This window comes from Sphingobacterium siyangense (genome assembly GCF_007830445.1).
Lineage (GTDB): Bacteria > Bacteroidota > Bacteroidia > Sphingobacteriales > Sphingobacteriaceae > Sphingobacterium > Sphingobacterium siyangense.
This window is the reverse complement of the sequence record NZ_VLKR01000007.1, coordinates 1-115,343: the sequence shown is the minus strand read 5'-3', so window position 1 is coordinate 115,343 and position 115,343 is coordinate 1. Positions and strand designations below refer to the sequence as shown.

At 39.2% G+C, this 115,343-nt stretch carries 93 protein-coding genes (1 of these 93 running past the window's edge); 37 read left to right on the top strand and 56 right to left on the bottom strand.

Annotated elements, in window-relative coordinates:
• The 9 genes from IQ31_RS08450 to IQ31_RS08410 all read right to left on the bottom strand — a co-directional run.
• A protein-coding gene (locus IQ31_RS08450) for a hybrid sensor histidine kinase/response regulator transcription factor (RefSeq protein ID WP_208734173.1) crosses the window boundary here: on the bottom strand, positions 1-3,431 show its 5' portion. 634 nt of this gene lie to the left of the window's left edge; 3,431 of the gene's 4,065 nt are visible here — the first part of the coding sequence; it begins with the start codon at positions 3,429-3,431; the stop codon falls past the left edge of the window.
• Between the two features lie 200 nt (positions 3,432-3,631).
• On the bottom strand, positions 3,632-4,378 hold the full coding sequence (locus IQ31_RS08445) for a hypothetical protein (RefSeq protein WP_237242018.1): 747 nt from the start codon (positions 4,376-4,378) through the stop codon (positions 3,632-3,634).
• A gap of 38 nt (positions 4,379-4,416) precedes the next feature.
• Positions 4,417-7,182 carry a sugar-binding domain-containing protein gene (locus IQ31_RS08440; protein ID WP_244294428.1) on the bottom strand — a complete coding sequence of 922 codons (2,766 nt, stop codon included), beginning with the start codon at positions 7,180-7,182 and terminating at the stop codon, positions 4,417-4,419.
• 86 nt (positions 7,183-7,268) lie between these two features.
• Complete coding sequence (locus tag IQ31_RS08435) at positions 7,269-9,056, bottom strand: glycoside hydrolase family 2 protein (protein ID WP_145327737.1); 1,788 nt, start codon at positions 9,054-9,056, stop codon at positions 7,269-7,271.
• 28 nt (positions 9,057-9,084) lie between these two features.
• A complete protein-coding gene (locus tag IQ31_RS08430; RefSeq protein WP_208734172.1) occupies positions 9,085-10,665 on the bottom strand; it encodes a DUF4832 domain-containing protein in 1,581 nt (526 codons plus the stop codon).
• Between the two features lie 452 nt (positions 10,666-11,117).
• Positions 11,118-13,670: a tetratricopeptide repeat protein gene (locus IQ31_RS08425; RefSeq protein ID WP_145327736.1), complete on the bottom strand. Its 2,553-nt coding sequence runs from the start codon at positions 13,668-13,670 to the stop codon at positions 11,118-11,120.
• A 228-nt stretch (positions 13,671-13,898) separates the two neighbouring features.
• Positions 13,899-14,348: a nuclear transport factor 2 family protein gene (locus tag IQ31_RS08420; protein ID WP_120335491.1), complete on the bottom strand. Its 450-nt coding sequence runs from the start codon at positions 14,346-14,348 to the stop codon at positions 13,899-13,901.
• A gap of 355 nt (positions 14,349-14,703) precedes the next feature.
• Positions 14,704-15,339: a hypothetical protein gene (locus IQ31_RS08415; RefSeq protein WP_145327735.1), complete on the bottom strand. Its 636-nt coding sequence runs from the start codon at positions 15,337-15,339 to the stop codon at positions 14,704-14,706.
• 618 nt (positions 15,340-15,957) lie between these two features.
• Positions 15,958-16,404: a nuclear transport factor 2 family protein gene (locus tag IQ31_RS08410; protein ID WP_145327734.1), complete on the bottom strand. Its 447-nt coding sequence runs from the start codon at positions 16,402-16,404 to the stop codon at positions 15,958-15,960.
• 585 nt (positions 16,405-16,989) lie between these two features.
• Here IQ31_RS08410 and IQ31_RS08400 point away from each other — a divergent pair.
• The gene (locus IQ31_RS08400) at positions 16,990-20,460 is read left to right on the top strand and encodes a TraB/GumN family protein (RefSeq protein ID WP_145327733.1); all 3,471 of its coding nucleotides are present in this window, start codon (positions 16,990-16,992) and stop codon (positions 20,458-20,460) included.
• 38 nt (positions 20,461-20,498) lie between these two features.
• Here the strand turns inward: IQ31_RS08400 and IQ31_RS08395 are convergent, their stop codons facing one another.
• Positions 20,499-21,566, bottom strand: coding sequence for a S41 family peptidase (locus IQ31_RS08395; RefSeq protein WP_115049804.1), 1,068 nt, complete (start codon positions 21,564-21,566; stop codon positions 20,499-20,501).
• Positions 21,567-21,902: 336 nt separating this feature from the next.
• On the opposite strand from IQ31_RS08395, the gene IQ31_RS08390 reads away from it, so the two are divergent.
• Complete coding sequence (locus tag IQ31_RS08390) at positions 21,903-24,290, top strand: ABC transporter permease (protein WP_088160525.1); 2,388 nt, start codon at positions 21,903-21,905, stop codon at positions 24,288-24,290.
• Positions 24,291-24,328: 38 nt separating this feature from the next.
• Here the strand turns inward: IQ31_RS08390 and IQ31_RS08385 are convergent, their stop codons facing one another.
• From IQ31_RS08385 to IQ31_RS08370, 4 genes are all read right to left on the bottom strand, one after another.
• Positions 24,329-25,144: a hypothetical protein gene (locus tag IQ31_RS08385; RefSeq protein WP_088160524.1), complete on the bottom strand. Its 816-nt coding sequence runs from the start codon at positions 25,142-25,144 to the stop codon at positions 24,329-24,331.
• Positions 25,145-25,237: 93 nt separating this feature from the next.
• The gene (locus tag IQ31_RS08380; protein ID WP_088160523.1) at positions 25,238-26,560 is read right to left on the bottom strand and encodes a BNR repeat-containing protein; all 1,323 of its coding nucleotides are present in this window, start codon (positions 26,558-26,560) and stop codon (positions 25,238-25,240) included.
• A 69-nt stretch (positions 26,561-26,629) separates the two neighbouring features.
• Positions 26,630-27,871: a DUF2264 domain-containing protein gene (locus IQ31_RS08375; RefSeq protein WP_088160522.1), complete on the bottom strand. Its 1,242-nt coding sequence runs from the start codon at positions 27,869-27,871 to the stop codon at positions 26,630-26,632.
• A 13-nt stretch (positions 27,872-27,884) separates the two neighbouring features.
• Complete coding sequence (locus tag IQ31_RS08370; RefSeq protein ID WP_075991417.1) at positions 27,885-29,000, bottom strand: glycoside hydrolase family 88/105 protein; 1,116 nt, start codon at positions 28,998-29,000, stop codon at positions 27,885-27,887.
• Positions 29,001-29,323: 323 nt separating this feature from the next.
• Here IQ31_RS08370 and IQ31_RS08365 point away from each other — a divergent pair, with 323 nt between their 5' ends.
• Positions 29,324-33,385, top strand: a complete 4,062-nt coding sequence (locus tag IQ31_RS08365; protein WP_145327732.1) for a hybrid sensor histidine kinase/response regulator transcription factor — start codon at positions 29,324-29,326, stop codon at positions 33,383-33,385.
• Positions 33,386-33,458: 73 nt separating this feature from the next.
• Here the strand turns inward: IQ31_RS08365 and lacZ are convergent, their stop codons facing one another.
• The 6 genes from lacZ to IQ31_RS27295 form a co-directional block, all read right to left on the bottom strand.
• Positions 33,459-36,641, bottom strand: a complete 3,183-nt coding sequence (gene lacZ / locus IQ31_RS08360) for a beta-galactosidase, LacZ type (protein ID WP_244294426.1) — start codon at positions 36,639-36,641, stop codon at positions 33,459-33,461.
• 87 nt (positions 36,642-36,728) lie between these two features.
• Positions 36,729-38,483: a family 43 glycosylhydrolase gene (locus tag IQ31_RS08355; RefSeq protein ID WP_145327731.1), complete on the bottom strand. Its 1,755-nt coding sequence runs from the start codon at positions 38,481-38,483 to the stop codon at positions 36,729-36,731.
• 157 nt (positions 38,484-38,640) lie between these two features.
• Entirely contained in the window at positions 38,641-40,638 is a 1,998-nt protein-coding gene (locus IQ31_RS08350; RefSeq protein WP_145327730.1) for a RagB/SusD family nutrient uptake outer membrane protein, read from the bottom strand.
• Positions 40,639-40,649: 11 nt separating this feature from the next.
• The gene (locus IQ31_RS08345; RefSeq protein WP_145327729.1) at positions 40,650-43,850 is read right to left on the bottom strand and encodes a SusC/RagA family TonB-linked outer membrane protein; all 3,201 of its coding nucleotides are present in this window, start codon (positions 43,848-43,850) and stop codon (positions 40,650-40,652) included.
• Positions 43,851-44,357: 507 nt separating this feature from the next.
• Positions 44,358-44,804 carry a nuclear transport factor 2 family protein gene (locus tag IQ31_RS08340; protein WP_083663507.1) on the bottom strand — a complete coding sequence of 149 codons (447 nt, stop codon included), beginning with the start codon at positions 44,802-44,804 and terminating at the stop codon, positions 44,358-44,360.
• A gap of 48 nt (positions 44,805-44,852) precedes the next feature.
• Positions 44,853-45,014 carry a hypothetical protein gene (locus IQ31_RS27295; RefSeq protein WP_157625934.1) on the bottom strand — a complete coding sequence of 54 codons (162 nt, stop codon included), beginning with the start codon at positions 45,012-45,014 and terminating at the stop codon, positions 44,853-44,855.
• A gap of 273 nt (positions 45,015-45,287) precedes the next feature.
• Between IQ31_RS27295 and IQ31_RS08335 the strand changes: the two genes are divergently transcribed.
• Positions 45,288-45,851, top strand: a complete 564-nt coding sequence (locus IQ31_RS08335) for a DUF5777 family beta-barrel protein (RefSeq protein WP_342212505.1) — start codon at positions 45,288-45,290, stop codon at positions 45,849-45,851.
• A gap of 156 nt (positions 45,852-46,007) precedes the next feature.
• On the opposite strand, the gene IQ31_RS08330 is transcribed toward IQ31_RS08335, so the two are convergent.
• Together IQ31_RS08330 and IQ31_RS08325 are read right to left on the bottom strand one after the other, a co-directional pair.
• Entirely contained in the window at positions 46,008-46,193 is a 186-nt protein-coding gene (locus IQ31_RS08330; protein ID WP_046672091.1) for a CsbD family protein, read from the bottom strand.
• 128 nt (positions 46,194-46,321) lie between these two features.
• Positions 46,322-46,717, bottom strand: coding sequence for a hypothetical protein (locus tag IQ31_RS08325; RefSeq protein ID WP_145327727.1), 396 nt, complete (start codon positions 46,715-46,717; stop codon positions 46,322-46,324).
• A 327-nt stretch (positions 46,718-47,044) separates the two neighbouring features.
• Here IQ31_RS08325 and IQ31_RS08320 point away from each other — a divergent pair, with 327 nt between their 5' ends.
• From IQ31_RS08320 to IQ31_RS08300, 5 genes are all read left to right on the top strand, one after another.
• The gene (locus IQ31_RS08320; protein ID WP_145327726.1) at positions 47,045-47,410 is read left to right on the top strand and encodes a hypothetical protein; all 366 of its coding nucleotides are present in this window, start codon (positions 47,045-47,047) and stop codon (positions 47,408-47,410) included.
• A 79-nt stretch (positions 47,411-47,489) separates the two neighbouring features.
• Positions 47,490-48,020, top strand: coding sequence for a sigma-70 family RNA polymerase sigma factor (locus IQ31_RS08315; RefSeq protein WP_145327725.1), 531 nt, complete (start codon positions 47,490-47,492; stop codon positions 48,018-48,020).
• Between the two features lie 42 nt (positions 48,021-48,062).
• Positions 48,063-49,088: a FecR family protein gene (locus IQ31_RS08310; RefSeq protein WP_075991407.1), complete on the top strand. Its 1,026-nt coding sequence runs from the start codon at positions 48,063-48,065 to the stop codon at positions 49,086-49,088.
• Positions 49,089-49,113: 25 nt separating this feature from the next.
• Complete coding sequence (locus IQ31_RS08305; RefSeq protein WP_145327724.1) at positions 49,114-52,470, top strand: SusC/RagA family TonB-linked outer membrane protein; 3,357 nt, start codon at positions 49,114-49,116, stop codon at positions 52,468-52,470.
• Positions 52,471-52,480: 10 nt separating this feature from the next.
• Positions 52,481-53,980: a SusD/RagB family nutrient-binding outer membrane lipoprotein gene (locus IQ31_RS08300; RefSeq protein WP_075991405.1), complete on the top strand. Its 1,500-nt coding sequence runs from the start codon at positions 52,481-52,483 to the stop codon at positions 53,978-53,980.
• A 167-nt stretch (positions 53,981-54,147) separates the two neighbouring features.
• On the opposite strand, the gene IQ31_RS08295 is transcribed toward IQ31_RS08300, so the two are convergent.
• The 4 genes from IQ31_RS08295 to IQ31_RS08280 form a co-directional block, all read right to left on the bottom strand.
• Positions 54,148-54,933, bottom strand: coding sequence for a hypothetical protein (locus tag IQ31_RS08295; protein ID WP_075991404.1), 786 nt, complete (start codon positions 54,931-54,933; stop codon positions 54,148-54,150).
• Positions 54,934-55,084: 151 nt separating this feature from the next.
• A complete protein-coding gene (locus IQ31_RS08290; RefSeq protein ID WP_088160517.1) occupies positions 55,085-55,891 on the bottom strand; it encodes a helix-turn-helix domain-containing protein in 807 nt (268 codons plus the stop codon).
• A 152-nt stretch (positions 55,892-56,043) separates the two neighbouring features.
• Positions 56,044-56,934: a DUF6694 family lipoprotein gene (locus IQ31_RS08285; RefSeq protein WP_075991402.1), complete on the bottom strand. Its 891-nt coding sequence runs from the start codon at positions 56,932-56,934 to the stop codon at positions 56,044-56,046.
• Between the two features lie 361 nt (positions 56,935-57,295).
• Entirely contained in the window at positions 57,296-57,850 is a 555-nt protein-coding gene (locus IQ31_RS08280) for a hypothetical protein (RefSeq protein WP_145327723.1), read from the bottom strand.
• Positions 57,851-58,151: 301 nt separating this feature from the next.
• Between IQ31_RS08280 and IQ31_RS08275 the strand changes: the two genes are divergently transcribed.
• Entirely contained in the window at positions 58,152-59,918 is a 1,767-nt protein-coding gene (locus IQ31_RS08275) for an LVIVD repeat-containing protein (RefSeq protein WP_145327722.1), read from the top strand.
• 123 nt (positions 59,919-60,041) lie between these two features.
• On the opposite strand, the gene IQ31_RS08270 is transcribed toward IQ31_RS08275, so the two are convergent.
• The gene (locus IQ31_RS08270) at positions 60,042-60,977 is read right to left on the bottom strand and encodes a hypothetical protein (protein WP_088160514.1); all 936 of its coding nucleotides are present in this window, start codon (positions 60,975-60,977) and stop codon (positions 60,042-60,044) included.
• A gap of 251 nt (positions 60,978-61,228) precedes the next feature.
• Between IQ31_RS08270 and IQ31_RS08265 the strand changes: the two genes are divergently transcribed.
• Positions 61,229-61,825, top strand: coding sequence for a porin family protein (locus IQ31_RS08265; RefSeq protein ID WP_145327721.1), 597 nt, complete (start codon positions 61,229-61,231; stop codon positions 61,823-61,825).
• A gap of 204 nt (positions 61,826-62,029) precedes the next feature.
• Positions 62,030-63,040 (top strand): sensor histidine kinase, encoded by a 1,011-nt coding sequence (locus IQ31_RS08260; RefSeq protein ID WP_208734171.1) that lies wholly within the window; start codon positions 62,030-62,032, stop codon positions 63,038-63,040.
• 583 nt (positions 63,041-63,623) lie between these two features.
• On the opposite strand, the gene IQ31_RS08255 is transcribed toward IQ31_RS08260, so the two are convergent.
• A complete protein-coding gene (locus IQ31_RS08255) occupies positions 63,624-64,067 on the bottom strand; it encodes an SRPBCC family protein (RefSeq protein WP_145327719.1) in 444 nt (147 codons plus the stop codon).
• 224 nt (positions 64,068-64,291) lie between these two features.
• Between IQ31_RS08255 and IQ31_RS08250 the strand changes: the two genes are divergently transcribed.
• Positions 64,292-66,931: an alpha-L-rhamnosidase gene (locus IQ31_RS08250; RefSeq protein WP_145327718.1), complete on the top strand. Its 2,640-nt coding sequence runs from the start codon at positions 64,292-64,294 to the stop codon at positions 66,929-66,931.
• A gap of 34 nt (positions 66,932-66,965) precedes the next feature.
• Here the strand turns inward: IQ31_RS08250 and IQ31_RS08245 are convergent, their stop codons facing one another.
• From IQ31_RS08245 to IQ31_RS08225, 5 genes are all read right to left on the bottom strand, one after another.
• Positions 66,966-67,871 (bottom strand): AraC family transcriptional regulator, encoded by a 906-nt coding sequence (locus tag IQ31_RS08245; protein WP_145327717.1) that lies wholly within the window; start codon positions 67,869-67,871, stop codon positions 66,966-66,968.
• Positions 67,872-68,059: 188 nt separating this feature from the next.
• Positions 68,060-69,049, bottom strand: coding sequence for a DUF5007 domain-containing protein (locus tag IQ31_RS08240; RefSeq protein ID WP_075991385.1), 990 nt, complete (start codon positions 69,047-69,049; stop codon positions 68,060-68,062).
• A gap of 8 nt (positions 69,050-69,057) precedes the next feature.
• Complete coding sequence (locus IQ31_RS08235) at positions 69,058-69,741, bottom strand: hypothetical protein (RefSeq protein ID WP_075991384.1); 684 nt, start codon at positions 69,739-69,741, stop codon at positions 69,058-69,060.
• 18 nt (positions 69,742-69,759) lie between these two features.
• On the bottom strand, positions 69,760-71,373 hold the full coding sequence (locus IQ31_RS08230) for a RagB/SusD family nutrient uptake outer membrane protein (RefSeq protein ID WP_145327716.1): 1,614 nt from the start codon (positions 71,371-71,373) through the stop codon (positions 69,760-69,762).
• 4 nt (positions 71,374-71,377) lie between these two features.
• A complete protein-coding gene (locus IQ31_RS08225) occupies positions 71,378-74,515 on the bottom strand; it encodes a SusC/RagA family TonB-linked outer membrane protein (RefSeq protein WP_145327715.1) in 3,138 nt (1,045 codons plus the stop codon).
• Between the two features lie 238 nt (positions 74,516-74,753).
• On the opposite strand from IQ31_RS08225, the gene IQ31_RS08220 reads away from it, so the two are divergent.
• The 3 genes from IQ31_RS08220 (at position 74,754) to IQ31_RS08210 (ending at position 77,250) form a co-directional block, all read left to right on the top strand.
• On the top strand, positions 74,754-75,920 hold the full coding sequence (locus tag IQ31_RS08220) for a purple acid phosphatase family protein (protein WP_075991381.1): 1,167 nt from the start codon (positions 74,754-74,756) through the stop codon (positions 75,918-75,920).
• A 119-nt stretch (positions 75,921-76,039) separates the two neighbouring features.
• Positions 76,040-76,519: a GNAT family N-acetyltransferase gene (locus tag IQ31_RS08215; protein ID WP_088160504.1), complete on the top strand. Its 480-nt coding sequence runs from the start codon at positions 76,040-76,042 to the stop codon at positions 76,517-76,519.
• A gap of 194 nt (positions 76,520-76,713) precedes the next feature.
• Positions 76,714-77,250: a GNAT family N-acetyltransferase gene (locus IQ31_RS08210; RefSeq protein ID WP_145327714.1), complete on the top strand. Its 537-nt coding sequence runs from the start codon at positions 76,714-76,716 to the stop codon at positions 77,248-77,250.
• Between the two features lie 24 nt (positions 77,251-77,274).
• On the opposite strand, the gene IQ31_RS08205 is transcribed toward IQ31_RS08210, so the two are convergent.
• The 3 genes from IQ31_RS08205 to IQ31_RS08195 form a co-directional block, all read right to left on the bottom strand.
• Positions 77,275-78,204 (bottom strand): alpha/beta hydrolase, encoded by a 930-nt coding sequence (locus IQ31_RS08205; protein ID WP_208734168.1) that lies wholly within the window; start codon positions 78,202-78,204, stop codon positions 77,275-77,277.
• A gap of 100 nt (positions 78,205-78,304) precedes the next feature.
• On the bottom strand, positions 78,305-78,526 hold the full coding sequence (locus IQ31_RS08200) for a methyltransferase type 11 (protein WP_120335437.1): 222 nt from the start codon (positions 78,524-78,526) through the stop codon (positions 78,305-78,307).
• Between the two features lie 1,308 nt (positions 78,527-79,834).
• Positions 79,835-80,434 carry an HD domain-containing protein gene (locus tag IQ31_RS08195; protein WP_244294425.1) on the bottom strand — a complete coding sequence of 200 codons (600 nt, stop codon included), beginning with the start codon at positions 80,432-80,434 and terminating at the stop codon, positions 79,835-79,837.
• Between the two features lie 178 nt (positions 80,435-80,612).
• Between IQ31_RS08195 and IQ31_RS08190 the strand changes: the two genes are divergently transcribed.
• The 5 genes from IQ31_RS08190 to IQ31_RS08170 all read left to right on the top strand — a co-directional run bounded on the left by IQ31_RS08190 (position 80,613) and on the right by IQ31_RS08170 (position 85,389).
• Positions 80,613-81,635: an LLM class flavin-dependent oxidoreductase gene (locus IQ31_RS08190; protein WP_145327713.1), complete on the top strand. Its 1,023-nt coding sequence runs from the start codon at positions 80,613-80,615 to the stop codon at positions 81,633-81,635.
• Between the two features lie 12 nt (positions 81,636-81,647).
• Entirely contained in the window at positions 81,648-82,769 is a 1,122-nt protein-coding gene (locus tag IQ31_RS08185; protein WP_145327712.1) for an NAD(P)-binding domain-containing protein, read from the top strand.
• 235 nt (positions 82,770-83,004) lie between these two features.
• Positions 83,005-83,778, top strand: a complete 774-nt coding sequence (locus IQ31_RS08180) for a helix-turn-helix domain-containing protein (protein WP_145327711.1) — start codon at positions 83,005-83,007, stop codon at positions 83,776-83,778.
• 202 nt (positions 83,779-83,980) lie between these two features.
• Entirely contained in the window at positions 83,981-84,478 is a 498-nt protein-coding gene (locus IQ31_RS28210; protein WP_145327710.1) for an anthrone oxygenase family protein, read from the top strand.
• 407 nt (positions 84,479-84,885) lie between these two features.
• Positions 84,886-85,389: a hypothetical protein gene (locus tag IQ31_RS08170; protein WP_075991373.1), complete on the top strand. Its 504-nt coding sequence runs from the start codon at positions 84,886-84,888 to the stop codon at positions 85,387-85,389.
• 526 nt (positions 85,390-85,915) lie between these two features.
• Here IQ31_RS08170 and IQ31_RS08165 read toward each other — a convergent pair.
• Positions 85,916-86,722: a LexA family transcriptional regulator gene (locus IQ31_RS08165; protein ID WP_145327709.1), complete on the bottom strand. Its 807-nt coding sequence runs from the start codon at positions 86,720-86,722 to the stop codon at positions 85,916-85,918.
• A 341-nt stretch (positions 86,723-87,063) separates the two neighbouring features.
• Here IQ31_RS08165 and IQ31_RS08160 point away from each other — a divergent pair, with 341 nt between their 5' ends.
• Positions 87,064-87,636 carry a hypothetical protein gene (locus IQ31_RS08160; protein ID WP_145327708.1) on the top strand — a complete coding sequence of 191 codons (573 nt, stop codon included), beginning with the start codon at positions 87,064-87,066 and terminating at the stop codon, positions 87,634-87,636.
• 150 nt (positions 87,637-87,786) lie between these two features.
• Here the strand turns inward: IQ31_RS08160 and IQ31_RS08155 are convergent, their stop codons facing one another.
• From IQ31_RS08155 to IQ31_RS08145, 3 genes are read right to left on the bottom strand one after another with little or no spacing between them, the layout of a single operon-like run.
• Positions 87,787-88,302 (bottom strand): hypothetical protein, encoded by a 516-nt coding sequence (locus IQ31_RS08155; RefSeq protein ID WP_145327707.1) that lies wholly within the window; start codon positions 88,300-88,302, stop codon positions 87,787-87,789.
• Positions 88,259-88,636 carry a hypothetical protein gene (locus IQ31_RS08150; protein ID WP_145327706.1) on the bottom strand — a complete coding sequence of 126 codons (378 nt, stop codon included), beginning with the start codon at positions 88,634-88,636 and terminating at the stop codon, positions 88,259-88,261. Before IQ31_RS08150 ends, IQ31_RS08155 begins: the two co-directional genes overlap by 44 nt.
• Positions 88,623-89,117, bottom strand: coding sequence for an N-acetylmuramoyl-L-alanine amidase (locus IQ31_RS08145; protein ID WP_145327705.1), 495 nt, complete (start codon positions 89,115-89,117; stop codon positions 88,623-88,625). The genes IQ31_RS08150 and IQ31_RS08145 overlap by 14 nt, the downstream gene beginning before the upstream one ends.
• A gap of 745 nt (positions 89,118-89,862) precedes the next feature.
• On the opposite strand from IQ31_RS08145, the gene IQ31_RS08140 reads away from it, so the two are divergent.
• Genes IQ31_RS08140 through IQ31_RS08130 form a run of 3 tightly spaced genes read left to right on the top strand, consistent with a single transcriptional unit; the run spans position 89,863 to position 91,928 of the window.
• Positions 89,863-90,759: an SIR2 family protein gene (locus IQ31_RS08140; protein WP_088160493.1), complete on the top strand. Its 897-nt coding sequence runs from the start codon at positions 89,863-89,865 to the stop codon at positions 90,757-90,759.
• Between the two features lie 36 nt (positions 90,760-90,795).
• On the top strand, positions 90,796-91,650 hold the full coding sequence (locus IQ31_RS08135) for a DUF2071 domain-containing protein (RefSeq protein WP_145327704.1): 855 nt from the start codon (positions 90,796-90,798) through the stop codon (positions 91,648-91,650).
• Positions 91,647-91,928, top strand: coding sequence for a hypothetical protein (locus tag IQ31_RS08130; RefSeq protein WP_145327703.1), 282 nt, complete (start codon positions 91,647-91,649; stop codon positions 91,926-91,928). The genes IQ31_RS08135 and IQ31_RS08130 overlap by 4 nt, the downstream gene beginning before the upstream one ends.
• Before the next feature lie 60 nt (positions 91,929-91,988).
• On the opposite strand, the gene IQ31_RS08125 is transcribed toward IQ31_RS08130, so the two are convergent.
• Positions 91,989-93,146, bottom strand: a complete 1,158-nt coding sequence (locus tag IQ31_RS08125) for an FAD-dependent oxidoreductase (RefSeq protein ID WP_145327702.1) — start codon at positions 93,144-93,146, stop codon at positions 91,989-91,991.
• Positions 93,147-93,176: 30 nt separating this feature from the next.
• Positions 93,177-93,938: a helix-turn-helix domain-containing protein gene (locus IQ31_RS08120; RefSeq protein ID WP_244294424.1), complete on the bottom strand. Its 762-nt coding sequence runs from the start codon at positions 93,936-93,938 to the stop codon at positions 93,177-93,179.
• Between the two features lie 373 nt (positions 93,939-94,311).
• Here IQ31_RS08120 and IQ31_RS08115 point away from each other — a divergent pair, with 373 nt between their 5' ends.
• Together IQ31_RS08115 and IQ31_RS08110 are read left to right on the top strand one after the other, a co-directional pair.
• Positions 94,312-94,506, top strand: coding sequence for a hypothetical protein (locus tag IQ31_RS08115; protein WP_145327701.1), 195 nt, complete (start codon positions 94,312-94,314; stop codon positions 94,504-94,506).
• Positions 94,507-94,580: 74 nt separating this feature from the next.
• Positions 94,581-95,420 (top strand): helix-turn-helix domain-containing protein, encoded by an 840-nt coding sequence (locus IQ31_RS08110; RefSeq protein ID WP_083663504.1) that lies wholly within the window; start codon positions 94,581-94,583, stop codon positions 95,418-95,420.
• A 96-nt stretch (positions 95,421-95,516) separates the two neighbouring features.
• Here IQ31_RS08110 and IQ31_RS08105 read toward each other — a convergent pair whose 3' ends face one another.
• Positions 95,517-95,816, bottom strand: coding sequence for a hypothetical protein (locus IQ31_RS08105; RefSeq protein ID WP_145327700.1), 300 nt, complete (start codon positions 95,814-95,816; stop codon positions 95,517-95,519).
• 77 nt (positions 95,817-95,893) lie between these two features.
• On the opposite strand from IQ31_RS08105, the gene nudK reads away from it, so the two are divergent.
• Positions 95,894-96,475: a GDP-mannose pyrophosphatase NudK gene (gene nudK, locus IQ31_RS08100; protein ID WP_075991362.1), complete on the top strand. Its 582-nt coding sequence runs from the start codon at positions 95,894-95,896 to the stop codon at positions 96,473-96,475.
• Between the two features lie 23 nt (positions 96,476-96,498).
• On the opposite strand, the gene IQ31_RS08095 is transcribed toward nudK, so the two are convergent.
• From IQ31_RS08095 to IQ31_RS08065, 7 genes are all read right to left on the bottom strand, one after another.
• Positions 96,499-96,927: a hypothetical protein gene (locus IQ31_RS08095; RefSeq protein WP_075991361.1), complete on the bottom strand. Its 429-nt coding sequence runs from the start codon at positions 96,925-96,927 to the stop codon at positions 96,499-96,501.
• A 136-nt stretch (positions 96,928-97,063) separates the two neighbouring features.
• The gene (locus tag IQ31_RS08090; RefSeq protein ID WP_075991360.1) at positions 97,064-97,324 is read right to left on the bottom strand and encodes an Ada metal-binding domain-containing protein; all 261 of its coding nucleotides are present in this window, start codon (positions 97,322-97,324) and stop codon (positions 97,064-97,066) included.
• A 10-nt stretch (positions 97,325-97,334) separates the two neighbouring features.
• Positions 97,335-98,048 carry a 2OG-Fe(II) oxygenase gene (locus tag IQ31_RS08085; protein WP_145327699.1) on the bottom strand — a complete coding sequence of 238 codons (714 nt, stop codon included), beginning with the start codon at positions 98,046-98,048 and terminating at the stop codon, positions 97,335-97,337.
• Positions 98,049-98,219: 171 nt separating this feature from the next.
• The gene (locus tag IQ31_RS08080; RefSeq protein ID WP_145327698.1) at positions 98,220-98,651 is read right to left on the bottom strand and encodes a MarR family winged helix-turn-helix transcriptional regulator; all 432 of its coding nucleotides are present in this window, start codon (positions 98,649-98,651) and stop codon (positions 98,220-98,222) included.
• A gap of 46 nt (positions 98,652-98,697) precedes the next feature.
• Entirely contained in the window at positions 98,698-99,333 is a 636-nt protein-coding gene (locus tag IQ31_RS08075; protein WP_145327697.1) for a nitroreductase family protein, read from the bottom strand.
• Positions 99,334-99,345: 12 nt separating this feature from the next.
• Positions 99,346-99,714, bottom strand: a complete 369-nt coding sequence (locus IQ31_RS08070) for a DUF1304 domain-containing protein (protein WP_145327696.1) — start codon at positions 99,712-99,714, stop codon at positions 99,346-99,348.
• 3 nt (positions 99,715-99,717) lie between these two features.
• A complete protein-coding gene (locus IQ31_RS08065; RefSeq protein WP_145327695.1) occupies positions 99,718-100,143 on the bottom strand; it encodes an organic hydroperoxide resistance protein in 426 nt (141 codons plus the stop codon).
• 167 nt (positions 100,144-100,310) lie between these two features.
• Between IQ31_RS08065 and IQ31_RS08060 the strand changes: the two genes are divergently transcribed.
• From IQ31_RS08060 to IQ31_RS08050, 3 genes are all read left to right on the top strand, one after another.
• Positions 100,311-101,225: a helix-turn-helix domain-containing protein gene (locus tag IQ31_RS08060; RefSeq protein ID WP_145327694.1), complete on the top strand. Its 915-nt coding sequence runs from the start codon at positions 100,311-100,313 to the stop codon at positions 101,223-101,225.
• Between the two features lie 93 nt (positions 101,226-101,318).
• Entirely contained in the window at positions 101,319-102,080 is a 762-nt protein-coding gene (locus IQ31_RS08055) for an SDR family NAD(P)-dependent oxidoreductase (RefSeq protein WP_145327693.1), read from the top strand.
• A gap of 372 nt (positions 102,081-102,452) precedes the next feature.
• Entirely contained in the window at positions 102,453-102,926 is a 474-nt protein-coding gene (locus IQ31_RS08050) for a DinB family protein (protein ID WP_145327692.1), read from the top strand.
• A 4-nt stretch (positions 102,927-102,930) separates the two neighbouring features.
• Here the strand turns inward: IQ31_RS08050 and IQ31_RS08045 are convergent, their stop codons facing one another.
• Positions 102,931-103,317: a winged helix-turn-helix transcriptional regulator gene (locus IQ31_RS08045; RefSeq protein WP_145327691.1), complete on the bottom strand. Its 387-nt coding sequence runs from the start codon at positions 103,315-103,317 to the stop codon at positions 102,931-102,933.
• 163 nt (positions 103,318-103,480) lie between these two features.
• Between IQ31_RS08045 and IQ31_RS08040 the strand changes: the two genes are divergently transcribed.
• From IQ31_RS08040 to IQ31_RS08020, 5 genes are all read left to right on the top strand, one after another.
• A complete protein-coding gene (locus IQ31_RS08040; protein WP_145327690.1) occupies positions 103,481-103,948 on the top strand; it encodes a cupin domain-containing protein in 468 nt (155 codons plus the stop codon).
• 101 nt (positions 103,949-104,049) lie between these two features.
• Positions 104,050-104,616: a Crp/Fnr family transcriptional regulator gene (locus tag IQ31_RS08035; protein ID WP_145327795.1), complete on the top strand. Its 567-nt coding sequence runs from the start codon at positions 104,050-104,052 to the stop codon at positions 104,614-104,616.
• A gap of 58 nt (positions 104,617-104,674) precedes the next feature.
• On the top strand, positions 104,675-105,256 hold the full coding sequence (locus tag IQ31_RS08030; protein WP_145327689.1) for an NAD(P)H-dependent oxidoreductase: 582 nt from the start codon (positions 104,675-104,677) through the stop codon (positions 105,254-105,256).
• Between the two features lie 122 nt (positions 105,257-105,378).
• Positions 105,379-106,653: an adenylosuccinate synthase gene (locus tag IQ31_RS08025; RefSeq protein ID WP_145327688.1), complete on the top strand. Its 1,275-nt coding sequence runs from the start codon at positions 105,379-105,381 to the stop codon at positions 106,651-106,653.
• A gap of 12 nt (positions 106,654-106,665) precedes the next feature.
• Positions 106,666-107,232 carry a Crp/Fnr family transcriptional regulator gene (locus IQ31_RS08020; RefSeq protein WP_088160474.1) on the top strand — a complete coding sequence of 189 codons (567 nt, stop codon included), beginning with the start codon at positions 106,666-106,668 and terminating at the stop codon, positions 107,230-107,232.
• Between the two features lie 111 nt (positions 107,233-107,343).
• Here the strand turns inward: IQ31_RS08020 and IQ31_RS08015 are convergent, their stop codons facing one another.
• The 3 genes from IQ31_RS08015 to IQ31_RS08005 all read right to left on the bottom strand — a co-directional run bounded on the left by IQ31_RS08015 (position 107,344) and on the right by IQ31_RS08005 (position 113,668).
• Complete coding sequence (locus IQ31_RS08015) at positions 107,344-108,579, bottom strand: porin (protein ID WP_145327687.1); 1,236 nt, start codon at positions 108,577-108,579, stop codon at positions 107,344-107,346.
• A 296-nt stretch (positions 108,580-108,875) separates the two neighbouring features.
• The gene (locus tag IQ31_RS08010) at positions 108,876-110,411 is read right to left on the bottom strand and encodes a RagB/SusD family nutrient uptake outer membrane protein (RefSeq protein WP_145327686.1); all 1,536 of its coding nucleotides are present in this window, start codon (positions 110,409-110,411) and stop codon (positions 108,876-108,878) included.
• Between the two features lie 11 nt (positions 110,412-110,422).
• On the bottom strand, positions 110,423-113,668 hold the full coding sequence (locus IQ31_RS08005) for a SusC/RagA family TonB-linked outer membrane protein (protein ID WP_145327685.1): 3,246 nt from the start codon (positions 113,666-113,668) through the stop codon (positions 110,423-110,425).
• Positions 113,669-114,142: 474 nt separating this feature from the next.
• Here IQ31_RS08005 and IQ31_RS08000 point away from each other — a divergent pair, with 474 nt between their 5' ends.
• The gene (locus IQ31_RS08000) at positions 114,143-114,502 is read left to right on the top strand and encodes a VOC family protein (protein ID WP_145327684.1); all 360 of its coding nucleotides are present in this window, start codon (positions 114,143-114,145) and stop codon (positions 114,500-114,502) included.
• 81 nt (positions 114,503-114,583) lie between these two features.
• Here the strand turns inward: IQ31_RS08000 and IQ31_RS07995 are convergent, their stop codons facing one another.
• Both IQ31_RS07995 and IQ31_RS07990 read right to left on the bottom strand, forming a co-directional pair.
• A complete protein-coding gene (locus IQ31_RS07995; RefSeq protein ID WP_280176848.1) occupies positions 114,584-114,997 on the bottom strand; it encodes a transposase in 414 nt (137 codons plus the stop codon).
• Between the two features lie 70 nt (positions 114,998-115,067).
• Positions 115,068-115,343 (bottom strand): ATP-binding protein (locus IQ31_RS07990; RefSeq protein ID WP_158638829.1); only part of this gene is annotated, 276 nt, incomplete at its 5' end.

Sequence of the window (115,343 nt, the reverse complement as noted above, 5' to 3'; positions counted from 1 at the left end):
TGCGGATAAATTTTTTCGGCTTTAATTAAGCCTTCTTCGCCGTCACTTGCTGTATATACATTATATTTTTCGGCCAGACGCTGCTCCAGGTAAACACGCAGCTGTTGGTCATCTTCAATGAGCAGGATATTATCTGTCTTTTTTATAGGGATCGATCCTGTTTCTGGGGCTGCAGTATCCTGCGTAATAATATCGTCGATTTCAGAAACGGTGTAATCATACACATTAGGCTGCATGTCGCCTGCCCCGGCCTGTTTCCTTAACGGTAGTAAAATGGTAAATGAAATTTTATCGGTCTTATTGACCATCCATATTTTACCCTCCAGCACATCTACCAGTTCTTTCACAATGGCAAGTCCAAGTCCTGAACTTTCTTCAAAAGTTGGCCGATGAGAAGATAAGCGGTTGAAAGAAGTGTAAAGCATCGCGATCTGTTCTTCAGAAAAACAATCACCGGTATTTATAACTTCAATGGAGATGTATTCGACTTCCTTCGGATCTAACGAAGGAAACCGTTCTTTTTCTTCTGCTGTTGCACTATAGATACGTACGCCCACATACCCATTATCTGGTGTATATTTTAGGGCATTGGAGAACAGATTAGTCAATATTTTTTCGATAACATCGTAATCAAAGGCAACATATAAATTGTCCTTGTACGCGGAAATATTGGTTTCAACACCTTTTTTATTGGCATAGAGCTCAAATAAGCTAAATAGATCCCTTACAAAATTGATAAAATCACCAACCTGCGGATTGAGCGTAATTTTTTGGCTTTCTATTTCGCGAAAGCGCAGCAATTGGCTAATCATCCGCTGTATTCTGGATACATTTTTCTCTATTAAATCCATGTATACCAAAGCGGTATCATTGGCCACAATAGTGTCTTTGAGTTGTTTAAGCGGCTGTAAAACCAAGGTTAGCGGTGTTTTTAAATCGTGTGAGATATTGGTAAAGAAGTCGGTACGCGCCTGGTTCAGCTCTTGCATATTCTGTTCTTTTAAACGCTCGAGTGCTAATCGCTCTTTAAACACTCTTTTATTGCTGTAATATCTCATTATGAAAAAGAGCAGAGCAAAAACAAGTGCGGCATAGCAACAATATGCCCACCAGGACAAGAAAAATGGTGGATCGACATGGATATATAATCGTGATATTTGATCGCCCCATAGCCCATCATTGTTGGAAGCCTTGATTTCAAAGATATAATCTCCGCCCGGAAGGTTGAGAAACTGTACAGATTTCTGGTTGGCATGACTGATTTGCCAGTCTTCACCTAGCCCCAACATCCGGTAAGCGAACTGGTTCTTCTCTGCGGATAGATAACTATTTGCCGAAAACTTAATTTCTACATTGGACTGGTTACTGGAGAGCCTTATCTTGTCTTCTTTTTGATTGGAAAGACTGCCAATGTCTTTCGTTAAAACTGATGAGCCATCCGCTGGTTTCACGAGTTTATTGTTGACCAGAAATCCTGTAAAAAAAACTTTCGGTTTTTGCAGATTTTTATTGAGGTACGCCGGATCGAAAAGTAGAAATCCATTGGTACCGCCAAACAGCATTTCACCCCTGGAAGTTTTGTAAGCGGCATGAATATAAAATGAACCAATGTTATTTTCCTGATAAAATCTGGCTTTCTCAAATTTACTGGATTTCCAATTGAAACAAAAAAGACCATCACTGGTACTTAACCAGATATTTTTCGTGGCAACATCTTCTAATATGCCAAATACCATTTTCGCCGGGAATCCGTTACTTACACTATAGTTGACATATGTCCCATCTCTTTTGAGTACATTTACGCCTTTACCCAATGTCCCCAACCATACTTCGCCATTTGAAGTTACTGTATAACTACACAGGTAATTTGCTGAATAGGAAGCATCTTTGAGCGCGTAGTGTTTCAATACCTTTAACGTATGGGGATTTACAACAAAAAATCCTTGATGGCTAATTAAACAGAGCTGATCTTCGTTATTCACATATAATGCTTCGACTTCGAGTTTCATTTTTTTGCCCTGCGCATCAAGGACGCTCACCATCTCTATAGGGTCTAGCGGCTTCTTTCGATATAAAAATGATTTATCGGGATCTGTCATCCACCAGGTGCCTTCCTTATCGTTTACAAAATCATAAACGGTGAGCGGTTGCTGGCTCTCCGGAGAGCGGAAATTGAAACTGCTGAAATGCTGATTGTCCACATCATAACTACCAATACCGCCGTTATAGGCTGAAATCAACAGTTTTTTACTCGTTCGGTCAAATTTCAGGCGTTTAATCATATGGGGACTCGACGAACTACCCTGCGATTTTTCTAGAGGGTTAAACTGATCCTTTTTTCTATTCCAGTAATTCAGGCTCCCCCCCTCGGTACCGATCCATATATTTCCCAGATGATCTTCCTGAAAACTACTGACTATGGGGTGATTGAGTCCCCCTGGGCTGGGCTTGAAGTAACGTACTCGGGAATCGTAAAGCGAGCAATAAGCTATTTTACCACCGTAAGTACCTATCCAGGCCCCTTGGTCCGGATCCGGATAAATTGTCCATATCGAGTTATTCGGTAATGAATAAGCATCGTTCAAGTTCATTTGCAAGGCGCTGCTGCTTTCATTGGATGGATCATAAAGATACAATCCAGCTTGCGTAGCCACCCAGATCACCCCGGTTTGGTCCAAATATAATTTTTTGGTTAACACGGCTGAATTTCCCATTATGCTTACTGGGATCTTCTGTTTTAAGTTTCCTGTTAAATCTGTTACATGGATTCCCCCTCGTTGTGTTAAAAAGTAATATTCCCCCCCGTACGCGACCGCATCGTTCACCTGATTTGTCGTACTACCAAAATCCGCAAACTGGAGTAGGCGTTTTTTCGTCATTTCAACTTGGTACACGACAGCGCCTTGGCTTAGAAACACCTGATCTTTAGCACTCATTATATTTTGGAAAGACTTGTTTTTGGGCAATAAAAAGCTTTCTGTCTGTTTATTTTGCGGATTATAGCGTAGTATGCTATTGTCTGACAGCATGTAAACCTGACCATCGCTATGTACACAAAGCGAACGGATCATTCCGGGAACCACGACATGAAAAGAAAACCGTTCGTAATCGAATTTTAATAAGCCTTGCCCAGAAGCTAGAAACAGATTTCCCTTTTTATCCCGAATTAAAGAACCATAACCCCATTTTTGCGCTGGTTTGATCGCAGAGACGATATCATTTAACTGATAAAAACTATTGCCATCGTACATGAAGAGCGCATCGGGCCCCGTGTACCAAATACGCCCTAAACTATCTTTTGCGATGCTCTGTATACCGCCATAATAGGAAGTTTCGGGCATCAGATGAAACCTATACCTCGAAAGATCGATACCGAGAACACATTGCCCCCAAAAAACGACGAAACAAATTATCAGACTGTATTTATTCATTTACCGATGCTACTAAAGCTGTTTAAATTTCTATCCAAGATTTACGCGTGCCAGGTTCAATCAAAATACCCTGCTGCTAATTGTTGATCAGTGGTTCTATAACCTTCGATTATCACACTATTAGGCAATGAGCTTCGTCGAAATTCTGGCCTTAGCTCTTTTTCAGCTGTGCAGATCCATGCGAAGCCAACAGTACCAATTTACTTAAAAACAGGCGTTGGGGACAAACTTATCTTCTTTTGCTGATTATTTTTGAGTTCGAAGATTACAAGTTCATTTTTTCCGGGTTTTAAATCCTCCGAAGGAATTAATATCGACTGCTGTTTTTCTTCCTCCCAGTAAGATCCCAAATATTTTTGATTTAACCAGACCTCGCCCATTCCCCATCCTGTCATATTAAGATACTTGTTTCCGGACAGATTGTGTTCGAAGTGACCTTTGTAAAAACCGGGGCTGTCATTAACTGATCTTTGTTCAAAAACCAAATCCTTCAGTGGATAATTACGCACCGTTAAGGGGATCATTTTCCAGTCTTGAAGGTCGTTTCCGTCTAAAGTAATGGTGCCAAATATCCCTTTTGAATTATCTGTAATTTCTGGTCCGTAAGTGATCCGGCCAATATTCTCGACATAAAATTGAAGTAAGTGTTTGCCTGGATTTGCTTTGATGGCTAGTTTTTTACTCTTATCTGTCAGGCTACCCTGTACCTTACCGTCGACATAGACCACGGCATAATCGCGTACGTTTTCCAATTCCAGCTCTTCGCTTTCGGCATCAGTGTTTATCTCGGTCTGATAAAGTACATAGCCCGATTCGATGTCCAAATCATTCAAAGATAATGCATTTTCCGCCTCGACAGCCTTATTATAAACCTGGTTTACAGACGCTTTCTCTTCTAACCTAATTTCCTGTGCCATGAGGGGCTGACCCCAAAAAACAGTCATCATAGATAATATCATTGTTCTTACCATTGTGTAAATCTTTCTTATTTCTCTAAAAATGATTGAATAAAAGTTTCGTCCACGGCCACTTGCGGCGAGAATTTCTCACTTTTTACATAATTATCGATACTGTACAACAATTGTTGGGTAGCGGGACGGTTATCCATATCATTTTTGGTATCCAATGCCAGTACCAGCAATTTCCCGCCGTGCAGTTTGGCTTCGAAACCTATACCCAATTTCTGGTTGTTGTCGTAGCTGTCGATGACCTGTATAAAGGGACGCAGTTGTTGTGGTGCATGTTGCATTTCGATTACTTTTGCATGGTTCAGGATATCCCACCACTGCCAATCGGTATGGTATGAAGTAAGAAAATCATTAAACATGGCCTGCTTATGATGAACCAGGTTGCCGATGGTCATCGGTGCCCATGCAAACATAATGGGGTTCCAAAAATGATTGTGAAACAGTGACTTTCGACCTTTCACCTGGTCTGGAGAAGGATAAAGAACCACGGTTTTACCCTGGGCCAACTGCCTTTTTGCAACATCATCGTAGACATCGGTGTACAATACATTAGCTGTAGACTGCATCAGATGTTGATGTTTTGGGTATACCCAAATGTCCCAGCTATTCTTAATGCTATCGTTCACCGCAAGATGAACCGTAACTTTTTGGGTGCTGATATTTTTTAGGGAAATCTCAAATTCACCTACCGGCGATACATTTTCGTTGGCAATGGTTTGCCTTTTCAGCGTTCCCTTTTTCAATACGTTGCCAGCGGTATCGGTCAACCACCATTTAATTTTCGCATTTTCAAGTGCAGAATTGCTAAAGTTATATACTTCGGCTTTTCCCCTAAATGTTTCTGTGTTGAAAAAACTGCTTTTATCGTAGCGCAGTAGAGCGACCGTTGGCGCGCAAAACTCGCTGAATTTTTCTGCTGTAACCAATCCTTTCGAATCCCAGAAAGGATCGAAGATCCCCACGGGCGCGTACCCTTGTCCCGGAAAGTCATTCATCGACAAAAGCTGAAATCCGGCAGATTTACCTGATCGCAACAGGGCTTCGATCACGGCTTTGTACTCCAGCACGGTTAACGCACCAGATGCTCTGAAGAAATCCTTTGCTTGGTCCAACATGCCATTTTTTTGTAATAGATCGCTAAATACTTCAAAATTGCGGGCCTCTACGGGACTGTTGGCATATTTCTTTATTTCATCAAAATTTGGATAAATACAGCGTTGTCCTGACTCGTGTGAAATGACGGGCACATCTACATCAGATTCCAAATTCTTGTCCCAATCGGTACCGGGCAGACCTTCGTACACCTTCACCGGTCCTTTATTGGTTTGCTGCGAAACGTAATATTGATCCGATTTAACCCGTGTTCTTGCCGTAGAACCGCTATAAAGATGACGGGGATCAGCTTTTCTGCCTTCGGCAGTCAACTCCTCGATAAAGTCGAAATTCCCGGTAATTTCATTTCCGTTGCAGTACAGAACAAAAGAAGGGTGGTTGCCATATTCTTTTAAAATAGCTTTAATTTCCCTACGGAAGAAGTTATATCTAGACTCGTCGGGTTCGGCATCTTTGCCCCACATAGGCATTTCCACTTCAAAATATATTCCATGTTTGTCTGCCATGCGAAAGGCCGCCGCCGGCGGGCACCATGAATGGAATCGTAAATGGTTCATGCCATACGTCTTCATCAGCACCATGATTCGTTCCCAAGAGGCATCGTCGAGCGGAGCATGGCCTGTTTTTGGAAACACTGCATTTTCTACATTGCCTCTTAAATGGATGGGACGATTATTGAGCAACACATGGTTTTTTCCTTGTTTTACTTCACGCATACCAAAGGTTGTCGCTTTTTCATGTCGGTAGCTGTTTTTGCCGTCGGAGGTATTCAGTTGACAATTTATACGATAGAGGTTTGGGTTAAACTCATCCCACAATTTGATATGCTTACCTAATGGAATAGTGGTCTCTACGAAGGTCACCGAATCGGTACTTACCAGTGCAACTTCATCCTTAAGACTGTAGTTTGTTCCCTCGATGACGAAAGACACTTTGCCCTTTATCTGTTTTTTGGTCGCATTATTTACCCGTAATTTTACTTTTATGGACTGATCGGCTATATTTGGATATACCTGAAGATCTTCCAGATAAACTGGGTCTATGGCCAGCAGTTTTATTTCTCCTAGAATACCGTTCCAGTTAATCTGCGTAAATTCAGTATGCGCATGGTTCCATTTATGTGTATTATACTGAAACCGGTTATCGATACAAATGGTCATGCGATGCTTCTTTCCGGGCTTTACAAATGAGCTCAGATCGTGGTTGTGGGGCACACTTACATAATCAATACTGCTGACTTCCTTGGTATCTACAAAAACTGAACTCAACCAGTGGGTACGCTCAAAGTATAGGAATATTTTTTTCCCTTTCCATTCGGCAGGGATTTCAATATCACGTTGGTACCATGCCGGTCCCATGTATTCGTATTTTCGGGTCAGGCGGTCGATATATTTATAGGGATTTTTATATCCTATCTGATAATCATCGGTAATACCGGGAAGCTTAATTGTTTCTTGCAAAAGATGATTATAGCGGGGGGACAGCGATCCTCTACGGAAATCCATCACGTCCGTCTGGAACCCCCAAGTGCCTGATAAATCGATAGCATCTTGAGCCTTTAACAAGGCTACCTGCAGGAAAAGCCCCATTAGGCACATCATTTTAAAGTATTTATAGATGCTTGTCCTGTATTCATCCATTTTGTGTTTCGATAGTTTAGGTGCTTTCATTCTTTTCAGTATATTATTTTTGTAGGCATCGAAAAAATAGTGTCACTGTGATACTCCTCTTTAAGCTCGGTTTCGTAATTGAAGTCTTATTTATTATCATAATAATGCTTCATCAGAAACCAGGCTTTCTTTCGGTAGCCTTGGTCTGAGATCAATCCTTTGCGGTTCCAGCCATCTTGGTTGGTCGGATGAAAACGGAACGGCGAACGGAAATCAAATAGCAGCCAAGGTGAAGTTCCGCGCAGGTTTGGAATATGCTTAAACATTTCGAGGTTGTTTTTGTACAAAGTCGCTTGGTAATCTTCACTCCATGAACTGACGACATCCTTTTCGCCCGTTTTGCCATACAGCGCCTCGCCTCCAAATTCAGAAATAATTAAAGGCTGGCCTTTTGCCACATCCCATACTGCTTTATCAGGAGAAACTGGCCAGGAGTGGTACCAGCCTAAATATTTGTTAACAGCTACGACGTCCAATTCTTTCGTAAAAGGATCATCCATAACAAAGATTTCCTTCTCCTTATTGAAACGAACAAGATCAAAAGCAGCGGTTATAAGCCTGGTCGTGTCAATGGCTCTGCATGTAGCAATCAAATGCCTGATAAAAGCATTTCTAGGCTCGGATGGTTGGGTTTCATTGGCTACTCCCCAAAAAGCTAGTGCGCAACGATTTTTGTCTCGAGCAACCATTTCCCGCATCATTTTACCGGCTTTCTCTTTGGTCGATTCATTTTCAAAATCGATGCCTTGCCAAATGGGAATTTCTTCCCACAACAAGAAACCCATTTTTTCGGCCATTCTCACGATATATTCATTTTGTGGATAATGCGCCAAACGAATCATATTACAGCCCAAAGCTTTCGCTTCTGAAAGCAGCATCACTGCATCTGCCTGTGAAAAAGCACGACCTTTGCGCTGAGGTATTTCCTCATGAAATGAAATGGACTTGAGAAAAATAGCTTCGCCATTCAGGAAGATATCTTCCCCTTTTACCCAAATATTGCGAAAACCTATTTCCTCTTCTATTTGATCGTCGCGCGTTGAAATCTTCACGTTATACAGTTTAGGTGAAGTGGGCGACCAACGTTTGATTTTTCTCGATAGGAATGAAGTTTTTACTTCCCCCTGAGCATCTGTTTTAAGCGTTTGTTTTAGTTGTAGTTCGGGTATTTCGATAGTTACCGAGGAATTGGCCATCGTTTCCGAAAGTTTGACCTTCGCATTGATTTTATCGGCTTTGGTTTTGTCCAATTGAACAAAATAATCATCGATAAAAACTTTTGGCGTGCTTACCAAAAAGACATCTCGGGTGATACCGCCATAGTTCCACCAATCAAAGGCCATTGCCGGAATGGCATCAACCTGCCGGCTATTATTTACCTCAACTGCCAAAAAATTATCGTTTTCTTTAGCTGCATCTGTTATTTCAATCTGAAAGGGGGTAAAACCACCTTCATGTTGTGCAATCTCTTGTCCATTGAGATATATGCGACAACGGTAACTTACCGCAGCAAAATACAAGAACAACCTTTTGTTATTTTCTTTCACTACATCGAACTTACGCCCATACCAGATGGTACCTTCGTAATATTTAAGTTCAGGCATTTGACTGTTCCAATCTGAAGGCACATTTAAACGGAGACCATTCTCGAAAGCGTATTCATAAAAATCAGTCTTGCTTTCGGCTTTTTTATTCAGGTAGATTTGGTTTTTTCTTCCCTGGTCGTACAAGTCTACAATAGCGTCCCACTTTCCATTTAAGGATTGAGCTCGCCTACCATACACATTGGCCATATTTTGCTGTGCAACAAGGTTGGAGGTTATCAGGCTAAAAAAAAGGGACAATATCAAAGATAGATTGATCAGCTTTATCATAATAGGTGTTAGTTGTTAATAAAATTTTCTATTTTACCTGCAATGCCGAAAGCTTTGTCCAACCCTGAGCCGTCAAATCTCCATCAAGGGCAAGTTGAATTGCCGGCTTATTTTCCTTGGTCGTATCAACAATGGCGACTGCCCAGCTATATATCCCTGCAGGTAGATCTACTTTTGCATTTAATTTATAACTCGCAGCAGTACCTTTCAACCAAGCAGACGGTTCACTCTGACGATCTACAAAAATCTTTTTAACATTCCCATTGGCATCTAACAGTGCAAAAGCAACTTTATATTTGTAGTTCCATTGTGGAATATTATTAGGTAAATAGCCCCAGCCCATATTCTGCCAACGATGGGCGATTTGCGCTATCTTTCCCGACTTGATATCTTGAGGGAGGTTGATTTGGTCTGGATATACACGGTAGCCACCTTCTGTAATAAACCGTTGAACCAAATCAAAGGACTTAAACCAGGATTCAGTTTCTCCCCCCGCTCTAAAGTCCATCATATTGACATGGGCTTCGGCCGACAGGTCGAACTCACCTTTCCTCACATCCTCATCATGACCTTCTCTATATTTTCCACTGGGGTCTGTCCAATAACGGTGCTTACCTGGGGCAATAATCCAGCCTCCTTCCATGATGATAGGACGCTTAAAATTCCATTTCTTGGCAAAATCCTTTTCCCAATTCTGGTAATAGCCAGTCATGCCAAAAGCATCTTGGCGAAGGCTATACCCCTTATCAATAGCTTTATCCAATAAGCGTTCACTATTCGGGTTGACTGCGCCCCAACTTTCGGGATGACCGACCAGACGATGGTAGTTGATAACCAAAGGAACTTTTGTAAATGTGTTAGCATATAAGCTGGTCACCCATTCAAGGGTTTCTTCCTTTATTTTTTCAGTACTTTCAGGTGTTGCCATTTTGGGATCTTCATAGACAACATAATGTGCTTCGCCCCATTTCCCCAAGCCATAGGCATCAATAAAAGAGGTCTTTTCAGGATCATTAAATTCCTTGGCCAAAGCTGTGATAAATTTGGTATAGTATTTTCTAAATACCGCATCCTGAGGATAAGGTGTTTGCCTATCGGGATGATTTTCATTTTCCAAATAATATTTGGCTCCGAGGTCGAACACAAATTTGGGTGTATTTTGACCTTGGTCGCGACCATCTACCACAATACGGAGTGCTATGGGCAACCCTCTCGTTTGTGCGCCTTTAAGGAGCTTTCCTATTTTAGAGTTTGGATCATCCCAGGCATAAACACCGTCACTGGGATTCAGCGAAGACCAGCTCGTGCGTACATAACATGCCGAAGCATAATCAATGACCTTTACCTTTTTACCCAATGCTGGTACAAAATATTCGATATCCCAATACGTATCATCGGCATTACGGGGAGCATACATTACCCAACCATTTAAAGGATTGCGCAAGACTGAATGACCATCATATTTTGGCTTTAATAAAATATACCCGGTGTTGCCCGAACCGCTTTTCCCTTCATTTTTTTGAGAAAAACCAAGCAATCCAGAAGTGCACAATAAAAGCGTTAAAAAAAAATTTATTATCCAATTTGAGAATAGCTGTTTGTTTATCATTTCGTTTTTGAACATATTTTCAAGTCTATTGGTTATTTTATTCCTGTTGTGCCAGCGACTTCTATAGTTTATCATTTAGTGTGCTGATTCAACAAAACTGATTTATTGGGATACGGTACAAAATTAGCCACGACAGGCTACCGCTATGGTATTGATTTGTTCAGAAATGGTTCGTTTTTGTACAAAAATTAGGATTTAATCCGCTATGAAGGACGATGTGAATAAAATCATTCACTTATGGAGACTAAGTGATAAAGAAATGGCTCTTCTTCTTGGATTTTATACCGTTTATAACTATTAGGGAGGTTTTTTATCAGATTTATAGCAGTCTACTTAATGTAAAAAGCCCGATTGTTCTCGGGCTTTTTAGGTTCATGTTCCATACGATCCTCTTCATTCGAAAGAAATGAAAAATTCTATCACATCTGGCGTATGCCAAATTTTCAGAAGTATTACTTCAACTTCTGTAAGCGTTCTTTCGCTGCAGGCACGATATCATCGTTTTTGTCATAATTGTCAATCACACTTTTCAAGGTACTCTTCGCCTGGAAAGCATTGCCCTTGCGCGCATAGGCATCAGCAAGCACCAGGAAGCTCTTGGCAACCCAGTATTCTTGCGCTTCCCTATTGTTAATCACATCAAAGGCTGTTTCCAGCGCCTTATCATATTCCTTGTTATCGTACTGCAAAAGCGCTACGCGATACCGTGCTTCTGCGCCGATAGCCGATTGACTCTTCAGCGCAGCCAGGTTGAATTCTTTCATGGCAGACGCTACATTTTTTTCTTTCAACAAAGCTTTTCCACTGTACAAATGCGCTTTCGCTATTTCCTCCTCGGTTGCCCCGTTGTAATTTTTGACCAGACTCACATACTTAGCCATTTGCTCCATATCGCCGAGTTCGAAGTAACACACCATCAGGTTCGTTACCGCATAGCCATAGTTCTTTTTATATTCTTCGTTGAGCTCCAATTTTTTGAGGTGCACAATGGCTTCATTGTATTCTTTAAGATCCAAATATAGCGCAGCAACCGTCAGCAAGGTATTCTCTGAATATTTACTCGTCCAGTCGTTCAGGATGATATTCAGATCATGCAGTGCTTCCTGTGGATGCCCGGTGCGGTACGAACTCACTCCACGGATATAGCGGGCGAATTTTTCTTGTCTGGGTTTTGGAAATTTATCAAAATAGGCGTTGATCGCTTCTACAGCCGCTCCGTATTCTCCCCTGGCGAATAGCGATTGCGCGGCCTGGAAAGCCATGTTATCTAGCTCTGCGGGACTCAGATTACTGACATTGGTACCGACAGCGTAACGAATATAGCTCGAAGCATCCCCTTGATCGAGGTAGATGTTTTCAATGAAACGCATCGCCTGCTCCGCCTCGGCAGTTCGGGTGTATTTCTCCACCACCTTCTGGAAAGTCGCTTTCGCCGCTTCGGGCTCATCATTGTTGTACTGCACGAGTCCTATGGTCATTAAGGCGCGGGGAATATAACTACTGCGAGGGTACTTTTCGACCATTGCCTGTAACCCTTCGATCGCACGGCTATAATCACCCATCGTGAAATAAGTATAGGGAATTTCAAAGGCCGCATTATCTGCATAGTTCGAAGATGGAAATTGTTTCAACACCGACCGCAGCGTACTGAGCTTGGTTTCATTGTCGCCTTGCAGACCAAATAAAACACCGCGCTGGAATAAGGCATAATCCTGATTGGGCGCTTTGCTGTTGATCAGCTGATCGTAGTATTTGTTGGCCCGGCTGTAGTCGCGCAGACACAGGTAGGAATCGCCCAGACGTGCAATGACATCATAGCGTATATTTTGATCCACCGCATTTCCTCCAGCAGTCAGAAAGCGTTCAAAATAATTGGCTGCCAACTCAAAACGGTTGTTTCGGTAGGCCGCATAGGCCAGCCCATAATTTGCATAATTATACAGGTCGCTATTCCGAGCGACGGGCAGGCTTAGAAATTGGGAGAAGTTTTCTACGGCTTCACCAAATTTGCGCACTTCATACATGGCCTCTGCTTTCCAATAGGTCGCAAGAGCGGCCATTTCAGCATTGACCGGAAACTTTTCAGATCGCATAAACATGGATATGCTATTTTCGAAAGCACGCTCGTTATAAAACTCCAGTCCGCGGTAGTAGGTGACCTTTTGATAGATCGCATTGACCTCCCGACCGCGCTCTTTTAGCGATTCCAGCATACTAACACCGGCATGGAAGTTGGTCGTCCCACGTAGGATTTCAGCGGATAGTGTTTCGGCACTTTCCTTTCTTTTTGAACCCGGATCGACAGGTTGCACTTCCTGCTCGATATATTTCTCGAGGACTTTTTGTGCCGCTTGGGTGGAGTCCATTGCAAACAAGATTTTAGCATAGTTAAATAGCGCATCGGCTTTCACTTGCTGGTCTAAATCCAGTTTTGTCGCTTTGACAAAAGCATTTCGTGCGGCTTGCTTATCGCCAGTCTCCAGAGCGATATGGCCCAATGTCATGATCGCCCCCTGATAAAAGGCATCCGAAGGTTTTATGGCCTCCAGCATACCGCTCGCTCTTTTGTATTCGCCAGCGCCATAAGCCAGATAGCTGATGCGATAATTATCGATATTACTTTGCGAAGCGTCTGGGTGCCGTTTCATCAATTCGTGATAATAGGCCTGTTTATATTTTTGCTGTGCTAAATAGGTGGCTGTGGCAATCTGGCGTAGCTCCGTCTCGATAGCATCGCGGTTGATATGCGTCATATCCGGACTGCGGCGCACCTTGACCGCATCGGCCAGCATAGGCCGGTAGTCGCGTACGACATCAATCGAATCCATGGTTTGAACCTCTCCACCGCCACCTTGCACACTATGTTGCTGTTGCTGTTGTTTCTCTTTCTTTTCTTTCTGTTGTTTCCCCACTTCCTGCGCATAACCTGTAACCAGCAAAGCCGAAAGCGTCCCAGTAAACAGGTATTTCAGGTAATTGTGACCGATTCTTTCTTTCAATATCATTGTTCGTCCGTATTTCTGAATTGTTCCAAACGTTCCTTTGCCGAGGAGACATAGGGTTATCCCTAACTAGTGTATTCAAAACTAAAGAATTCCAAGCACATTCGGTAATTTACACCTCATAGTTGCTTCATTTCAACGATTTAGAACAAAACACGCTATTCCATTGCTCTATCGGCAACTGAATTTATACAATAATGGAGCCAAGAAGAAAAAATAAAAGAGTGGTTCTTACTGATAGGAATGGACTGACTTGGATACCTGCCAACTGCCATTCTCATAAACTAAAGTCACTAGGTCAGTCATGCTAAAGCTGTCAAATTTCAATACGATTTTTGCAATCATATAATCTGCGGATTTTTCGACAATCTTGATATGCGTTTTACAGTTCAGAATTTCTCCCTGCTGTTTTTTTAAAGATTTAATCAAAGCCTGGCGTCCGTAGTAGGTCTGTATATTGGAAGCCTGGATCCTTTGGCTGAAATCTTCCGCAAATAATTGCTCTAAACCCACAGATTCTCCAGCCGTCGTTACAGCAACATAATGCTGCAAAGCGAAGTCTGCTGTGGAAAGATTAATGCTAATTTTTTCTGGTTTTGACACTGGTTTTTCAGCTGCCATGGCAACTGACGATAAGCAGATTAAAGCTGCTGCCGTGAATGTTTTTACGAATGCTTTCATACTATCTTTTTGTTCTATTGTGTTAGTCTATATACCCTTACTTGTTGATCCAAAACTAAAGTTCAATATATCTCTGGCCTATGGACTTTAGACCAACGATATTTGAATATCGGTGAATGGCGGAAATGTAAAGGTGAATATAACAACCATCTTAGCTGCTGCATGCCAAATACTATACCAGTGGCTACAATAAGAACATTTGTGCTTCTCAGCACATTTAAAGGCATTTTCAAGATTCTTTACGAAAAAGAAAATGTGCGCATACGAACAGTTTCAAAATAGATTGTTCGCATACGCACACCGCATAAAAAGCCTAGCAAAAGATTAATGATTACTGTCTGCTGACCAAGTTGATTTATTTCGTTTTCTTTATCGGTGTATCGACTGATATTGCAAAAAAATCGTCAGGAAGCTCCCTTGCTTCAATCTTTTGAGCTACCGATTCCATTTTGAATTGCTCATTATCGACCACAATTTTCAATGGAACAGACTTGGCTTTTGATAAATAGTAGTTCCAGTTTCCATAACTATGCATCTGATACTTCGTAAAATCAACAGGATACTTTGATGTGTAGAAATAGGTTGTCTGCCCACCTTGCGTCTTTAAAATCAAGGCATCACAATCTTCCCCCAATATTTTCTCTTTATTCTTAACGAGCTCATAACTTATAACTGCATCTGATTTCACATCGGCATCAAACCAATAAAGTGTGTCGGATCGGCTCGTCTTATTGTAAAGTCTATTGGTTTCACCAATATATAACTGCATTGTTATACCGACACCATTTGTGCACGATTTATAATTCCCCGATTTAATAAAATATTCTTGCTTATCACCTAGAAGAATCTTCATTTGTTCACTAGTGACGCTTGAATTCTTACTTTGAAAGCTATTTTGATAAATAATTTCGCCTTCAAATGCTTCTTGAGCATAGCCTTTCAATGTGACGGATAGCAATAATAAAAATAACAATAATCTATTTGTGTTCATTTGATATTAATAAGCTTTTTATGCTATAACTATTAAAGTGGGAACTTCAACCGAGTGTCTAAACTAAATTGAATCACTTTTTGAATATAATACAGGTTAATGCCGCAAACTTAAGAATATTCGTCGTATTTCATTGATTTCACTCAATTAACTGATACACCACTATTGGTCAAGATTTAGTTAAAAAAGAGAATTTTTAATGAAATTGCTATGCTTATTCCTTGCTGATTCTTTGCCGGTTCTTTGGTATTTCTTTGCTCTTTGTTCGGGTCTTCTTTGGGATTGGCTTGGGCTTCGTCTGCTATTTCTTTGGTGTTTCTTCGGTGTTTCTTCGGTGTTTCATTGGTGTTTCATTGGTGTTTCATTGGTGTTTCATTGGTAAAAAAGCAAAGAAACAGCAAAGGGATACGTATCTATAAGATAACTTGGTTCCTGCCATAAGTGAGCATTTGTCCAGAAAGAAGCAAATGATGATTAGCAAATTCACGTATAACGATGCTGAATGTTAGCCCACGTTTCGTAAGTTAGAGTTAGAAAAACGAACTGTCCGCAATAAAACAAAAAAAGCCACATCTCCTGATGTGGCCCTACAACTTATATATTGAATTAAAATGACTCCTATTTATACGAATTGATCGATTTGGACACTTTCCAGTCATTTCCTTCACGGACAAAAGTCACTAGATCTGTCTTGCTGAAATCCTCAAATTTCAAGGTAACCCTGGCCACCATATAATCTGCTGATTCTTCAAGAACGTCTGTATTCACTGTACAGTTTAGCTTCTCGCCTTTTTGTTTTTTCAAGGACTTAACCACTTCACTACGGCTATTTGACTTCAGGTTTGCCGTTTGGACCTTTTGATTAAAATCTTCGGCAAACAATTGTTCTACACCAGCCGATTCACCTTCAGTCATTACAGCAACATAGTGCTCTAAAGCAAAGTCTGCTGTTGATAGGTTAACGTTTGTTTTTGCTGATTTTGATCCTGGACCTTCAGCTGCCATAGCACATGTTGAAATTGCGATTAAGGCTGCTGCTGCGATTGTTTTTACTAGCGTTTTCATAATATCTTTATTTTATCGTGTAAGTTTTTTCTATTCTTATTTGTTGATTCAAAATTACTGCTCTAGATGCTTCTTGCTCACAGACTTTAGATCAACAACGGGTAAAACTCGGTGAATGACTGAAATGAAAAGGTGAACTTCAAAATGCATAAAGAACATAAGATCAATTTTATTAGCTTCGTGCCAAATACTATACCAGTTGTCCTGTGCGTTCAATAACGGCTTCTATAGCCTCTTAAAGCATATTCCATATCTTTTTCAGAAAAAGTAGCTGTACGGATGCGAACAGTTTATAGCGATATTGTTCACATGCGTACACCCTATTAAATGCGGGCTAAAAGATGAATTGTACTTCCTGATTTACGCCCATTTAATTAAAACTGAAAACCAGGATTCAACAATTGTGAACAAAAGATTTTAAAGGAGGTTCTCTTGCGCATCTATTGAAATTTATTTATTTTTAATAGATTATTTTGATTTTGAATCTTATATGATCAATTCAATTTTTAGCCATAGTAAGATATGCTACCAAGTAAATAGCTTTAGCTTCATTTCTTAGAACCATAATATTGATCTATCAACCGAATGTATAAATCTGTCAGCGCCACAATATACACGCAACTCCTTTTATGGGTGTTTATTTTTTCCTGTCTCACTTCGTTTATAAGCAACGCTAATGCTCAAGAAACAAAATACACAAGCTTTTTATGGGAGATTACCGGAAAGGGGTTAACTAAACCTTCTTACCTGTTAGGCTCTGTACATTTAAAAGACCGGCGTCTGATCAATAGCAATGATTCTATATTTGTGGCTATTGCTAATACAGATGCACTGGCTTTGGAAGTACACCCCGATACACTGTATAAACAGATATGGGATTTTCGATACAGCAAAAAATCAACACTTAAAAAGATAGCGCTTACCGAAGTACAAAAAAAAGAGTTTGTAAAACGCTATCAAAAGGAGTATGGTGTGATGCCGGATTCCCAGCAAATGGCATCTCCGCTTATTGTTAAATATCTCATGAATCCCAGCAACGACAAACCGGACGATATTACCGCCGTACTGGATGCTTATCTCTATGGCCTAGCCAAATCGCAACGAAAATATATTGTTGGCCTAGAGCCAATAGAAAATCAACTGGATGTTGATGGAAGTAACGAATTGGTTCATCTTGCGAACAAAAGTGATAGTACAAAATACTATAAGTATCTGGAGGATATGATGCAACTGTATAGCTCTGGAGACCTGGCTGGTGTTTGGAACGCGATTTCACCCCATATTGATCTTGAAGAAATGCAAAGAAGGAATAACACGATGCTAAAAAATATAATTTTGCAGCTCGATAAAGGTACGCTCTGCGCGGTCGTGGGGGCCGCTCATCTTGCAGGTGACCTAGGACTCATCCACCTTTTACAAAATGAAGGCTATAAGCTCCGCCCCGTTAAGACAAAAAAAACAGATCTGGCTTCTAAATATAAAATAGACTTCAGTACGATGGAATGGATGCCCCAAAAGGACTCTATCTTTGGATATACTGTCCAATTACCAAAAAGTTATATCTACAGGATAAATACATTGGGTGCAACAAACATCATCTATGGTGATCTGAGCACAGAAACAGAACTTATGGTGTCGGCTCAATTTGTTGGTGACCTGAATGGACTTACTGCGAAAGAAATTTTAAAACAAGAATACGAAAGAAAGACTGCCAAAAGCAAGTTCCCTATTATATCTCAGCAATTTCTTGAAAAGGATGGTGCCCAAGGTATGCAGTTGATCACCGCAAATAATGGCATGGAGGTTAAATGGGAATTCTGGCTAAAGAACAATACATTATATAGCTTATCGGCCTTTACCAGCAAAAGTCCATTAGACAGGTATTTGTCGGACCGCTTTTTCAATGGCTTCACAATCCTTCCTCTCGACAGCCCTGCTGAAATAGATGAATCTGTCAATGACATTGGTGCTTTTGCAATAAAAATGCCGACGCAAATTCAATACCTTTTCCAGACAGGTTCAGAGCAGCTCGGAGATAAACAGCTCCAATATGGCATACATAATTATTTTTCAATGGATAGGGATCGAAAAATAAATTATATGGTTCAGTATCACGATTATCCGATTGGCTATATCATGACAGACAGATCCCTGATGCTGAAAACGCTCAAAAACAGCCTTAAAAAAAATCCAGCGCTTACCGTTACCTCTGTTGAGCCAAGGGAGAAGGAGAATATAACGGGCATGGCAATAAAAGCCCAATTGAACAAATCAAACCTATTCGCAGAAACATGGGTCCGCGGGAACCGAATTTATCAAGTACTTCAGGAAAACCTAGATAAGAATAATAAAGAAATGGATAGCGCTTTTTTTAATTCCTTCCGTATGGTTCCTTTTAAGGAAGCCGACTGGAAAGATTTCACCGTAAACAGTATGAAGCTAAAACTTCCTGCTACATCGTTGATAAAGATAAAAAATGAGAATGTAGCTGAGCAACTTGATAGCGAATCTCATATTTATGCCGCAGCCGACAGCAATTCAAGCACATCCTTTCTCTTGGAAATCACTAAACTGCCTAAATATTATCGGCTGGAAAAAACCGACAGTTTATATGCCGAAATACAGGCTACTGCAAAAAAGAAATCTGAGAAAATGGTCCATTACGACACACTACGATCCGACAATATAACCGCTGCAATCTACACAAGTAGCGATTCATTAACAGCTAACTATCATAAAAAAGCGATCTGGATCAGAGGCAATATATCCTATGGATTTGATGCTATCGGCACACAAGAAACAGTTGAAAAAATAGATATAAACAGGATTATCAAATCCGTCCGTTATACAGGTACTACAGCGAACTTTGACGTATATAGCTCAAAAGCAGCAACTCTTTTTGAAGATATCTATAGCGCTGATTCTCTCGTTAGTCAAAAGGCAAAAAACACATTGGAGCTCGATTACAAATTTGATAAAAATGACCTAGCACTAATTTATAAAACATTGGTCCGAAAACAGGTCGATGACGAGCAGAACAGTGGGCTTCGAAGAAACCTGATCTATAGTTTGGTGAAGAATCATGATGAACGGAGCATACCTCTTTTAAAAAATATACTTAAGGATCCGACAACACCAGACCTGATCAAAATAGCAATCTTCCCGACCATCTATGAAATAGATTCAACACAGCTTGAATGGTATCTCCAGGCATTAAATCATCATCGACCCGATGTTGATTACCAAGTATGGCAATTACTACAGCCTTTACGCACTTCCCATAAATACGTAGCTGGGAATTTAGAACAGGTCATTCCATTATTTGCGATCGATAATTACAGACCTACACTATTGAATATTTGTTTAGAAATCGCTAAGGACAGCACTGTGCGCAATAGCCTTGAAATGGTAAAGGTTTATCTGCCGAATGTAATGAAATATCTAGCCAAAGACCTGTCCAAATTTGCTTCCGAACAGGAATCAGAGGATAGTTTCGATCCTTATTGGATAAGCGATTATGTGAAAATACTGGGTTTATATGATCAAAAAGATTCACTACTAAAATATCAACATCAGTTGCTCGCTAATACACAAATAGGTTATCTGCGAGCCTCCACCGCAACTGAATTTTTGGTTCTCGGTCTGCCATTGAATCAAAAATTAATGGATAGCATCAATGTTAATATATCGCAAAGAGGAGTATTGATGAGGGGGCTTAAAGAGAAAAAACGCGAAGATTTGATAGCCCCCAGGTATAAGGAGCAAATTGAAATTGGAAAAATTGTTGTAAACGATTACATGGAATCCGAATGGGATATGCAGTCGCAACAAATTGATTATCTGGGACAATTGACCGAGAATAATAAAAAGTATTTAGTTTATGCATTTAAAACTGAGAACGATGAGCAAAGCTATCTCTCAATTTATTTACCAGATGACCAAAATAAAGAATGGTCTTATACTTATGAAAACTGTTATTCAGATCTTGAGCCCTTTATCGGAGACTGGAAAGAACAAGCTCTCAAATTGATCCAACCAATGCGTATTGAAGATTAAAACAATAAGCTGATAGCGAAAAAATGTTCTAATAGAAGTTAAATACCTCCAGAGGTTAAAAACTCAAGTGCCCTATTGATAAATATTGATTTATTTTCTAATATATATTGATGTTGTTCTTTACGGCTTTGAATATTCTCCGGATACGTAATCGTTATATCTGGATTTATTCGTTCTCCAACATCATAAGATTTTCCTTTTCTATTGTGCAACAACGCAGTCATTAAATTAATGGAATATCCTTTATCTACATAATAAAGTTCATTACCTGATGTTAAACCAGCTGACTTTGTTCCGATGACGGTCACATTCTTTTGTCCTAAAAAATGACATGCAGCAATCTCTCCTGAGCTTCCCGTTATTCCCGAAATCAAAATAATTACTGGTATCTTATTATTTACAAGCGGTAAGACTTGAACAGTATCAAATTTAAAATACTTTGCTTCCACATCATTGTCTATATATAAACCATTTTGGGGAATCTGAAATTTATCTACCAAAACCTCCTTTCCGTCTTTGTCCAATGTTCCATCAAAATAACAAAAGGTTTGTGTGGTATCTATGAGAGCATGAAAGGGAATGATCATCGGAGCACAACTACCACCTTCATTCTCCGTTAAATCAATAATCCAAGCCTTAGGTTGTTTTCCATCTAGTTCAAGCAACTGCTTTTGTAAAGTGTCAATATACATGCGATGTTCCAGATCAACACCAGGAACGTTAATGTATGCATATTTATCTTCGATCAATCGATGCTGAAAATTTGGCCCAGGCATCCCTAGTTGTGCGTAGGTTGTGGAAGCATACTTTTTAATTAACGCCAATTCATCTGTGGTACCTTTAACTCTATGTACACTCGAATGATGATCATTTAAACCTGCAACTATCTTTTTAAAAGTTGGCATTAATGAATCAGTCGAATTAATATTCCTGACGTTCAACTTTGTTTCTTGACGCATTTTATCGAAATCGACTCTACTACGCATAAAAGAATGAGCCTCTAGTGTATCGATGAATTGATCGACTAATTTGGTTACTTCCTTGTTTTGGGCACGACAGATATTGAATACAGAAAAACATACAATAAAAAAGATAATTTTACACATAAACTAACGATTAATAATTTATCAAAACTAAAAAAAACTGTAAAAACATTTGGTCAATTGTAGAAATTATTTCGTTATTTTCTTGACCTATAATATGTATTTCAGCGTATCTTCTAGAAGTAATCCAATTTTCCATTCTCCGTTCGCAAGCGAACAGTATTGTTCACAATCGAACAATTTAATACGGTTAAAAAAACAAACAAAACACTGAATATCAAAAACTTAAAGTTTAGGCAAAACTATTGATGCGTTTAAAACCAATTGATCTCAAGCATGTTGTATGAGATAAAAATGACATGAAATGCAATGAATTTTTAAGATTAAAATTAGGAAATCATGTATAATTACTTAAAAGTCGGTTGGCGGAAATTGTTCAGAAACAAAATCTTCTCCTTAATCAATATACTAGGATTATCGTTGGGCCTAGCCGCATGTTGGATTATCCTCTTATTTGTGAATGATGAATTGAGTTATGATCGTTATTTTACGCAGGCAGACCGTATATATCGCGTTGTTTCTCACGGAAAATGGGATGGCGGTTCCTTTGATATAACAGGAACTGCAGGTCCCCTTGCAAATGTTATTAAAGATGAATTTCCCGGCGTAAAAGAAGCCACCCGATTCGATATCGAGGGCGGAGGCATAATTACCATTGATAATCAACAAACAAAAGTCAACGAAATCTTCCTCGCAGACAAGAATTTCTTCAATCTATTTGACTATAATTTTCTTGCTGGCAATCCTGCAAGGGCATTGGCTAATCCCCAATCTATTGTACTGACAGAAGACTTAGCCGTACAATTGTTTGGATCCGTAGAAACAGCAGTCAATAAAACGCTTTATTTCAATAAATCTGAACCCAGCCTTGTCACGGCTGTTATACAAAATGTACCTCAAAATACACATTTCAGCTTCAGAGCTATCCGTTCCTTTTCAAAAGACTTTAATCCTGATTGGAATCGACTTTACCTTTATACTTACGTACTATTAAAAGATCAGTCATACTTGCCCCAACTTCAAAAAAAACTTCCTTACATCGTAAAAAAATATATTCATGGACGGAATCTCGATTTTGATTATAAAATCGAATTACAACCAATTACGGATATCCATCTGCATTCTAATCTAAGTTATGAGCTCGGCAATAATAGCAATATCAAATATGTTTACATCTTTTCCATTGTCGGTGCATTAGTACTCTTAATTGCGATCGTAAATTATATTAATATCACGACGGCGCAGGCTTCAATAAGGATGAGAGAAATTGCCGTCCGGAAAGTAATCGGATCCAGCACTTTAAATCTAACCAAGCAGTTTCTTGTTGAAACGTCTTTAATCATCTTTTGTGCAGCATTGTTAAGCATATTGCTGGCCTCAACTTTTCTTCCATGGCTAAACCAAATGATCGGTAAGCAATTGGATTTATGGCATTTTGGAATAGGGAAAACCTTACTGTTTGTACTTCCATTTATCGTATTTTTAGTATTCACTACCGGTATTTATCCAGCTTTAATACTTGCAGGACTAAAGACTATTCCTTCGCTAAAAAATCAGATCGGAACACATGGCTTCCAACATCTACTGAGAAAATCACTTGTGGTTTTTCAATTTGTAATCGCAGTATTGCTTATTGTATCCACCATGGTGATTTTTCTACAATTGAATTTTATGACTACAAAAAACCTGGGTTTCGACAAAAATCAGGTCATGGTTTTCCATCTGGACAATGAATCCACTCGCAATAAAGGCGACGAGTTCAGAAATAGCTTACTTGAAGATAGCCATATCACAGAAGTAGCGTTCGCCAGCAATCCAATTGGGAAAAACGACATTGGCGTGGGAACTTTCAATGTTGAAAATAATGGAAAAATTGATCCCAACTTTACACTCGCCAATACCTTAAAAATTGACCCTAATTTTATCCCAGCAATGCATATTCAACTGGTTAAGGGAAGAAATTTCGACAGTACCATGCCAACAGATAGCGCCTCTGTCATTATAAACGCAGCATTTGCAAAAAAACAAGGCTGGACAAACGCGATAGGCAAAAGGATCGAATTTGGAAGAGACACAACTGGAAAATCTATCCTGAAATCTGTTATCGGGGTCGTCAGCGACTTTCATATTTATTCGCTTCAGCACAAAATAGAGCCTCTTATCCTAGAACTTCCAGCTAATAAAATGGAAATGGATAATATTTATATTCGCATGAAATCGACAAATGTAGACCATACAATTTCGCATATAAACAAAGTTTACAGTAAATATGTCCCCGATTATCCTTTAGAATACACATTTTTAGATAAAACCTTTGAACAGCAATACAATTCGGAAATAAAACAGGGTCAAATTCTCTTAATTTTTGCCTTATTGTCTATCGTTATTGCCTGTTTAGGGCTATTTGGTGTAATCACATTCGCTATCCAATTGCGAATAAAAGAAATCGGTATACGCAAAACATTAGGTGCAACACTCAGCAACCTGGTTTATCTACTGTGCTCTGATATGGTTAAACTGGTCGGTATAGCCCTGTTAATTGCACTGCCGATCGGATGGTTATTGATGAATCAGTGGCTGCAAGAGTTCGCTTATCGCATTTCGGTCAGCTGGTGGATACTTGTAGGTGCCGGGATCATCGCACTGGTAATTGCCATTCTAACCCTATGTACCAGAGCAATAGCCGCTGCAAAAGCTAATCCGGTCGACAGTTTAAAAGTGGAGTAAGAATTTGTATCCACTATACTTTCGCGTAATTATGATTGTTATTGATAAAATTCCTTGCGTACAAATTCGTTTTTATTGAGCTTATTTAGCGCTCTTATCAAATAATAGCGGTGTAGAAAACCTGTTAAGACGACAATCTTTTTACCTGGATATATTCGAGCTATCTCATAGATGTTGGATGCCATTGTTTGATTTCTTAAATCCCAGAAGTCTGACATTAATCTGAATCCATCTTTATAACTGATCTTGTCTCCATCGGGTTTTGTGACAAACCTTTCTGAAAACTCAGACCTTGCATCTGTAATTTTCAGTAATTCTTGATATTGATAATATTGTCTTTTTTCAGCAATGCTATCCGTAGTATGATTATTGAAATTTTCGGGAGATAACGTGGCAATTTTTATTAAATCTCCCGTGATACGTTGAAATTCTTGGTAAATATTGGCTTGCCCGCCGGTCAATTTTTGAGCACGGTACAAACTGTCGATCAATTTAACGGTTAAGTTATCAGTAGGTACCATGCCTTTTTCTTTACGGTATTTGTTTCTTCCTTCAAAATCAAATGGAAATCTCAGGGTTTGTGGATTCTTCATCAAATAAAGATTGCTTGCTTTTATTTCATTTCCCTCGGGGCTATACTGAGCAGTTTCATATTCCTTCATCCCTTCACGGTCTACTTCATGAAGAATAATATCAGGCTTAATATGGTTAAGAATTCCAACCAAAATTTGAGCATTATAATTTGGAACACTATCGTGAATATTTCCGATTACATATAGGACTGTTTTACTTTTTTGTCCAAACACATGTGTAAAGATTAGAAATAACAAGACAAATACGGTTGAATGTTTCATAACGTACGGTTTACTTTTTATGATTTTTTAATATTTTAGCGCTAGGGTATTAATAGTATTCTCTAATATAAAAAAAACACAGCAATCTCTTTCTCAATCACGCCATTCTACTACCCGTATTGCTGTCGCGGGAGCATCAGCGAGTCCCTCAGCATCCTTTTGCACTGTAGACTGCAAAAATAAAGCAACTTTACGTTTCTTTTGCCACAACTGGGTATCATATGTAGGTTCCCAAGCCCCTACCGACTGCTCACAAAGATCAACAATGTCATTTGCCTCTTGATGCATGCCATTCAACCTCAGTATCGAAGGTCGGTAACCGCGCTCTTGATCCCGAAAGACCAGCGTCAACATTATTTTATTATCTTTTCCGCGAACCAACACCTGGGGCCTGGCGATTGGAATATCCTTTGTTCCACCACCACTCAAACTAAAAGGTGTTTTTCTAAAATCAAAAGACCGGATCTTCCATTCCCCCTCTTGTAAATAGATTACCTTATATTGCGGGATCTGTGTTCCTGCATCACGCCAGTAACTAGCGATAAAAGGATTCCCTTTTTCATCCGCAGCGATAGAGGTTTGATTAATCAATTCGTGCTGCTGGGGTATATGGGCCGCATACTCGACCGTAGATTCTCTCATGGGCAAATCGTACCGCATTCCATTACTCTTTTGCCAGGTTAATCCGCCATCTTTTGAACATGCATAAGCCATATCATGATTGCTTTCCACGTTGGGACTCTCCCGCCAGACCCAAGAAAGATGTATCGTCCCCCGACGATCCACATAACTTTGCCAATAGGCATTTCTCTGTTCCTCGCCATCAATCAGATTGCTATGCATCCGCTCCCATTTTTGCTGCTTACTATCGTACTTATTGACCACAAGATTACCGTGGCCGGATCCGCCGTCACGATATAAAAACAATAACTCGCCACTGGGTAACTTTAAGAATTCGGGGTAGGTTACCTTTGATTCATTTTTTCCTAGCATGGCTTGCTCATAACCCAGCACAAGACTATTGGGGTGAAGGGTACGTGCGTATCTCAACTTGCTGTCATGCTGATCCCAACAAACGTGGAGATATCCAGCCTTATCCACCATAATACTAATCACATTATGAGCATCCTTCACATGCCCGGTATAGCCGGTACGTCGCAACTTCCATACCTTGCCAGAAAGTAATCGCTGGCCTAAAACTACATATCCAGCTTCATCATAATAAGCGATATATTGGTATTTACCATTGCTGGTTAATGAATTTTTACGAAATACGGTTGTGTTGACTGTGTTCTTTGCCCAGCCATTTCCGACAAGCGTATTCTTAATTTTCTGCCCTTGTGCATTGTAAATAAACAAGAGACACGCGCAAGTGAGCATCCCCACTCTTACTAGTTGATTTAGATATTGTTTCATTGAATTTTTTATACACTTGTTGAGCCCACCAGATCCTTTTGAAAGGAGACTTATTCCCGGAATTTGGGGTTATTGAATGGCTTTACCCTGATCTTTATGCCAGTCCTGTCCTGACCAGATACGCCGTGCACTCCAGTCGCTCGCTTCACTTGTCCAAAAAGAATCTCTGTCGGGTAATCCCAAAGGCAAAAAAATTACTGAACATAAATAGGGGCTCCCCTGATTATTGTATGGATCACCCAAGCCCGGCTGATTACCATACATACCCAGCGTCAACCAGCCATTTTCATACGTATTTGGGTTTTCGGTCGATTTTTTCAATACCGCAGACAGGGCAGCCTTCACCTGTCCTTCGCTAAGTTCCCCAGGGAGTCGTCTCTTGAACGCCATATCTGCAAGATGATGGAAAGCTGCCGCGCGATAGATTACGGACCTTCCTGTCGGAGGAAAACTACCGTCGGCATTGATCAACCGCTCCTGAATAATGGCATAGCGCTCATTTCGGAGCTTGATTTTTGCAAACATCCCATCATAGTTTTTAGTTTTCAACTGTATGAAATCCATAATTCCGGCCAAGAAGGGATGGATAACATAACTATTATAGTAATCAAACGCATAATGCGGACCATCCATATACATTCCATCTCCAACATACCACTGTTCCAATTGCTGCAGCGCATAATCAACGCGCATCACATCCCAATCATCCGAATATTTCGCTAAAAAAACTTCATTCATTGCTGAAAAGAGTAACCAATTTGAATAAGCCGGCCGAAATTGGCGCGTAATTTTTATAGATGCTACCAAATTCTTTTTTGTCTGATTGTCGATATGATCCCACAACCAAGGACTACGCATAAATCCCAAAGCGATAAACGAGGCATCAACAAGCTGTTGGCCACCGAGATCAAAACGCATAAAATCACGCGCATTGCTGTCCAAAGCATTTTTAAGTGCTTGAACAGTCCATGCTCTATATTGATCGCGTAACTTTATCTCTTCAGCCGAACCGCCATCCAAGGAAAGCCAGGGTGCTATGCCTGACAATACCCTTCCCAAGACTTCAACATATTGTACTTTGATGCGCTGTTCCTTATTATCCACGTGTATAGAAGTCATTTGTGGCATAGTTAACCGCAGGCTATCATGGGCCAGACTGCGGAGAACGGGACGCAGCATATGATCCATTTCTTTAAGCCAAAAAGCTCTATCCGTCTCTTTTGTTGATGCAGGTTTCTTCTTCACGCCCTGTCCAAAGACAGTATGGCCTATCAGAAGAATAACAAAGAACAATAAAATCTTATTTTTCATTTTCAAATCCAATCTATTTTTGAGCTAAATAACGATACATTTCCGAGCCGGCTAATAAAAACGCACCTACACCAAAAGGAGCTGTAGAGTTGGTATCCACCACCTGTCCGGGGATAGCTTTTTCACCAATAGGTTGTACATACCCAATTCTGCCATCGGGTTGTAAAGCGATCTCACTAAGATATTTCCAGCCTTTAACCGCAGCATCTTTAAATTTAAAATCGCTTAGCAAGCCATTATTTATTCCCCAGAGCAACCCATAAGTAAAAAAAGCCGTTCCGCTTGTTTCCCTGCCGGGAGCATGCTCGGGATCTAACATGCTTCGAGTCCAGAATCCCTCCTGCTGTTGGCAATTAATGATAGCGGCCGCCATATCCTTAAAGCGCTCCTGATAGTAGGTATAATGTTTATCCTCCTGAGGTAGATCTTGAAGAACCTTTGCAAATGCAGCGAACACCCAGCCATCGCCACGAGCCCAAAAATCCTTTTTGCCATGTAAACTCTGGTGTTTGGGGAAGACATATTTTGCATCGCGGTAATACAATTTCTCTTCCCGATCAAACATGATACTATCGGCATATTGTAAATAAGCATACATCTTATCCAGATAAAGTGAATTGCCTGTCAATTTGTACATTTTAGCCATCACGGGCATCACCATATACAAACCATCGGCCCACCACCAATAGTCCTGTTTATTGGAGTGGATCTGATATTCCATCACTTCCTGAGCACGTGCAATCTTTTCAGGGCTTGGCGATAAATGATAGAGATCGATATAGGTTTGAAAACAAATTTGCCAGTCACCAAAAAGAACGTGTTCGTCTGTTTCCCCATAGTTGTATTTCCAAAGTTGCGTATTGGTAGACTTGGCACCTTTCCAATCATTGTATCTGGCCCAATCCTCAGCATATTTTAAGTCGCCCGCTGATTTTGAAATCTTATAGAATTCCATATTTCCGGTATGATAAGCTGCCTGATCCCAAAAAGCCCAAACCTCGGGCTTATGATGAGACTGCCAGTATTGATTTGCCTTACTTAGCTGAGCAAGTACGGTTTCTTTGTTCAGTTGCTGTCCAAATGAAAAATGTCCTACAAACAATAGACATAAGATTAAATTGATCCGCATATATTTAGATGTATAGTATTTTTTGATAAACGAGCACAAAAGCTACTTTAAATTGGTTTGTACACTATTTAATGGATACACTCATTACTTTCTTCTCGATTTTTTTTGCTTTATAAAGCAACAATGTTAGCTGTAATACAGGCCCTTTTATATAAACGTACAATATACACTTATTTTAAAAAACAATCGTATCTTTAGCCATACAATCTTCAATTTGACTGTTTTCAATTGCAAATAGTCGTTTTCAAGATAATAACCTATGATAAGGATAAATCGATAATTTTACCTGATATCGGAAATACCATACGAACAAAACTGCTAACATGCCTAGTTTCAACAGACTCCCATATTCTCGTCAGGCCTTAATCCTGGTATTCGTTCTCATCCTTGTTCACTCAAGTATGCTGAGCCTAGCACAATTTCCCAAGGAGATGAATAGAGGTTTATCCAATAGTTCGGTGAAATCCATATTTCAGGATAGTCAGGGCTTTATGTGGTTCGGTACCTTCGACGGGCTTAACAGATTCGACGGTTACGATATAAAAACCTATAGAAACCAGCTAAATAACGAAAATAGCATTCCGCATAATTATATCTATTGTATAGCAGAAGACCACAATAAAAAATTGTGGATAGGAACCGGTCAAGGGATTGGAACCTACGACCGAAATTTTGATACCTTCTCCCGTTTAAATTATAGAGACCAAAAATCGAAACGGTTATATCATCTCAACGCTGACACAAAATCCATTCAAATCGATAGTGACAATAATATTTATATAGGCACAAACGGCTGGGGGCTATTTTACAAAAGTCATAAAGAAGCATATGCCATGCAAATCGCTTTTAAAGATTATAAATCGAACCTATCCAGCTTATACTACCATGTATCCGCCACACATATTGATGCGGCAGGCGGGGTATGGGTTTTTATAGAGGGAAGCGGATTATATGCTTTCGATAAAAAAACACAGCAGTTGCATCTTGTATCAAAGGTTATTACCAGTGCAACCTCTATGGTTAGTACAAACAGCGGTGAACTCTTTATTGGTAATTACGAAGGATTATTTGTTTGGAAAATCAAAGACGGCATGCTTTCGACATTGTATCCGCAGGAGCTTAAATCGAGTCAGATCAATATGCTGACGTTGGAAGGACAAAACAAACTTTGGATAGCCACCCAAAACAATGGCATTTTTATACTTAACCTATCTCATGGAAATGCAGAAAACAAAAGTAATCTACAGCCTGTTCAATTTTCACTGAATAGCAAGACCATTTATACGGTTTACATAGACTCCCAGCGTAAAATATGGATCGGCACCGGAAAGGGCGGCATTGAGACGATTGATAACAATGGCTATAAATTTAATTATTTACAGCAGAAACATTATGCGGGATTTAACTTGGCGCACAAATTTGTCCGTTCTTTTGTTGAATATGATAACAAGATCTGGATTGGTACCGAAGGCAATGGTCTTTATGCATGGGATAACAAGACCAATCAGGTTCAGTCATTTCAAAAAGGGCCACAGCAATTGCCAGACAATACGGTAAACCATCTTTTGACTGGAACTAATGGAGAATTGTGGATCGCAACCGAAATGGGCATTGCGCGTTACATAAAGGGCTCGGGTTTTAAATATTATGTTTGTAGAACGCCAACTGGGGTTCTAAATAACAGTATACAGTTACTTTTTAAGGATCAGGATGAAAAGATCTGGGCAGCGACATTTTCCGAGGGAAGAGTATATACATATAATCCAACAAGCGACCAATTTGAAGTATTCAGCGAAGACATCTATGATATCAATTGTATGACTGATGATCAGAAAGGTAATATCTGGATGGGGAATTACAATGAGATTATACAGCTAAACAAGCAGACGAAAAAAATCTCCAGATATTTAATCGGAAAACCTGTTCGTGCCATTCAGCTCGGAAAAAATAACAGACTTTGGCTGGGAACAGAAGGAAAGGGGCTCTTGGCATTTGATATCAGTTTAAAAAAGATTGTCGAAAATTATTCCACAAATGAAGGATTGAGCAACAATGCCGTACTTAATATTTTGGAAGATAAAACTGGAAAATTGTGGTTAAGCACCTTTAATGGGCTTTCGAAGTTCGATCCTTCCACTAAAAAATTTGTACGGTACGAGGAAACTGACGGACTTCAAAGCAACGAATTTTCCTATGGGGCAGCTCTTAAGCTCAAAGACGGCCATCTTCTTTTCGGAGGGAACAACGGTTTTAACATCTTTGACGCCGATAGCATTAAACTGAAAATTTATGAACCTGCCTTAGCTATCACAAGCCTTAAAATTAACAATAAAAAGATTGCCGACCTGAGCGACCGGGTCGATATTGGAAAAGATCATAGCATTCATAAATTGACGCTCCCCTACAATCAATTCACTTTTTCGCTGGAGTTTGCAGCCCTGGAGTTTGATTCCCCACAAAAGATAAAATACAGGTATCTATTGGAAGGATTGGACAAAGGATGGAACGATGCAGGGTCTACCCGATCAATAAATTACAACGGTCTGCATGAAGGCACTTATATCCTTCATATTCAATCGACCGACTCGGAAGGCAACTGGACGAATAAACAGATTAAACTCGAGATTCAAATTCTTCCGCCTTGGTATAGAAGCTGGTGGGCCTACCTGCTTTACACGCTGGCTATTGCCTATATAGGACTATGGTATCTGCGCTATCGGAAAAGGCAAATCGCTTTAAATTACGAGATACAGCTTTCAAAATTTACCATTCAGAAAGAAAGAGAGCTCAATGAGAAGAGGCATGCATTTTTCACAAATATATCGCATGAATTTAGAACACCACTGACCTTAATTATTAATCCGATTAAAGATCTGCTAAAGACCAAAAACGAGTCCAAGGACAGCGCTTCCCTTCAGATTGTGCATAGAAATGCCAAAAGACTGTTGAGCTTGGTGGATCAGCTGCTTGTATTTAGAAAAACAGAGGACGGTGCCGAACAGCTCAAAATCAGTATTTTTGACTGCCAAAGCTTTATGAAAGAAATATTTCTATATTTCGCTGCTCAGGCAAAATTGCAAAATATAGATTACCAGTTTCTGGAAAATTCCGATCCGATTTATGTCAATGCTGACAAAGAAAAAATTGAGATCATCTTATGCAATCTCATATCAAATGCCTTTAAATTTACGCCTTCCAATGGTGCTATCCATATTGCCTTATCGCAACAAAGTCGGGAATTAAGCATTCAGATCAAAGATTCGGGAAAAGGTATCCCCGAACATCTTGGCGATAGGATATTTGACAAATATTTTTCGGATCCACTCAATGGTCCCAAAAAACAAACAGGATTCGGGATTGGGATGTACCTTGTCAAAACTTTTGTTGAAATGCACGCCGGAACAATAAGTTACACGAGTTCAGCAACAGCGGGAACAACATTCGACCTCGTTTTGCCTATCTTAGCAAAACAAACCCCAGCCGAAGAACCTTTGGCAGATGTAGCGCTTTACAACGAGTCGGGAATTCAAATGCTATACGATTCGCAAGTGGCGACGGAAACCGTTCCCTTATTCCCGACAGCGATATCAAGCAAAAAATTCAGTGTCTTATTGGTCGACGACGACGATGCTATCCGCAGCTACCTTACCGACATTTTTAAGGTAGAATACTCGGTCTATAATGCCCATAATGGTGTTCAGGCACTCGATATGATCAAGCAAAAACAACCTGATCTGGTAATAAGTGATATTATCATGGAAGGGATGGATGGATTGTCACTTTGCAAAGCCGTAAAATCTAATGCTGCACTCAACCATATTCAAATCATCCTACTTACCTCAAGTACCTCTGACAGCACTAAATTGGCCGGAATTCAATATGGTGCCGATGATTATATCCATAAGCCATTTGATTCGGAAATATTGTTGCTCCGGGTCAAAACATTACTACAGAACAAGAAGAACCTTCAGGACTTTTTCTTTAAAGCGATTACGCTACAGTCCAATGAGCTAAAGATACCGATCACAGACAAGCTATTGATAGAACGGTGCATTGAGATTATTGAAGAGAACCTGTTGGAAGAACTGACTGTAATAAGTCTTGCCGAAAAAACAGGCATGAGTCATTCTTCACTCTATAAAAAAATTAAAACTATTTCAGGCAAATCGATCAATGAATTTATCAGGTCGGTACGACTAAAAAAAGCAGCCGAAATGCTCATATTGACGGATTCAAAAATTAATGAAGTAGCTAACTTAACAGGTTTCTACGACCAACGCTACTTTAGACAGCAGTTCAGCAAATTGTTTGGACATACACCTTCCGACTATGTCAAAAAGTATCGAAAAGCGTTTCAGAATGAATTCCATGTCGATCGGCCTTAGTCTGAATTGCCGAAAAATAAAATAAGCCCTGTACAACAATTACGAACAGCTGTTGCTGTACAGGGCGTTATATTTATTCGACTGGTTTTATGATAAAGGAGAATGTATAATTTTTATAAGGCAATGTATATTCATTCAGCGGCCATGCTCCCCAACTATTGATTCCACCCACACCCATTTGTCTGAGGTCAATATTAAGCTGCGTTTGCTTTCTTTTAACAAGGTCAGCTGCATGACGTTGTTGTCGCTTGAGACCATCGTCCAAATCTTTGTCAAAGTAATGCAAAGCGCTCATACTAAATGTAGAATCAGACGTAAAGAACAATCCCCGACCTTGTTTATTTTTTATTTCCATCCATCTGATATCGGTCTTATTGCCGGTCTCCTGTGGCATTACATAGGGGAAATACTGTTGATCAACGGTCTGTTTATAAATTCCGACATGTGATGCAAAATTACGATCGATGTAGTTCTCCTCTGGTCCCCTACCGTAGTAATTAATCGCCTCAAAGCCAGATGGCATAATCCATTGCATACCGAAACGTGGCAGAACTGCAACCTTTTTTGTGGTGTCGGCAAGGAATGACTGAGAAACACGCATTTCACCTAATTGATTAATGCAGTATTTCATTTCTAGTTGCCCATATACCTGAGGCATCTGGTAGGTCGCATATACATAGGCCAGGCTATCGATTAATTCGGATCTAATTTCAAGCAGTTCAATCGAATCCGCAACCAGTTTCCAAGGTTTCAGTTTTTCCGGCGTATTGGCACCGAAATCGTTATCATTCGGCGCACGCCAGAAATTAGTCTTAAATAGCGCATGTTCATCCAAAAAATCCTGTCCTTTATAATGATATTTCGCCAACCATCCTGATTTAAGGTCAAACTCCATCAGTAGCTGTTTTGCCGTGACAATCAGATTTCCATCTTTTCGCGCTGTCTTGATTTTGCCCTGTGCCAAAATAGCTGTTTTAGGCTGAAAAGAGCCCCCCAGAGGTAACTGTTCAGTTGCAATAAGATGCCCCATAGGAAGTAAAGCCTCGGCTTTTTTCAATCGATAAGTCAGATTCAGAAATTTTTCCCCCGGAATATCTGCTTTATAAGGAATCGATAGTACAGCAGATTGTTGAGGCAACACATTCAAATGCTTGATTAAACCAGATTGCGTTTTTTTTCCGTCAACAATAAGCTCCCATTGAAGTTCAACATTTTCAAGTCCAGTAAAAAAACGTTCATTGTAAACCTGTATCTTTTTCTCGTTCAATAGGCTACTATGGATATCTTGATATACTTTTTTCATTTCCCAAGCATGTGGATAGGGTGTTCTATTGGCATAAAAAATTCCTTTGGAAGCATAATTCCAGTCCGTTATGGCTTCTTTAGGTTCATAATCTCCGCCATAGGTATATACCGTATCGCCTTTAGCATTGGTTTTAACAAAACATTGGTCCACAAAATCCCAGATATATCCGCCTTGAAATATTCCTTTGTTTGCCCGAATGATGTCCCAATAATCCTTAAAGTTTCCCAATGAATTCCCCATGGCATGTGCATACTCACATTGAATAAAGGGTCTTTGAGGCTTTGGGTTACGCGCTGCATAATTTTTCATTGCGGATGGACTTGCATACATAGGTACAATCAGATCCGTATTCCAGTCAAATCTTAATTCCCCATAATTATTCACTGCCCTTTCGTATTGTACAGGGCGACTTTTATCGAGCTCTTTCATCCGGAGGTAGGCCCGATAGAAATTGTAGCCATTTCCGGCTTCGTTGCCCATACTCCAAATAATTACGCTAGGATGATTCCGATCGCGCTGAATAAGGCGTTCAACACGAGCAACATGTGCTTTCTCCCAGGTCGGCCTATTGGCCATCGTATAGGACAGGTCATAACCCATGCCATGTGATTCGATATTAGCCTCATCAATTACATACAATCCATATTGGTCACAGAGCTGCAACCAATATTCGGCATTGGGATAGTGGCTGGTACGAACAGCATTGATATTAAATTTTTTCATGAGCTGTATATCGCGCAACATACTTTCTTTCGAGATCACATGACCAGTAACGGGATCTGTTTCGTGCCTGTTTATTCCCTTGACAAGTATAGGCTGTCCATTAACGAGCAACAGACCTTCTTTGATCTCAACCCTACGGAAGCCCACTTGCTGGGGAACGATCTCGCTGAGTTTGCCCTTAGGGTCTGTAAGTTTAACAGTCACCTGGTATAAATTTGGCATTTCGGCCGACCATAGTTCAGGATGGTCTATGGTCTGTTCAATATCCACTTCCTGTCCGTCGACTTTAACAGTTGCAATTGACACAAGCCGACCGTTTCTATGAAGTGTAACCTCTGCCATTAGATCCCCATGACTGGCCTGGTTAAAGATCAGCTTAGTATTTAACTGTCCTTTATCAAAGGCATCATTGAGGGTCGGCGACAATTGAATATCACGTAGATGCACTGGTTGCCGAACCAGCAGATAACAATCTCGCGTAATTCCACTAAGGCGCCACATATCCTGATCCTCCAAATAATTTGCGACTCCCCATCGCATGACACGCATTGTAATTAGATTTTTTCCTTTTCTCAAATATGCTGTTATGTCAAACTCGGATGGTAATTTGCTATCCTCCCCATACCCGACATATTGGCCGTTTACCCAAACAGATAGATTCGATTTGGCTGCCCCAATATGGAGAATTACGGGCTTTCCCTGCCAATCCTCGGGAATAACTACCTCACGGCGATACACAGCCGTAGGGTTGAAATCCATCGGCACAATTGGTGGATTTGGTTTCCCGATTAAATAGGTAAATTCAAAACCGGAGGTAGTATACATCGGGAAACCGTATCCATTGAGTTCCCAGTTTGCAGGCACCTGAAAATTATCCCAATGACGATCGTCATAAGTTAATGATTCAAAGTTAGCAGGTAGTTTTGAAGGGCTATTTACCCATTTAAATTTCCAAGAACCATTCAAACTTAAATACGCAGAGGATTCACGCCAATCGCTGTTGATGATCTGAGACGTATGCGGAAAGGTCACAAAATCTGTATGCATGGGCAGCCGATTTTCTTCGGTAATCGTTTCATCTAACCAAGGGATCCCTTTTCGGACAACAGTATCTTGCTGTTGCATTTTATTCCGCTCATAAGTCAAGGTAACACTGGATTGCGCATACCCCAAAGTGAAGACACAGCTATAGAGTAGAATAAGCACTAATTTATTCAGAGATTGCATTTTTTATTATTTATCGATTAATAAATCATTTCAAAAAAGATTGATTTGTTTAACTGAATCTAGGTTAAATACAGCTATATGATCGAACTAATGAAATACACTTAAATCCCACTGATCCTTCCAATTTATCTGTACTTTTTCATTCTGGAGATCAACCGGTAGCCAGATATATCTGCTATCCATAAGATCTTTGGGATTCCAGCGGTCGGCCATAAAGATAAAGGAATCCTTTTTTCCTGCGACAGGAAGGATAAATGTCGATTGGCCACCATAAGTCAAAGCCGAATTCGGTCCTTGCATTGGATCACCAAGGGATTTCCAAGGGCCAAAAAGATTTGTAGCAACATGGAGTTCTGCACGATTTGGATCCCAGCCAGTACATCCACTGGTGATCAGATAATACTTATCTTTGTACTTGAATAAAGCCGGGGCTTCCCTATGATTCCGGAAGAGTAAGGAATCTTTCGCTGTCACATGCAGGTAATCATCGGTTAATTGAACCAGGCGTAAGGCATAGTTTTCGTCCGATGAATAGATTTGGTAAGCCTTACCATCAGTGTCTACAAATAAACCCATATCGCGTGACATATTGTTATTTGGCCGGAAGCTATGGACAAACTGAAACGGCCCAAGCGGAGAGTCACTGGTAGCAACGGCGGCCCTGGCTGCTGCATAGCCTTGCCCTTTCAACTCAAGATGGAACCACATCACATATTTCTTCAGCTGTTCTTGATAGATAACCTTTGGCCGCTCCATAATACAGCCCCAAGCAATATCGCTTGTAGAATCTGTGCTAGGTGTGAGAGCCAATCCTTCAAACTTCCAGTTATACAAATCATTGGATGAGTACACATTGACTCCCTGGGACGTAGTTCCGCCACGTTTCTCACCATACCAATAATATTTCCCATTTTGATGAAGTACGCCACCGCCATGCGCATTGATCACATGACCGGATTGGTCTTTCCATATTTCCCCTGGCGTAAAACTATGCATCTCAGCATGTTCCTTTTTTTGATAAACCCGGACATAATCAATTTCATATTTTGCAGGAAGTAATTTATCAGCTATCGCGCCGCCATTTATTCCGCCGAGGGCCAAATTTAACAGGAGATAATGCGGTTGGGTAAATGGATTGAATCCGGTACCATCCCGATTGACCAATTGATCCATAGGAACGTGAAGCATTTCTATATCGTCCACATAAAGCGTAATAGCGTCTTCATTCCAAATCATTCGCCAAATATGGAACTGATCTGCCCACGCCTTTCCGCCAAGATCTTTGACGGCTTTCGTCTTACCAAACCAATGTGCTTTCCAGCGTTGGTCAGTACCGGTTGCGATATTAGCCAATATATTGCCACGGTAATATTCCATGATATCTATTTCACCATTGGATGGCCATTCTTTGGTGGTGCCTAATGTCCAGAATGCAGGCCAAAGGCCCTCACCAACTGGGATACGCGCCCGGATTTCAAAAATCCCGTATTTCCAGCTCTGCTTGCCCAAAGTATTTATCGAAGCCGAAGTATAGGTTATCTTTTTACGGCCGGCAATCCAATCATGACTGCCCTGAATAAAACCCGGATGATTACGTTGTTCTTTTTTTGCTTCAATAACCAACAGGCCATTACGACAAGAAGCGTTTTCCTTTTGATACCACTGCTCTTCCCGGTTACGTTTGAAACCTTCTTCGTAACTCCATTTAGCCGTGTCGGGTGCACCATTATAATCAAACTCATCCGACCATACCAATTTATACTGTGGTGGGATGGGCTCTTGACTATATGCGGCAAAACAACTTGACAGCAAACTAAGACAGACAGATAAAAGTTTTTTCATGATATAGTTTAAGTTTCTTCGAGCTAATAGCTCTTGATGATCAATAAACAAAAATATCCCCCTTTTTCTGCGTGATCAAGGGGGATATTGAGTCAAAAAGAGGGATATATTCGTATTTGTGTAATAATGAGATGACACATATCCATTTTCATATTTTCTACAGTCCGGTTGGGGCAGTTCCACTGATAAGTGACCATCCTGGATTTTGATAAATAACAGAGTTTTCTGCTGTTCCATCATCCGAAGCCAACTGGAAATGCTCTATGGCAATGGGTGCGAGGTAATGTGCCATGGCAAATTTTACACCGGTATAAGACAGGGCATTGCTTCTGATCTCCAATGGTCTGAGGTATTCACTCCGTGCGGGATCCGAAACGACAGATTTATCATTGGTAGCACCATAAATCAGCTGTTCGGGTTTATACCAATCTTTCATCGGTCCCCAAAGTTTAAAACCTTCAAAATGGTCTGCTGTTGTAATCAGCTGATCCATTGCCCGCCAACGTTTGAGATCCATCCAACGCAGACCTTCCGCCATAAGTTCGCTTCTGCGTTCGCGACGTATATTGTACAAGGTTGGTGATATAAACTGTCCTGCAGAATACGCGCCCCAGTCTTTCTTTTCTTTATCTATTTGCGTTGCCGCAATGGTCGCATTGAAATCAGGATCGACCTTTGCCCGCGTACGCAGTGCGCGCCAATAGGCTTGTGCCTTTGTATCTAAATTTTGATTCTTTTCAAAACAGGCCTCCATATAATTGAGGTAGGCCTCGGTGGCTCGGAAGGTAATGCTACCCGTAAATCCCTGTCCATTGTTAGCCTGAAGACCATCGTATGAAATGCCTTTACGAATTGTATAACCTGTTGTGTAACGACGTCCCCAATCGGTATCATATACCGTCGGTATGGGTTCAGTTTGCGTAGCGTGAGATCCTTGCCCAATATTGACTAATACATTTTTTTGACCAGGTTCTTTTAAAAACAATTGTAAACGACCATCGCGATTCTTCCGAACGTCTGTAATATAATCATCACCAGCGTAACCGCTGCCCGCGGCGTAAATAGGCAGTCCATTGGACATCAGAAAGCTTTCGACAAGGCCGCGTGTCAATCCAACTGCATAATTTCCAGCTTGAGCATACACAGGCACATTATGCGTCACCAGGCTTTGATTATATTGACGCCACAGCAGGACTTCACCATAACCCGACATATCTACTGCGCCAAACATGCTGAAGTACGGATTCTCGTTGTTGGCAGATTCTATAATTCCGGTATTATTTTCCAGTTGAATATTGTCAGCAACAGCAGAAGCCGATTCCATGGCCTGCGTTAAAAAGTAGTCGATCTCTCCGGTAATACTTCCAGTCGGGAATGCATAATTGCTATTGTATGATTTTGCAGCACCCGGCCAGTTTGGTCCTTTAGGGACGAATGCGGTTCCGCTGAAGTATTTGAGCCATGTACCCTCATACAAAGCCACTCGGGATTTGAACAGTTGTGCGACATTTTTTGAGATCCGCTGTTTCTTGCCGTCAGGCGAACTTTGGTTCAGCAAGGTAATAGCCGAATCTAAGTCAGAAAGAATAAAACGAGCGACTTCATTTCTTGGCGAACGCTTACTTGCTTCTACCAAAATATTCTTGTCCTTATCTGACATCACATTGCGAATAATAGGAAAATCACCCAAGGCCTGCAATTTCCCAAAGTAAACGTAGGCCCGTAAAAAATAGGCTTCTCCGATATAATGTGCTATGTTACTTGAATTTCCGAGAATACGATTTTCTTTCCATTTGGGAACCACCGTATTTATAAAATAATTCATCTGATAAATACTTGAAAAATCCCAGTCACCGTCTTCTGATGGGACACGCCATTGTCCTGGAATAAACTTGTTATCGAGTGTTGGAGTGGCCATATTGTCTGTGTTTCCGTCTATGCCGAAAGTGCCAAAAGACCAGTTGCTATGCGAAGGCAACAATCCTGCGTATTGATTTACGGTATAAGCAGCAAGTTGTGACTCCTCATCCAGATAAGCTTCAGGTATAATGGACGAAGGGGGTGCAATATCCAAATATTTATTGCAGGAAGCTAGACCTACCAAAGCGACAAGGCCTAATTGCATCAATCTAAAAATAGTATTATTGAATTTCATAATGAATCGACTTAAAATGTAACACTTAAACCTGCAGACCAGACTTTAGTCAATGGGTAAACGGTTCCGTTGCTTCCACCATCAATAGTTTCGGGATCAAACATTCCCGCTACACTTGAGCCGGTCCAGATATTTTCTCCGGAAACGTATACACGCAAACGCTCCACACCGAAACGTTTTGTTGTTTCTTTCGGCAAGGTATAGCCCAGCTGAATATTTTTTATGCGGATATAGGCTGCGTTCTGCAAAAAGCGCGTCTGCGTCTGCTGATTTTTGGCAGTCCCAAAAACAGGACGTGCGTAATATGCTTCAAGATTTTCACCCAGGGGATTATCTGCAGTACGGAAATAATCCAGATGATCGACCAAGCCCGTTGACCACCATTTTGAAGTTGCGCCCCAAAAATAGTAGCCCCCTTGCCAATAATCGCGTTTCATGACACCTTGCATGAAAATGCTAAAGTCAAAATTTTTGTAGTCTGCATTCAGATTCAATCCAAAGGAGTAACGCGGTGTGCTGTTTCCAATCACACGACGATCACCTGGATCGGTCTCCGTATTGCTTCCTCCATCAATTTTTCCGTCGCCATTAAGATCAGCATACATGATATCTCCTGCCCCCCATTGTGAACCTAACGCATTTTGCCCACCATTGGGCAAGCTCGCCAGATGCTGGCTCATTTGCTCTTCTGTCTTGGCAATACCAAGGGTTTGATACCCCCATATTTCACCCAGCTTTTGACCTTCACGATAGTTTGATAATGACCCTATTGCGTTAGGATAACGTGTTACTGTTGTGGTATAATCAGACAAGAGGAACTTTGCTCCATATGCAAAACCACTGGCAGTACGGTCATTCCAGCCCAGGGTAGCTTCAAATCCCCTTGTTTTTAAGTCGGTGTTATTTGTTTGAGGAACTTGGGTTCCTAATGTATTAGGCAACTGCGGAGCTGGGCCGACCATATCAAATGTTTTCCGTTCGAAGACCTCAAAAGACCCAGAAAGGCGGCTATTTAAAAAGGCGAAATCGACGCCTAAGTTCTTCGTATTGATAGATTCCCAGGTCAATAAAGCACTTACGAGGCCTGGAGCCGATGCAGAATTTGGTCGCGCATTATTGATCAGCCAAGCACCATTGGCTGTCCCCGTTGGTTGCGTAACATAAGTCGGATACCAGACATCGGTATTTTGATTGCCTAGCTCTCCGTAGGAAGCTCTTAATTTCAGCATATTAATAAATGGTGCCGACTCTACAAGGAAGTTTTCTTTGGCGATGTTCCATCCCGCAGAAACTGAAGGAAACCAGCCCCAGCGGCTATCGCTACGGAAACGTGATGAACCGTCATAGCGCAGATTAGCTTCCAATAGATATTTTTCGGCATAATTGTAATTCAATCGGCCGAAGAAACCCGCTGTTGCCCATTTTTGATATTCGCCAGATACGGAAGGCACTACTGCTTTTCCATTGATATCTGTGCCGGAAGTCAGATTTAATACCGGTTGATCCGGGATAATGATTCCGTCACGTTGCACACCGAGATTGCGATAGGCCGTATGTTCAATCTGACCACCGACCATAACTTTAAAATGATGGTCGCCCCAGCTTTTATCGTAATCAGAAAAGATATTGATGTTATAATAGTTTTCCTTTAAACCAAATTCGTAGACGTTTGAAGAGTTTTTATACAAATAAGGATCACCATTCACGTCATGATTGTAAAGACGCTGCGAATCCCAGTGACGAAATTGAGTTGTGGTCCTATAGTTAAAATTACCGGTTGTACGCCATCCTTTAATTGGTTCAAGGATCAGCTGTAACTGTTGATAAATGTAATCCTTACTGGATTTATCCTGTCCGCCTTCTTTCATGGCAAGTGCAGGTGAAGGAGAACTGAACAAGTATCCATTCGGATCATAAAGTGGCAGCGTTGGCCAGCCCTGTCTTCCTAAATCATCGTAAAAACTATTGGTCAATGCTGCAGGACGGTCATAGTCTTCACGTACCAACCTAGCGTTGTAATTTACCTGAAAGATGTCAGATACTTTAGAATTGATTTTAGCCGCAACAGAGTAACGGTCGTAATGGTCTGTATTGAAGGCCATCAATCCTTGTTGCTTCATGAAATTGCCAGAAAGGTAATAGGTTGTTTTTTCGGTTCCGCCATTGAGACTTAGGTTGTGCTCCTGGGCAAAAGCCTGATCCCGGTACATGACGTCGAACCAATCGTTATTATCGTTACCATAGGCATATCCTTCAGCCCAATACAACTTATTATTCGGATCGACAATGGTCGAATTTTTCAGGCTTCCGTTTTGATAATCCAAGATGCGCTGTAGATGCTCCGCGGAGAAATGCGGTGAACCGCCTGCGTTGACTTCGGCCTGATTGAAATATTGAGCAAAAGTGTAAGAGTCCATCATCTTAGGCATCAATGTCGGTGCGTTCATACGAAAGCTATTATTATAATTTACCGAAGTACGTCCAGCCTTTCCAGATTTTGTGGTGACCAAAATAACCCCAAAAGCGGCTCTAGAACCATAAATTGAAGCTGCACCAGCATCTTTCAAGACAGAAACGCTTTCGATATCTTGTGGATTTAATGCCGCCAAAGATCCTTCAGAGCCATCAATTAGGACCAATGGTGCCGAAGAAGATGTGCCGATTGTACCTGTACCCCGGATATTAATAGATGGATTGGTTTCCATCGTTCCCGAGTTTTGGGAAATATTTAGGCCGGGGGCCAGTCCTTGCAGTGCCTGGATAGCATTTCTTACAGGTCTATTTTCCAGCTGCTTGGCATCTACCACCGCAACAGAACCGGTCAGGTTTGTTTTTTTCTGCGAGCCAAAACCAACGACCACCACTTCATCCAAAACATCTCCTTCGGAAGCATCAAGCTGCACGTTAAGCTCGTAGTTCCCTTGGCTGACCTGTTTTAGCTGACTGAATTCAAAGCGCTGTTTCGCATAGCCTAGAAAGGTAAATTCTAATGCCGTGACTGTTGCAGCACTGAGTGTATATTTCCCCTGTGTATCTGTTTGCGCCTGCATTGTGGAACCGATATTTTTAACGGTCACTCCAGCAAGTGGCCTGTTATTTTCGGTAACCTGGCCCCGTACAGTTATTGACTGTGCATAAGCCTGCTGTAAGCTTAAAAGTAAAAAGCAGATAGAACAAAGCCAGCGCTGCGTTAATACTATTTTCCTTTTCATAAGTAAAACTGTTTAGTGATTAAATAATATTTTGATGAAGAGTAACATGGCAATACGAGGTAGCAATATTGCGTTTCGTTAAGAATTCAAGGATCAAACAATCCACTTTTGATTGGTAAATTCATCATAATTAAACTTGGTTATTTAGCTGTTTTTGAGCTTTAGCCAACTTACTTTCCCCACACCTATTTTTTATATAATTTGGAGAGGGTATTCATCTAGTTAGGCAAACACTCTTGGTTATTTAACATCGTCAATACAATAAAATGTCGTATTGACACTTGCAATATTATCAAAAACGTTACAGAGGAAGGGGGGTATAATCTTCTTATTTTAAGGGGTAAATTCGTCAAATTAGGCTTTTTGACCTCATTAAAGGATATTCTGGTTTAGGCAGACAAAAAAAGCCACATCTCCGGATGTGGCTTCTGAACTAAATTTATAAACATGTTATTCACTAGGGATCAGCTTTTGGTATAACTGAGCTGGCCCGCAAATTATGAGCTTCTATTTATAGGAATTGATCGATTTGGATACTCTCCAGTCTTTACCTTCACGCACTAAAGTAACAAGATCGGTTTTGGTGAAATTTTCAAATTTCAAAGTAACCCTGGCCACCATATAATCTGTAGACTGTTCAACTACATTTGTGCTAACCGCGCAATCCAGGTGGATATTCTTTTGCTTTTTCAAGGATTTAACCACTTCATAGCGGCTATATGACTTTAAGGTGCCCGTTTGGACCTTTAGATTAAAATCTTCAGCAAACAATTGTTCTATTCCAGCCGACTCACCTTCAGTGATCACGGCGACATAGTGCTCTAGCGCAAAGTCTGCGGTTGATAGATTAACGCTGACCGGGTTTGATTTTGAACCCGGTCCTTCAGCTGCCATAGCAAATGTTGATACGGCCATTAAAGCTGCTAATGTGAATGTTTTTACGAGAGTTTTCATACTATCTTTTTTTGTGCTTTTTTACCTTGCTTATCTCTTGACTCAAAATTATCGCTCCAAATGCTTGTCGCCCACGGATTTTAGATCAATAACCAGCAGAAGTCGCTGAATGACTGAAATGAAAAAGTAAACTTCAAAATGCATAAAGAACATACGATCAATTTTAATAGCTCCGTGCCAAAGACCATACCAGTTGGCCCCAAGGTTCATTTATGCCTTTTAAAGCCCATTATGGACGATCTAAGATTTTCTTCAAAAAACGAAATGTACGCATGCGAACAGTTCTTATCCGAATTGTTCACATACGTACAGCACATTAAAATGAAATAGAAGTTTAATTTTCTATACATTTTGAAGTGAATGACGATATACAATAAAAAAGAAACGTACTTGTTTGCCTGATCAGAAAGATCAGGCCTCAAATTTTTTCGGGGGGACAAACAGGCTAGTAACACGGTACAAGCTCGCGAGACATAGGTTTAACTGGTCATCTTCGAGGGAATATATCGGAATTACAAACTCATTCCCAAGGTAAACGCGACGCCTTTAGATTCCAGGTCCACATTTCCTGCCAGCTCCGATAAGTCTTCGGCAGCAAGCTTTGAAGACTTCAATGATCGATTGAGTTATATGACGCAGCTCATCATTGCCCGTAAATTTAGCTCAAATCTATCGCTCGTTGTGGCACCAACCTATCTTCACTGGAGCTATACAGCTTATAACGATCAGAATACTGTATTTGCTCTTGGTATTGGCGAGCGGGCCAAGGTCAGCAATAGGATCGCATTAGTAGCAGACTATACATTACCCTTCCGAAAGTCGTCGAACAAAAAATACCGTGAAGATGTAAGCGGACAGCGTTATTATAATGCATTAGGTGTCGGTTTGGAAATGGTTACCGGAGGACATATCTTCCATCTCAATTTTACCAATGCAACCGCAATACAAGAATCTCAGTTTATTAGCGAAACAAATAGCTCCTGGCGTAAGGGACAATTCCGTTGGGGATTCAGCATTGCACGCCGTTTCAATTTTAACAAAAAATAAAAAAGCAATTGCTCCATCGTGTACTTGGAATCAAAATAATCTGTCCAACGTAATAAGAATTCAAAATACTTAAAAGCATCATCGGTTGATAGGTTCTTAAATCAAAAAAGCGGATAACAATGCTGTTATCCGCTTTTTTATCACACAATATTAAATCTACAAATCATTTAACCACTTATTTACCTCATCTTGTGTTTTACCGGTCTTCTTTTGAAGCTTACCTACCAATTCGTCTTCTTTGCCCTCGGCATATAATAGATCATCATCAGTAAGATCTGCATATTGTTGTTTTACCTTACCTTTGATTTCGTTCCAACGGCCTTTCCATGTTAATTCGCTCATAATTATTTTCCTTTCGTTATTTATCAATAGAACAGTTTCATACAGCTAATCGTTTAAAAAATAATGTTATAAAATGTTAATTTCACAACATTCACCTAGTAAACAGGCGCTTTCTATTCTTCCTAGTATTATTTCCGGTTACAATTGGCCGTCCATACCTTGCTGTCTTTTGTATAACCAATTGTCAATTTACCGGCATCAATACGGATAACTCCTGTACCTGCCGAACCAATGTTGACCAAGACGTTATCCTTTTTTTCAAAATCTACGCCGTTGAGATTTGGAATGCCATTTCCAAAAGCGAAATTATAGGTATCGCCAACTTTTGTTACGGTAACTGTTCCTTCTGCAGCGGCAACATCATTGTCATTGTTATTCATCTCATCATACGAGATAGTGCCTTCATATTTACCAACAAAAAGATCGTTGTCGGCCGGATCATCGTCTTTGCTACATGATGTAAAGCCTACCAATACCGTTAAAATAAGCATACCGAGTCCCAGTGTTTGAATTAATTTTTTCATACGTTGATGTGTTAATGTGAATATTATATTTTATTACAGCTGGGTAAAATTCAAACTTTATGCCAGTGCAAATGCAACCTTAGAAACACCCGTATCAAACACTTAAGAAGGGGTATAAATACCGAACTAGTGAATAAATACACAACGATCGTATGCAGATATCCGTTAAATACCCCATTTCTATTAATAAGTCATTATGATTTTTTGTATTTTTAACACCATAACTGGTTTTTCCCTCCACATTGGAGTAATCTAACCCCAATCTAGTGGGAAAAACCTCCGGTATAATGCATGATTAGATCCCATATAAAAAAAACAGCCTTATTTATGAAATTATTTTCCGTCTTTCTATTTTTTATTGCCCTCCAGTCTTGCACCGTTCAGCGGATAGGAAAAAAAGAAAAAGGTTCTTTGTATATCAATACATCAATCCCCGCACATAGTTCCTTAGCCATCTCAACCGAAGATGCCAGTCCATTTTCCATTGAGACTAAAAAAAGCTCGACCGGTCGGCTAAAAATTTTGAATGAATCAGAGGAGATTGAGATGGAGAAGGACAAAACATTCACACTGAATGTCAACCAGAAAGGGAACATCGTATTCCTAAATCAATCCGATCAAGGAACTAATATCCAATTGAGAGTCTATAACCATACATCGAAGATCATTCAGAAAACAAATCTCATCCACTAAGAAAGGAGACAAAATATTTTTAAAAAAACTTGGAGCAAAAGCGCATTATCGCTAAATTCATTTATTCCAAGCCTACACTATGGAAATCAATTATGCGCTTATCGTTCGAAGATTCGAGGAATATTTTGACCTATGGAGTTCCAAAGTATACCAATATGCAATCCATAAAACCAAATCTTCTTATCTAGCCGAAGAAACCGTACAGCGTGTATTTATCAAACTCTGGAAAAATATGAGTGACAAAAATATCGATGCCACCATAGAATCCCAGATTTTCTGTATCACCCGAACAGTGGTGATCGATCTGGTCAAGGCAGAGTATAACCGTAAGAAACTTTTGGATCACGATCAGACATTTGTCTTACGCCATAGCCCTCAGGATGATTTTTATGCCAAACAACTTACCTCCACACTCCATGAAATTGTCAATAAACTACCGGAGAAACGCAAGGAGATTTTTATGCTAAGCCGATTTTCTAATCTTTCGCATAAGGAAATTGCGGACAAGCTGGCCATATCAACGAAAACTGTGGAAAACCAATTGACACTAGCACTAAAAACCATTCGAAAGGCTTTACTGTTCGGTATGCTGATGCAAATTATTTTTTAATTTCTTTGGGGGGTACCTCATTTTCAATCGTAATCTTTATACATGAAGATTACAAAAACACTCATCGACAAATACCTAAGCGGTAAGGCCAGTGCGGAAGAAATTGCCGCAGTAGAAAATGCGCTGGCCAATAACGAGTTTTATTGGGAGGATTTTATGCCGGAAACGGAATGGCAAGCATATGAGATGGATTCGGATTTTAAAAACCAAAAGGAAATAAAAGGGCATATTTTCAAACAAATAGGGCAAAAAAATAAGGATCGTTTCAACTGGTTAAAATATGCGGCTATTATCTTCTTCATTGGAATCGGAGCTTGGCTGGGATTAAACCAGATCGATTCTTCTAAATATAACACCGCATATCGTAGCGCAAAGAAAGTCCAGCCCACACCACAAGAGCAACCAAGTAATTTATATTATATCAATTCAGGTAATACCATTCAACAAATTGCAGTTCCAGACGGTTCTACTATCGACCTATACCCCAATTCTGAAGTAAAATTCAGTTCAGATTTCACAACTATTAGAGCGCGGGAAATCCAATTAAAAGGTAAAGCCAAATTTACGGTAGCAAAGGATAAGACAAAGCCTTTTCGCGTTCATACGGCCGATTTGACAACAACCGCACTTGGCACTGTTTTCAGTGTGGAAGAAGGTGGTAGCGCGATTACGAAAATAAAACTCTATGAAGGCCGTATTGAAGTCAAAAGCAATCAGCATTCTGAAAATAAACAGGCCTTAAATCTACAGTTTCAACCCAACGAAGAAATCAGCATTGATAGCAAGCTACAACAGATCATTGCCGAAACCCGAGTCAATACTTCTCAATCCAGCAAAAGGGGATCTTACTTAAAAACTAGCGGACAACTGATCTTTAAAAACCTCCCATTGCAAGATGTACTTCACATCATCAGTCATAATTATGGCCTTAAACTAAGCGTTGAACCTAAAGATATACAAAATAAATATTATAGTGGAACGTATAAAAATACAGCATCTGCATACGTCAACATGTTAGCTGATATCCAAGCACTCCATAAAATAACCATTCATGTACAAACCGAATAACATTCACTCACATAACCCACAAATTATGCACAATTATTTACCTTCCAAGCATAGTATCCTGACTATGCTATTGTTGAGATCCAACATTCGAGCCGACGTAAACTGGGCAGTGCGTCTTGGCCTCATGGGGCTTTTGTCAACAAGCTATCTTCTCGCTAATGCCCAACAAAATGCGACCATTAACGGAGTAATCAAAGATGAAACAGGAAAGCCCATCCCCTCGGCGACGGTTACCATACGTAATGCGACGAGGGGAATGAAAAAAACAACAACCAGCAGGCCTGACGGAACTTTTTCACTCGACCAGATTCCTGCTGGACAGGGCTACCAGATCAGCGTATCGTCTATCGGTTTTAAAAGCAGAGAACTGTTGGATTACACCATTACAGACAGGGACAAGCTAGCGATCAATATCAGTTTGGAATCGAGTGCGCAAAACCTACAGGAGGTTGTCGTTACAGCGCTTGGTATCAAACGCGAAAAAAAAGCGCTCGGTTATACGGTCGCTGAACTCAAAGGCGACGAGCTGACGCAGGGTAAGGAAACCAATGTGGCGAATGCCTTATCGGGTAAAGTTGCCGGCGTGCAGGTAAGCCGCGCCGCATCCGGTGCCGGAGGTTCATCCAAGGTCGTGATACGTGGTAACAACTCACTTATCGGTAATAGCCAGCCGCTCTATGTTGTTGATGGAGTACCGATTGATAATCAAAACATTTCATCTCCAAACCAATCTGGGGGAACAGATTATGGCGACGGAATCGGAAACATCAATCCCGAAGACATCGAAACGATGTCGGTATTAAAAGGCCCGAATGCGGCCGCACTTTATGGACAAAGAGGAAGTAACGGAGTTATCTTGATCACAACTAAATCTGGTAAAGCTGGTAAGACCCGTTTTAGCTATGGTACAGATTTTTCATTGGGCAATGGGCTGGTCTTACCGGATTTTCAAAATGCCTATGGACAAGGATTGAACGGAACATTTACACATTTCAGAAAAGATGACGGCACCATTGTTTCTATGAGTGAAGCGCTGAAAAATGGTTACAGTGGTATGCCTAAAATGAGCGCCGGACGTGACCGTACGACACGAGCAAGCTGGGGTGCAAAAATGGAAGGCCAGACTTATGAAGATGCTTATGGCAACATCTTACAGTTAACACCGAAACCAGATACCTACTCGTCGTTTTTTCAAACGGAGAAACAGTTTGTCAACAACCTTAGTATCGATGGCGGAACCGACAAAGTAAACTACCGTTTTTCATTTGCCAATACAGATGTAAAGGGTTATATCCCAACCAATACGCTGAAGAGAAACAATTTCGGTCTGCGCACACAAGCCAAAATAACCGATAAATTTCACATTGACATCAAGGCGAACTATATTGCACAAAAGGGGCAAAACCGGCCAACACTGGCCGATGCGGCAGACAATCCTGCCTACCTATTTATCAGCCAGCCGCGAAGCTTGGGCAACGACATCATGGCACAGTATAAATGGACCGCACAGGAGATCAGCAGACAGCTCGGATTTTCGGGATTGACGGAAGGATTGGAGAAAACCTATGCCACCAATAGTTCCACAGCCAACCCCTTTTGGACCATTCATGAAAACCACAATGAAGATCGTCGGGACCGCATCATAGGGTTACTCCGTCTGAGCTACGACTTTGCTCCTTGGCTTAAGGTCACAGCGACCGGGGGTACGGACTTCTATACCGATCAACGGTTTCGCTACCGTCCTATAAACACCTACCAAAGCTTGAACCGAAAGGGTGATATTCGCGAAGAGGTCATCAGAGCCCGCGAAGACAATTTTGACGTCCTCGCTAGCTCCAACTTCAAATTGACCGATGACATTAAACTCAGTGCCAACTTAGGGGCCAGCCATCAAAGCCGGTATTTGCGTATGACAGGAAATTCAGGCAATCAATTTATTGTTCCGAATCTCTTTGTAATCAATAACACCACGACAAATAGTTACATATTTGACCTGATCGAGTCCAAGATTAATTCGGCTTATCTATCGGGCCAGTTCAGTTACAAAGACTATTGGTTTGTTGATTTCTCTGCCCGTAACGACTGGTCTTCTACCCTGTCAAAGGAAAACAATTCGTTTTTCTACCCGAGTGTAAGTTCCAGCTTAGTCTTATCGGATGCCTTCAAATGGCAATCTGATGCACTGTCTTTCGCCAAAATCAGAGCTTCATGGGCCCAGGCCGGTAGTTCAGGAAACCCATATCAACTGACAGGAGCTTATAGTCTCAACCAGTATACCCATGGTGGTGTACCGATGGCTTCTTATACAGAAATTATTCCTGATCCGAATTTGAAAAACGAATTGACCACGTCGATCGAAGCTGGGGCAGACCTGAGATTTCTAAAAAACAGACTTTCGTTCTCCTTTACCTACTATCAAGCCAAGACAAAGAATCAGATTTTGGACGTACCAATCGCCCCTTCCAGTCTCTATGTAAAGAACAGGATCAACGCTGGAGAAATTAGCAACAGAGGTATTGAATTTGTATTGGGAGCAACACCAATCAAAAGCGAATCGGGTTTTGAATGGAATACAACCTTCAATTACAACCGCAACAGAAATAAAGTTGAATCACTCTATCCCGGTGTAGAAAGCTTTTTACTCGCTACAGACCGCGGGATAAATGTGGTTGCGGAGGTCGGAAAACCATTTGGCCAGCTAATTGGGACACAGTTTGCATGGATCAAAGATGATCAGGGAAATAAGTTGATCGACCCTACCACTGGACTCCCTTTGCGCACAGCCGGACGTGTAGAAACCGATCTTGGAAATGCGCAACCCGACTGGCTGGGTGGTTTTGCCAATACCTTTAAATATAAAGGTTTCAACCTCTACGCACTTGTCGATATCCGTCAGGGCGGCGTGATCTTCTCCCAATCCAATCGTGAGCAGATCATTTATGGTACTTCTAAAAAGACCTTGGAAGGCCGTGATGGCACCTACGTTGCCGAAGGGATGGTCGGACAAAAAGATGGATCAGGGAACTGGACAAGTACAGGAACAAAAAACAGCAAGCAGGTTGCCGCACAAGATTACTGGAACATTGTTGCGAGTGACAAAGAAGTCATGGTATCCGAAGAAATGATCAATGATATGAGTTATATTGCCATGCGCGAAATCAGTCTCTCCTATTCTTTCCCTAAAAAGCTGATGCCACATAAACTTGTTAACTCCCTAAAATTGGGCGTCTATGGGCGGAATCTATTTTATTTTCAACGGAAAACTGATGGATTTTCACCAGAAGCTTCTGCTTTCAATGTAAACAATAGCTCGATTGGTATTGAATCAACTTCACTTCCAATGATGCGCACATTCGGTATTAATCTCACTGTTGGTCTGTAAACCCTTTATCATGAAAAAGAAACTATTTAAAAATACATTCATCGTCGGACTTATTTCTGTGGCAGGATTAGGTTCATGTACCAAAGATTTCGAACGGATCAATACGCCGCCGACATCGGTCACCACTGTAGACCCTTCCTTACTCATAGCCCGCATTCTACGTGATGGCACTTTTCAGGAATCTGGGGAACTACCCAACAACAAGTTCGGCTCTTGGATCCAACATTGGGCCGGGGGACCGGTAGTGCCTGTTTCTCGATATTTTGAAGGACCCGAAAATCTTATTTGGTCGCAGCACTACACCTTGCTCCGCAATATCGTTCAGATCAAACAGGAATTAAGCGGCAAGGAAGACAATGCAGAAGGAAGAAGTAAACTGGCTATTGCCGAGCTTTATGAAGCATACCTCTATCAGCGCCTTACAGATTTGTTTGGTGACATCCCCTACTCCGAGATCACAAAATCCAATAAGGAAATTAATCGTACCCCAAAATTTGACAAACAAGAAGAGATCTATCCGGCACTGGTTCAAAAGGTCGATGCAGCTATGGCAAAGCTTACAAGCGGCGACCTGTCTTACGGATCTTCAGATTTCTTTTACAAAGGCAGTATTGATAAATGGAAAAAATTTGGCAATTCGCTCAAATTAAAGCTCGGCATGCGCATGCGGTACGCCAATCCTTCTTTGGCCCAGAAAACGGTTACTGAAGCCATGACTTCTGCTATAGGTCTATTCTCCAGCAACAGTGATAATGCCGCAGTACCGACCTACAACGATGCTCAGGCTGAAAACCAGAACCCAATTTTACGTCAAATGACTACCGGAAGTGCCGATCTACGTTATTTGGCTAATACCCTGGTTGAAAAACTCAAAGAATACAATGATCCAAGGCTTCCTTTACTTGCCGAACCGGTCATTAGCAATGGAGTCGCAACCTATCAAGGTATTGGGGTTTCGTTGACCGATAACCAACTGTCACAATTAATTCGTGCCAACTATTCAACGGCGAATAAGTCTACTTGGTTCAGCCTTTCATTTGCACCGATCCCAAGCTATGCCTTTACCTATTCGGATATCTGTTTTTACAAAGCCGAAGCTGCACTTCTTGGCTGGGGTGCTACACCTGCAAATACCCAAACGTTCTTTACAGAAGGGGTCAAAGCTGCGCTGGCACTTCCGCCATACAATATGACGGCAATCCCCTCTGCATACGAACCTGTGCTCAATCTAAGCGGCTTGACTGACGAACAGAAAATGGAGAAAATAGCGACACAAAAATGGATTCACCTATTTGGCCGGGACATGGAAGCCTTTGCCGAATGGCGACGTACAGGATATCCTCGATTAACCCCCGGTCCTAACCCAGGTTCCACCAACGGACAAATACCGCGTAGAGCTATTTATTCCAGTGAAGAGGCTGAGTTAAACGCAGCAAATTTAAAAGAGGCTGCAGCACGCTTGACAAATGGTGACTCGTTCCTATCCAAAGTCTGGTGGGACAAGAAGTAACTGCACTTTTTTAGCCGAGATTATAGACAGACAAAGCTGTTCACAATCATTCAAAGAAGTGCTAATAAGTAGGGCCCTGATATTAATATCAGGGCCCTACTTATTTCTTCTCATCTCCAATTCGCATGGTTGTCAGGTCATACCAATACAATATAAGTCAAACGATACTATCGGATCCTCTTAAATAGTTCCGTTTTATTGTGCTGTATAATTTTCAACTCATTACCGCTGATGGAAAATTTTCCGGAGTAATAAATTAAGCTGTCTTTCCCCAAGTCATCATTCCCCTTTGGAGGGTAAAACAACAATGAGTCCGCTGAAACACGATAAGATCCGTCAGTTGCATTTTTTACCGAACAGGGTAATTTTGACTGAAAATGCTGGGCTGCCTCAAAATATAATCTTTCCTTCGTAATCGCATGTTCCCAGGCTCCATACAATTCATCTTTCGCGAGGTACTTGTTTTTCAATACCGCCAATAATGTAACAATTCCAATCGCTGCCAATGGAATATAGATGAATTTAATTTTACTGACTTTATTGAACCAATTAGGTCTATCTGCATCGGTAAATAAAGGGGCGCTGTCAATAAAAAAGGCATAAAAAGCTTTATAATCTGATAAAAGCACGAAAACAGCCATTAAGGTAAGAACGGTTGCCATACCTTTTGCACCCTGAATGTCAAAGGCAAAATCCATCAATAAAATATTGACGATAAAGGTCAGAAAAAGGATCACACCGATTCTGGCAGTTTTGCGAAAAAAGAGCAATAGCGCGCTGATAAGCTGCGCAACAGCAATTGCATTGCCGTACCATTTGGAATAGCCAAAATAATACCATGTCAATTCGAATCCTGAAAGCGCTGAAAGCGGTTTATCAAACACGCTGGGTTGTGAGGTAAATTGTGTTTCCAGGAGCTTAGCGGCAGCGTACGAAATGATTACAGTTGCCATAAAATACCGGCAAAATGTATACAGATAAAGATGTAGTGTCTTCCAGTTCATGTTGTGGGAATACGAGGTTAAATTAAAGTGAAAACAGATGATGCACATCTGATCATCAAATTTATGGTTTTAGAAAAGAGTAAAATTGTAAAAATGGAAACTACTCTACAATTAGCCAAACATTTTCTTTATTCACATCAACATCTTTAAAAAAGCTATTCGGGTTTAAAGCTGTAAATGCCTTGAAGTCCTTAATATAATGCGATTGATCGTAAAACCCTGTATTTAACAAAAGTGAAAATCGCTTGGATTTATGTTGCATTTTCAAGGCCTGTCTAAAACGATGTATTTTTTTGTATTCAGAGGGGGATTTACCTAAATTCCGCAAAAATAATCTGTTAATATACTGTCGGGAGAAATGATACTTCTTAGCTAATTGATCGACCGTAAGTTCGTTTTCGAGATCTGTCAGCATTTGTCTAAAGATCGTAAGATCTTTATCCGCTTTGAGTTTAGACAATAAGTAAGACTCTAGTTCAATAATTTGAGACGTTCTATCCAAAGAAAAGAGTGTCCTCATTTTATCATTAAATCCATCCAAAAAATTTATATCAATCTGTGTTTTCCTTATAAAGAGCTTTGCAGGATCTTCAATGAAATGATTGATGCCTAAGGGATGAAAATAAATAGTCAATTCATCAACAAGTTCCTTATAGAAAATCTGCATCGGTTTGGTATACCTAGAGACAACGCAAGTCATAATATTATTTGTTTCAGAAGAACTTATCGTGACGAGGTCCCCTTTATCTTCCACCTCAAACTGCTGATTCACTGTTAAAATACAGTAGTTATTTGGAAAAGTCCAATACTTAATAGGCCCACTATCTTGATTTTTAGTAATGAAATAATATCCTTTAATGTATTTTCTTAATGTTTCGTTAATCGGCTTATAAAAGTCTAATTTCATGCTTTTAAAATGGTACTTTCCTCAAAAATAAAACTGTAATTCATGTCCCTTTTTTAATTCAGGGACATTTTTACGAAAATAGGATCGACAAATGTATTAAACGGGAAATTGGGCAGCGATTTGAAAAAAAGATTTTACGTACTCTACTCAAATTACGTCAATTCCAAATCGTCAAGGCTAATTTTCTCTTTCTTTACTTCAGTAATTTCCTTTTCTAATTTTTTTAAGTTTTCATCAATCAATGCTATACTACCTTCAGGAAGAACTGTCTCCCGGTCATTCGATTTGATCGATTGCGTCGTCACAACTAATTCCAGATCGTAATCTGTCAGATTGATTCCTTTGACGGGATAGCGAGGAAAGCTCCAGAGTTTAGGATAATCTTTTTTTTGCTGATTGAAGACTATCGTATTGACACGAAACTCACCTGGCTGGAGCACACTGTCAGATTCGCCAAAAACAGCCTGCTCATTACTGATAATAGTTTGTGAAGAACGTTTTTTCAGCACATACGAAAAGCCCTGACTTCCTTTTAGCGGCTTTTTACCCATATACTTCATAGTCACTATAATTCTGGGAACAGGTTCGCCAAAGAAATCTTCGAGTCCCAGTTCAATCGGTTCCAACTGAAAAACAGCCAGCTCTTTCTTTACCTGTTCAAATTCAGTTTTATGTTTTTGTAGACTATCGATCTCATTTTGAAGATGAGCTATTTTCCTTTCCTGTTGTTTTTGAAGGATGTCATCGGCCAGGTCCAATACTGCACCGTAAGATTTTCCATCGATCATACCCAACGAAATACGATTTATTGATTCCTCATTATATTTTTGAGGTTCGTTCATTTTGAGCCACATCGCTTCGGATAGTGCCACTCGCAAGGCCTTTTCCAAGTTCGCTTTTTCTTTGTCATTCAGCTTTGCTTCTACCTTTTTACGGGAACTGTCAAAGGACGACTCGTCCTTTCCACTTAGTCTTTCGCTACAAGAGCTTATAGATAATGTCAAGAATAGTCCGATCAGTGCGATTTTTATGCATTGTTTCATTTTAAATAGTTTTAGTATACAAGATATCGGCTAAGCTTGCATAAAGCTAATGCTTAGGTAACGCTGTTCTTAAATCAATTGAACGTCCTCTTACTGCTAATTCCATCATATCGTTCAAGCTGAACATAAGAACGCAGAATTTAACATTCAGTTTTTTTATGAGCTGTTAAAAATATACAAAAAACGTTATCTTAAAAATTAATTCAACACAAAAAGCTACATTTCACAAGATAGCCCCCAACTGACACTTTCCAACTGTCGCTATTGATAACAGCCCGCTGACTCAGCGATATTTGTACTAGGTATTTTGGCCAAACACCTTAGAACAATCTGAAAATAAAGGAATTCGAAAGGTGAAATTTTATTTCCCCCTGAGTAAAAGATGCAATTTATCGTAATCTTCCCAATCACCGAAACCTGCGAAATTTGGTTTTTCGCTCCATGAAACCATAGCTTTACAATCAAAACAGATCTTAGCGATCCCAATGCATTGCTTATTTTTATAGAACACAAGGATATCTCGAAATTCATAAATACAAGAGGTGTCGACATGATCTGTTCTTGTTTTTAAGAAAAATAGTGAGTCGACAGCACGATAGAGAGATTGATCCAGTGAGCCTCTAACATAGCCTATATTCTTCAAATGAGATAAAAGGGAAAGATCCAACTTATCATCTTCCAGTACTGATAACAAAAGACGCTCTTTCTCAGATTTATTCTTTTTGTCCTCCAATTCACCTATTTTAAATAAATCAATATCCACAAAATAATACTCCAGTGAATCAAAATTAGATGGTATCGGGACCGAGGATTCTTTTCTCCGCCGTTCTATGGTACTTCCACTATTCATGCAACCTTGCAGATAAATAGCACTGAAAAGTAGGCATCCAACGGTAAAATATATTATTCTTTGCATACAAATAATTTACAGGCTTTTGAATGGTTTAACTATTTTCAAAATTATCAATTTCATTTCATAATCTAGTCGAAGAGAAAACCACATTTCTTAAGCACCCCATTACACAGCTGAAAGGGAGCTGTTGCGAGCGTTACAGATGCTAAACTTAGTTGAACATGCAATGGGAAAATTTGTGTTCAGCCGAAGTTTATACAACATAAAATGTAGTAGTAAAACAACTACAGCTTTATAAAAATTAACCGCAACAAAACTTAACTACAAGATTTTTGGTTTACTTTTGTGATAGATATATAATATTATGAAACAGAAATTTTACCTGCCACTTTTAGCATTGAGTTTGACTACTATTATTAGCTGTAACAAAAACAATGATACCATTGATGACCCTAAAAATAATCAATCTGTTGTTATCGACAATAATGCAAGTCAATTGAATGCACGTTTAGATCATCAAAATGCTGGTTTATTGCCGTTATCTAATCTTTTAGCATCCGGTAAGCGCGCAGCCAATGGTTCGACAGTAACTGCCACTCAAAACCCAGACTTCTCATTAGCTTTGGTCGCACAAGTCGCTCCTCCGGATTATGAAGGCAATAAGCTTCGGGCAACCCATGTTGCTGTTTCGGGCAACTACGCTTATGTAAGTTACAATACCGAAGGCGATCGCTATCTTGGTGGTGTCGATGTCATCGACATTTCAGATATTAATAACCCACGTCTTATCGTAAATGCTAAATTGCCGAATATCGACATTAGCTCATTGGCAGTTGATGGCAATAGCCTACTCTTAGCTGGAGCAGCAGATGAAGGTGTATTGGCAAAAATGACCTCACCTGCAGTTCTTATTGTTTTACCACTTCAGAATGGATTACCTACCGATGCTTATCGTTATACAGGTCTGCCAAGCTATGTGGCAACAGATGTTACTTTTAACAACGAAAGCCAGTATGCTGTTTCAGGTAATGCGGGTGCTATTTCTAAAATCAATAAATCTTCGGGTGCTATCGAAAAATCGGTAACTATTGCGGATCTCCTATCTGTAAGAACATACCAGAATCAAGTGTATGTGCTTTCAGGAACACAGGGGATAAAAGTTGTATCCAATAATCTTGATCCGGTTAAAACAATCAATGTGAGTCAAAATCCAAGTTCAGCAAAGCGTACTATCGATTTTTACAGCAGTTATCTTTTAGCTTCTGAAGGCGCTCAGGGCTTGGGTATTTATAATATAAATACAGGAGCTCTAGATAAACGCATTAGTATTCCAGTAAGTCCTGATGACAGCAACATGGATCCGGAAGATATTGTGACCAATGCTGTATCTACAAACGACAAACGTGTATTTGTTGCCAACGGTGGTGCTGGTATCGCAGCCTATCAATTTGATACACAAAACAACTTTAACTATATCGGTAGTGCAAGTTTCAATGCGATTGACAACAGTTCAAGTAATTTTGTGATCAGTAGAGATAACTATGTTTTTGTAGCAACGGGAAAAGGTGGCTTAAAAATTCTTAAACTCATCGATCTGAAACCAACAACTCCAAGCTGTAATGGTACTTATCCAGCTTTCACAGGCAGTACACAAGGAGACCTGAATGTCAATAATGAAGCGAGCTACTCAGATACAAAAACATTTGCCTCAAATGTCAATATCAACCGGAATTTTAACTGGTGTGGCACACTTAATATCAATGGAAATTCTGTTAACATCAACAGCGGTGTATTCAATATGTATGGTTCAATCGCTTTGAAGCAAAACATTAACGTCAATTCAACAATGAATTTGGTGGGCTCAGGTGTTATTGGTGGAACTTTTACCGTAAACGGAAGCGGTATCTTGAGTGTAACAGGTTCACTTTCTCAGGGAACTGTCGTATCAAAATCCACTTCATTTATCAATGGTAAGATGGTTATTGACGGTGAAGTTGTCGTATACGGTAACTTGACTATTAATGGTAGCGGAAAGGTAGAATTTGCCAACAGTAAGTCCAAATTAATTGTTTATGGAAGTCTTACAAATTGGGGAAGCGTTACTAACGGAACAATTACACAAGTCAAATAAGACATTGTATAGCCATTAAGCAGAACACAAAAAAGCCACATCAGATGATGTGGCTTTTATATTTACCGAGAATTACAAAAAGGTCATTATATTGTTGTTATGCTTAAAACCTCATAAATAATCTTATTGCAAAATAGTCCGTGGGGTCAGCGGAACCTTTTGCTTCCAGGTACCCTTCACTTGGAATTCGTGTCCGGATGTTTTATTCTTGATCGTGAAGATATAATTGCAAGTTCTTTCGAGGTATTTGAATTCACCTCTCGCGGTTATCTGGGCATTGGGCTTGAGCAGCAGTTCTTGTTTATCTCCAGATTTAATATAATTTTCAAAAGTTTTGCCTTTGCTGTAAGGAACTTTACCTTGCCAGCGAACTCCACCATTTACCATTAATTCATCCATGAAGATCGTAGAGTCTGTTTTATTGAGCCAGTCAAAAGCGCCGTAGCTGTCACTTATGAATTCGGAACTATACTTTACGTCCTTAAAAATGGCAGTGATATCGACTTTTCGCTCTCTATTTGAGCTATTTACCAGATTCATCGCAGTACACCCTTCGGTACTGACATAGATTTTCCGGCTTTCTTTCACTTCTTTGATTTCTTTTTTGACCAACTCATATCCGTCAGCCCTAGTTTGAATAAAATTCACTTCATCCATTTTATCCGCTGATAATATGCCAATAGCAAAATTCCTAGGCTGATCACTAAAATTTTCCAATAAGGTCAATTTAAGCTCGTTATTAATTGTTTTTTCCAACTGTAGCCACCCGCCGTCAACCCCAATCGAGCCCGTACGCTCCAACTTGAGCTTTTTTCCAGTGGAATCTTTCAATATTTCTCCTGTAAGGGCATCTTTGACATAGGATACATACCATAAATCCGCTTTGATCGGAATTACATTTTCCTTGATTCCGGTTTGTAAGTTGACAGCTTTAAAACCGGGATCTATTAGACCTCCTTGTGAATTAAGTCCCTCTTTAGAACAGGATGTTAGTATAAGCAGACAAAAGGGCCATACCAGATAAGAAAAGGAAAACGTTAGCTTCAATGGATTTTTCATGAAATCGATTATTTATACAACACAATTTACCAAACAAAATCTATCTTGTAAGTTAAAAAAAACAATAGACCTTTCCCCATCAATCCCAAAAAAAAATACGCTTAGGCCAGAAATCTTGACAAATAAATAGACATCTTGACAGACTAATCATCGCTATATTAACTTTCGTCACTACAAAAATGCCGTTCGTCAAACTCTTTTTGCCAAGGAATTGATCTTTCGTTCTTTTGAACAAATCAAAACAATATAAAATGAATAACAAAGCAATTTTATCATGCATCGTATTATTTGCCATGATGTTTAGCAAAAAACTGTTTGCTCAGGAGCAACCTTTCATTCAATTGGGTATAAAAGGGGGAAGTAGTCTCAACAAACTCAACACCGAATTAGCAGACTTAGATGACAAATATGCCATAGGATTACACATAGGGGGTATGGCAAGAGTTAATCTTGGAAGAGCCTATATCCAGGGTGAAGCTCTTTTCAATAAACGAAAAGCAGCACTTAAACCGCAAGGGCAAACCGAAAGCAAACTCAAATGGAATGCGATTGATATCCCCGTCGTTGCAGGCTACAAAATCTACCAAAATCAGGACATCAATTTCCGGGTATTAGCTGGTGTAATTTACAGTTATACGCTAAACGACAACTTGCCGCCTCTAAAAGCAATACAACAAGGAATCAAACATTTTGACAAATCAAACTTACAAGTTACCGGCGGTCTGGGAGTCGATATTCAGCGATTTACACTCGATGTTCGTTATGAACGCGGTTTTTCTGACCTTAATAAATCTTTTAAATCCAAACCACAGGCATTTTCTATTGGATTGGGTTACTTTATCTTCTAAAACAATGAATAAGTTTTACCTTTGGAGCTACCTAGGAATCAGGCTCCAAAGGTATTTTTTTTAAATCGTCATATGTTCAAAAAAAACTATTTAAATAAACATCTTTTTCTCATTTCTTTTTGGTTCGTTCTTGGGTTTGCTGTATGGATTCAAATAAAAGGCGAGTTCGATTCGCTCCAGGCTTTACTGCACACCTCGCTAATCATGGCTTCTTCGATTATTGTATCGCAGTGGCTGAGCGACCGGGTTCTACCGCGAGCGATCAAGGCTCAACAAATGAAACCTCTTGTACTAAAAGCAGTGCTTTTTGTAGTTATTTTAGCTATTTTAATTGGAAGTATAAATTTCTATTTCATTCTCACCAAAGAAGGAATAGCTAACCATGAACGGACAGAGCTAATACTCACTCATTTCTATCAAGCAATTCCATCTTCCCTACTGATCAATGGTACGGCCTGCGGAATTAGATTTTATCAGGAACATGCAGATATTCAACGTATCCATGGTCAATTGCAGCAGAATTTTCTTGAAAGTCAGGTAAAATTTTTACAGGATCAGGTCAATCCTCATTTTATGTTTAATGTCTTGAACCATATTCATATCCTCATGAAAAAGAATGTGGAAATGGCCGATTATTTGCTTCTGAAATTTTCGGACATTCTGAGGTATCAGCTCTATGAATGCAACCAACCGCTCGTACTTTTAACACGCGAACTGCAATATTTACAGGATTTTATAGCCATAGAAAAAATGCGGTGGGGTAACGAACTGGATGTAAGCTGTTCATGGAATCAATCTTCAAAGGATTTATATATTGCACCATTGATGCTCATCTGTTTTGTCGAAAACGCATTTAAACACGTAAACCGCCTTCCAAATCAAAAAGGAAGTATAGAGCTATCCTGTGTTGAGGAAGAAGGAAAACTTCAATTCAACATCAGTAATAGTTATCAGGACTATCCGCAATTAGCTTCGACAGGACACTCGGGCATAGGGCTGGAAAATGTAAAAAAAAGACTGGAACTGCAATATGAAAACAACTATTCGTTAACAATCCATAAACTTGACAACAGTTTTATGGTATTAAATGCTAGTCCCCAAAAATTCTCGCTGCTGTTTTTCGCTTTTAATATCTTCGATATTTTTTTCAATCAACCAGGCTCTAAAATGCTCAGGATCTTGTGGTGTAAAATGGATTACTTCACCACATTTTAAAAGTAGGGAAAAGATTCCGCTAGCGGCAGCGAATTTTACGATTTCGTTAGAATGGTATCCAAGTTGGGAAAAATACTCCATTGTTTTTATTCAATTCTAGAAATACTTATCTTACAAATCGATACAGGTCTTATAGGCCAGCAATCGTTCAGAAAGCATGTTAATTTTTATTTTCTTGCAGTTTTATAATTCATTCAAATATCGTAAATAATTTTAAATATTTCATTAATCAGATTATTAATTTAATTGTTATTTTCATAAATTAATCAAACAATTAACAAAGCTTCCACCAGAAATTATAGTAGCTATCCTAGTTCCATTGAATTCAGATCCAATCAATTTTTCCACAGTGGAGTGGTTTTATTTCGACCGTGTCATTCTACAAACATCAGGAGTAAATCTGAAGATGAGCGGGGATCCAATGGATATGTGATAGACAGCTTAGAATCAAGTCTATGGTATTTTTGGAGAAAGAAAAATTATAGCGGTAATGATTTAGGGATTATTAATCTCGAAGGAGAAACAGATGCTGGAGCCCCCAAGGGCAGGCTCACAGTTTATTATTTTGGTATGCTAGCAAAGATCAATTCGAAAAAGGCTGTCCTTTACCTGTTTCAATATATGCTTCTAAACTTTTCACAAATTGTCGCCATCCATCTGTACAAATATCATAGCATTCGATTTCAGGGGATAAGCCAATATGTTCAAGTTGCAACACAATCCCGTTTTCTTTTTCTGTGATGCCCCAAACGATCGTTGTGCCAATCCATTCTTTTTGATTTTTCAATCCGGGAAGGGCTATCAATGAATCTTCGACATGCCAAACAACTTTTGCATTTTCATGTAAGTCTTCCACTTGCATTACTTTGTAAATAAGATCGCCAAAGCGAATTGTAAATCTATCGTCCTTCTTATTGGAAGAGCCCTCAAACATGGTTGTCCACCAAAATGGTATTTCATCGGTTAGTGCTTTAAAGACCCGATCTTTTGTTACACCCAACTGGATAGTTTGACTATAATTTTCCATTGCGAATTTTTATTTTTTGAATATTAAACACGACCTCGATTTTCCGTTATTATTAACGAATTTATAGATAGATTTTCCAATCGACCTTAGCATAAGACAAGTTTTTCTTTAGTGTCAGGATAGTACATGACGCTTATATAAAATTTATTGCGGATAATAGCTATATTACTTTTATACTCCAAACAACACGTTATTAATCAAATATAAAACCATCTATGAAGACTATGCTTCAAAAATTAGGAATATTAGGACTTCTGATCGTGCTAAATCTCTCCACTTTCGCTCAAAAACTAGCGGTAATTGACCTAAAGGTAGAACATCTGAGCAATCCATTAGCCATCGAAACCGAGATTCCGAGATTGAGCTGGAAAATAACCTCTACGGAGAAAAACACACAACAAACCGAATATGAAATCCGAGTGGGAACAAACAAAACTTTCTTAAATAAAGATAAAGATCTAGTTTGGAAACATCGTGCTTCCACAGACCAATCTGTGTTAATTGACTACGCGGGATCTCCCCTTCAGTCAAAGAAAAAATATTTTTGGCAAGTCCGGGTAACAGACAATCACGGCAATACATCTGCCTGGTCCACAATTGGATTCTTTCAAATGGGAATCTCTGCCTCAGATTGGTCTGCACAATGGATCACTGTCTCAGGAAAGGACACTTCGTCCCGAAGTCCACTTTTCAGAAAAGAATTCAGCCTGAAAAAAAAGATAAAATCAGCGATGGCCTACATTACGGCAAAAGGCCTATACGAAACCAAGCTTAACGGCGTCCGTATAAGTGACACATATTTTGCTCCGGGATGGACCAGTTACAAGAACCACTTGCAATACCAAGTTTACGATGTTACAGCATTGCTTAGAGTGGGTTCGAATGCGTTGGGCGCAAGTCTTGGCAATGGCTGGTATAAAGGCCGTATTGGTTTTGGGAACCAACATAATTTCTATGGCGATACAAGGGGACTGCTTTTACAACTTGAGGTCGAATATACCGACGGCACAAGGGAAACAATAAATACGGATGAGAACTGGAAGTATACTTATGGGCCTATTATGGCGTCGGATATCTATGATGGAGAGATTTACGATGCTAGAATGGAGATTACTGGATGGGATAATATTGATTTTAAAGAAGATAGCAACTGGAAGAATGTAAATGTGATGAACAAAGGAACGGAAAAGCTTATCGCGATGAGCGGTCCTCCCGTTAGGAAACATGAGCAGTTTAAAGCCCTCAGCATATTTAAAACCCCAAAAGGGGAAACTGTGGTAGATTTTGGGCAAAATTTGGTCGGATGGGTGATGTTAAAGGCACAGGGCCCTACTGGAACAAAGATTACACTAAGTCATGCTGAAGTACTTACTAAAGAAGGTAATTTTTATACAACAAATCTACGATCTGCCAAGGCTCAGGACAGCTATATTTTAAAAGGTGGGGCCGAACAAATCTTTGAGCCACATTTTACTTTTCAGGGTTTTAGGTATGTTAAAGTTGAGGGCTATCCCAGAGAATTAAAATCCGATGATCTAACGGCCGTGGCTCTCTATTCTGATATGGCGACAACGGGTAAATTTACGACTTCCAATCCCCTAATCAACCAATTGCAGCACAATATTCAATGGGGACAAAAAGGAAATTTCGTAGATGTACCTACCGACTGTCCACAACGCGATGAACGCTTAGGTTGGACAGGCGATGCACAAGCTTTCGCGAATACCGCTGCTTACAACATGGATGTAGCAGGATTCTTTACGAAATGGCTAAAGGATGTCAAAGCTGACCAACAACCCAGCGGACTCATTCCTCATGTCGTACCAAATGTACTTGGGATCAATGATGGCGCGTCAGCTGGTTGGGCCGATGTAGCCACAATTATTCCTTGGGATATGTATCGCGCTTATGGAGATCGCAGAATATTGGAAACACAATACGAAAGTATGCAAAAATGGGTGGGTTATATTACTTCTGTTGCGAAAAATAATCTCTGGAATTCAGGTTTTCATTTTGGGGATTGGCTTTTTTACCGTCCGAATGATGATAATGATGGAAGAGCCGCTGTAACCGATAAATATCTAATCGCACAGACTTTTTATGCTCACTCGACGCAACTACTGATTAACGCAGCGGAGGTCTTAGGCAAAAAAGAAGACGTTGCCAAATACACGGCATTACTTTTTAACATCAAAGCAGCCTTTGCAAAGGAGTATATGACTCCAACAGGTCGCCTCGTATCCGGTACACAGACGGCTTATGTACTGGCACTGCAATTTGATATGTTGCCTGAAGGATTACGAGCCGCATGTGCTGATCGCCTTGTTACCAACATCCGGGATTATGGCAACCACCTCACGACAGGTTTCTTGGGTACCCCTTATATATGCCATGTCTTGACTCGATTTGGACACAATGACGTTGCATACGATCTATTGATGCAAGAGAGTTATCCCTCGTGGCTCTACCCAGTGAAAATGGGCGCTACCACCATCTGGGAAAGATGGGATGGTATCAAACCTGATGGATCTTTTCAAACTCCAGACATGAACTCCTATAACCATTACGCCTATGGCGCTATTGGCGACTGGATGTATCGAACAATAGCTGGAATTAACTCGGCAGCAGATGCTCCGGGTTTTAAATCTATCGTTATTGCTCCAAAACCGGGTGGTAAATTAACACATGCATCTGCAGAACTTGAAACGGTGTACGGTACGGTAAAATCGGCCTGGCTGTTAGAGAATAATCTATTGAAACTAGATGTCACCGTCCCGGCAAATACACGGGCAAAAATTGTACTCGTTGATTCCAGCCACGATATAGGTTCGGGTACTTATCATTTTGAAAGTAGTGTCAAATAAGCATAAAAGCCACGTCTCACGACGTGGCCTTAAACTAAACATATGAAACAATTGTATTTTCTGTATATCGCTGATCATAGCGCAAAATATACTCTTTCGGTGTGCAGCCGATAATCTGTTTAAATACGCGGTTAAAATTTGTAATGCTATTGAAGCCACAGTTATAAGCGATAAATGAGATATTTTCCAAATGTAAATGATCTTTTCCCAATTGACTGCAAACCTCATTAATTCGTATCCGGTTTAGATAACCAACTAAGGTAATTCCACAGTGTTTTTTGAAATAACGGCAGAATGCCTGTGGCGACAAGTGTGCACTTTCTGCTACACTCTCTAAAGTAAGCCCATGTTTAAAATGTGTATTGATATAATGACAAACCTTTTCAATTCGGTTATTTTTTCCAATCGAACAGACGGCAGCCTCCATGGGTTCAGGACAGAGTGAATCTGTTCTCTTTGAAATTTGAGATAGTGTTCTTAACAAATAAAAGAAATGCATCATTTTATCTATCTTTTCGGCTTGTTTTAACAACATAATACGCTTAGATACCACTTCGAAATCCATCTTAGGAATCTTAAACCCCCTGGAATCCTGTTTTAAAAATTGCTCCAATGGTTCAAATTCGCCCAACATAAAGAGCTGTTTTAATCTCCCAGCAGGATCAAAAAATATGGAAATCGAACGTGCCGCATCGCTCGCCTTATCTTCGGAAACAGATTTAAATACATGCGCCTGGTTTGCGCCAATGAAGAAGATATCGTTTTCTTTAAAGCTATGCAAGGTTTCATCCACGAGCAATACACCTCTTCCCTTTGTAATCCACATCAGTTGCGCTTCTTGATGACGATGCAAATGCGGGTAGAAAGATTCCGATATATCCTCTTGAACAGTTATACTCTGTCCTTGTATCACGGGGATATTAAACTGTAGTGTTTTCATAGTGCGTCGGTATTTAGGGTACTCAACATTGGTTTACTAAATATAAATAACAAACACAACATATTTATTATACGTCAATCTGAGATCAAATAAAATATCAAGATTTGCTCATTATTGGATAATTTTTGCACTTTGATCTTTTGGATCTATTAAAAACAAGGGGAGCCCCGCTTTGCCCCCCCTAATCGTTATTGTGTTATACGCGTTACTGTTGGCAGTTTCACCTGAACCTCATAAGTACCTTCCATCAATAGTTGGAATCCAAATACGGGGTTAACATTATTAGCACTCAACCCATCTATCTGTGCATACTTCATTGGGATGCGATAATAATTGAGAAATCCCCAATCTGTTCCATCTTTTCCAATTAATTTAGCCAATGGAAAGGGGGCTACTTCAAAATCACAGATCATTGAATTATCTGTAACCTGTACGGGATTAAACTTCACATGAGATTCAAACATCGGACGATCCCCTCTTTTGATCACTTCTCCATTTTTAGGATTGAATGCATTTCCATTTTTATCGACGATCTTTAGAATAACACGAGCGCCATCGTTTGAAATTTTTGTACAAGTCACCTTTGGAGCCGTGATCCCAGTAAAAACTTCAGCAGCACTTGATCCTGACGCCGCCTGATATGTTACTTTAAACATATCATCAATCGTGGGCTCTACAATCTCAATGGTTGCCAATTTAGGGAATACCCGTTCTCCTCTTGGATTGGTCATTTTGACATCAAAATTAAAACGCCCTAGAGGTAGGTTGGCAGAAGCTCGATTAAAAACCAGCTGTCCACTGACGGTATTGAATTCCATCGGAGCCTTTTTTACTGTTTCTCTCTTTTTATTGAGAAGCTCGACCGTGGTATCTGTCTCGGCATTGAATACTAAACCAGGCTTAAAGGTTAGAATGTCAAATTCTTTAAAAAAGACATCCGGTGCGGGCTGACCTGTTGCTTCATCCTTTAAATTTAACAATTCGAATGTATAGGGCGGAGTGGAGCCATCTGTATTGATACGGTCAGACATCGTAAGCGACATCCCACGTTTACAAAAGATGGTATTGTCTTTATAACGGATACCTTCACTCAAAAAGCCGTTTTCAATTTTTTTGCACCCAGAAGTCAGTGTAAAAACAAACACTAGGCTATATAAAATTTTTAAATTCGTTTTCATATCTGTTTTTAGTCAGCCATTTTTCCGGCGTTAAAAAATAAACGATGCGTGTTTTGCAATACATGCAATACACCTGTCGTCGTAATAATTCCTGAGGTTTGACAATCATAGGATTTATCGAGCTGATCTTTGGGAATCGCATTATAATCTGGTTCTTCAGCATCAAGAGTCCCGATAACCTTTGTAAAATTGAGATAGTCTACATAATCCAAATAATCGCTGTAATCACGTGTTCTGCGCAACTTAATATTGAACCTGACATTTGGGATCGCGCCAAGCTTGCTCACAAAATATTTATTATCCGGGCTGAGATTCTCTCTTGTAATCTTTCCATCGAATAGATAAATCATCATCGAATCGCGTAATTCCTTGACTGGGATGTTATTTATCCCGAACTGAATATTTTCGTTTCCTACTTCAATGATCTTTTGTTGTTTTTTGGCGGCTACATAATCCCGTACGCCATAATCACTCGTTGCAAAGAAAGTGACATCCGAATTGACAATATCTTTAATACCAGCGCGATCTATAATCTTAACCAATGAATCAAAGCTACCGTGCTGCTTTAAAAAATCATAGGTTGTCTGATTCACGTGGGCGTCGCTCTTTCCTCCATCTACTTTGTAATTATCTTTCTTACAAGCAAAAAGAAAGATCAATAACGACGCAAACAATCCTGTTATCTTTTTCATAATTCTTTTAGTTAGTGCTTAAACCTTTCCTCTCCAGTAAGAGGTCTGTGTCAACTTGTTATTATTTTTGAATAGGGCTGGATTAATCGGCCAATAAAATCCTTCTTGACGAAAACGGGATTCTGAAAGCCATGGAACAAAATTGCTGTATTGCTTTGTTCGCAATAGATCATAAAAAATATGCCCTTCGAGATAAAGTTCCTTACCTCTTTCAATAATATATTCGTACATGACATCGTCTTTACTCGATGTATTATCCACGAATGCAGATTCATCGGCGCCATTCCTTTTTCTAAATTCATTGATGATATCTATCGCTTTAGAGACTTGATTTCTGTAGAGTGCAATTTCGGCTTTCAACAAGCGCATATCCGCTAACCTAAAGACAATCAAATTATTGCTAACATAAGGATCTTGCTTTTGTGATGGATTACGATAGACAACACTTTGATATTTTATGCAAGTAGCTTTATCGCTGTTTAAATCTGTAAAATTACGTCGACAGCGAATATCGCTATCGTCAAAGACCTGTGAAGGCATCGCTTTCCACTCCCACTGCTGCAAACTTGTATTCCAATACCAATCCCAAACTTGGTCTATTTTATAAAAATGATTTGTCAGATAATCTGCATTGACATAACACCTCGAATTTGTTCCAGTAGTTGCCAGCTGCGCAGTTCTCAAAAACATATTGGCAATATGCTGGTTGGTTCCTTCACGCGTATTTTCACTCATTGCAATTTCAAAAATACCCTCACTCGAAAGTCCTTCGAAAGTCTTGTAATAATTGGATGTATCAGTCAGTGAATACATACCATTATTTAAGATTTCATCGATGGCTTTATCGGCTTTGTCTACCGCTTCGAGATCCGGTTGGTTTGAATTGACATCGCTCATTGTGGCCTTCCAAAGGTAAAAATGTGCTAACAATGCATTCACTGCGCCTTTATTGGCTGTAACTTTCGCATTCCCAACAAGTGAATATTGCCAAGGTAGCAGTTCATGTGCCAACAGTGCGTCCTTCTCAATCTGCGCCATAACCTCTTTTTTGGTACTTCGTGCTAATTCCGGAGCAGAAATAGGATCATCGTATTCTTCAGTTACCAAGGGGACATCTCCCCAAACACGTAGCATCATAAAATAAGTGAACGCCCGTAAAAAATAGGCCTCTCCGAGCATCTCATTTTTGAATTTCGTCGGATTGGTCACATCGGTCAGCAAGTCGTCCGCTACCTTAGGAACTCGATTAATAAGGATATTGCTCATCGTAATCGCTTTATAATACTTGGTCCAGTCTCCGAAATTTTCTACGTTGTATTGAAATGTGAAATCTCCGTCTTGAATTCCTTCCAGACCATCGCCATTATACTGGATTGTAAAATAATTCTTGGCAATTGCATCGCCATACATAAAGTATCGAGGACTCGGATTCCAGTTACCAGAATTCATCACATCCCGCACCAAGGCATAGTTACCGGCCATAGCACTTCTCAAATCGCCGGAGCTTTTCCAATACGCACCCGCAAAGGTTGAATTGACAGGTTCTTCCACCAAAAACTTTTTACATGACCCTAGCAAGAAAACCAGCATCAGTAGCACAGCTAGTCTATAGTTTAAAAAAAATCTTTTCATCGTCTTAAAAAGTTAGTTCAAATCCTAATGTATATTTTCTTGGAATAGGATAACCCCCACCGTTATACTCTCCATATGGGTTTACTGCCTCGGCATCAGGCAATTTTTTTGATTTTTGCCAACGGGCTACATTGTCAACTATACCAAAGAATCTCACTTTAGAAATACTCCATTTCTTGCTAATGCGTTCAGGGAGGTTGTAAGAAAAAATAAGATTCTTGAAACGCATATAGGAACCATTTTCTAAAAAGAAAGTCTGTGCAGAGGTATAGTAGTAGCGATAGGTACCGATATCATATTTGGCATATTCGGCTTTATCACCTGGCTGCCTCCAAATATTCAGTTTATCTAAATCCCGTATCGAATAGTAAGTGAAATTTGATACCGCATCTCCGGAAGTGGAATTATTAAATTGATCTGATTCAAAAAGATTTAGTACATCTCTTCCAAAACCATAGGTAAAAAATAAAGTAAGCGAAAAGTCTTTATAGTTAAAGACATTATTCCAACCTCCTGTCCATTTAAAATTGGGATCTCCAATAGCCCTTTTATCCGGATTGATACCACTGTTAAACACGTCTACAAAATAATCGCCATCAACATCTTCAAAATAAAAATCTCCTGGGTTGAACGTTCCATTGGAATTGCGATAACGCTCACCTGTATAGGGGTTAACAGGAATATCATCCAGGGTAGCAAAAACGCCCAAAGTTTTATAGAGATAGAATGCATTGATTGGACTACCTACGGAAAGGATATGTGATTTATCAAATCGATCGCCGTCCATGACCATATCACGGCCACCATTTGGAAGGTTCATAATTCGATTCTTGACATAAGAAATATTTAAATTGGATCGCCAGGTTAATGCGGAGCTACGTGGGAGCACATCAGCTGATAATTGAATATCGACACCTGAATTGCGAATCCCGACAGAATTTGTTTTGGCATAATCATATCCTGAAGTCACCGGGAGCATTACATCAAATAGTCCGTCATAATTTTCCTTATTAAAGACATCGACCATAGCTGTAAATCGTCCTCTATACAATTCCATATCAACGCCTAGATTCCACTGTCTATTACGTTCCCAACTCAGGTTCTTTTGTGCAACACCATTTCTAAAGTTTGGCGTAATAGCCACCTGACCATTATAGGAAGTTGCTCCGGAATTACCCTGATACCCACCATTATTGACATTATAGAGATTATACTGCAAATAGTTACTTGAAGGGAGCGATCCAGTCAATCCATAACTTCCTCTAATTTTAAGTAAGGTGAATGTAGGGTTATTTTTTAGAAAATCTTCTTCAGTTAAAATCCAGCCAACAGATGCCGATGGAAAATATCCCCATTTGTTGTTCTCTCCAAAGCGGGACGAACCATCAGCACGTACAGCACCTGAAAAAAGGTATTTACTATCAAAATCATAGGAAAAGCGACCGAGATAAGATAGCTGTGACCATTTTTGCAAATCGGAGTTGGCACCAATATTATTTTGCAGAAAACCTGTAACCACTTGGATCTGATCCGATACGCCCTGGCTGCCCCAAGCTGATACATTTTGCATTCTATTCTTTTCAGCTTCCTGGCCCAGTAATACATTGAGCGAGTGTTTTCCAAACTGTTTGACGTAGGTTAAAAAGTTCGATATCCTGACCTGGCTATTCTCATAAGAATAAGCTGACGAATAATTACCCGCCCCACTCATCAAGGCTGATGGTCTATTATAAGCCCTGTTGGCCATATCTTTGATATAGGCAGATTGGGAGGTAAAAGTTAACCCAGGTGCAATATTGAAAATCAGATTTAGATTGGTATTCAGATTAGAAGATTCATTATTGTCAAGACTACTATCATAGGTACCCAAAAGATAAGCTTTTTTAGCATCTGAAAGATTAAAAAGTGACGATGGCATACTACCCGCACTCAATGCTATTGGGCTCACATCACTCCCGCTCCCCCGCGCTCGCTTATTATACGAATAGGCAACAATGGGATTGATGGTTAAACGCTCATTGATAGCCTTACTGGACAAATTGAGTCTTCCTGTATAGCGTTTAAACCCGGTTGCTTTAATGATCCCGGCCTCATCGTAATAATTTCCGCTAAAACGATACGAACTAATTGCCGATCCGCCACTAACAGAAAGGTCTGCACTCTTTATCTTTCCTTTTTGGTAGAATAAATCCTGCCAATCTGTATTTCCATTGAATGCAGGGTTTAGCGAATCGGTTAGCATAAAAGGTAGATTTCTAAAATCGTTGGAAGAGAGTTGATTTTTTAGTATCGTCATCTTCTGCTCACGTTCGGTTCTTCCGAGTGTTACTTCACGTAGTTCGGGCCGTTGCGTTAGACCTCCATATCCGGTTAGCATAAAACGGGGATCGCCATTACGCCCTTTTTTCGTCGTAATCATAATCACTCCATTTGCTGCTCTAGACCCATAAATTGCAGCAGCAGAAGCATCTCTGAGCACGTCCACAGATTCGATATCATTCGGATTTAGACCTGCAAGGTAGTTGGTTCCTGTTCCTGTATTCGGACCCACAAATTGTTCTGTAGGCTGCGGAACTCCGTCAATAACATAGAGTGGATTACTAATGACATTGTAATAGTCGTCATTGGAGTAATTCAGGCTAACTGCCGATGTACCACGAACAGCCAATGTTGGCGAAGCACCCGGAGCGCCAGAAAAATTCTGAACGTTGACGCCAGCTAATCTTCCCTGAAGCAACATATCAAAACTGGCAGCTGGAAGATTTTCTAGATCCTTACCTGAAATACTTGATATAGCTGCAGTAGCTTTTTTGCGGGAAGTACTTTGATAACCGATTACCACGGCCTCGTCAAGAATACTTAATGTTTCGACCAAGGTAAAGGTCATTTTACCGGTTGCAGGGATAGGCTGACGCGCCCGCTCGTATCCGATAAAACTCGTCTCCAAGACATCTCCAACTTTACCTGAAATCTTAAAATTCCCCTGATCATCGGTCTGTGTACTATTGGAAGTACTCGTGTTTCTTAAAGTTACTCCGGCTAATTGCTTACCATTCTTATCACGTACGGTACCCGTGATCTGCTGGCCTAGTGCAATTAGTGAAGTTAGAAACACAGATAAAAATAAAACTATCTTTTTCATTTGTGTTTGATTAGGTGCTCTTACTTAGGTTATTCCAAATATAGGAGCTAAACACAGGTCTAATTTTCTTAATTATTACCAGTTTACAGCACTTTTTTAGCAAAAAACAAAACGGGGCGCCATGTAGTCTAGCAAGACTGTTACATTTTGATTGATGGCTTTTTTACACAATTTTATATCTTTAGCTTAAGAAAAACCGATTTACATCGGTAAATCAATTATAGACCCAGGTACTACAATGACGAAACTAAAATGCATCATCCTATTGTTGTTCTTCAATTGTTTTATGGCAGTTGGTCAGGATGCGATCAGAATAAATCACTTACCTTTCATTCAAGGACTGACAGAGCAATCTGTTTCCATTATTTGGACGACAGACAAGCCTGCTACTGGCTGGGTTGAGCTGGCCCCAGATGACTCCAGTCACTTTTACTTTAAGGAAAGACCAAAATATTATGCGGCTGCCTATGGCTTCAAAAAGGTAGGCACTTTACATCAGGTTACATTGACCAATTTAAAACCTGGAACACGCTATAGATATCGTGTGTATAGTCAGGAAGTTCTCAAACATGTTGGAGTCAATGTGCAATATGGAAAAGTAGTGGCCACTGATGTCTATCAAAAGGCACCCCTATTTTTCCAAACCTTTGGCATGGCCAAATCTACCCATTTTACGGTAGTTAATGATATTCACGAACGCAATGAGGTTCTCGATAAGCTATTGGATATCGGCGGTCTAAAGACTAGTGACTTTGTGGTATTCAACGGTGATATGGTTAATAACCTATTAAGTGAAACACAACTATATGAAGGGTTTATGGATACCGCCATTAAAAAGTTCGCCAGCGAAAAACCAATGTTTTATTCAAGAGGCAATCATGAAACACGTGGACCTTTTGCCACTGAATATCCCCAATATTTCCCAACACCAACAGGTAAACTATATTACCAATTTAGGCATGGAAATGCTGGTTTTATCATTTTAGATTGTGGTGAAGATAAACCCGATACCGACATTGAATATAGTGGCATTGTAGATATGGATAACTATAGAAGCGAACAAGCGGCCTGGTTAGCTCAAGCTATTGAAGATCCGTCATTTAAAGATGCCAAATATAAGATCGTAATCTGTCATATGCCCCCTTTTGGTGGATGGCATGGGGAACAAGAGATTTTGGAGAAATTTGTTCCTATCCTCAACAAAGCAGGAACACAGATCATGCTATCAGGACATTTACATAGAAACATCATCAAAAATGCGACAAATACGATACAATTTCCGGTCATTGTAAATTCCAACAATAATGTGCTTCGCGTAGATTTAGACGATGAAAAAGGAATCTTCAAAATTCTCGATCAGCAGGGGAAAACGGTGGACCAAGTGATCATTAACCCGTTAAAATAAAACAACAAATTTGCTCATGAATGAGGACTATACGGCCATAACCGTATGTTGTAAAACTACCATATAGATATTTTAACTCTATTCTTTATAATTAAGCAAATTATGGTAAATTAATCTAAATGAATACAATATCGACTGAATATCTGATGACCTCAGAACTTGACAGGAACGAAAAAATTGCTATCATGGGATTATGGAATAAAGAATATCCCGCAGTTATGGCATATTCCAGCCTATCGACCTTTGAGAACTATTTGGAAAGCTTAGGCCAACCACAACACATCCTTGTCAAACAAAATCAACAAATTGTCGGTTGGTGTTCAAAATTTGATCGCGATACAAAACGCTGGTTTCTTATTATACTTTCAAGTCTTTTACACAAAAAAAGAATAGGTTCCAATCTACTTGACAGATTGAAATCTGAAGAAACGGAGCTTAACGGCTGGGTGATAGACCATCACATGGAGAAAAAAAATAATAATTGCCCGTATAATTCACCGCTAGGTTTCTATATGAAAAATGGTTTTGAAGTCGAACCGAATCAACGTCTTGAGACTTCCAACCTATCAGCAGTAAAAATAAAATGGTCAAGAAGATAGCGCAGGAAATTTACCTGCACTTTCATATGCAAATGCTAATAGCAAATCGTACTTCCGTCAATTTCTAACAAAAAAGCTTCGAAAGAGCAAAGAAAAACGACCCTATGTGCATCTATCAGGGGAACGAGCATTAGCTGAAGAGCCTTTGAACCTGAATAAATTTTGAAAATAATGAATGCAATATACCTTAAACCATGGTCAACTTAAAACCACTCTCTGTTGAAGATGTCTCACCATTTTATGAATGGCTCAATGACGATTTATCTATTAAATATTCCCTCTCTCTTTTTCAGTCACTCCGATCAAAGGATCATATAGACAATTGGTTTTTATCCGTTGTCAACGATTCTAAAAATTTTAATCGTGGAATTTTCCTAAACGATTCGAATAAACTGATTGGGTATGCGGGCATTTGTAATATTTCCAAGCTAAACAGATCCGGAGAGTATTTTATCTTTATAGGGAATCGCCAAGAATGGGGGAAAGGGATAGGCTCTTTAGTTACCAAATTAATCCTAGATATAGGGTTTGGAAATCTAGGGCTCAATAGAATTATGCTTACGGTATCTGAACCGAATTATGCAGCGATAAAAGCATATGAAAACGCAGGATTTCAATTGGAAGGAAGAATGCGTAAAGCCTGTTTTAGGGATAATCAATTTCACGACAAGCTATTGATGTCAATCCTGGAAGATGAATGGCACGATAGAAGAAACCTAGGTATAAAATAAAATCAATCGCTACATATCCCCACACTATTTTGAATAAAACGTTTTTGGATACAACTTCTTAAAAGCGTTGTAGACCGCTTGATGTATTACAGTGGAATGCAATTCATCAGGCATGTAATCAAATACAAAATGAATTTTTTTATTGTTATTAAGTATATCAGATAACGCTATGGCCTCATCATACATTCTCACATCTTCTTCTTTATTGGGCACACCAAGATAAACTTTTATATCTTTTTTCAAATTACCTTGTAGAAACTTCGCTGCTCTTTTCAATAATGACTCCTCGCCCCACCACAAACTTGGGCTTATAATAATATAGTCATCAAATAGTTCGGGTTGTTTTAATAGTATCTCTACGGAAAGAAGCCCCGCCAGTGACTCCCCTATTAAAGTTTGTTTTCCATTCGATTTATAATTGCCACTTATGTAAGGAATCAATTCCTTTTTCATGAAGGTTCTATATTTTTCGGAACCACCATACGAGGGAAAGCTAGCTTTTTGAAAACCTTCCTTTTCTATAAAATCTGTATTTTCAACAGGGAAGGTAAAATCTCTCCTTCGTGTATTTCCACCTATTCCAACAACAATACTTTGAGGGAATCTATCGATCCAGGGTTGTGTACTGAAACGGACAATACCCGCAATATGAAAAAAATCTTCATCAATACCACCATCAAGAACATATACAATTGGATAGCGAACAGAATCATTGGGGTTATAATTGTCGGGAAGATAAATGTTGATCATTCTGTCTTCACCCAAAACTTTTGAATGCAAAATCTCTGACCTCCCCATCAATAAAGGAGTACCATTTTGTGCCAAACAATCTGTATTAAAAAAAAAGAGAATTAAAAGAATGAGCATTCTATTACCAATCATATCCGATATATCGCGCTTACCAACACTGTTTTTTTGAATAATCTTATTTTGAAATCCTTGACTATTCGACATAATATCCCTAAGACCTGCCAACAGTTTTGTTCAACAAATTACCAGCGCAATTTACAATGAAAATTAATATAATTGTTAGTTTTTTATTTTTTGAACATAATTAAATGATTCTTTCACAACGATAACCCCACTCGAACATCTTTCTAACAATGCTGTTGGTCTCAATTTCCAATTGTGAAGATTCAATTCTTAGAATACGTTCTTCATCGTCAAGATCGAAGTTAATTTTATAAGCGGAAAACAGGCTGACAAGAGTTGCAACAATTCGCTGTGCATCCTTCATTCGATAAACATTGGTTTTAAATATTTCGACTCGTTTCATTAGATCTGATTAAGTTCCATTCAAGAAATACGGTGTTAATCCTATTCCATTTACTCATTCTAAACTACAATACAGCGCGTACAACAGCTACAAAGTTTAGATAAATACAGTAAAAAACTCGGTAAGTATGGTAAATTAAACGGTAAACACCAGGCTACTATTTAATAACTGAATTATAACCATTCATAAATCCCTGAATAAGTTCAGGAAGATTCAATAATAAAAATACGCAAATGACAATAGCAATAATGGCATAAAAAAACCACGACGAACTTTTCTTTTTCATAATAAGCTATTTAAGAATAATCAATTTAAAAATATAGGCTTCATAAAGATGGAAATTGCGCTAGAGCGCTGCAAAACAGAACAGACACAATAATATACCTTCTTGATTTTCAATATAACTCAATATACGAAATTAATCTATATAACAATAAAGTAATTTAAAAATTATATTTTTCAAAAAATAAAAACAGTCACTTCAAATAAGAAAGTTAATGTTACAAAATAGAATCTTTGTAATCCATGTATAGTCGAACCTTATCTTGTCGCATATTGTGTAGGATACTGGGCTTAATAGCGCGATTGATTGAAGATTTATATTCTACTATAGTGTCCCCAATATTGGCCTGGGAATCTTTGGTTTTCACGCTGGTAAAGATGGTTATCAATCCTACTATAGTTAAAATTACCAATGAATTAAAGAAGTGTATCATAAATAAAGATTGAATAGTTTATCAATCCAATTTCAAAAAATAAACTTTAAAAAACCAAAAGTTTTCGGTGAAAGAACAATTTCCATCGGTAAACAACAGACTTTTATCTATAAACCGACCAACTCTTGCCATAAACAATTACACAAGAGAATTCCATACTAAACTTTCTGTCATATATTTTTTTACAAACAGATTTTCAGAGGCTCTTGACCATACTAAAAAACAGCGCGTTATCACCTACGCTAAGTTCGCGGTCCAATATTAAGTTTTCTTTAATTTTGATGCTTCCTATTTAGTCTGACTACTCAATTTCGTAAATATGTCCCATGAAAAGAATAGGAACATTCATTTTGACAACGTGCATGTTTGCAACCTCGCAGCTCACGTTCAGTCAAAACAATATACAAAATAGAATTAGTTCATTTTGGAAAGCAATAAAGTTGGACTACCAAATGGCTGGACACTAACCTCTGTTGGGAAACAAATAGAACTCGAAGACTTACCGCTGAACTTAGTTATCAATCATCATAAAAAGCTGGCAGCTGTCAGCAATAGTATCGGATTTACTGCTTGCCATTGATCAGTATCCTAACTACTCTCCCTTTTTGAGAATCCCTCGAGCAACTCCAGCATCGATCAATTTTTCTGCATATTCCCACAATACTGCTGAGCCATCCTTGATGACAGATTTTTTTGCATAAACCTTTTCATAATTTACACCAGGTTCATTCCAGGTTCCACCATTATTGGAACTATTCTGTAAAAGTGGTTCCAATCGATCCATCGCTCGTGCGAACTGTGCTTCTGGCGTTTTGCCAGCTTCAAATTCTTCCCAGATCGCAATGAGTTCCTCTGCTTGCTGCCCAGGCAAAATTCCAAAAATCCGCTGAGCTGCCAAACGCTCCGCACCTGTATTGGTATGATTTTTTTCTGTATCATAGATAAAAGTATCACCTGCATCAATTTCGACGATATCGTGTATCAATACCATTTTGACTACCTTCAATAAATCCACTGATTGATTTGCGTGTTCTGAAAGTACAATAGCCATGAGGGCAAGATGCCAACTATGTTCAGCGTCATTTTCGGGACGGTCACTATTGAAAAGTTTTGTCCTGCGCTGGATATATTTAATCTTATCGATCTCCTTAATAAACTCGATCTGTTGTAATAATTTGTCTGAAAGCATCATCCTGAATCACTAATACAATTGAATAATATATAAAATTACTCTTTTTGAGCCACAGCCTACTTGTCATTTGGCAAATTCATTCAAACCATATATTATTGACACCCATCGGACAATGTAAACTACCGAAATAATCGCAACATTTATTAAATTTGATTGACATCAAATCCCATTGTGATTTATGAAAAAAATAGGCTTTTTATCTTTTGGCCATTGGTCCAAGCATCCCGCATATAGTACGCAGACCGCAAGCGATACTTTATTGCAATCCATCGATCTAGCAGTAGCTGCTGAAGAAATAGGCATAGATGGTGCATATTTCCGTGTACACCATTTTGCGAATCAGCTAGCATCTCCCTTTCCTCTATTATCGGCCATTGGAGCCAAAACCTCCAAAATTGAGATCGGCACCGGCGTCATCGATATGCGCTATGAAAACCCCCTTTATATGGTGGAAGACGCAGGAGCTGCAGATCTAATCTCCGGGGGCAGATTGCAGCTCGGCATCAGCAGAGGATCGCCTGAACAAGTAATAGATGGTTGGCGTTACTTTGGTTACAATATCAACGAGGGCGAAACAGATGCTGATATGGGAAGGCAAAAAGCATTGGAATTTTTAGAAAAACTTAAAGGAATTGGTTTCGCTGAACCAAATCCCTATCCAATGTTTCCAAACCCGCCCGGTTTGCTGAGACTCGAACCCCATTCGGAAGGGTTACGTGATCGTATCTGGTGGGGAGCAGCATCGAATGCCACGGCTGTATGGGCTGCTCAAAACAGGATGCACCTGCAAAGTTCCACTTTGAAATATGATGAAAATGGCAAACCTTTTCATATTCAGCAGGCCGAACAAATACGTTTATACAAAGAGGCCTGGAAGGAAGCAGGGCACCCTGGTGAACCCCGCGTTTCGGTCAGTCGATCCATATTCGCTCTGGTCGATGATTTAGATCGTTATTACTTCGGGCAAGAGGCTGACAAAACAGATAAAATTGGGGTAATAGAATCGGACAAGCGGACGATTTTTGGGCGAAGTTATGCCGCAGAACCAGATCAACTCGTGAAAGAACTAGCGCAAGATGAAGCAATACAGGAAGCAGACACGCTATTATTGACCGTTCCAAATACGCTAGGGGTCGACTACAATGTCCACATTCTTTCAGCCATTTTGGAACACGTAGCTCCCGAACTTGGTTGGCGTTAACTCCACTCTCGTATGATAAAGAACATTCGCTACAAAACAAAAATTGCAGTCATTGGTGCGGGTCAGGCTGGACTTTCTGCTGCTTATCATTTGAAGAAGCTCGGACTTAAAATCGGGCCGGATTTTATCATCTTGGATGAAGCCTCTGCACCAGGAGGAGCCTGGCAATTTCGCTGGGACTCCCTTACCTTAAGTACAGTCAATAAAATACACGATTTGCCCGGCATGTCGTTTGAGGAGACTTTATCAACAAAAGGGGCGGAAGTTCAGGCAAACACCGCTGTTCCCCATTATTTTAAACTTTATGAAGAAAAATTTGGACTTCAAGTATATCGACCAGCTAAAGTAGAAAAAGTCTACTTGTACCAAGATCGCTTTCATATCGATACGGCAGAAACTCTTTTCTCAGCACTCGGTATTATCAACGCCACCGGAACATGGGAAAACCCCTATATTCCTACCTATCCAGGTGCAGAATTATTTCGGGGCGAGCAACTTCACACAAAGGATTTTAAAACTGCAGAGTATTTTCGTGGCAAACATGTTATTGTTGTTGGAGCCGGTATTTCTGCCATTCAGCTATTGGACCAAATCTCGAAGGTTACAACGACAACCTGGGTAACACGACGACCACCTTTATTCAGAGAGGGGCCATTTGATGACATGGCTGGGCATAATGCTGTTGCTATGGTAGAGGAACGTGTACGGTTGGGGCTTTCACCTTTGTCTGTCGTTTCCGTTACGGGCCTCCCCTATTCTACAGAAATCCAGGAGATGGAAAAACGGGGTGTCCTTCAACGTTTTCCAATGTTTCAAGAAATAACAGAAAAGGGGATCAAATGGGCCAATGGAACAGAACAACAAGCAGATGTTATACTTTGGAATACAGGCTTTAAAAGTTCATTGCGCCATCTAGACGCAGTGCTACCAAAAGAAAAACAGGGTGGCATTCAAATGGCAGGCAGACTAGCGACCATGGTCGCAAAAGAACCAAGAATTCACCTCGTGGGTTATGGTCCATCAGCATCGACAATCGGTGCAAACCGTGCAGGTAGCGCCGCAGCTAGAGAACTTCTAAAAACGCTTTCAGCTGCCGACCTGAACACAAATAAATTTAGTGGGAGCCAACTATAATGGTAGTTTCAATTTTGAACACTTAAATTACTGGAACATGCACAATTATTTGAGGTGAGAAGAAAAAATCCCCTTTTTTATTTCAAATAAGTCGGATTGCATGTGTAGACTTTAGATATACCATGATATTACAAATCCGCTAATGAAAATCTCAGGGCAACTCCATCTTATAATAGATTTTTCAGTATATTTAAACGTACAACAGGTCGTAATCAAAAGCCAACAAAGTTAATTGATGAATGCTCAAATTATCAGCCCTGATACATCCATTACATTATTCGTAAAGGCGATCCTGGTATTTGAAAGTCAGAAAAATGATCGCGTAAACTTACCTTTTTATGCTGATGGTTACCCCGGTCTATTGTTTCAACGATGCTATGGTGATTTTACAATCAAGCCCCATGATAAAAAGATGCCGACGATTTTTCTCTATGGTCAGACAATAAAACCGATTTCAATAGATGTAACAGGGCCTTTTCAGATTATCGTTTTTCAATTTTACCCATTTGTATTACGCCGATTTTGGGGTATCTCGCCCGAAAGCATAAACGACGGCTGCTATGATCTAGATGCTCCTTCAAATAGAGACTTCCACCAACTAAGCAGTACATTATCCTCATCTTCAAACGCTGAAAACAGCATCCAACTATTAACACAATCGCTCCTCAGCTTTTTCGATAGCAAGAAATATAACATAGATTTTTCGATTCAGCGAGCAATTCTCGAAATCATCGAAAAAAAGGGCCAAATCATTATTAAGGAAATTGCAAAAAAAGAAGCATTGAACATCCGAACTTTTGAAAGAAGGTTTTTCAAGGAAACTGGGGTATCCGCTAAACAATTCGCTAAAATGGTACAGTTTCAGGCCGCTTTGAAACAGCTTAATAGCAAAGATTTCCAAAAGCTAACGGAAGTTGTTTATGAAAATGGGTTCTCCGACCAATCGCACTTTATTCGTGTCTTTAAGACTTTCACAGGAACAACGCCAACATCATTTAACAAAAAGTAGGTTACTGTCGTTTTTATTCTATATTGACTCACTGTTTATCACAACTTTTGTATGGTCTAAGGGCGAGCTCAACGAAAGTGTGTAATTTCTTTAAGCCTCAACTTCTTCGAAATATTTGCTATAAGAAAACAATGCTCTGATAAATTAGAACACCTAGACAATTAACTTCAGTAAAACATTGTACATCAAAAAAAATATAGACATGAAATCGCAAGACATCATTTTAGCGCTGGCAACAATATTTTCGGCTATCATATCAGGCTTGTTTTTTTCGTATACCTTTTCGGTCAATTTGGGTCTACATAAACTCAACGATAAAGCCTTTTTGATGGCCATGCAAAATATCAATAAAAAAATACTAAACTCAGCTTTTTACTGCTGTTTTCTAGGCGCACCAATTTTGTTACTCATGGCTAACATATTATTTTTTGACCTGTATTCACCTAAATTTTATCTAATCCTAGTTGCATGCCTAAGCTATATTATTGGTGTACTTGTGGTTACAGGCACGCAAAATGTACCCTTAAATAATCAATTAGCCTCGATAGACCTATCGATATCTTCAGAAAAATCGTTAAGACTTGCACGTGACGCCTTTGAAAAACCCTGGGTATTTTGGAATAACATCCGAACTTGCTCTTCTTTACTTACACTCACCTGTTTAGTTATTAACTTGGTCTTTTTTAAATCAAAAAATTGATCATAACATTGGGCTAATAGTATAAGATCAAATCCCTTACAACCTGTTTACAGACATTTCCGCCGAAATAAAACTTGAGTTTATCATTTACCTATCTCTTATAGACGAAAAAAAGCCCAAGGCATGCGAATTTAAATTCATTCCCCCCGAATTTAAATCAAGTGCTAAAACCTCTTCCTCAATACCTTACTTTTATAAAAATTGATCAACGAATGTTATTGAATGTGAGCTTAAATCATCATGAAGGCATGTATATTGATGATTCAAAGAAATCTTCACGAAACTGCCAAAACATACATGAGCCGAAGTTGTCTATCAATAAAAAGGGTCTTTACAATTAAAAAGGAGCATAGCAGTATGAAGTATGTTATGTTCAAAGTAATATACAATTAATGAAATTTTTCCCCATGAAAACAAAACACTTAATTTCGACATCATTGTTAGTATCTTCTGCCATAGCGTTGTTCACATCTTGCAATGGCAGTTCTGTCGATACGGTAAAAGCTATCGAATCAAACTACGACAATCAAAACAAAACCATTACGTTAACAGGTGAATTTGATGCACCATCCTTTACATTCTCATCAGGTAAATCAAAAACTATGGCCATGAATTTCGTAGTTAAATCCCATGCATTTAGTTCTGAAAAATTCACTGCATTCAGCGTTATATTACCTGTAGGGACAGAAAAAAACAATGTTTTATTTGAAATTCCCGCAGATCAGAAAAATTATACGCTTAAGAACTTTTATGTATTTGACGATAAGGGAGAAAAAATCAATCTAGATTCCCATACAACCTTCAAGATGAAGGGAACCGTTCACTACAGTGAAATGGAAAAACCTGAAACTGAACGGGAAAAAGATAATTTTTCCTATAAAATAACCGATGTAAGCTTTGTAAAAGACTAAAATTAACAACAATTGATAGCATAAGAAATAAAAAAGCCAGATTTCAAAACCTGGCTTCAAAAATAAACATATGATGATTAGTAAATGGTAAGTCCATAGGTACAACTTAGTGAATAGTTCGACTTATTCAAAAATGCCTCGACCCCGCCCTGATAACCTACGCACATGTACCTATTATTTCAATTGAACGCCACGGACATGCCGGAATAATGAGCAACCAATATTCTCGTCACGTTATCAGCCTTCTTAACGTTAAATATATACTAGGAGCGCCAAGACAGCACGCAACAACATGCCCGCATACGTTCAACTTATAGTCAAATATAGAAATAAAAACTAATATAATTAGTTTTTATTTCTATATTTTTTAGCAAAATCATAAATACTTGATAAGGAGAACTTTCAATTTAGTAGCGGGCGATTGGATTAATTTATTGCACTATAGCCGAAACAAAAAGGTCCACCTATAAACGGTGATATGAAGAGACGAACCACCAAAACGATCATATGCTGAGTTAGGCTGTTCCTAAAGCGAACGGCTAATATCTACAACATTAAAAATTTGGTCAACATCATCTAGACTTACTTCAAAATCCGGGTATCTTGTTTTATCAGTATTTAGCGAACGAAGGGTAAGAATTCCGTTATTGACATCATGATGAGCAATTTCTTTGATAATAACTCCTTCATATTTATGTACAACAACCCAATAACGATATTTGTGGGTATGAAATTTTGATTGCCATAACTCCCTTTTAATCAAACGTCCCGTCACAATATCGCCGTCCAATACACTTGCATCAGTTCCATCGGTCATACTATCACCACTAACTTCAAAAGAACGATAGGCACCTTTATGAAACTCATTGACCGTAATAAAATGTGCCGGTAAATCGTCCATATATTCAGCATCAGAAAAGCCAGACAAATACCCAGCTTTAGCTTTCTCTGTCACAAGTTTTGTCTGCATCAAATATCGTCCTGGGGAAACTTCAAAAAATATATTATTCTTATTTTCGTCAATAAACTTGACGTCCTCCGAAAAATACCCTATTGACTTACCGTTACCAATACTAAGCATTGCTATCGTGTCGGGGTGCATTAAAGGAGTTATCTCTACTCTTTCACCTTTTCCATACAACAACCAGTCATACTGAACCTGAGGAAAAGCCGCTTGAATACGTGTTTTCATCGTAAGTCCAATAGGATACTCTCCTTTTTTAATACGCGAGTACACCTGTTCGCGTACCCCCAATAAAGACGCGAATTCACGGTTAGTAACACGCATCTCCAAGCGTAAAACTTCAAAGTTATTATTTGGATAAGTTTCCATAGTCGATCGGGTATTTAACAAATGTTACACAAATATATAACAATCTGACACTAAGTTACACAACTTATTAAACCTAAACAAACAGACAATCAAAATAAAACAATAAAAACCTAATTACCAATAAATTATAGTTAAACAAATAAGTTTATATTTCCATATAAAAAGTAAAAATAAGCTTCGAATAAACTTGTTTGATTAACAAATTTGTTTAACTTTGTTTAACATCAATAGACTATATTAAATTCATAGAATAGACGAGCAGGGTAGTAAGTCAATTAGCTATTCATTGGATTTGCAATTAACGAGACTAAAATCAGTTCATACTTAAAGGTAAAAAGAAAATGGAACAGCTCATGACACAACATCCCGGACAGCACATTGTTTACGCAGTAGATTATCATCAACGACAAAAATACAACAGTAATTTAAGAAAAGAAGAAAGCAGTACAATAACCGACAAAAATAGCTCACAAGGTATGAACTCACTATATTATTCATTCATCATGAGTTTCTTGAAAGAAAATCATCCTGAAATACTAAAATCCATCGATAAGATATATGAATCTGACCTTTCCAAGATCAGTCAAGTAATTGACTGCTATTGTAAATTTGTGGGTATACCTTCTCAACAGATTATGGGTGAATATATCAATTATAAGGATATTCAGCATCGTTACAAAGCTATCGCCGTTGTTCTACGTATTTTTCAGCCAGAAAAATTAGATAATCTGAAAACAAAAGTAAAAAGTAGCATATATAAGGAACTTGGCCCTTATTTAAAAATAAATAATGACACGTTACAGAAATCTATCATCTGTGCTTGCAATCAATTTGACCTCTATCGTGATTTCAAAAAGGAAATTAAACAGATTGCCAATTATTACCTTATTGACAGGCATTTCGATGGGGTTTAGTATTATTTGTACAATCACACAAGCTCTGCTAATTCGGCAATTCTGCCCGGTTCCAAAAATATAGTCCTTGAATTTTAAATACTCAAGGACTATTTTGTGTTTCTTATCTGAATTTCATTAAGAATAATAGTAACATTTTTTAATCGGAAACTACCAAGACTCAACAAACTTACGTTTCTTTATCCACCAAATAATCAAACCGACCAATACACCGCAACCCATTAAAAAATAAAGAAGGCTTGACACCGCTGGTTTTGAAACCTCTTTTGATTGTGCTTTGCGTAGCTCCATTTTCGTTTCAATTTGTTGACGACTTTCTACCTTCTGAGCTTTCCAATTGGTATCGAACCCACTCTCAAGCTGCAGCTTTTCAGCATAATGCTCCTTTTTAGTATAGACTTTTCCCTTACGTAGCTGAACAGCACCATCCTGCATAATCTGGATCCCTTCACCTTCAATTTGCATCACATATTCATCTGTTACCAAAACCTCTTTATCTGATCGAACAATTTGTATATGTTCCGTGTTCTGTGCTATAGTAGCATAATTGGTATTTTTCTCTTTGACACCAAACTCTTGTGATCCCTTGGTTTTCTCAACCTTTCTAAACAAACCGCAGCTGCTAACCAGTAGCAGCATTGCGATTATCTGTAGTGTATTCTTCATTTTTAACGCGCTTTAATTCAATCTGTAACCTATTATGAAGTTTCATGAGATCATCATATTTCACTTGCAAATCCGCTAAGGTCTTAGCGCAAGACGTACGTTCGTCATTTGCCAAACGTAACCCTTCATTAAGATCTTCGATGATCGTCCGTAATTGCTCAATATCTTTCTCTAATCTATTGGCATATCCTTCCCATTTTTCAATTACCTTTCCGGCATTCTCAACATTTGTTGCCTCCACTTCAGCTTGCTGCTTGGGCCTTCCAACAAAATACCCCCCTACAGCTGTCACTACAGGGATAATCAATTTCTCCAAAATCTCAAGTAATTCCATTATAACTTCCTTTTGTTAACGGTTTAAATTTTTCCCAGGGAAACTGTATCCCTGGATCCTCCTTTCTTCCAGGCGCAATATCCGAATGCCCCAAAATCTCCCGAATTGAATAAGTACGGACAATTGTTTTACACACAGCTATCGCAACATTGATCTGTTTTTCGGTGTAGCTCTCCTTACCCTTATTTTGCAATTCAATTCCAATGCTACAATTATTCAAATCTCTTTGACCGGCCCAGGTACTAAGGCCCGCATGCCAACATTTAATATTAAAAGGGGCCAATTGCGTTATAACACCATCACGACTGATATGAAGATGGGCGGAGACCTTGCTCCGGGAATCAGTCATCCAATCAATTGCACTCGTTGCATTGGATGCACCATCGTAGTGCATAATAATATAAACGGGTTTAATAATTCCACCTTTGTTTGGTGTATCTCTATAGGCAACACCGATCAATTTGTTTTCTTTAATTTCCATATCACGAACTTTTTTTATGACTTAACCTGTTTCTACGCTAAAAAAATTACCATTGTGTATTAAAAAAGGGAAACACACTTTATCAATCGTTATTTAGCTTCTATTTTTATACAAAGTTAAGTGTGATCCTTTGTCGCAGAACGGACTATTAGCTGGATGTAAGCGGTAGGTTACAGATACCGAATATTACACAAAATTTTCTTCGGTGTACGCGTTCACCAAAAGTGAATTTAACAGGACTAACTCTTCATAGTCCCCTCAAAAGCAGACAATAACACAACAAAATATTACTAAAATTTATGAGGGAACATGTTATCAAGACCGTGATATCATTGTCAAGCCATATCACCACAGACCTCACATCATTGACGAGGCATCAAACATTTCTTGTGCTGCTTTGTTATTTGTTTGTTATAGCATAGGATGAGTTATACCGTGAAGGCTAGGAAGTTGGTTCGCCTAGCCTTTTTTGACGAATAAAAACAACATATCTGACTGATCCGCCCCTCGCAATGACATAATCATTTTTTACAGAGGTTTCAATTTACACGATATTGCTTCCATGGCCCTGCCGACAATACCATTTACAGTACCATCACAAATCTAGTTGACATAAATCCTACGATTTTTTATTAAATTCGTAGGAGAGAAATCTAAATTCAATAGATTATATGTTACAACCAAAAATGAGATTGATTGACATCGTCATTTAACTTTACATGCGTGAATCTTGATTTATAATACAATGAACAAGTTTGCTTTATTAGTTGGAAACGACATTAATAATATTTCACCAGGAATAAGCTGGAGTGATTTACTACACAACATCAAAGAAAAGTATAAAGTCAGCTCATTAGAAAATGGACAAAAACCTTTTCCTATGTTGTATGAGGAAATATTCCTTAACGCAATTCGAGAAAAACATATTAATGAAAGAGAACTCAAAACCTATATATCGGATTGCGTCTCTCAAATCAATCAAAACGAAATACACCAATTAATTCGGGATCTTTCGATCGAAAACATAATCACCACTAACTATGAATTCAGCTTAGAAGGAGAAATCGCCACAGCAAATACCGGCTTAATCCGTGAAACGACCTACAGTGTATTTCGTAAACACCAAATCGGCAACACGAGCTATTGGCATATACACGGTGACTGCCTAAATCCATCTTCCATTAATCTAGGTTATGAACATTACTGTGGCCAATTGCAAAAAATGAGGGATTATGTGGTTAATGGGACAAATTATAATTCGCAAACGGTCTACAAGGCTGCACTAATTAAAAGATTAAGCCGAAAAAAGGATACTAAACTCCAATCCTGGATTGATTTATTTTTCACGCAGGATATCCACATTCTAGGTCTATCGCTTGATTTTGTAGAAATAGACCTTTGGTGGCTGCTAACCTATCGCGCCAGAAATAAGTATTATAGACGAAGCGCATTTATTGAAAATCAACTCTTTTATTATACAACTAAAAAATGGTATGCACTCTCCAAAGATAAAATGCAATTACTTCAAGCAAACGATGTTGAAATTGTCATTATTGACGAAACCAATAAAACTAAATACTACAAGAAAGTCCTCGCAGGCATAAAAAATAGATATAAGCTACCCAGCAAAATATTAAGTTGAACCATACAGCAATTCATAGATTTTCAGCTTGTTATCATGTCATTAATAGAAAAAGAATTTCGCGCTGCCAAACTAAACAAATTTACATTAAGCATTGAAAACTTTCTGAATAGTCTATTCTTGAGGAAAACAAAGTTTATACTTACCAAACCCTTTTCAGCAATAAAATTGAAAAGTGAAATTAGCCATGTAGTTTATTTAAACTGGATGGTGCCTCTCGCCAGAATTCAACAATTCGTCCCCCCAGGAATTACCCTCGATCCTGTCGGTAACCATGTTTTATTTTCAGTGCTAACTTACCGCCATGGCCATTTCGGCCCTGCAAAACTATATCATTTAAAATCCTTATATGGGTCACCTCTACAGAGTAATTGGAGACTTTACATCAGTCAAACCCAAGAGCAATTTAAAGCGCCTACAGTCCTATTTCTCGCAAATGTAATGAGTAGCCAGATCTATTGCATCGGTAGTTGTTTATTCAGTAGCATGATGTATACACATCAACCTTTGGCTTTCCAACATGACCATATCGGCGTTCAAACTCACACCAAAATAATCCCCGGGAGAAGCAATGCACCAGACTTGGAGGTTGTTTGCCAACCCTGTGATCAGTGGAATATTCCAAGTCAATTTCTCCATCTGTCGAAAGATTTCAATCAACTCCTGAATAAAATAATTATTCAAGACCAAGCCTTAACTCCACTGAACAATGGTCTATTCCGACAGGCGAATATTGCGTTAAAATTCGATCCAAAAGACATAAGACCTTTAAAAATTGATTTCTTTAGAAGCGAAACATTAGCTGATATTGTTCAGCATGAAAAGTGTTTTGCTTTCGAAATACCGGCGGTTTCATTTTTTATAAATCACGAAAAAACAATAAAATTATGAACTTTATCGATTTCAGTATAGCTGTATTGCTCGCAAACGCGATGCCCCATTTTATTTTTGGAATAACAAAAGTTCGCTTCTTAGGGCTTTTTGGTTATACGACAACAGCAAATATTTGTTATGCACTATGCCAATGTATAGTCGGAATCGGTCTGTTTCATCACAAATACGGGTTAGATAAACTTTTTAGCAATGGTTTTGCACTTGGCAGCACATTAGTTCTGATACTTTATTTTATTTTCGGTAGCTTACTGCTTGTGAAGTTCCAGAAAAAATAAATATTCTTTTTCTGGAAACTCCCTTTGTTACTCTATACTGCTTAAGGTGATTTAAGGTTGTTAATCCGCCGATGGATGGCTAAAAAATTCCAACATAGCAGATAAAGCAGTAGCCGAATGCATGCGATCACTATTTTCCAATGTATCCTGCGTTGCTTCTGCCCCCCTTCTTATCATGTCTTTTTCAAAATAAGATAATGCTTCCAGCAAAGATTCATGTTTCCCATTTGTCAGGCATTCAGCCAACTCGAAGGCATCCTGCATTGCTACATTCGCCCCCTCCCCAGCAAATGGTGGCATACGATGAGCTGCATCTCCGATCATTGTAAGGTTAGTCTGTGTTTCCCAGTGTTGATCAAGAGCAAAATAATATTGGGGACGGGGTATAAACTGTACATTGTCATTCACAAAAAACTCATCCCAAACCGTGGTCCATCCAGGGAAATGATCTTTAAGCCATTGCGATACTTGCTTATTGTCCTTAAAATCAATTCTAGCCTTATTATAATCTTCTTCTAGAATCTTTGTACTTGCAACAAACATCATTGAACCGTCACCTTTTGTACCATATCCAATAAATTGTTCCGATCCAAAAGCCATCATTTTACCACCGTTCGCCAATTTAAAAAGATGAGGAGCATTCTTTTCAGCATCATAGATATTTCCCTCAACCAATGTAATTCCCGAATATATAGGCGTTAGATTACTTAAGTAAGGACGTACTCTTGAATTTGCTCCATCTGCTGCGATCACCAGATCGGCATATGCATCCACTGCATATTTAAAATGCAACAACCAACCTTCACCATATCTTTCCATTGCAACAAATTGACTATCCCAAACAACGGTATGCGGTTCCAAGGCATTCAATAAGATATCTCGCAAAGGGGCTCGGTCTATTTCCGGTCGATTTTCGGCGACTGACTGCTCTTCATCATGGTCATCAAATTTTACGATGAGATCCTGATCAACGATACGCAGCTTACTCGCAGTCGGTCGATGATATTTATAGAACTCTTCCATTAATCCTGCGCGTTTCATCGCTTCAAGTCCCGTCCCTTCATGAAGATCCAAAGTAGAGCCCTGTACACGAACTTCAGGATTTAAATCCCGCTCATAAACGGATACATCAGCCCCCTTTAACTGTAATAATCGAGCTAACGTAAGGCCGCCAATTCCACCGCCAATTATGGCTATTTTTTTATTTTGTATTAACATCTTATTTGTTTTAAAATTCATAAAACAAAACTATTGAGATGTAAGCGATGATAATAGTATAAATCGGTCGTTTTTATTTTTTAACAGCTCTTTGGGAACTACTCCCGAAAATTTCTTAATCTCTTTAATAAAATGGGTCTGATCGAAAAAATGTTCCTCTGGAAAAAGTTTCCCTTTTGCAATGTGATCCAATGAGGACCTAAAACGTAAAATATTACAGTACGACTTCAAAGAAAGTCCAAATTGCTGATTAAAATAACGATTGATTTGCCTGCTGTTCCAAAAAATCTGTTCGGAGAGTTCGGCAACTGAAATCGCTCCCTTACGCTGATAGATCAGTTCAAATAACTTACGCTTTCGCTCATCAATCATAGAAGGAAGAAGTGACTTAATAATTTGTACAGATTTGACCACAAATAATTTAAAATCAACTAAATCAAACTCACAAAAACCCCAAAAATCAGTCGCAAGAAACTTACCCGTATTGATGATACCGGCAATACTTTCTTTTAAAATATACTCCGCCCCAAGCAATTTAAAGCTGATACAAAATAGCTGTCCGTCAATAGGAATAGTCGCTTCTTCATGGGGCATTGTTCCTAGACCAAGTAAAACGATCCTAAAGTTATCTACAGAAGATTTGAAAAGAAACAAATCAACACGTCCATCTGGCAAACCGATGGTTTCCTTTATAACGCCAGATTCATTACGCAAACACCAAAAGCTATCCACAAAACTTGCGATCGCTTCATCAGGTTTAACTATTGTATATTGTAGGCCATCTTCCATCATCAATTGTCCTTATCATTCGTATTTTGAGTATGCTAATTGATATAACAACATAAAATTAACGATTAAATCTTAAGTTTACTTATTGCCTAAAACCTGAACAATAAGGTCTTGACGTTATCACCAACGAACTTATTTCCCCTACTAAGCCACTAGATCATGAAACAATGAATAACTTCGCTACGCAAACGTTCTTTCGTACTGAAAACGATTCGTTGTTAAAGTCAATGAAATTACACGTTCAAATCTTTCGCAATTGATGGATTAAACAAGGGGTACAAGGACTGATTTCACCTCATAAATACAAGTCAAAAACACATTTATAAATCAGAAAACCAACTATTTACGACATATAAAATATTTTTTAAAATCGATTTTGAGAAATCAAACCTCAGATATGAATTATCTGGCCTATTCAAAGGATGGTCTACACTTTCGCGTCTTCGAAAAACCTTTAGCTGCGGCCAATGTATACCGCTCTTCTGTATTCCCAAAGACCTCTTACTCAAAAAGCATTGAACTTGGTGCTGTAATTGGTTATAAGTCTGGATGGAACCTTTGGCTATCGTGAATTCACCACCAACAAACAGGTACTGGAAGATGGTTTAAAATAAAACACCTATATTTAGGTTCAAAATCATTTCGATGGAGTTATTTCCGACAATAGATATTCAAGAATTTAGAAAAGACCAGCTTGCAGGTAATCAAGGATATTTATACTCGGAATTGCGTGGTGAACATCATATAGCGCGTCCACATCAACATCACTTTTTTTTATTGGTACTTTTTGACCAAGCAGAAGGTGTCCATACGATTGATTTTAAAGATTATCACATTGATCGTCATCAAATCCATATCCTGTTTCCGAAGCAAGTTCATAGCTGGAAATTAGGAGCCAATACAACTGGTTTCCAATTGATGGTCGATAGAGAATACTTCGAGAAATTTTCACCCAATTTCCGTTTTTCATTCGCTTACTATCAACGTAATCCTGTTATCTCACTCTCCAACGAAACATTTGCTCTACTTTATTATGAATTTAATGCGATAAGAAAAGAACTTGAGGACCACAATTGTGTTCCTGCTATTATCTATTCTCGCACAGCTGTGATCGCATCGATACTAAGCAAAGAGGTACAAAAGGTAGTCCAAAATGAACAAAATAATGAATCCAATCCTCGTCTCTTAAAGTTACAGGAGTTAATTGATATCCATTTTCGGCATGAGAAGTCGGTATCTTTTTATGCGAAAGAACTTAATATATCCACCCCGCACCTTACTAAAATCTGTCGTCAAAAGCTCGAAGTATCTCCAAGCCAGCTCATTCAGCAGCGAACTATCTTGGAAGCAAAACGATTGTTAAAAGCAACCGGTCTATCTATCAAAGAAATTTCGTTCAAACTTGGTTTCGTCGACTCTCCTTACTTCTCCAATTTTTTCAAACAACATACAGGTCTGAATCCAAAGCAATTTAGAACGGACTGAGGTTCGCCAATACCTAGCATAAACTAAATTTTGCTCCAATACTTCTTCGTTAAAAATAAACAGTAAGTCCATTTGCGAAACAAAAACTTGTTATTTTTACATAAAAACACCATTATCAATGATTTCTGAGCTTATTAACCTTGTAATGGACACAACTCTTTTCATCTTTGGCCAAGGTTCCAGTAACGACCGTCCTGAGAAAGAAAAAATAATTTCAAATTTGGGCCTGTCTTTGACGCTAGTTGCTGCTTTGGTTGTTACGCTACTTCCCCACAGTCGGATTGCACCAATTGATTTCTTTTGGATTATACCTGTTAGTTTATCAATGGGTTTTATCCTACTTTTTATCCCGCTTCGACTACGCTGGGTAGCACCATGGAGAATCGCGACATACATCAAAGCTTCTCTTAGTTTTTCCTGCTTAGTTTGGATTGCAATTCTTATTTTTATCTTTTGACTTTAACGCGCTAAAAATGGCAATAAAAGATATTAAAATTGTAAAAACTGAAATTCTATCAGACAACTGGTACACTTTAAAAAAAGTGACTTATCAATACAGCAAACCCGATGGTACGGTACAGCAACAAAGCCGAGAAGCTTATGATCGTGGCAATGGAGCTGTCATTTTACTCTATAATACCAGTACTCAAACAGTCATATTAACAAGACAATTTCGAATACCCACCTACATCAACGGAAATGAATCAGGCATGCTTATCGAAGCTTGTGCAGGTCTACTTGATCAAGATTCTCCACACGACTGTATACGAAGGGAAACAGAAGAAGAAACAGGCTATCAGATCAAGGAGGCAAAAAAGATCTTTGAAGCTTATATGTCTCCAGGTTCTGTAACTGAAATTCTACATTTTTTTATAGCAGAATACACCAATAACATGAAAGTTGGCGATGGCGGTGGTTTAGAAGAAGAGGAAGAGCATATTGAGATTCTAGAAATCAATATCAAAGAAGCACTACATATGATTGATACAGGTGAAATCAAAGATGGTAAAACCATTATGCTACTACAATATATTCGATTAAAAGATATACTGTAGACGCCCAATTTATATGATTAGGGCTAGTGATTAACTTTCTCAAAGATAAACTTCGGGTCTTGGAAATTGATGGTTGAAGGTATATAATGTGGAATTCCCATATACACTTGCTCCGTTCCTGTACCTAAAATATACAGAGACCCTTTTTTTAATAAAACAAAGGGTCTTCTTTTTTTCTGTCCCCAGCCAAATGGTGTATAATAATAGTCCCCAAGCAATGTGTCTTTTTGGATATTGCCGCGAATATCTCCCGAATCAACCTCACCTCCAGGTCTATAAAAGAACAATTGACCATGAAAACGGCTCTCAAAAAGATTAAGATCCAAACGGGCACTATCACGTTCACTATGCGCTATATAACTCAATACTTTAGTATCTTGTCTCCGCTCTTCACAGCTTATTAACAGCAGAGCCGAAAAAATAAAATAAACAGCAATCGAAAATAAACGCATTTTTCTTTTGATCTACGATAATTAACCCTGCCTCAAGATAAACACAAAATTCAACAATACACAAGGAAATTGACATAAGATGCTTTTTCCAAACTCGATTTACTTAGATGCTCTATATAAGAGAACTTAATGCGACCTACACTTCACCAAATCTCCTATTTTTTTCCTTCCATTCAACATAGTTCGCTTTTAAGCAGTGCCCACAAGGACGATATTGATGCTGTAGCGCTTCTTGCTCAGTGGCAAAAAAGACCCTGTTCTCCCGCTTCATCCTTTTTCCGGAAATACAACAAAGCAATCCATAAATTTTTAGTTTTTCATTGCCTCCTAAGCGAATTTCTCCCGTTCGAATCTTGGCGTGCAATGAAGCATCTGATATATTTTTATGCCATTCCATTGTGCGGGTTTTATCTCTCGGCGTCGTGAAAAATAATACCCAACGCACTGCGTTCACCTGCCGTGACTTCACTCACCCCGTGTTTCATATTAACCCTAAAATATCCGAGTCGTCCTTTCTCAGGCCTAAAATTCGTCGCAAATAAAACGAGATCTCCCTTTTGGGGTTTCAAAACAATAGCCTTTGACTGCGCTCGAGGTATTTGTTGCGTTAGGACAAATTCCCCCCCTGTAAAATCTATTTCTGGCTCGTTCAACATAAACACCGCTTGCATCGGAAAATAGATTTCTCCATATAAGTCTTGATGTAGGGTATTGAAACCTCCTTGACTATATTTCAAAATCAATACTGTTGCCTGTTCTTGTCCTTTCAAGCGGCAATCCGTCAAAAGGTCTTCATGTTTCATCGAAAACGACTTATCGATTTTCAGCGCGCGAAACCAAGCATTAGCAATGACGGCCAGATGGGGATAAAGTTGAGATCGAATCGTTTGAATCAACTCAGGTAGTGGGTAGTCAAAATATTTGTACTCTCCTATTCCGAATCGATATCTCTCCATAACGACAGTTTTGCGGAAGAGCCTCGAATCGTTATACCCGTCTTTTAATAGATCGCATTGTAAATCTGTCAATAGATTTGGAATGACCACATAACCATGTTTATGCATTTCTTCTGTAATCGCAGGCCAATCTAGATTTTCTATGTTTTGAATGACATTTTCCATACCACGAATCTCCACATTATAGTCCTGTCAAAAAATCCGAAATATGCTAAAATGATGTATAATAAAAGGAACGTGAACATTTATAGCTCAAGACAATCCATATCAAAAAAAAAGGATTAAATACAGGCAGGTGTATTTAATCCTTTTTTTTGATATCATATCGTATAAAAACTAGCTATTTCCAACATTATGCACGATTTTTTCTGCCAAGGCTTTAAGCTGAACCATATCAGCATAGTCGAGCTTTAAGGCTTCAAAAATCTGCATGGGAACACAGCTCGCCTTTTCCTTTAATTGCAATCCTTGTGCGGTAAGCTGTACTTTCACCACGCGTTCATCTTCTTTGCTTCGTGTCCGGGTAAGCAATGCTTTCGTCTCCAAACGTTTCAACAGTGGCGTAAGCGTTCCATTATCTAGAAATAGCTTAGCCCCTAATTGATTTACAGTTTGCTCATCATTCTCCCATAAAGCCATCATGGTGATATACTGGGGATAGGTCAAGTCAATCTCTTCAAGGATAGTTCGATATTGCTGCATAATTTCCCTATGTAGCACATAGACTGAAAAGCAAAGCTGCTTATCTAATTTTAATAAATCATCCATCTTACAAAGATATTGAGTTTTTAAGGGATTGAAAAACAGTAATCAACTATTTGTACTCAACAACAAAATCTTCCTTGGGTATTCGAACTTTCTTCATTGTTGAGATCCAATCGCGGGAACTGTCTGCGACACCAACATACATTAACGAGACACTTTTTAATCCATGTTTCTCCAATTGCAATACTGTATCCACCACATGGTTATCGAAGCCTTCTGCAGGGGTAGAATCGACACGAAGTTCAGCGGCCTGAGCCAAAGCCAAACCTAAGGCTATATAAGTCTGTCTTGCCGTGTGCGCAAAATTTCTTTCCGCAGCTTCATTCAGATAAATTGACTTTAACTTCTCGGTATAGGAACCAAAACGTCCACGAGGTAGTTCTCGTTCATCCGTTGTAAAATCATAAACTTTATCAATACGTTCTTCCGTATAACGATCCCATGCAGCGAAAACAAGCACATGTGAACATTCACGCATACAGTCTGGATTTAATGCACCCTTTGCCAATTCTTCTTTCAATGCCTGATTTTCAACAATCAATATCTTAAATGGCTGTAAGCCCGAGGAAGTAGGTGCAAAACGAGCAGCCTCCACGATTTTGTCTACATTTTCCTGACTAACTTTTTTTGTCGGATCATATGCTTTCACAGCATGACGCCATTTTAAATCTTCTATTAGTGACATATAATTATTTAATTATTTTAAGAAAATCATGGATAATATTGCTAACAATGCCGGAACTCCTTGTACAAAAAATATCTTTTTGCTCGCTGTGATTCCACCAAAAACCCCAGCCACGAGGACACAACCTAGAAAAAACAGGCGTACATTTCCACTCCAGACCGGATCATTGATAAAAAAGGACCAAGCTAAACCCGCAACTAAAAAGCCATTGTATAAGCCTTGATTTGCGGCAAGTCCTTTGGTGGGTTTGAAAAGCTCAGCAGGGAGAGCCTTGCCAAAACTACGTTTTCCTGCAGTTTCCCAAGCAAACATTTCCATCCATACAATGTATACATGTTCTAAAAGTACGAGCGCTGTCAGCACATTAGCCAAGTTATTCATCTATTATTCGTTAGTTGATACCGTCAATTTAACATCTATATTACCCCTTGTTGCATTTGAGTAGGGACAAACCTGATGTGCTTTTTCAATCAATTGCTGGGCGACTTCCAAACTCACTCCCGGAATATTGGCATGTAATTCTGCAGCCAACCCAAAACCGCCATTATCCAATTGTCCAATACTCACATGTGCAGTTACCGAAGTCTCTCCAGTTTTTACCTTTTCTGATCTGATCACCAAATTCAAGGCACTATCAAAACATGCAGCATAACCTGCAGCAAAAAGCATCTCAGGATTGGCATAATCATCATTTGCACCTCCTAGTCCTTTTGGCATGCGAACCGCTAAATCCAGTACACCATTTTCACTTGTTACCTGACCGTTTCGTCCTCCTTTGGCTGTCGCGCCGATGTTATATAACGTTTTCATATTTCAATTTGTTTTGTTTATACAAATGTAGGGCAAGAAATTATATTGTGCAAAATATAATATCGCAAATTACATTTAAATGAGAATAGTAAAATATCAAAAACATGACTGCGTGTATAGATTGTAATCTAAAACCAGTACATTTGATTATTGCAAATTGGGTTTAAATGAAAACGACTTCCATCGAACAGTTTTATCAGGAGATTAATGCGAGTATTCCAAAAGAGATCGCAAGAGAGATTGGTCATTTTAATATGTTCAGTTATGAGGAACTTGCCGCTAAATTGAAAGATAAACCGATCATGCCCTACAATAAGCGCACGTATTATAAAATCAGCTTAATCACAGGAAAAAACACAGCCGAATATGCCGACAAAGTAATCGAAATCGATGAATCTGCACTTGTATTTGCTACCCCCAAAGTTCCTTACCATTGGATACCGAAAGATGAGCATCAAAAGGGGTATTTCTGTGTTTTCACCGATGAATTTTTAACTCGAAATAAAAGTGGTGTTAATATAGATGATCTACCTATCTTTCAACCGGGCGGCCTTCCAATTTTCCAACTATCAGAAGAACAACGTATTGAAATAGAGGAAATTTTTCTAAAAATGAATAAAGAGCTATCTTCAGAGTACGTCTTTAAATACGATCTGCTGCGAAATTATGTGCTTGAAATCATTCATTATGGGCAAAAGCTGCAACCCAAAAGTATAACAAATCCCACACATAATGCCTCCAATAGAATAACCTCATTATTTATAGAATTGCTAGAAAGACAATTTCCCATTGAATCTCCAATGCAACGTCTACAACTACGGACAGCTAATGATTTTGCGGAACGATTGGCCATACATGTCAATCACCTGAATAAAATTTTAAAGGAAAATACGGGAAAAACAACCAGCCATGTCATTGCAGCCAGAGTCACACAGGAGGCAAAAATTTTACTGCGACAAACCGATTGGAATGTATCTGAGATTGCTTATTCACTTGGCTTTGAGGAGATCGCTCATTTTTCCAATTTTTTCAAGAAGCAAACCGGCTCTGCCCCAAACATTTTTCGTTCTCAATCGTTATAATTTGAATTTCGCAAATATCCATTTGCATTTCGCAAGGAAAAGTTCAACTTTTCGGAGGATCTTTGTGCTGTTGGATCTTTAAAACAAATTAAAATGGCTACAAATAAAATAGCATTGGTAACAGGCGGAAGCCGTGGTTTAGGTAGAAACATGGCTGTTAGCCTCGCAAAAAAAGGAATCGATGTCATGCTAACCTACAATAGCAATCAGGAGGAAGCAGATCATGTGGTTGCCACGATACAATCTTTAGGTCAGCATGCAGCTGCATTCCAATTGGATGCAGGTAATGTGAAGTCCTTTAATGGCTTTATTGAACGAGTTACGCAACATTTAATACAACAAACGGGGCAGTCTAATTTTGATTTTCTGATCAATAATGCCGGAACCGCCTTATATGCACCCTTTATAGAAACCACAGAAGAACAATTTGATACAGCTTATAACATCCATTATAAAGGGGTATTTTTTCTCACGCAGAAAGCTCTTCCCTATTTGAATGATGGCGGACGTATTATCAATATTTCTTCAGGTCTCGCGCGTTTTGCATTTCCGGGATCATCTGCCTATGGCTCGATGAAAGGAGCAATCGAGGTACTGACGAGGTATCTTGCCAAAGAACTCGGTCCTCGCGGTATTGCAGCAAACGTTGTTGCTCCCGGTGCGATCGAGACTGATTTTGGTGGCGGGCATGTGCGGGATAACAAAGAAACAAATGCGCATATTGCAGCTGTTACAGCTTTAGGACGCGCTGGTGTACCTGACGATATCGGCGGGGTGGTTGCCTTCCTTTGTACCGAAGACGCAAGATGGATCAACGGACAACGCATTGAGGTATCGGGCGGGATGAACCTTTAGTGGCATACTACCCAAATAAGCACATAGCTGAGGCTATTAGCTATGTGCTTATTTAACCGTATTTCTTCACCAATTTCAACCAATTACTCCCCTTTTAGCACAAAAATTATAATGCTATCATCATTTTCTTCCTTACCTCATAAATTGTACGTTGACTGATTACCCGAATGATTATGTTTGATATCTTGGTAACAATGACTTTATACAAAAAAAGGAAAGTCTTATTAACAAGAGATTAACCAAAGATGAAGAATAGGAAAATTGTATGTAAATTGGAATTAGAAAATCAATACCAATTCTTCCTATAGCTGTAACGTGTAAATAATGGCAAAGGGCAGGAAAAAACTAATCATTGGAAAATTTTAACACAAAATGGAAAGACGTATATTTCTTGCAGATAGACTTCGCGAAGTTTTTTTGAATGGACGTTGGATTGCCAATACCAACTATCAGGAACAACTATTGGATACGACCTGGGAACAGGCCATATTCAAAATAAGTAATCTGAATTCTATCGCTGCCCTAACCTATCATATCAATTATTACCTCGAGGGATTACTTATGGCATTTGAGCATGGAAAATTGGAAATCAGCGATAAATACAGCTTTGATATCCCGCCTATCCGATCCAAAGCCGATTGGAATGCGCTAGTAGATCGATTCCTAAAAAACGCAGCAACATTTGCCGACGGCATTGCCCAATTTGAAGAAAACCTCTTCGATCAGCCATTTATTGATAAAAAGTATGGATCTTACCTCAGAAATATCGAAGGTGTAATCGAACATAGCTATTATCACCTTGGTCAGATTTCACTGATCAAAAAGTTAATTCTTCAATCGGAATAAATTGTTATTTCGCTAATGCAGCGAGTTCCTGTTTCACCTTCTCTCGGTATTCCAAACCCCAACTGACCAGAGATTCGGTGACGGGGAATACACTTTTACCATAGGCCGTAATTTTATAAAACACTTTTACGGGGTCTTCGCTGGGCTGGCGGGCGACTAACAAGTTTAATTCAAGGTCTCGAAGTTCTTTCGTCAACACTTTTGCAGAAATTCCCTGAATCTCCCTTTCCATTTTTTTGAAATGGATTTCCTGCGACTCCCGATTAGCCAAATAACGTAATATCATCAATTTCCATTTTCCGCCCAAAATATCCAGCGCATCACGCATAGCGCGCAATTCTTCCGAACAATTCGCCTCCCGCATTTGACTTCCGTCCAAAACTTTTCCCATATAGCTTTACATCTACTAGTTACCACTTGTTAACTACCAACAAATATATAGCAAACGAAAGTTAGATTTGTCATAGCAACAGCGTAAGCTGAAAAAATTAAAGTATAACGTAGATTATGAAAAACAACCAGACCCAAGGCAATAAATTAATTATACAAAATCAATGAGAACTATACCTAGACGAATCGTGACAGGCATACGTGCCGGCAAATCCTTTATCGAAGCGGATGCATTGGTCGATAATGTATCGGAGCACTATCCCTATCTCGTTATTTCCGATATCTGGCAAACCAGTCAAATGCCGGCCAAGTTTGAGAAAGAGCATCCCATAGAAAACACTGCTATACCCCAAGTCATCAAAAATGGCACGTACTTCCGCTATGTACAGATCCCACCCGATCGGGAACTTGGTATAGAAACAGCGATTGGCATCCCTCATCCCCTCATGCATCAGACAGCAAGTTTAGATTACATCGTTATTCTTTCAGGGGAGATTTACTTGATTACAGACACAGAAGAAACGCTTTTACAGGCCGGCGATATTGTCATCCAGCGTGGCACGAATCATGCATGGAGCAATCGCTCCGATCAAATGTGCCTGCAATTGGCAATTCTAATCGATGCAAATTAAAAATCTACCTATTGCTCAATCGGCAAACTAAACATAGCGTCCATTGAATCACATCGAATTTATTTTGCATGAACACCGCAATTTTTCTAAGTTTGGACTTCATGATAGCAGCATATTTTCGGTCTTTGCGTCTGTTTGAGGAAGAAGAGATCAATCAGATTGTTCAGCTTTTTGAATACAGAAAGCTGAACAAAAACGACTTTTTTGTTAAAGAGAATCAACCTTGTCATGAGGTTGCATTTATACAATCAGGGATCTTCCGTTCTTATTATAGCAGTGCAAACAAGGAAGATATTACCTATTGTTTCCGCTTTCCCAATACTTGGATAGCGGCCTACTCCTCCTTTATTACCGGCGGGCCGAGTACGGAGACCATGCAGGCCATCACCCCTGCCGAACTATGGACGATCAAAAAAAACACCATTGATACACGCGCTACAAATAGCCTAAAATGGACAAAGTACCTTAAAATGATTGCCGAGGAACAATATCTTGAGCTTGAAAAACGCGTCTTTCAACTGCAAAAAGAAACCGCATCACAACGTTATGCCAATTTGCTCAAAGATCATCCTGAGTTTATCCAACAGCTTCCTTTACAATATCTTGCTTCCTATTTAGGCATCACACAACGTCATTTAAGTCGTATTCGCAGTGAAATTTCTTTTTAGACATTTGTCCTATAAAGACGGTGGCTCTATCGGTATTTTTGTAATGTAATACGACATCATGCGGAAAAAAATACTGATTATCAATGGTCACCCGAATCGGGAATCCTTCAATTGTGGCATTGCAAATACTTATCAAGAAGCTGCGGTAGCGTCCGGAGCTACAGTACGAACAATCCATATTATTGACCTGGACTTCAATCCAAACCTTGAATTTGGTTATCGTAAACGAACAGAACTGGAACAGGACCTACTTCTTGCCTGGGAAGACATCTTATGGGCCGATCATTTGGTCTGGATACATCCCGTTTGGTGGGGCGGTCTTCCTGCCTTGATGAAGGGCTTTATCGATAGACTATTTTTACCTGGACGGGCCTTTCAATACCGCGAAAATTCTCTTTTTTGGGACAAATTGCTAAAAGGAAAATCTGCCCGGATCATTACAACACTCGATCAACCAAGTTGGTATTATGCATTAGTTTACGGCAGACCAAGTGTTAATCAACTAAAAAGATCCACCCTTCAATTTTGTGGAATATCGCCCGTTAAAGTAACCTATATCGGAATTATCAAAACTTCCGATCCTATTAAACGGAATAAATGGCTACAAAAAGTACAACAGTTGGGACACAAACAAGCTTAAGCGCAATCTAAACGCATTAAGACTGCTTGTCAAATGATAATGAGGAGCACTTTTTGCCAAATGGCAATTGTCCTCCGCTTTGCAAGCCCTAGCTTTGACCATAAATTCAAGACAAACGCAATATGGACATTCTAATTGGGCTCCAATGGGGAGACGAAGGTAAAGGAAAATTCATTGATCTGATCGGAAGCGACTATGACATTATCGCTCGATTTAATGGAGGCGCGAATGCCGGACATAGTATTTATTATCAAGGTAACAAAATTACGCTTAAACTACTCCCATCGGGAATTTTTTCGTCGCATGTCAAAAACATTATTGGCACCAGTGTGGTGGTTGACCCATTAGCATTCAAAGCGGAAATCGAAGAACTAGCGCACATTATGCCAGATCAAGATCTCTTCAATAGGATTTTGATATCCCAAAAAGCGCATCTCGTTTTACCTACCCATCGTTATTGGGATATCTATATGGAACAGTCCCCATTGTATCGCACGATAGGAACGACCAAAAATGGAATTGCACCAAGCTATTCCAATAAAATACTAAGACAGAACCTTCGTGTTGGTGATATTCACTCGGATAGTTTTAATACGGACGTACATCAAATTTTAATCCGTCAATACAATGAACTACAGCTTCTCGGACAAGAAATGCCTGCATTCGAAGAGCTCTACCACGATTTTATTCAAGGATGCACTTCGTTAAAGCAAGTGTCAATTATAGATACTGAAATCTTCCTGAACAAGGCAATCCAAGATGGCAAGAAGGTATTGGCGGAAGGTGCGCAGGCAACCCTACTTGACATCGACCATGGAAGTTATCCCTATGTGACCTCATCAAATACGATTGCCTCCGCAGCCTGTGTAAGCTTGGGTGTGTCGCCTAAACTGGTGGACAAAATATATGGCGTTACAAAAGCCTATTGCACCCGTGTGGGTAATGGCATTTTCCCAACCGAGATCACAGGACAAGCTGCCAATGATTTACGGGAAAAAGGAGCTGAATTCGGTTCCAATACCAAGCGTCCCCGTCGTGTCGGCTGGCTGGATCTTCCAGCATTAAAATATGCCATCATGTTAAATGGAGTCACTCAGCTTGTTCTTACGAAAGCCGACATCTTAAACGAAATGGCTGCCATCCCCGTCTGTACACATTATGAAATAGATAAACAAAAAATTTCCTTAGCATTTCCCCAATCCGCTGAACAAGAAATTAAACCGATCTGGAAATATTTAAAAGGTTGGAATACCGATTTCTCTAATATCAAGCAGGCAAAGTTACTTCCAGAAACCTTGGGTGCATTTATCTCCTTTTTAGAAGAAGAATTACAAGTTCCCATAAAGTATCTTTCAACAGGACCTCAACGTGAAGAATTGATTAACTTAGCGAAGTAATATACAGGTAACATGGAGCAATTACTGGAATACATCCGAAAATTTGGACAGCTCGATTTACGAGAAGAGAACTTAATTCGACAGGCATTCGAAAAAAAGCATATTCCAAAGTCAAGCTATTTTGTCGCTTGCGGTAAAGTAAACAATAGCATTGCTTTTGTGGAATCGGGGGTATTCCGTTCGCTCTATTACAACAGTAAAGGCGATGATTTTACACGTTATTTTATTTATGAAGGTCGTTTTATTGGAGATCTTCAGAGCTTCTTGGATCGAACACCGTCCAATGACTATATAGAATCCCTCACAGATACCGAGATCTGGAGCCTTGATTTTGACAATTTTACGCTCCTTGAAAAGGAAATTAAAGTTTGGCCATTGTTAATGGCCAAACTTTATGGTTTTGTAGTGGAAAGTAAGCTAAAAACGGCAAATACCATGATGAATCTCGATGCCAAAGACCGTTACCTCCTGTTCTTAAAGCTTTACCCTGGTTTGGCCAATCGTGTTCCATTAGCCATGTTAGCATCCTATTTAGGGATTACCGCATCATCCCTGAGCCGGATTCGGAAAAATATCTAATCCCCTCGCAGCATCTAAATTAAATCGCGCCCCCTAATGCATTAGTCACACGAATACGAATCCTTTCGATCAACTCCGATCATTGCGATAAAACCTTAGCCCCGAACCAACTTACCAACGATAAAGCAGTCTTGTTGTGAAGACATTATCTTTCAAATCAGCAGAAAAGTTTGGTAAACTTGTGGTTTCGTTTGTTACATGCTCATTATATACGGTCAATTTTATCCTATTGTTAATCTGATATGCAAGACCATAGCCCAGCGTACTAAACTTAACATCTCCGTCGGCCGTAAAATTATCGGGCATGCCGATTGTCATGCCACTTGCTTTAGTATTTGGATCATAGACGTCATACGCTAATAGCGCAGTTATACCGGTCTTAGCAATCTCTTGCGTAAACCAAAGGTAATATCCGTTAAATTTCCGCTGATAAAGGTCTGTTGTCGGTTGGGTCGTAAAACTCCTGCTTGCGTAAGGTCCTTTGATATCGGCACCACCCGCTACCCCTGGCTGATCACCAGCAACATATTCTGTTTTAAAGCTGGACTTTCCCAAGCTACTATCAAATTCCAACTGTAAATTGGCGCCATAATAATTCCGACCGATCGCCCTGCCTTCATTCTCGTCGCTGGTATGTGCTGTATAACCATTGCTGTTGGGCGTATAATAAGTTTTCGTATCATTACGAACCGAACCTTTATAGAATGAGCCACCAAATCCCAAATGAAGTTTTTTATCTGCTAGGCTATCAAATTTAAAAGCAAGATTACCGATGAGATCTTTTTTGGAATCATAATCTTTAGCCGAATGGCCACTACCATTCACCAAGGCTAAATCTAAGTTTAAGAATTTAACTTTACCGCCAGGATGATAACTTACCATTCCACCAAGATCACGTTCGCGTGGCATCAACGTCTGGAATACACGTGCCCGTTCCGGAAAATCACGATAGCCCGATGAATATACAATAGAATATCCAAAAGGTCTATTGAAAAGACCCGCCGTTAAACTTAGGCCTTTTTGGCTTGGGTGACGCAATTGAATAAAAGCGTCCATCAGTTGTACACCGTCTTGAGTAGCATCCAATTGAAAGACAATACTGGAGTACGTATCCACGCGGTCAATTTTAAGACGCCCTCTGCGGATCATAAATCTGTTATCCGAATTCTTTGAAAAATCACCACCCGAAAAGGAAGTAATTCCGGGAGATTGCGCTTTCTGAAACTGTGTCTGAAGGTACCCAGTAATCTTGATATCATGTGGATCATAGCTGGAGGGCGCATTATTATTTTGCGCAAGCGCTACGACAGGACCTATCAGGGCTAAGAGTAAAAGTGCTTTTTTCATGAGAATTTTAAATAAATTATCTTTTTCGCTTGTGATGATATGATACGAGTAGAATCATTTTTCCTTCTTCTATTCCATCATCTTTCAACGGCGTAAAAATAGATTCTCAATATTAAGTTAATATTAATAAATTGTTAGTCTATTAATTTATATACATAAAATTAACGATTTAGTAATATATCTCGTAAGAGATAGGTCAATACAATGGTGACTCTCGCAATGTAGAGGTATCCATAAAATAAAAAGGCCGATACAAATTGTACCGGCCTTTTAATCCTATTGATTTATACGTTGAATTATTCCAAACCCTTATTATAATCGCTTTCGCGAAGAGGGATAGACCAAGTCCACTTATTTTTATCTTGTGGATTAATTGTAACAGCTAAAGATGTAAGGAAATTACCCCCGTTTGCGTTATTTCTTCTCACAATAGTATCTCCCCAACGTTTCATATCAAACCAATCGAATCCTTCGCCCCATAGTTCAACCGCGCGATACAGCTTAATTTCATTAAGTAGATCTGTGCCTGTTTTTGTACAAACATAATTCACATTCCTTCCTGAAGTTGCGTTTAATGTGTTAAGAACACCTTGAACTTCACTTGCTGCTTTATTTTGGAAAAATTTAGCTTCAGCTTCAATAAGATACATCTCGGAAGCCCTAAAGTGATTTAAATTTCCGACACCCGGTAGATCATTCGCTTTGAACTTAAAGTTCATGTAAGCGTAAGGCACTGCATTAGACTGTAAATCTGGAAATGTAGCAAAGGCCCTAGCCTTCATCGTCGCTCCGGCCAATCCTGTAGCTGTTGTGTACGCTTCGCCTTTTGGATCTAAGAAAAGATCTCTTCTAATATCTGTTGAAGGAATTTTATCGAACAATTCTCTACTGATACATTTAGGCGTCGTTCTAACAGCACTTGCCGACGAGTTATAAGCAATATACGATTGAAATGAATAGAAGTATAACGTTTCATCAGACGCACCGTAGCTACTCCAAATCCACTCTCTATTTGGATTTGCAAAGCCACTTTTATACTCCGTATTATTCATCAGTTCATAATTAGCCCGAGCCAAAACAGCATATTTCTCAGCATTGACATAATCCTGCTTGTTCAAAGCTGCACGAGCATAAACCGCATAAGCAACATCTTTGTCCACTTCGTAATTTTTGCTTGCATTACGGACTAATTTTGAAGATTCATACAATGAAATGGCATCATTCAAATCCGTGTAGATCAAATCATAAGTCTGGCCCAAGGTAGATAAAGGCATATCTCCTGTTGACACATCTTTTCTTAACACCAATCCACTTGTCTGTCCATTATTTGAATCACTCCATCTATTGCCATAGATCTGAGCTAGCATCATGTAACTGTAAGCACGGTAAGTCAAAGCTTGCGCTTTTATAAATTGTTTGTCGGCTAAGTTTCCATCCGCAGCATCAATATTTTCGACAATTTGATTTGCGTTACCAATGATCTTGTAGTAATAAAACCAAGGATAATACAGGTAAATGCTTGTTAAGTTTTGATTATAATTTGCATTAATAATGTCTGCCCAGCCACTTAAGTTGACAAAAAAATTGTTTCCAGGATAGTTCCCATAGTACATTTTGATTGTCCCCTCTCCATTAAAGCCTTGGCTACCTAAATACTGTTGGGTCATCATTTTTGCCAAACCGTTAACGGCTACTTCAGCATTTTTTGTCGTCTCAAATACTTTAGAAAGCTCAACGGAATCTGTAGGGCTTGTATTTAGATAGTCTTTTTTGCAAGAAGAAACAAGAATCATTCCTGCTAACAATACTTTTATATATTTATTATTTTTCATTGTTTGATTTCTTATAATCCAATTTTTACACCAAAAGAAATTGTACGTGGAGTAACCCAAGCATTTGTGCTGGTACCATTCCATTGCTGTTGCGGGTTCATTCCTTTACGTTTTGTCATTGTAGACAAGTTTTCAATTCCAGCAACAACTCTCACGGAAGACAAATCTATTTTACTAATCAATGTTTTTGGCAAACTATAACCTACCGCAATATTCTTGATAACCAAATATGATCCATCAGTTAAGAAACGATCACTAGTAGCATAATTATTCATACTACTTTGAGAAAAGTTGATAGAAGGGATACCATTTACATCCAACCTATCCGCCGAGGAGGCTGTCATTCCATCTGGAATACCGTTCCACGATTTCATGATATCCGTGTGCAGCGCACTTGGCGTACCGGACATGGCCATTAAACTAGCATAGGAAGAATCGTATATTTTACCACCGATAGCGTAAGTGAATAACGCTGAGAAGCTGAAGTTTTTATACTCAAAGCTAGTATTGAAACTTCCATTCATTTTAGGAATAACCGATCCGGACCAGCCCCTTAGACCATAGCTTGAAGCATTAGTTACATAGTATTTTCCATTAATTTCAACAAGTTCCGCTGTAGGGATCTCTGCTTTTCCTGGTGCAGAACCATTCACATTAAAACGCTCTGTGTCTGCCAGGTAAAGTGAACGACCAGTCATCTGATCTACACCCGCATACTTAAACAACCAGAAGTCATAACGGCTACCGCCTTCAACCCATTTGAAATTACCAGTTACAATTCCGTTCTCCCTATTTTCTTCAGGTAGTGATAATATTTTATTCGTCAACCAAGTTGCATTCGCACCAACATTCCATCTCCATCCATCACCTTTTAACACGTCTACATCAAAAGTTAACTCGAAGCCCCTATTTGACATTGAACCAATATTCCTTGTTACTGTTGAAACTGCACTCGAAGATGATGTTGCTCCAGCAGACAATGGAAGATTAAAATTAAAAATCAAGTTTTGAGACTGCTTGTTAAAGTATTCAAAGCTTAAATTTGCTCGTTTAAATAATCGGGCTTCTACTGCCGCAGAGAACGAACTAGAGGTTTCCCAAATTAAGTCAGGTGAAGGGTTTTGGTTTTTAAATACCGCACCTGCATTCGCATTCTGGCTTAACTCATATAAGGATAAATAAGAATACTTACTTGCACTTTCATCATTACCTACTTCACCGTAAGATGCTCGAACCTTCAAATCATTAACAGTATTCAGCATATCTTTAAAGAAATCCTCTTTAGATACGCTCCAGCTACCGCCTAATGACCAAAAGTTACCCCAACGATTGTCTGGGCTGAATCGAGATGAGCCATCTCTTCTAAACGACGCCTCCGCAAAATATTTACCCGCGTAATTATAACGAGCGCGAGACAAGAAACTTTCTACACGATAATCTTCTTGATAGTCATACAGCGACGTGATTTTGGTAAAATTTACCATATCCGTTTGGCCTTCAAAAATTTCATCTGTTTTATAGCCATATAGATAACTCCAGTTGTCAGAATAATTCTCATGTCCTGCCAATATATCCAGATGGTGTAAGCCAAAATCTTTGTTCCAAGTCAATAATTGTTGAACTGTATAGTTTTTGTAACGATAAATATTCCTAGCCGCTCTACCCTGACCGGCACCATCCCCTATTATTGCGTTATTATACGTACGACGTTCTGAATTGCGAAGATTTAAATCACCGTTTAAAGTCAGTGTAAAATCTTTCAGAAACTTGAATTCAAGAAAGCCTCTACCATTTACTGTATTACGAATCGTTTGGTCTCTGTTTAATTCATTTTCCCAAATGGTATGTCTTCCGACATATTGCAATCTTGTAGATTCACCGTTATCATACTGTATTTTTCCGGCCTCGTCCAATGCATAAGATCCATCTGCGTTATGCAAATGAATTGGATAGATTGGTGCTATCGATCTTGCATAGTTATACGGATTAACAAATGAACCTGCATCGTCAGTAGAACCACTAATTTGATTTGAGATTTGATGTGAACCTGCTAAGTTAAAGCCATATTTGAACCAATCTTTAGCTTGAAGTTCGGCATTTAATCGTCCAGTAAATCTTTTTAAACCCGAATTTTTAATGTATCCTTTCTCGTCTAGGTATCCTGTCGAATAAAAAACCTTTGCTTTATCTGTAGCGGTAGTTCCATCAATGTTATAATTTTGGCGATGTCCAACGCGATCTACTTCTTTAAACCAGTCCAAATCGTCTGCATATCCACTTTTTATTTGGGCATCAGCGACAAGCTTTCCATTGGAATCAAATAGTTTATCATCAGCTTTATCATAGATGTTTAATTTCAAGTAATTGCTCACCAAAGATTTGGTTGCTTCATCATTTGCAGATTGAACTGTTGGATAGGATGTCGAATTGTTAGTTAGTAAACTATTTCTATATCCCTGCCACATGGCTTCCATAAATTGTCTATCATTCACGCGATCGTATTCGGCAATACCTCTCGAGTAGAAACCTTGGTCTGTTGAGATATTAACCTGAGAACGGCCAGCCTTACCCTTCTTGGTGGTAATAATAATAACCCCATTACTAGCCCGACTTCCATAAAGTGCAGATGATGAAGCATCTTTTAACACTGAAATACTTTCCACATCATTGGGGTTGATATCGGAAATATTACCACCAAAAGGTACACCGTCCACGACATACAGCGGGTTGTTAGATCCATTCAATGATGAAAATCCACGTATCCGTATACTAGGTTCTGCACCTGGCATACCAGAAGTGTTGTTCAGTTGAATACCAGCAGCAGATCCCTCTAAAGCTGCAAATGCATTGGTAACTGGTCTCTTTTCGATATCTTTAGCAGAGACGGAGGTTACGGATCCAGTCACAGATTCTTTTTTGGCAGTACCATAAGCGACTACGACAACCTCATCTAATGCTGTATTCTGATCCTCTAGTGACACGTTGAATAATGACTGTCCATCTTTAACGATTATAGTCTTATCAGAATGACCGACATACCTGAAAACCATTACTTTACCAACAGGAACTGATAAAGAATATTTTCCATTTGCATCTGTTTGAGTAGCAATGTTTGATCCTTGAACAGCAATTGTAACTCCTACCAACGGTTTCCCGTCAGCGCCAGTTACACGACCGCTTACTTTCTTCTCTTGCGCAAAAGCAACAGACGACAGGATCATACTCCCCACGAAAAAACTGAGTAGTTTGTGTTTCATATGTTTATGTTTGTTTAAATAAGTAGTTTATCTAACTAAATACGATAAAAGCACCGAAGAAACTTTTAATATATGTTTTTCAAAAGTGATGAGCCCAACAGGCTAATACAGTTAGTGTACAAAACCAAACATGAAATGTTAAGGTTTTGTTAAAAGCAAAGATAAAACAATCTTTTAAAGATGCAACAAGAAGTTAGAAATAGAATTAAAAAACTGGAAAACAAACGATATAAATCATAGTATTTCACACAAAAAAATAACACACAAAAACACTAAATACCAAACAATTACACAAACAACACACCTTAATCTAAAAAAGTAGCTATTTTTTTTATGAAGTAACAATAAATAACTGTAATATTTTGTATTTTTCATCATAAAACTACCCTTACAATCGATAATAATAAAAAAACACATGTAACTGCTATCAAAAAGACAAAACAATAGTTCGAACCAATAAAAGGCAAAAAAAAGATGAACTACAAAAGCTTAAATCCAATATTATATACAAAAAGCTTAGATCAAACTATTCAGTTCTACACTGAAAAACTCGGATTTACATGTATTGAAAAAAATGAAGCATTGAACTGGACTTTACTGCGAAGTGGAACCATCGAAATCATGTTTTCACATCCTGTTGAAAGCATTGCTTTTGAAACAGCACAATTTACCGGGTCCCTTTATTTTAACATAGCGGATGTTGATAATTTATGGGAAAGTTTGAGAGATAATGTCAAAATATGTTATGAAATAGCAACTTTCGAATGGGGAATGCGCGAGTTTGCTATTTATGATAATAATGGATATGTACTTCAGTTTGGTGAAAAAATATAGAGGCAGCAAAATACTTGCTACCTCTATATTACAGACACTATCCTATCAAGTGTGTAAGTTGAAAAGTTAGGGCTTGGATTTTTATAATCTGAGCCTTTCTTCAAAAATAAGCATAAATTGGTTTAAAATCAAACCCCAATTATGGATGGGCATTGTCCATTTTTTGGTTGATTCTTTTAAAGCAAGATAAACCGATTTCAAAACTGCATCATCCGTAGGAAAAGACATCTTGTTTTTGGTGTATTTTCTGATTTTTCCATTGAGATTTTCAATTAAATTGGTGGTGTAAATGATTTTACGGATTTCGATAGGAAATTCAAAAAATACGGTAAGTTCGTCCCAATTGTTTCTCCAGGATTGGACAGCATACAGATATTTTGTTTCCCATTTTTTAGCAAAATCTTCCAAAGCAGCCTTTGCCGCGTCTTTTGTGGGAGCTGCATAAATGTGTTTCATATCGGCAGAAAACTCTTTTCTATCTTTCCAAACTGTCACTTCGCATTAGAATGCCTCCACTAGTTCGCATCAGAATGCCCCCACTAATTTCACAAAAAAAACCATTATTCTATTCATTATTATTTTCATAATTTTCTTGATCTTCTGACTTTTTGGGTCTTCCCCTTTTTGATTTTTCCTTAGGGTCGTCTTCAAACATTCCGTTCAGTTCCAGGAGGTTCTTTATACGGTAACTGTTTCCATTTAGTTTGACGATTGTGGCATGGTGCACTATGCGGTCTATTATCGCCGATGCGATTACTTTGTCCCCGAAAAGTGTCCCCCAGTCTTCAAAGTTCCTATTTGTGGTAATGATCATTGAACCGTTTTCGTATCTTTTTCTGAT

Coding starts and splice junctions, on each gene's coding strand:
- IQ31_RS08315 (WP_145327725.1), top strand. CDS start 47,490: ATGGAAATCAATTATGCGCTTATCGTTCGAAGATTCGAGGAATATTTT.
- IQ31_RS08235 (WP_075991384.1), bottom strand. CDS start 69,741: ATGAAAAAGATAACAGGATTGTTTGCGTCGTTATTGATCTTTCTTTTT.
- IQ31_RS08065 (WP_145327695.1), bottom strand. CDS start 100,143: ATGAAAACGTTATATAACATCGGCGCGACAGCCAAAGGAGGACGAAAC.
- IQ31_RS08130 (WP_145327703.1), top strand. CDS start 91,647: ATGAACTTTATCGATTTCAGTATAGCTGTATTGCTCGCAAACGCGATG.
- IQ31_RS08210 (WP_145327714.1), top strand. CDS start 76,714: ATGGTCAACTTAAAACCACTCTCTGTTGAAGATGTCTCACCATTTTAT.
- IQ31_RS08185 (WP_145327712.1), top strand. CDS start 81,648: ATGATAAAGAACATTCGCTACAAAACAAAAATTGCAGTCATTGGTGCG.
- IQ31_RS08255 (WP_145327719.1), bottom strand. CDS start 64,067: ATGGAAAATTATAGTCAAACTATCCAGTTGGGTGTAACAAAAGATCGG.
- IQ31_RS08240 (WP_075991385.1), bottom strand. CDS start 69,049: ATGAAAACGAATTTAAAAATTTTATATAGCCTAGTGTTTGTTTTTACA.
- IQ31_RS08395 (WP_115049804.1), bottom strand. CDS start 21,566: ATGTGTAAAATTATCTTTTTTATTGTATGTTTTTCTGTATTCAATATC.
- IQ31_RS08020 (WP_088160474.1), top strand. CDS start 106,666: ATGGAGCAATTACTGGAATACATCCGAAAATTTGGACAGCTCGATTTA.
- IQ31_RS08310 (WP_075991407.1), top strand. CDS start 48,063: ATGAAGATTACAAAAACACTCATCGACAAATACCTAAGCGGTAAGGCC.
- IQ31_RS08375 (WP_088160522.1), bottom strand. CDS start 27,871: ATGAAAAATAAGATTTTATTGTTCTTTGTTATTCTTCTGATAGGCCAT.
- IQ31_RS08390 (WP_088160525.1), top strand. CDS start 21,903: ATGTATAATTACTTAAAAGTCGGTTGGCGGAAATTGTTCAGAAACAAA.
- IQ31_RS08140 (WP_088160493.1), top strand. CDS start 89,863: ATGAACAAGTTTGCTTTATTAGTTGGAAACGACATTAATAATATTTCA.
- IQ31_RS08045 (WP_145327691.1), bottom strand. CDS start 103,317: ATGGGAAAAGTTTTGGACGGAAGTCAAATGCGGGAGGCGAATTGTTCG.
- IQ31_RS08080 (WP_145327698.1), bottom strand. CDS start 98,651: ATGGATGATTTATTAAAATTAGATAAGCAGCTTTGCTTTTCAGTCTAT.
- IQ31_RS08415 (WP_145327735.1), bottom strand. CDS start 15,339: ATGAACACAAATAGATTATTGTTATTTTTATTATTGCTATCCGTCACA.
- IQ31_RS08350 (WP_145327730.1), bottom strand. CDS start 40,638: ATGAAATTCAATAATACTATTTTTAGATTGATGCAATTAGGCCTTGTC.
- IQ31_RS08300 (WP_075991405.1), top strand. CDS start 52,481: ATGAAAAAGAAACTATTTAAAAATACATTCATCGTCGGACTTATTTCT.
- IQ31_RS08220 (WP_075991381.1), top strand. CDS start 74,754: ATGACGAAACTAAAATGCATCATCCTATTGTTGTTCTTCAATTGTTTT.
- IQ31_RS08270 (WP_088160514.1), bottom strand. CDS start 60,977: ATGAAAAATCCATTGAAGCTAACGTTTTCCTTTTCTTATCTGGTATGG.
- IQ31_RS08105 (WP_145327700.1), bottom strand. CDS start 95,816: ATGTATGTCGCGATTCTCCATGGTGCTACCCAGCGTAGTCGAAGCGGG.
- IQ31_RS27295 (WP_157625934.1), bottom strand. CDS start 45,014: ATGAACCTTGGGGCCAACTGGTATGGTCTTTGGCACGGAGCTATTAAA.
- IQ31_RS08090 (WP_075991360.1), bottom strand. CDS start 97,324: ATGGAATGGCATAAAAATATATCAGATGCTTCATTGCACGCCAAGATT.
- IQ31_RS08295 (WP_075991404.1), bottom strand. CDS start 54,933: ATGGCAACTGTAATCATTTCGTACGCTGCCGCTAAGCTCCTGGAAACA.
- IQ31_RS08190 (WP_145327713.1), top strand. CDS start 80,613: ATGAAAAAAATAGGCTTTTTATCTTTTGGCCATTGGTCCAAGCATCCC.
- IQ31_RS08215 (WP_088160504.1), top strand. CDS start 76,040: ATGAATACAATATCGACTGAATATCTGATGACCTCAGAACTTGACAGG.
- IQ31_RS08070 (WP_145327696.1), bottom strand. CDS start 99,714: ATGAATAACTTGGCTAATGTGCTGACAGCGCTCGTACTTTTAGAACAT.
- IQ31_RS08145 (WP_145327705.1), bottom strand. CDS start 89,117: ATGGAAATTAAAGAAAACAAATTGATCGGTGTTGCCTATAGAGATACA.
- IQ31_RS08370 (WP_075991417.1), bottom strand. CDS start 29,000: ATGCGGATCAATTTAATCTTATGTCTATTGTTTGTAGGACATTTTTCA.
- IQ31_RS08110 (WP_083663504.1), top strand. CDS start 94,581: ATGGAGTTATTTCCGACAATAGATATTCAAGAATTTAGAAAAGACCAG.
- IQ31_RS08170 (WP_075991373.1), top strand. CDS start 84,886: ATGAAAACAAAACACTTAATTTCGACATCATTGTTAGTATCTTCTGCC.
- IQ31_RS08205 (WP_208734168.1), bottom strand. CDS start 78,204: ATGTCGAATAGTCAAGGATTTCAAAATAAGATTATTCAAAAAAACAGT.
- IQ31_RS08305 (WP_145327724.1), top strand. CDS start 49,114: ATGCACAATTATTTACCTTCCAAGCATAGTATCCTGACTATGCTATTG.
- IQ31_RS08280 (WP_145327723.1), bottom strand. CDS start 57,850: ATGCAAAGAATAATATATTTTACCGTTGGATGCCTACTTTTCAGTGCT.
- IQ31_RS08330 (WP_046672091.1), bottom strand. CDS start 46,193: ATGAGCGAATTAACATGGAAAGGCCGTTGGAACGAAATCAAAGGTAAG.
- IQ31_RS08285 (WP_075991402.1), bottom strand. CDS start 56,934: ATGAAACAATGCATAAAAATCGCACTGATCGGACTATTCTTGACATTA.
- IQ31_RS08245 (WP_145327717.1), bottom strand. CDS start 67,871: ATGAAAACACTACAGTTTAATATCCCCGTGATACAAGGACAGAGTATA.
- IQ31_RS08005 (WP_145327685.1), bottom strand. CDS start 113,668: ATGAAACACAAACTACTCAGTTTTTTCGTGGGGAGTATGATCCTGTCG.
- IQ31_RS08180 (WP_145327711.1), top strand. CDS start 83,005: ATGAATGCTCAAATTATCAGCCCTGATACATCCATTACATTATTCGTA.
- IQ31_RS08230 (WP_145327716.1), bottom strand. CDS start 71,373: ATGAAAAGATTTTTTTTAAACTATAGACTAGCTGTGCTACTGATGCTG.
- IQ31_RS08160 (WP_145327708.1), top strand. CDS start 87,064: ATGGAACAGCTCATGACACAACATCCCGGACAGCACATTGTTTACGCA.
- IQ31_RS08060 (WP_145327694.1), top strand. CDS start 100,311: ATGAAAACGACTTCCATCGAACAGTTTTATCAGGAGATTAATGCGAGT.
- IQ31_RS08420 (WP_120335491.1), bottom strand. CDS start 14,348: ATGAAAGCATTCGTAAAAACATTCACGGCAGCAGCTTTAATCTGCTTA.
- IQ31_RS08355 (WP_145327731.1), bottom strand. CDS start 38,483: ATGAAAAAACTTTTATCTGTCTGTCTTAGTTTGCTGTCAAGTTGTTTT.
- IQ31_RS08445 (WP_237242018.1), bottom strand. CDS start 4,378: ATGATGACTGTTTTTTGGGGTCAGCCCCTCATGGCACAGGAAATTAGG.
- IQ31_RS08265 (WP_145327721.1), top strand. CDS start 61,229: ATGAATAACAAAGCAATTTTATCATGCATCGTATTATTTGCCATGATG.
- IQ31_RS08035 (WP_145327795.1), top strand. CDS start 104,050: ATGATAGCAGCATATTTTCGGTCTTTGCGTCTGTTTGAGGAAGAAGAG.
- IQ31_RS08250 (WP_145327718.1), top strand. CDS start 64,292: ATGCTTCAAAAATTAGGAATATTAGGACTTCTGATCGTGCTAAATCTC.
- IQ31_RS08345 (WP_145327729.1), bottom strand. CDS start 43,850: ATGAAAAGGAAAATAGTATTAACGCAGCGCTGGCTTTGTTCTATCTGC.
- IQ31_RS08290 (WP_088160517.1), bottom strand. CDS start 55,891: ATGAAATTAGACTTTTATAAGCCGATTAACGAAACATTAAGAAAATAC.
- IQ31_RS08400 (WP_145327733.1), top strand. CDS start 16,990: ATGTATAAATCTGTCAGCGCCACAATATACACGCAACTCCTTTTATGG.
- IQ31_RS08225 (WP_145327715.1), bottom strand. CDS start 74,515: ATGAAAAAGATAGTTTTATTTTTATCTGTGTTTCTAACTTCACTAATT.
- IQ31_RS08120 (WP_244294424.1), bottom strand. CDS start 93,938: ATGATGGAAGATGGCCTACAATATACAATAGTTAAACCTGATGAAGCG.
- IQ31_RS08435 (WP_145327737.1), bottom strand. CDS start 9,056: ATGATAAAGCTGATCAATCTATCTTTGATATTGTCCCTTTTTTTTAGC.
- IQ31_RS08125 (WP_145327702.1), bottom strand. CDS start 93,146: ATGTTAATACAAAATAAAAAAATAGCCATAATTGGCGGTGGAATTGGC.
- IQ31_RS08260 (WP_208734171.1), top strand. CDS start 62,030: ATGGCTTCTTCGATTATTGTATCGCAGTGGCTGAGCGACCGGGTTCTA.
- lacZ (WP_244294426.1), bottom strand. CDS start 36,641: ATGCAATCTCTGAATAAATTAGTGCTTATTCTACTCTATAGCTGTGTC.
- IQ31_RS08095 (WP_075991361.1), bottom strand. CDS start 96,927: ATGCGTTTATTTTCGATTGCTGTTTATTTTATTTTTTCGGCTCTGCTG.
- IQ31_RS08200 (WP_120335437.1), bottom strand. CDS start 78,526: ATGAAACGAGTCGAAATATTTAAAACCAATGTTTATCGAATGAAGGAT.
- IQ31_RS28210 (WP_145327710.1), top strand. CDS start 83,981: ATGAAATCGCAAGACATCATTTTAGCGCTGGCAACAATATTTTCGGCT.
- IQ31_RS08165 (WP_145327709.1), bottom strand. CDS start 86,722: ATGGAAACTTATCCAAATAATAACTTTGAAGTTTTACGCTTGGAGATG.
- IQ31_RS08325 (WP_145327727.1), bottom strand. CDS start 46,717: ATGAAAAAATTAATTCAAACACTGGGACTCGGTATGCTTATTTTAACG.
- IQ31_RS08365 (WP_145327732.1), top strand. CDS start 29,324: ATGCCTAGTTTCAACAGACTCCCATATTCTCGTCAGGCCTTAATCCTG.
- IQ31_RS08025 (WP_145327688.1), top strand. CDS start 105,379: ATGGACATTCTAATTGGGCTCCAATGGGGAGACGAAGGTAAAGGAAAA.
- IQ31_RS08425 (WP_145327736.1), bottom strand. CDS start 13,670: ATGATATTGAAAGAAAGAATCGGTCACAATTACCTGAAATACCTGTTT.
- IQ31_RS08380 (WP_088160523.1), bottom strand. CDS start 26,560: ATGAAACAATATCTAAATCAACTAGTAAGAGTGGGGATGCTCACTTGC.
- IQ31_RS08135 (WP_145327704.1), top strand. CDS start 90,796: ATGTCATTAATAGAAAAAGAATTTCGCGCTGCCAAACTAAACAAATTT.
- IQ31_RS08385 (WP_088160524.1), bottom strand. CDS start 25,144: ATGAAACATTCAACCGTATTTGTCTTGTTATTTCTAATCTTTACACAT.
- IQ31_RS08030 (WP_145327689.1), top strand. CDS start 104,675: ATGCGGAAAAAAATACTGATTATCAATGGTCACCCGAATCGGGAATCC.
- IQ31_RS08430 (WP_208734172.1), bottom strand. CDS start 10,665: ATGATAAACAAACAGCTATTCTCAAATTGGATAATAAATTTTTTTTTA.
- IQ31_RS08275 (WP_145327722.1), top strand. CDS start 58,152: ATGAAACAGAAATTTTACCTGCCACTTTTAGCATTGAGTTTGACTACT.
- IQ31_RS08150 (WP_145327706.1), bottom strand. CDS start 88,636: ATGGAATTACTTGAGATTTTGGAGAAATTGATTATCCCTGTAGTGACA.
- IQ31_RS08440 (WP_244294428.1), bottom strand. CDS start 7,182: ATGAAAGCACCTAAACTATCGAAACACAAAATGGATGAATACAGGACA.
- IQ31_RS08015 (WP_145327687.1), bottom strand. CDS start 108,579: ATGAAAAAAGCACTTTTACTCTTAGCCCTGATAGGTCCTGTCGTAGCG.
- IQ31_RS08075 (WP_145327697.1), bottom strand. CDS start 99,333: ATGTCACTAATAGAAGATTTAAAATGGCGTCATGCTGTGAAAGCATAT.
- nudK (WP_075991362.1), top strand. CDS start 95,894: ATGGCAATAAAAGATATTAAAATTGTAAAAACTGAAATTCTATCAGAC.
- IQ31_RS08040 (WP_145327690.1), top strand. CDS start 103,481: ATGAGAACTATACCTAGACGAATCGTGACAGGCATACGTGCCGGCAAA.
- IQ31_RS08000 (WP_145327684.1), top strand. CDS start 114,143: ATGAACTACAAAAGCTTAAATCCAATATTATATACAAAAAGCTTAGAT.
- IQ31_RS08155 (WP_145327707.1), bottom strand. CDS start 88,302: ATGAAGAATACACTACAGATAATCGCAATGCTGCTACTGGTTAGCAGC.
- IQ31_RS08050 (WP_145327692.1), top strand. CDS start 102,453: ATGGAAAGACGTATATTTCTTGCAGATAGACTTCGCGAAGTTTTTTTG.
- IQ31_RS08410 (WP_145327734.1), bottom strand. CDS start 16,404: ATGAAAACGCTAGTAAAAACAATCGCAGCAGCAGCCTTAATCGCAATT.
- IQ31_RS08055 (WP_145327693.1), top strand. CDS start 101,319: ATGGCTACAAATAAAATAGCATTGGTAACAGGCGGAAGCCGTGGTTTA.
- IQ31_RS08010 (WP_145327686.1), bottom strand. CDS start 110,411: ATGAAAAATAATAAATATATAAAAGTATTGTTAGCAGGAATGATTCTT.
- IQ31_RS08320 (WP_145327726.1), top strand. CDS start 47,045: ATGAAATTATTTTCCGTCTTTCTATTTTTTATTGCCCTCCAGTCTTGC.
- IQ31_RS08085 (WP_145327699.1), bottom strand. CDS start 98,048: ATGGAAAATGTCATTCAAAACATAGAAAATCTAGATTGGCCTGCGATT.
- IQ31_RS08195 (WP_244294425.1), bottom strand. CDS start 80,434: ATGATGCTTTCAGACAAATTATTACAACAGATCGAGTTTATTAAGGAG.
- IQ31_RS08340 (WP_083663507.1), bottom strand. CDS start 44,804: ATGAAAACTCTCGTAAAAACATTCACATTAGCAGCTTTAATGGCCGTA.